Consider the following 114,636-nt stretch of genomic DNA (forward strand, 5'->3'; position numbering starts at 1 on the left):
GGCGTCACCTGCACCACGGCTTCCTGGTTGGCGCGCAGGATGCCGTTGAAGGCGAGCGTGTCGGTCAGCGTGACGCTCCCGGCTTCTGCCAGCGTCACGCCTGCGGCTGCGAGCTTGACGTCGGAGATGCGGATCCGGTCGGCGCCGTGCTCGTCCTGCTCGACATGGTCGTTCGGCTTCTCCGGCTTCTTGTCCGCGGCGTGTTGGGCGTGCTCCACCCTGGCCGGGCCTAGCAGGGAATAGCCGTATGCGCCGAGTGCGGCGGCAAACAATGCGACGAGGATGGTGGAGGACGTCTTCATCGTGCGCTCTCCCGCGCCAGCGTGAAGGGATTGCCGACGAGGCCTTCGATGGTCGCCACCCCCGCGTGGAAATTCTGCAGCGCCTCCTGCTCGCGCAGCCGCGCCTGGGTGACGCTCGCCTGGGCGTCGAGCACTTCGAGCAGGCTGAAGCGGCCCTGGCCGTAGCCTTGCGCGATGGCGTCAGAGGCTTCGGTCGCCTTGGGTATGGCGCTCTCGCGCAGCACCGCGAGTTCGCGCAGCGAGCCTTGGAGCGAGTCGTAGGCGCGGCCGGCGACCACGATCAGCGTGTTGCGGTTGGCCTCGCGCTCGGCCCTGGTCTTGGCGAGGCTTTCCTGCGCCGAGAGGATATTGCCCTGGTTCTGGTCGAACACGGGGATCGGCACCGAGACGGTGAGGCGCGCCGCGTCGTCATTGGTCTCGTTGAAATGGCGCCAGCCGGCGGCGATCCGGACGTCGGGGTAGGGCCGCAGCCGCGCCAGCAGCAGCTCGGCGTTGCGCTGGGCATAGATCGCGGTCCAGCGCACCAGCTGCGGATTGGCATCGATCGCGGCGACGACCGACTGGAATGTCGGGGGGCGTCCCATGGTGTCGAGCCGTCCGGAGACCTCGCCGAATTTCGGAGCCGCGTCGCCCATCAAGACCGCAAGCTCGCGCCGGGCGCTGGCCAGCGTCGCCTTGAACCGCTCGCGGTCGGCCTTTACGAGGGCGGATGCCACTTCCGCACGGCCGGTCTCGGCCGGCGAGGAGGCGCCGGCCTCGACGCGGCGGCGTAAAAGGGGTGTCAGCCGGTCAATGGCGGTGATCTGCTCGTCGAGGATCTGGATGCGCCGCTGTGCGCCGAGCACGCTGAGGAACGCGATCGCGGTCTCCGACAGCACCTCCAGCCTGACGGCCTTGCGCTGGATCGCGGCGACCTCGATGCCGGCGACACCAGCTGCAATCCGCGCGTCGCGCTTGCCGAACAGCTCGAAGGCCTGGCTGATCTGCAGCGTGGTCTCGGCCGATCGCGTGCCGCGATAGATGCCGGACCCGAACGAATTGTCCTGTTCGTAGGTCAGTTCCGGATTGAGAAGCGCACCTGCCTGGATGCGCTGGCCCGTGGCGATACCGACATCGCGCTCCGCCGCGGTCAGCCGCGGGCTTGTGGCCAGCGCGCGCGAGAGCGCACTCCGCATCGTCAGAGTCTGGGCGTGAGACGGCGCAAGCGCCGATCCGGCAATCAGACACGCTGCCGCGCACGCCAGGCGCGCGGCCATTCCCCTGCAAAACATGAAACCGACCTGTGAAGGATGAACCTCATGGGCGCGAATGGCGCCCGACCAAATCCGTTCAGGCGATCTGTTTGGGAGGCGGGGAGTCGGTATCGGGAACAATGCCGGCGAGCCGGGGTGCGGGTTGCGGGCGCGATGCGGACACGAGCCCGATCGATGTGGCCGGTGGCGCCGGCTGCGCCACCGTCACCGAGAAGCAGCCATGGCAATGATGCCCACCGATTGCCTTGTGGTCGTTGTGATCTGTGGAGCCGTCAAGGACCGCGCTGATCTCCGAGCCGCCACCCGGCGTGGTGACGTCGATGTCGTGCAGACCATGCAGCGCGCCCGCGAGCAGGTAGACAACCGCGATCAGCACAGACAGCAGCCCGCGCCAGTTGCGCGGCCGGCAAGATCCTGAGGGCTGGCGGTTGGCGAGCACGACGTCACTCTGGTTGCGGTCTGCGCCCGGCCTAGCATGGGGGCCGGAACAGTGTCGACCCGCAACATTGTTACGTCCCTGGAACAATTGCCGCAGCGATGGCGAAGACGGCAGCTCTTCTCATTGGCGCGTGATCAAACTCAGCTGAGCATCGGCTACCGCTCCGCGTGCTGCGTCCGGCATGTCGCCGGTGTGGCCGGCTTCGACCGTGACGACGGCGCGACAGCCGGCTTCCATGGCGCGTTCCAGCCATTTGATGGCTTCATCGATCCACTGGTCGTGGTGCTCGGGATCGGCGATTGCCTTTTCCCGGAATGCATCTGCCTGATGAAGGCACGCGGTCCTGCGATCCACGCTGCTCTCCCGATCCGGAAGTTCCGCCCCGACCGCATCCTTGATGATCGGCGAGCCGGCGTCGTTAACATAGGACAGGAACCGCCGCCCAAAAAGAAAGCCCCAGCCGGGACTGACCGGCTGGGGCTTTCGTGCTCACAAACTTCATCCTTGGGACTTGGACAGATAATCCGCATCGCGCCGGTTCGTTCCCGCAGGTTCGGTCCAATTTGGAACGTTCCTTGTTCGTTGTGATTAGCGACGAGGAGAAACTGAGGAGGACAGACCATGGACGGATTGATTTATCTCATCGGCTTGATCGTGGTGGTCATGGCGATCTTGTCGTTCTTCGGCCTGCGTTGAGAGAGCGGCGATGACGATGGAAACTCTCATACGGGAAGACATCATGGAAGGTGGCGGGGTCGCTGCCGACGACCGGCGCACCATCCAGTGGAGCTCGGTCATCGCAGGCGCTTTGGCTGCCGGCGCAATGTCGTTCATCCTGGTCGGATTTGGAGTCGCCGTCGGCCTAGGCGTCAGTTCAGCCTCGCCGACATGGCGCGATGCATCGGCGGCACTGGCTTTGCTGTCGGGGCTGTACCTGATCATTCAGGCGATCGTCAGCTTCGGCTTTGGCGGCTATATCGCCGGCCGGACGACGCGACCAGCCCCGGCGGTCACAACGATCGAAGACGACGGCGAACGGCGGGATGGGCTGCATGGGCTGATGTCCTGGGCGCTTGCCGTGCTGCTTGGTGCCGCGCTGCTCGCCATGCTCGGCGCGGCTGCGGTTGACCGTTCGCCGATGCGCAGTTCGGCCAGCAATACGTCCGCGGCCGAGCCTCTGTTGAGCTACGAGTTGGACAAGCTGTTTCGTGTAGCGCGGCGGCCCCCCAACACCGACCTCAGGGAACCTCGTGCCGAAGCCGGGCGCATCCTGATGACGTCATCGAGCCACAGCGGCGTCAGCACCGATGACCGGACCTACCTGGTGCAGCAGGTGGCCGCGCTGACGGGCCTCGCGGCACCCGACTCGGAACGACGGGTCGACGCGGCGATTGCGGATTCGAGGACGGCGATCAACCGGGCACGGCGTAACTCCATCATCGTCGCCTTCTCGGTTGCGGCAGCAGCCCTGATCGGCGCTGCGGTGGCCTGGGCTGCGGCGGTGGCCGGCGGCCGCCATCGCGACGGCGAGCCGCTGCCGAACTGGATGGCGAGCTCGAACCGCTTCCATCGCTCTCCGCGTGCGATGCCGGTGCCTTGACATGCAGGACGATGGCCGGGAGCGATCCCGGCCATGTTGCCTTGACGAGAACGCCAATACTTCTGTTGCCAGATCACTCAGGTGGGACATCGGATCACGACGTCACGCGGGCTTTGGGCCAGTTGCGGTAGCGCGCGCGAAAGTCGTGCAGAGAAGGTCGACCTCGCCGGCCGCGATCGGCGCGCGGTGAAGGCGGCACCGAAGCTCCGTGTTTGTCCGCGCCCGGCCATGGGACGGCCGCTTTATGCCAGATTCGGCGAGAAACATGCAGTCGCGGCAGGCGCCCACCGCCGGCTGACGATCCGCGGTATCGATGCGATTCAAGATTTTGCCAAGCGAGTCCCTTAGCCTGAGACATTCTTCGGGAATCAGCGAAGTGATTGCGTCCAACAAACCGTTGAGCGGATCGTGCAGGGCCAGAAGCCTCTCACCCTGAGAGGTCACGACAAGTGTCGTCGAGCGCCCGTCTCGTTTTGAAGGTCTTCGCGCCAGGTAAGACTTTGCTTCAAGGATCTTCACGATCTGCGAAGCGGTTGCCCTGGCCGTGCCAGTGAGGGCGGCAACCGCCGAGGGAGTTCGTGAAAACCTGTTGGCGCGCGACAGAAAACGCAGCACCATCCATTCCCGATCGTGCAATCCCTGTCGATCGTTTCCGAAATAGCAGATTTTCACCGCTTGAACCAGCAGCTCAACCGTTTCACGCTCCAGCGCCATGGTCTATCTGGCCCGGGGCTTCGGTTCTTCAGGATGTCGAAGTGGTCTTTGCACTGCGGTCTCGCCCGGGGTCAGTTTCGTTGATCCAAATCAACGAAGATTGTCGTCGTCGCGATCCTGTGGAAACAGCGCGCGGGGCGATCGACCTCTCGTACGGGAGGATGGGAGGTCCGTCTTGCGATCAAGTGCCGAGAAATTGGCTTTTTGAGCCAACGTGCCAAGGCACGCCCTGCCATGCGCTATGTCAAACCCGATCGTCTCGGTGCTGTACCCAACTCGACAGGCGGGATTGCGAGGCTTGCGTGCGAGCGGATCCGCAAAGCCGGAAAGGACCTGGCGCGATTTGTGTCGAGAGCCGGATTGACGCTCGAGGTGATCGAGGATCCAAGTCATCGTCTCGGGGTGGAGACCCAGATCAAGTTGCTCGAAGCCGCCGCACGGGAGTTGCGTGACGATCATCTGGGGTTTCATCTGGCGCGGGATTTCGATCTCCGCCAGATCGGGCTGCTGTACTACGTCATGGCGTCATCGGAGAGTCTTGCCGAAGCGCTTCGGCACGCCGAGCGTTACTGCTCGCTCAACAATGAGGGCGTCCGCATCCGGGTCGGTTTCGGCCGCGCCGTCGTTGTCACGCTCGAGTACGTCAACGTGGAGCGTGGTTCGGACCGCCATCAGATCGAGTTCTGGTTCGCAGCCTTGATCCGCGTCTGTCGGCACTTGACCAACCGCCAATTGACGCCGCGCCAAATCAGAACGAGACACCATCGCACGACGGTGCCTCTCGACGTTCGTGCTCTTCTAGGCTGTGCCATCGACTTCGAAGCCGACGCCGATGAGATCGTGTTTGCCGCCTCGGACGCGTGCTTGCCCTCCGTCGGTGCTGACGCTTATCTCAATCGGCTGCTGCTCGACTACGCGAATGAGGCACTTGGCAAAGGAAAGCTTTCCCGATCAACCCTTCGATTCCGCGCGGAGCAGTTGATCGTCCAGCTGCTGCCCCACGGCACGGCGAACGTAGGGGAAGTGGCCGGCCGCCTCGGCATGAGCCGCCGCACGCTGGCGCGGGGGCTGGCGGCGGAGGAAGAAACATTCTCCGAGCTTCTCGACCGGATCCGAGCAGCTTTGGCCGAGCGATACCTGCGGGAGCGGGAACTACCGATCTCCCAGATTGCGTGGCTGCTCGGTTACCGGGAGGCCAGTTCTTTTACGAACGCCTTTGTCCGGTGGACCGGATCGACCCCAAGGCGGTTTCGGGCGGACCACGCAATATCGCAGTGGTAGCGAGCGTAAGGAAAGCGCCAGCCTAAGTCTAAGCGACTGAAGCTTGCCATGCTCAAGATGTCGGTCCTCGAGACTTTTCGCGAAACGCGCTCCGCCTGCGATGACGGCATCCCGTCAGCCCTTACGCCTTCTCCTCCCAGATCATGGCGAGGTGGACGATCGTCTGCACCGCCTTCTCCATGTCCTGCCGGCTGACCCATTCGAGCCGGGAGTGAAATGCGTGCTCGCCGGCGAAGATGTTGGGGCAGGGCAGGCCCATGAAGGACAGGCGCGAGCCGTCGGTGCCGCCGCGGATCGCGGTGCGCATCGGGCGCAGGCCGGCGCGGCGGATCGCTTCGATGGCGTATTCGAGGATGTGCGGGTGGCGATCGATCACCTGCTTCATGTTGCGGTACTGCTCCCGCACCTCGAATGTGTAGGTCGAGCGGGGAAAATCCTTCATCACGTCCTTGACGATGTTCTCGAGCAGGATCTCCTTTTCCTTCAGCCCTTCCTCCGTGAAGTCGCGCACGATGAAGGAAAGCGTCGCCTGCTCCAGCGCACCCTCGATGCCGATCGGATGCAGAAAGCCCTGCTTGCCTGATGTCGTCTCGGGCGAGCAGCCTTCGCGGGGCAGGCGCTCGACGATGGCGGCGGCGATCTTGATCGCGTGCTCCATCTTGCCCTTGGCATAGCCGGGATGGGCGCTGACGCCATTGATGGTGATGGTGGCGCCGTCCGCCGAGAAGGTCTCGTCCTCGACGCAGCCCGCGCTCTCGCCGTCCATGGTGTAGCCGAAATCGGCGCCGAGCTTCTTGATGTCGACGTTGTCGACGCCGCGGCCGATCTCCTCGTCGGGCGTGAACAGGATCTTGATGGTGCCGTGCTTCACTTGCGGATTGTTGATGAAGAAATGCGCGGCATCCATGATCTCGGCGACGCCGGCCTTGTTGTCGGCGCCGAGCAGCGTGGTGCCGTCGGTGGTGATGATGTCGTTGCCGATCTGGTTTTTCAGCGCGGGGTGTTCGGCGAAGCGGATCACCTGGCTGGTGTCGCCCGGCAACGTGATGTCGCCGCCACGATAGTTCTTCAGGATCTGCGGCTTGACGTCCTTGCCGGTGACGTCGGGCGAGGTGTCCATGTGCGAGCAGAAGCAGATCACCGGCACCTTCTTGGTCGTGTTCGCCGGGATCGTTGCATAGACGTAGCCGTAATCGTCGAGATGCGCGTCCGCAACGCCCATGGCCTTCAGTTCAGCGACGAGCACGCGGCCGAGGTCCTTCTGTTTCTCCGTCGAAGGCGAGCTCGGGGATTCCGGATCGGACTGGGTGTCGATGGTGACGTAGCGCAGGAAGCGCTCGGCCACGGTATGCGAAAAGGTGAGGGAGGACATTTCTGGTCAAACCGCCGGGTCAGGGGAGAGAGGCGGTATACCAGAAAACCGGGCCGCGTTGCGGCCGGAGGACGCGGATCAGGCTTAACGAAACGTGAGTGGTCAGATCGCCTCTTTCAGCTCCTTGACCGGGCGGAAGGCGACCTTCTTGCTGGCCTTGATGTGGATGGGCTCGCCCGTGGCAGGATTGCGGCCGGTGCGGGCGGCGCGCTTGCGGACCTGGAGGATTCCAAGCCCGACGATGCGGACCCGGTCGCCTTTCTTCAGGTGCTTGGTGACGAGCTCGACCATGTCGGTCAGGACGGCCTCGGCGCGCTTCTTCGACAGATCCTGGCTCTCCGCAATGTCGGCGGCGAGGTGCTTGAGCGTGATGGTGGCGGGAGCGGCAGCCTTTTTCCCCAAATCCTTCTTGGCCGAGTCCTTCTTAGCCATGTCCTTCTTAGCCATATCTGGGCTCCTCAATCACAAGGGGGCCCCGGAAAAGCCGGTAAAGCGTGGGGTCCCTCCAAGTCCTGGAAGGCCTAGACGATTCGGGCTTAGGCTGACTATGGCGCGAGTTCTCGACGGATGCCGGCAATCACCGTCAGAGCCGCGAAAAGCATCTAGAAGTTTGTTCTAAGGCTATGAAGGAATTGCCAAAATGGCGCGAGAGACGGGGCTCGAACCCGCGACCTCCGGCGTGACAGGCCGGCGCTCTAACCAACTGAGCTACTCCCGCGTGGTTCGCTGAAAGCGCGCGGAACGAGGGGGGACTTAAAGGCGGGGCTGGGTGAAGTCAAGGACGTTGCGCTTCGCCGGCAGGTCTCGGCTAAGCATTGCTCTGGAAAACGAAAAAAGGCCGCCAGGCGGCGGCCTCTGTCAGCCGGGAGCGGGGCGGTGTCAGCGGATCTCCGACATCCCGGCGCTGGTCACGACGACGGGCTTGCCGGCCTTGATTACGTGGGCGGACTGGGCGGTCTGGCTGTAATCGGCATTGGTGCGAGCTGCGATCCCGAAGCCGGCCACCGTAATGCCGGCCACCAGCGCCACCACCACGATCTTCAGGTGGGTCGCACGATCAGCGGAGTGAATTGAGTGGTTCATGTGAGCCTCCCGACGGGCTTTGCCGCCGTCTATGGCTCTTCTTGTAAGGACGGTCTGTTTCCGGATGGTTTCGCGGGTTCCGCAAAACGGTTTCATCCGGCCGTTTGTCTGGTTTCGCCTGCGGGCGGCGGGAGCGCCTTAAGCGATCTTACCTGGCGCGTAATCGCGGAGGTGATCCCGCCTTGTCATGATCGTTTTCATCGGCCGAGACCGATGGGCCGACAGATCCGCAAGGGTATCGGCAAGGGAGAAGCGCCATGAACCGTCGAACCGTCCTCGAAGCCACGTTGTTTGGGACCGCCTTCGCGGCAGCGTCTGGTGCGAGCGCGCCAGTGGCAGCAGCGGCCCAGCGGAATGAACGGCCGTCCTTTGTGACGGCCAGGGACGGCACAAAACTCTTCGTGCAGGATTGGGGCAGCGGCCGACCGGTGCTGCTGCTTTCGGCCTGGACGTTCAACGCTAGCACGTGGGGCAGCCAGATTGCCGCCCTCAACGCAAATGGCTTCCGCTGTGTTGCGCCCGATCGGCGCGGGCATGGCCGGTCCGAGATGCCGTCCTCGGGTTATGACCTGAACACGCTGACCGACGACGTCGCCGCGTTGATCGAGGCGCGTGACCTGCGCGACGTGACACTGGTCGGCTTCTCGATGGGGACCGCCGAGGCGGTGAACTACCTCGGGCGATACGGATCGGACCGGATCGCAAGGGTGGTGCTGGTTGCGCCGACGACGCCATTCCTGATCAAGACCGAAGACAATCCGGATGCGGTGCCGAAGGCAATGATCGAGGCCGACAACGCGGCCATCGCGCGCGACTTCCCCAAATGGATTGCGGCGAACGAAGCGCCGTTCTTCACTGCCGAGACACCCGAGATCAGGCGGACCTGGATCCGCGAGATGATGCTGAGCGTGCCGTTGCCGGTGGCGCTGGCCTGCCGCAAGGCCATCGCCTTCGCCGATCTCCGAGCGGCAGCCGCCAAGATCGATCGCCCGACGCTGATCGTTCAGGGCGACAAGGATGCCAGCGCGCCGCTGCCGTTGACCGGTGCAAAGACGGCAAAACTAATCAAGGACAGCAAGCTGACCGTCTACGAAGGCGGCCCGCATCCGCTGCCGCTGACGCACAGCGAGCGCCTGATCGCGGACATGCTGGCGTTCATGGGCGCCTAGCTCGCTCGCTTGATGTCGGTGCGGATGGTTTGCGCCGCCCAGACGAACAGGAGCGCCCCCAGCGTGGTCGTGACCGCCGCCGAGAGCAGGGAATAGCGCACGGCGTCGGCGCCGTAAGCGCCCTTCAGGGCATCATTGACCACGCCCACGGCGAGCGGACCGACGCCCTGGCCGAAGCAGGTGGCGGTGAGCGCGATGAGGGCGGAGGCCAGCGCGCGCATGCTCGGCTTGGCGACGGTCTGCGCGATCGCGAAGATCGGTCCGAGATGGAAGCCGACCAGAAACGAGGTCAGGGCCAGCATGGCGACCATCATCGCAAAGTCCTGAGTCAGCATGCAGAGCGCGAACACCGGCCCGGCGAGGCCCGAGGTGATGGCGGGAGCCCATAGCTTCCAGCGGTCGTCGCGGCGGCTGACCTGCGCCACCACGAAGCCGCCGAGCAGGGTGCCGGCCATGCCGGCGAGGCCCTTGAAGGTGCCGGCATAGGTGCCAATCTCGGCGCTCGACAGATGGTGCACGCGCGCCAGGAACGGCGGGATCCAGGCCGCGGTCGCGTAGTTCGTGTAAGTGGTGAGACAGAAGCCGATCAGCACGATGATGAAGCTCTGCTGCGAGGCCAGGAAGCGCAGCGTCGGCCCGAGCGGCTCGGGCACGAAATTCTCCTGCATGGCGCCGCGCTTCGGCTCGGAGATCGTCAGCCACAGGACAATAGCGAGCAGGATGCCGGGCAGGCCCGCGACGTAGAACGCCATCCGCCAGCCATAGTGCTGGTTGACGTAGCCACCGACGAAATAGCCGAGGAAGACGCCGAGATAGGTGCCGACGGCGTAGATGCCGAGCGCGCGCGGACGCTCATTCTTGGCGAAGAGATCAGCGACCATGGATTGCGAGGCGGGCGAGCCCGCGGATTCGCCGATGCCGACGCCGATCCTCGCCAGCGCCAGCGAAGTGACGCTCGAAGCAGCGCCGCACAACGCCGTCATCGCGCTCCAGAACGCAAAGGCGACGGCAACGATGTTGCGCCGGTTGAGCCGGTCGGCGACCCGCGCGATGGGAATGCCGAGCAGGGAATAGAACAGCGCGAAGCCGAAGCCCGCGAGCAATCCCATCATGGTGTCGCTGAGCTGAGACTCCTTCTTGATCGGCTCGATCAGCACGTTGAAGATCGTGCGGTCGAGGAAGTTCAGTGCGTAGATGATCGTGAGCAGGCCCAGCACGTAATAGCGCCGCGCCGAGGGCTTTGCCGCGGCGGCCGTTTGCACCGACATTTGTGACGTCACATCGACCATCGCTTCCCCCAATTAGTCTTTGTTATCGTTGTCGGTCCAGCCCTGATTGGAGCTGGCAGGTCAGCCCTCGCGGATGTAATTCCCCGCTTCGAATTCGACCGGAGGCGCGCTCACATCGAATGAGATTCCGATCGGATCGCGGCCTGCTTCGATCGTTTCGAGCTGGTCACTCAGCATGCGCCGGATCATGAGGATGCCCCGGTCGCTCTGGCCGAAATGTTCCTCGGAATGGATGGTCTGCGGTCCCTGGCCGACCTGAGCCTCGTAATCGCCCGGGAATTGCTGGTGCTCTTCCTCGGTCATCTCCCACCAGAATTTGCCGTTGAACTTCGAGCGCATGCGGCCGATGTCGCCGGCGTTCTTGACGCGGCCGGCGACGTAGATGCGGAACGAGGTGTCGTCGATCGGCAGCGTCCAGCCGATCGACTCGACGCGGGCGAATTGCGCCACGCGCGGGTTTGGAACGACCCGCAGGGTGGGGAGCGCCGCCTCGGTGACGCGGTAAAACACACGGCCGTCATCCTGCTTGCGGATCGAGCGCACCGCGATCCCGCGCGGCGTCTTGTCGAACGTCACCTCCGGCATCGACGCCATCATGTTGGTGAATTGCGGACCGGAGAACGAGCCGTGCAGCACCGGCACGTGGTAGGGATCGACCACGTTCTCGAAATGCTGGAGCCAGTTGCACGGGATGATCGCCGGCCCGCCGCCGCCAATCGAGGAATCGTCGGCCTCGACGAACTCGCTGTCGTCCATGGTCTCCAGGCATTGATAGGTCGGCAGCACCGGGCGTTTCTCGGCCGGGCCCATATAGGCGAAGATCAACCCGTAGCGTTCGTCGACCGGATACCAGGGCTGGCGCACTTTGTCCTTGAACTTGCCGCCGTCGGGCTCGCAGGGCTGCTCCAGGCAGTGACCCTCGGTGTCGAACTTCCAGCCGTGATAGCAGCAGCGGATGCCGTCCTCCTCGACCTTGCCATAATAGAGCGTGGTGCCGCGGTGGCAGCAGCGGGCGTGCAGCAGACCGGCGCGGCCGTGCCTGTCGCGGAACAGCACCAGGTCCTCGCCGAGCGCGCGAACCTTCTTCGGGGTGTCGGTGGCGTCGCTGATGAGCCCAACCGGATGCCAGTAACGTCGCAGCAGTTCGCCCATCGGCGTGCCGCGCATGACCGAGGTGAGCTCGGTGCGCGTCTGCGCCGGCTTCATCGCATAGGCCGTTCCGAGATCGCGATCCCGCTGGGTGATGCTCATACCGGTCCTCCCGTAGTCGGCCGCTCCGGCCGGGCTTTTTTTGATTGGGCTTGTACCTAGTGAAGGGTAGATCGATGACAATGTCAACGATACTCCAAGTGCCTCTTAGTCGCATTTGACGAGGCCGGCGAACGGCGGCCGCCTGGGTTTGGCCCCGCCCTGCCTGGGCTTGGCAGGCTTCGCCTTTCTTGGCAGAGGTGGATCATGAGCCAGACCGAGAGCAGGGGCGGGGCGTCGCCCGAGACGGACGAGAGCGATCCGCCGGCGCCGATCACCGTGATGCTGTCGTCGCGGCTGATGGTGCTGGCCAATCTGCTCAAGCGCGGCGCGATCCTGCGCTACAAGCGTCTAGCCGGATTGTCATCGGTCGAGTTCGGCCTGGTCGCCTCGCTCGGGCGGCGGCCGCCGATGAGCGTGGCGCGGCTTGCCGAAGCTGTCGGCCAGGACAAGGGGCAGATCAGCCGCGCGCTTGCGGAACTCGTATCGCGCAAGCTGATCGCGAAATCGGCCAACCCGAAAGACAGCCGCGAAGTTCTGGTCTCGCTGACTGCAACGGGCCTTGCGGCGCATGATGCGATCGTCGCCGGCGCGCAGGAGCGCAATCGGCGCTTGCGCGAACATCTGAGCGAAGCCGAGTTCGAGGCGCTGCTGCAGCAGGTCGATCAGCTGACGGCGATCGCCGCCGAGATGCTCGAGAGCGAGAAGATTTCGCGCTGACGTTTCCGCAATCCCGGACATGTGGGATCGCTTACAAGACCCTTTCCAAAACTCATTCTAAGACTCTTTCTAAGACTCTTTCTAAGAGGCTTTCAATTAGGGAATTCGCGCGCGCTCCCCTAAGCGTCACCGCAAGCACATGCCGTCACGGGACAGACGGCATGTGCAAATCAAAACACGAAGTTTTGGGGTTGCGCGTTGAACAGTCTTGGAATGCTGCGGTCGGCCGTATTGGCGACCGCATCCGCTTGGGTGTTGGCGCCGCAGGCATCGCTTGCGCAATCTGCTGCGCAGAGTGGCGCGCAGAATATTCCGTCGGTGACCGTCACCGCGCCGGAAGCGCGCCGCGGGGCGGCGCCCTCCGTCCAGCGCCGCGCGCCGCGATCGTCCCAGCAGGCCGCCAACCGAAGCAGGCCGCAGCCGCCGCGCAATGTCGGTTTCGTCGAAACCCCGCTCGGCCCGGTGCACGGCTACGTCGCCGGCCGCAGCTCGTCCGGCACCAAGACCAACACGCCGATCATGGAGACGCCGCAGGCGGTGTCGGTGATTGGCGCGGAGCAGATCCGCGACCAGAAGGCGAACAAGCTCGACGAGGTCCTGCGCTATACCGCCGGTGTCCGCGCCGGGACTTTCGGCGCGGACACGCGCAACGACTGGTGGCTGATCCGTGGCTTCAAGTCCGACGATATCGGACTGTTCCTCGACGGCATGCAGCTGTTCTACACCTCCTATGCGAGCTGGAAGCTCCAGACGCCCAACATGGAGCGCGTCGAGGTGCTGCGCGGTCCATCGGCCGTGCTCTATGGCGGCTCGAGCCCGAGCGGCATCGTCAACGTCATCAGCAAGATGCCACCCGCGCAGCCCGTCCGTTTCATCGAGACCGGCGTCAACAGTTTCGGCAACGCCTATGTCGGCTTCGATGTCGGCGGTCCGGTCGCGACGAGCCCTGACAACGGCAAGCTGTTCTACCGTGTCGTCGGCCAGGTCCAGAACGGCCCCACGCAGGTCAATTTCACGCCGGACAACAACTACTTCATCGCGCCGTCGGTGATCTGGAAGCCGGACGCCGACACGACATTCACGGTGCTCGCTTCAGCTTCCCGGCAGGAAACCCGTGGCATCAACTTCCTGCCCTATGAGGGCACGGTGACCAACGCTCCATTCGGCAAGATCCCGACCAGCTTTTTCGCCGGCGATCCCAGCGTCGACAAGTTCACGCGCGAGCAGGAGATGCTGGGCTATCAGTTCGAGCGCAATCTCACCGACGATTTGACGTTCCGGCAGAATGCGCGCTTTGCCCATGTCGACGTGACCTATCGCGGCTACATCGGCAACAATTGGGCTGACATCAACACGGCCAGTCTCGGTCGCTATAATTGGTACGCGAAGAACACCGCCAACCAGGCCAATCTCGACAACCAGCTGGAGTACCGCTTCAACACCGGCGCGGTGCGGCACACGATGCTGTTCGGGGTCGATTTGAAGGGCTACCAGATCGACGACTATCAGGCGTTCAACTTCGGCACGGTTCCTCCGATCAACGTCTTCAATCCCGCCTATGGACTGGACATTCCGTTGACGGGCGCGCCGTTCCGCAACTTTCAGATTACGCAGAAGCAGGCCGGCACCTATCTGCAGGACCAGATGAAGCTCGGCAACTTCACGCTGGTGCTGAGCGGCCGCAATGATTGGGTCGAGACGACGCAGGCTGCCCGTGATAGCGGCGCCACGCTTGCCAGCCGCGACGACAGCAGGTTTAGCGGACGCGCCGGGCTGATCTACAATTTCGACAGCGGCATCGCGCCCTATGTGTCCTACGCCACAAGCTACAATCCGATCATCGGCCTCAACGCGCAAAACCAGCTGTTCCTGCCGGAGACCGGGCAGCAGACGGAAATCGGCGTGAAGGTCGCGCCGCGGGGGTTTGACGGCTACTTCACCGCCTCGGTGTTCGACCTGAAGCGCCAGAACGTGGCAACCACTGATCCGGTCGTCATCACCTTGCAGAACCAGACCGGCGAGGTGACCTCGCGCGGCATCGAGCTCGAAGCGGTGGCGAACGCCACGCGTGAGCTGAAGCTGATCGGCTCGTTCACGGCCTACCATTTGTTCAACAGCAGGGATCTGGACCCGTCGTTGGTCGGCAAGACCCCGACCAACACGCCTGAGCTCCTGGTGTCCGGCTGGGCGGACTACACCTTCAAGGACGGGCCGCTCGCAGGGTTCGGTTTCGGCGGCGGTGTCCGCTATATCGGTTCGTCGTGGGCGGATACCGCCAATACCCTCGAGGTTCCCGCGGTCGTGCTCGGCGATCTCGCGCTCCACTATGAATGGCAGAACTGGCGCACCGCGCTGAATCTGGTCAACCTGACCGACAAGATCTACGTCGCGAGCTGCGCGGCGGCAGCCTCCTGCTTCTACGGCGACCGCCGGCGCGTCACCGCCAGCGTCTCCTACAAATGGTGAGGCAAATGACGAGAACAGGCGAGGGAAGGCCAGCGTGAGAGCCTGACCGGCTCGTCACTCGGCTTCCACCACGAGATCGATGAGCTCGCGGGCGGTGCCCCCCGGCCCGAAGCTCATGCGAGCGCGGCGCGCGACGACCCAGCCACGTCGCCGCCGCGCTCGCCACCGATTTCCGCTGCGGCGGAAGCGGGCGCCGCCCGCCCGACGCATTCGCCAGACGAGCCCGGGTCCGATCGTGATGCATGGCTCCCGGATCGCTCGCCCGATAATGGGCGCGCCTGTCCTCGTTGTAATCTGGACTTTGCTGCGTCGCGGCCTAGATAAAGTGAGCCTTCCCAACCACGGACGTCACGGCCCAGCGCGTGTGGACTGATCGGGGCGCCCTTGCTGGGGCGGTCGATCTGCTCCATACCAGCCGCGGGGTGATTCCGGGATTTCCACCGTTCTGAGGGCGACAAAGGGCCTAAAAAGAGCGTGTCTTGCGCCCATTGGTGCACTGCGCTAAGGCTCAGAACAATTCCAAACTGGACGAATCCGTGGCTGTCCCGAGGCTGCGGGAAAAAGGGCTCGTCAATGAGCGGCATTCTGCAGAACTATCTTCCACTCGTCGTCTTCATAGGGGTCGCGGGCCTCATTGGCCTGGTGCTGCTGATCGCGCCGTTCATCGTGGCGTTCCAGCAGCCGGACCCGGAAAAGCTGTCGGCGTATGAGTGCGGTTTCAACGCCTTCGACGACGCCCGCATGAAGTTCGACGTCCGCTTCTATCTTGTCGCCATCCTCTTCATCATCTTCGACCTCGAGGTGGCGTTCCTGTTTCCCTGGGCGGTGGCGTTCGGCAAGCTTGGCGCGACCGGCTTCTGGTCCATGGTGGTGTTCCTCGGCGTGCTGACGGTCGGGTTCGCCTATGAATGGAAGAAAGGCGCACTCGAATGGGATTGAACCCTGTGTCGTCCGCCGGTCCGGTTCTCGCGCCGGCCCCCAAGGGCATCCTGGACCCGTCGACCGGCAAGCCGGTCGGGGCCAGTGATCCGTTCTTCCTCGAGGTCAATTCGGAACTGTCGGACAAGGGCTTCTTCGTGGCCGCGACCGACGACCTCATCACCTGGGCGCGCACCGGCTCGCTGATGTGGATGACCTTCGGTCTCGCCTGCTGCGCGGTCGAGATGATGCAGGTGTCGATGCCGCGCTACGACGTCGAACGCTTCGGCTTCGCGCCGCGCGCCTCGCCGCGCCAGTCGGATGTGATGATCGTCGCGGGGACCCTGACCAACAAGATGGCGCCTGCGCTGCGCAAGGTCTACGACCAGATGCCCGAGCCGCGCTACGTCATCTCGATGGGCTCCTGCGCCAACGGCGGCGGCTATTATCACTATTCCTACTCGGTCGTGCGCGGTTGCGACCGTATCGTGCCGATCGACATCTACGTGCCGGGCTGCCCGCCCACGGCGGAAGCGCTGCTCTACGGCGTGCTGCTGCTGCAGAAGAAGATCCGCCGCACCGGCACCATCGAACGCTAAGGTTTTACGTCATGGACGACGCCAAGCTCGACGCCCTGGGGCAGACGATCGTTAGCGCGCTTCCGGGCGCCGCAACGGGTCATTCGGTAGCCTTCAACCAGCTCACGGTCGATGTCGAGGCCAGCAAGATCGTCGAGGTGGTCAAGTACCTCCGCGACGACCCGAACTGCCGCTTCATCAACTTCACCGACATCACGGCGGCGGACTATCCCTCGCGCGAGAAGCGCTTCGACGTGATCTATCACTTCCTGTCACCAACCCTGAACGCCCGGATCCGGCTCAAGGCCCAGGCCGACGAGACCACGCAGGTGCCGTCGCTGATCGAGGTGTTCCCGGGCGCCGACTGGTTCGAGCGCGAGGCCTACGACCTCTACGGCGTGATCTTCGTCGGTCATCCCGACATGCGCCGCCTCCTGACCGATTACGGCTTCGAGGGCCATCCGCTGCGCAAGGATTTCCCGACCACCGGCTTCCTCGAGGTCCGCTACGACGACCAGGAGAAGCGGGTGGTGTACGAGCCGGTCAGGCTCAACCAGGAATTCCGCAAGTTCGACTTTTTGTCCCCGTGGGAGGGCGCCGACTATCCGGTCCTTCCCGGTGATGAAAAAGCGGGGCCGAAGGTCTGAACATGAACGAGCAACCCGAAGTCCTTCGCAACTTCACCATCAACTTCGGTCCGCAGCATCCGGCCGCGCACGGCGTGCTGCGCCTGGTGCTGGAGCTTGACGGCGAAGTCGTCGCCCGCGTCGACCCGCATATCGGTCTGCTCCATCGCGGCACCGAAAAGCTGATCGAGCAGAAGACCTATCTGCAGGCGATCCCTTATTTCGACCGCCTCGACTACGTCGCGCCGATGAATCAGGAGCACGCCTTCTGCATGGCTGCAGAAAAGCTGCTCGGCATCGAGGTGCCGCGCCGCGCGCAGCTGATCCGCGTGCTCTATTGCGAGATCGGCCGCATCCTGTCGCATTTGCTCAACGTCACCACGCAAGCGATGGACGTCGGCGCGCTGACCCCGCCGCTGTGGGGCTTCGAAGAGCGCGAAAAGCTGATGGTGTTCTACGAGCGCGCCTCCGGCAGCCGCATGCACGCAGCCTACTTCCGCGTCGGCGGCGTGCATCAGGACCTGCCGCAGAAGCTGGTCGACGACATCGACGCCTGGTGCGATCCGTTCCTGAAAGTGGTCGAAGATCTCGACCGGCTGCTCACCGCGAACCGCATCTTCAAGCAGCGCAACGTCGACATCGGCGTGGTGTCGCTGAAGGAGGCCTGGGAGTGGGGCTTCTCCGGCGTGATGGTGCGCGGTTCGGGAGCGGCCTGGGATCTGCGCAAGTCGCAGCCCTATGAATGCTACGCCGAGATGGATTTCGACATCCCGATTGGCAAGAACGGCGATTGCTACGACCGCTATCTGATCCGCATGGAAGAGATGCGCCAGTCCGTGCGCATCATGAAGCAGTGCATCCAGAAGCTTAACGCGCCAGACGGGAAGGGCCCCGTCGTCGTCGAGGACAACAAGGTCGCGCCGCCGCGCCGTGGCGAGATGAAGCGCTCGATGGAAGCGCTGATCCATCACTTCAAGCTCTACACCGAAGGCGTTCACGTGCCGGCCGGCGAGGTCTACGCCGCGGTCGAGGCGCCGAAGGGCGAGTTCGGCGTCTTTCTCATCTCGGACGGCACCAACAAGCCGTACAAGTGCAAGATCCGCGCGCCGGGCTTTGCGCATCTCCAGGCCATGGATCACATCTGCCGCGGTCATCTGCTCGCCGACGTCTCGGCGATCCTCGGCTCGCTCGACATCGTGTTCGGAGAGGTCGATCGGTGATGGCGCAGGCGCCGATCCAGTTTGACCGTGCCTCGGGAGCCCTTGAAGGGGCCAACCTGTGGGAGCGGACGGCTGCCTTGGCGCTGGTGACGGGATCGAAGATCTCGTCGCACTTCTCGCATATGGGCTATATCGCCTGCGCCAATCTGCTGCGCAAGACGCTGCCCGAGCGCAACATCGCGATCAAGCTCAACCCCGACGCCGTGTTCGAATTTCCCTACGGCGACGGCTATTGGAGCAAGCTGCTCAACCGCTCCTACAACTACGAGGACGAGCTGGAGCTGTTGTTCGCCGACTCCATCGATGTCGACTACACGCTGCTCGATTGCGGCGCGAATTACGGCTATTGGTCGGTGCTGGTGTCGAGCAAGCCGTTCGGTTCGCACAAGGCGATCGCGATCGAGCCGTCGGGGCAGAACTATCCGAAGCTCGCCAACAACGCCCGCATCAACGGCAGCCGCTTCGAGACCATGAAATGCGCGATCGGCGCGGCCCGTGGCACCGCGCGTCTGTCAGGCACCAAGCACGAGGCCTTCAGCATCGCCGGCGATGCGTCGGCGGGCGGCGAGGACGTGCCGGTCATCGCGCTCGATAACCTCATCGACGACGGCAAGATCGCCGCGAGCGGCAAGTACCTGATCAAGCTCGACGTCGAGGGCGTCGAGATCGAGGCGATCAAGGGCGGCGCCCGGCTGCTCCAGGCCGACAGCGTCGTCATGTGCGAGGAGCACGGCAGCGACCGCTCGCACGCGGTCTCGCGCTACATCCTCGAACACACCCCGCTGAAGCTGATCGTCTACGATCCCAGCACCCGGCGTATGGAAACGGTGACCGAGCTGTCGATCCTCGACCGCATCAAGGTCTCGACCCACGTCGGCTACAATGTTTTCGGCACCGCAAGCGCATTCTGGCAGGACAGGATCAATGCCCTGAATGCGAAAACCGCGCGCCGTATGCAGTGAGAGATTGAAGAGATGTCCGTTCGCCGATTAGCACCGAAGGAAGTCCAGCCCGCGAGCTTTGCGTTCACGGAGGAGAACCTCGCGTTCGCCAAGCAGCAGATCGCGAAATATCCGGCCGGGCGCCAGGCTTCGGCCGTCATCGCCATCCTCTGGCGCGTTCAGGAACAGCACGAAGGCTGGGTCTCGGAGGCCGCGATCCGCGCTGTCGCCGACATGCTCGACATGCCCTATATCCGCGTGCTCGAGGTCGCGACCTTCTACACGATGTTCCAGCTGGCCCCGGTCGGCAAGAAGGCCCACGTCCAGGTCTGCGGCACCACGCCGTGCCGCCTGCGCGGCGCCGAGGATCTGATCCACATCTGCGAGCACCGCATCCATCACGAGCCCTTCCATCTCTCCAAGGACGGCAATTTCAGCTGGGAAGAGGTGGAGTGCCTCGGTGCCTGCGTGAATGCGCCGATGGTGCTGATCGGCAAGGACACCTATGAGGATTTGACCAAGGAAAGCTTCGGCAAGGTGCTCGATGGCTTTGCTTCGGGCAATCCGCCCAAGCCCGGTCCGCAGAACGGCCGCCAGTTCTCGGCGCCGACCGGTGGGCCGACCACGCTGAAGGAGATCACCTGATGCGTGATCTCTCGTCGCCGCCAGATGAAGGGAGCAGTGTTGTGAAGAAGTGGGGCTTCGTCGCAATGCATTCCGCCGTGGCGGCCACGTTCATTTTTCTGCTTCAGCGCTTCGCCCTGAACGCGACGCTGGAATCCAGTCTGCTCTGGGCGCTGACCTTCGCCGTCTGCGCCGCCGGGCTTGCCTACAAGCAAGCCAACCGTTGATCGGAAAGCACTGACATGCTCGAGGACAAGGACCGCATCTTCAAGAACCTCTATGGCCTCCACGATTGGGGGCTCGAGGGCGCGCGGCGCCGCGGCGCCTGGGATGGTACGAAGAACATCATCGACAAGGGCCGTGACTGGATCATCAACGAGATGAAGGCCTCGGGACTGCGCGGCCGCGGTGGCGCCGGCTTCCCGACCGGTCTGAAATGGTCGTTCATGCCGAAGGAATCGACCGACGGCCGGCCGAGCTATCTGGTCGTCAACGCCGACGAGTCCGAGCCCGGCACCTGCAAGGATCGCGAGATCATGCGGCACGATCCGCATCTCCTGATCGAGGGCTGCCTGATCGCGAGCTGCGCGATGAACGCGCACGCCTGCTACATCTATGTCCGCGGCGAATTCATCCGCGAGCGCGAGCATCTCCAGGCGGCGATCGACCAGGCCTATGAGGCCAAGCTGGTCGGCAAGGACAACGTCAACGGCTGGCCGTTCGACATCTACGTCGCCCACGGCGCCGGCGCCTATATCTGCGGCGAGGAAACCGCGCTGCTTGAGAGCCTCGAAGGCAAGAAGGGCCAGCCGCGTCTGAAGCCGCCGTTCCCCGCCAACGTCGGCCTGTACGGCTGCCCGACAACCGTCAACAACGTCGAGTCGATCGCGGTCGCGCCGGACATTCTGCGCCGCGGCGCGGCGTGGTTCGCCGGCATCGGCCGTCCGAACAATGTCGGCACCAAGCTGTTCTGCATCTCCGGCCATGTCGAGCGGCCCTGCAACGTCGAAGAAGCCATGGGCATCCCGTTCCGTGAGCTGATCGAGAAGCATTGCGGCGGCATCCGCGGCGGCTGGGACAACCTCAAGGCCGTGATCCCCGGCGGCTCCTCCGTGCGCATGGTGCCGGCCGAGCAGATCATCGACACGCCGATGGATTTCGACAGCTTGAGCAAGCTGCGCTCGGGCCTCGGCACCGCGGCCGTGATCGTGATGGACAAATCGACCGACTTGATCCGCGCCATCGCCCGCATCTCCTATTTCTACAAGCACGAGAGCTGCGGCCAGTGCACGCCGTGCCGCGAAGGCACCGGCTGGATGTGGCGCGTCTTGACCCGCATGGCCGAAGGCCGCGCCCACAAGCGCGAGATCGACATGCTGCTGGAAGTCACCAAGCAGGTCGAAGGCCACACCATCTGCGCGCTGGGCGACGCCGCGGCGTGGCCGATCCAGGGCCTGATCGCGCATTTCCGTCATGAGATCGAGGCGCGCATCGACCAGTATTCGCACAAGGCCGACATCGACGATGCCGGCGTCCGCGATCCCGTGAACATGGTCGCGGCGGAGTAGAGACAATGACCAAGCTCATCATCGACGGTAAAGAGATCGATGTCCCCGCCGAATACACGCTGCTTCAGGCGTGCGAGGCGGCCGGCGCCGAGATCCCGCGTTTCTGCTATCACGAGCGGCTGTCGATCGCCGGCAATTGCCGGATGTGCCTCGTCGAGGTGAAGGGCGGCCCGAAGCCGGTCGCGAGCTGCGCCTGGGGCGTGCGCGATTGCCGTCCGGGTCCCAAGGGCGAGCCGCCGGAAATCTCCACCCGTTCGCCGATGGTGAAGAAGGCGCGCGAAGGCGTGATGGAATTCCTTCTCATCAACCATCCGCTGGATTGCCCGATCTGCGATCAGGGCGGCGAGTGCGACCTCCAGGACCAGGCGATGGGCTATGGTGTCGACACCAGCCGCTTCGCCGAGAACAAGCGCGCGGTCGAGGACAAATATCTCGGCGCGCTGGTCAAGGCATCGATGAACCGCTGCATCCAGTGCACCCGCTGCGTCCGCTTCTCGGCGGAAGTGGCCGGCGCTCCCGAAATGGGCGCGACCGGCCGCGGCGAGGACATGGAGATCACGACCTATCTCGAGCACGCGCTGACCTCGGAACTCCAGGGCAATCTGGTCGACATCTGCCCGGTCGGCGCGCTGACCTCGAAGCCCTACGCCTTCGCCGCGCGCCCATGGGAGCTCGGCAAGACCCAGTCGATCGACGTGATGGACGGCGTGGGCTCCGCGATCCGCGTCGACACGCGCGGCCGCGAAGTGATGCGTATCCTGCCGCGCATCAACGAGGCCGTGAACGAGGAGTGGATCTCGGACAAGACCCGTCACGTCGTCGACGGCCTGCGCACCCAGCGCCTCGACCGGCCCTATATCCGCGAAGCCGGCAAGCTGCGCGCGGCGAGCTGGCCGGAGGCCTTTGCCGCGATCGCCTCCAAGGCGGCGCGCACCGACGGCAAGCGGATCGGCGCGATCGCGGGCGACCTCGCCGGCGTCGAAGAGATGTTCGCGCTGAAGGATCTGCTGGCGAAATACGGCTCGGCCAATCTGGCGGTGCAGGGCGGCGACGCCTTCGATCCCGCGCTCGGCCGCGGCTCCTACATCTTCAATCCGACGCTCGCCGGCGTCGAGCAGGCCGATGCGCTGCTCATCATCGGCGCCAATCCGCGGAAAGAGGCGGCCGTGTTCAACGCCCGCATCCGCAAGCGCTGGCGCGCCGGCGGTTTCAAGGTCGGCGTGATCGGCGCCAAGCCCGACCTGACCTACGATTATGACCATCTCGGCGCAGGCACCGATACGCTCGGTGAGCTCGCGGCCGGCAAGCACTCCTTCATGGACGTGCTGAAGAACGCCAAGAACCCCATCATCCTGGTTGGTGCGGGCGCGGCCTCGCGCCACGACGGCGCTGCGATTCTCGCAGCCGCCGCCAAGCTCGCGCTTGATGTCGGCGCGGTGAAGGACGGCTGGAACGGGTTTGGCGTGCTGCATGAGAGCGCCTCGCGCGTCGGCGCGCTCGACATCGGCTTTGTCGCCGGTCAGGGCGGGCTGAACGCAGCGCAGATGACGACGTTCGGGACGCTCGATCTGCTGTTCCTGCTCGGCGCGGACGAGATCAAGCCATCGGACGGCACCTTCGTCGTCTATATCGGCACCCACGGCGACCGCGGCGCTCACCGCGCCGACGTGATCCTGCCGGCAGCCGCCTATACCGAGAAGTCCGCGATCTACGTCAACACCGAAGGCCGCGTGCAGATGACCGGACGGGCCGCATTCCCGCCGGGCGAGGCCCGCGAGGACTGGGCGATCGTCCGCGCGCTGTCGGAGGCGCTCGGCAAGAAGCTCGGCTATGACTCGCTCTCGGCCCTGCGCCAGGCGGTCTTCAAGGCTGTGCCGCATTTGATCCGTCTCGACCAGATCGAGGCCGGCTCGGCCGACCAGATCAAGAAGCTCGCGGGGAAGGGTGGCACGACGGAGAAGGCTCCGTTCAAACCGCTTGTCGAGGACTTCTATTTGACCAACCCAATCGCGCGTGCGTCCGCCGTCATGGCGGAGTGTTCGCGGCTTGCCTCCGGGCAGATGCTGACCGCAGCGGAGTGAGCTGATGGAATTCTTCGAAAGCGCATTCTGGACCGGGTTCCTCTGGCCGCTGATCATCATGATCGCGGAGAGCGTCCTGGTGCTGGTCGTCCTGCTGGTGGCGATCGCCTACATCCTGCTCGCCGACCGCAAGATCTGGGCGGCGGTGCAGATCCGCCGCGGCCCGAACGTGGTAGGGCCCTGGGGTCTGCTGCAATCCTTCGCCGACCTCCTGAAGTTCGTGCTGAAGGAGCCGATCATCCCGTCCGGCGCCAACAAGGGCGTGTTCCTCCTGGCTCCCTTGGTCTCGTGCGTGCTCGCGCTCGCCGCCTGGGCGGTGATCCCGACCAATCTCGGCTGGGTGATCTCCGACATCAATGTCGGCGTTCTCTTCATCTTTGCGATCTCGTCGCTGTCGATCTACGGCATCATCATGGCCGGCTGGTCGTCGAACTCGAAATATCCGTTCCTGGCTGCGCTGCGCTCCGCGGCGCAGATGGTGTCCTACGAGGTCTCGATCGGCTTCGTCATCATCACGGTGCTGCTCTGCGCCGGCACGCTGAACCTCTCGGCCGTAGTCGAGGCGCAGCACGTCCGGGGTCTCGCCAGCCTGATCGGGTTGCCGCAGCTCACCATCCTGAACTGGTACGTCTGGCCGCTGTTCCCGATGTTCGTGATCTTCTACGTCTCGGCGCTGGCGGAAACCAACCGTCCGCCATTCGACCTGGTCGAAGCGGAATCCGAGCTCGTCGCCGGCTTCATGGTCGAGTACGGCTCGACGCCGTATCTTCTGTTCATGCTCGGCGAGTATGTCGCGATTGCCACGATGTGCGCGATGGCGACGATCCTGTTCCTGGGAGGCTGGCTGCCGCCGGTGGACCTGCCGCCCTTCAACTGGGTGCCGGGGATCATCTGGTTCTCGCTAAAGCTGTTCTTCATGTTCTTCCTGTTCGCGATGGCCAAGGCGATCGTGCCGCGCTACCGCTACGATCAACTGATGCGCCTCGGCTGGAAGGTCTTCCTGCCGCTGTCGCTGGCGATGGTGATCGTAGTGGCCGGCGTGCTGCACTTCGCCGACATCGCGCCGAAGTGAGGGCCGTCATGGGTATCAACATCAACGCCACTGCACGTTCGCTCCTGTTGTCGGAATTCGTCTCGGCGTTCTTCCTCGCCATGCGCTATTTCTTCCAGCCGAAGCCGACGCTGAACTATCCCTTCGAGAAGGGCCCGATCTCGCCGCGCTTCCGCGGCGAGCATGCGCTGCGCCGCTATCCGAACGGCGAAGAGCGCTGCATCGCCTGCAAGCTGTGCGAAGCGGTTTGCCCGGCGCAGGCCATCACCATCGAGGCCGGCCCGCGCCGCAACGACGGCACCCGCCGCACTGTGCGCTACGACATCGACATGGTGAAGTGCATCTATTGCGGCCTCTGCCAGGAAGCCTGTCCGGTCGATGCCATCGTCGAAGGTCCGAACTTCGAGTTCGCGACCGAGACCCGCGAGGAACTGTTCTATGACAAGGCCAAGCTGCTCGCCAACGGCGATCGCTGGGAACGCGAGATCGCGAAAGCGATCGAACTCGACGCGCCGTACCGGTGAGATGAGAGCATGATCCTTCCCGCGCTGTTCTTCTATCTGTTCGCCGGCGTCTGCGTCGCCTCGGCGGTGATGGTGATTGTCTCGCGCAATCCCGTGCACTCCGTGCTGTACCTGATCCTGGCCTTCGTCAACGCCTCCGGCCTGTTCGTGCTGATGGGCGCCGAGTTCCTGGCGATGATCCTGATCGTCGTCTATGTCGGCGCCGTCGCGGTGCTGTTCCTGTTCGTGATCATGATGCTCGACGTCGACTTCCTCGAGCTGCGCGAGGGCTTTATCGAGTACCTCCCGGTCGGCCTCGTGATCGGCGGCATCTTCCTGTTCGAGCTGTTGCTCACCGTCGGCTTCTGGGTCATCAACCCCGGCGTCGCCAAGACGATCACGGCGGCGATCCCGACCAACGTCTCCAATACCGAGGCGCTGGGCCTGGTGCTCTATACCAAGTACATCCACTACTTCCAGCTCTCGGGCATGGTGCTGCTGGTCGCCATGATCGGCGCCATCGTGCTGACGCTGCGGCACAAGGCGAGCGTCAAGCGGCAGGACATCAACGTTCAGAACGCGCGCACGCCCGAAATAGCGATGGCGATCCGCAAGGTGACGCCGGGGCAGGGGCTCCAGGACTCTGACGCGGCGGAGTGGGTGAAATGACGATCGGGCTCGGACACTATCTTGCGGTCGGCGCGATCCTGTTCACGCTCGGGATCCTCGGCATCTTCCTGAACCGCAAGAACATCATCGTCATCCTGATGTCGATCGAGCTGATCCTGCTCGCGGTCAACATCAACCTCGTGGCGTTCTCGACCTTCCTCGGCGACATCGTCGGGCAGGTCTTCGCACTCCTGGTGCTCACCGTCGCGGCCGCTGAAGCCGCGATCGGTCTCGCCATCCTGGTGGTCTATTTCCGCAACCGCGGCTCGATCGCGGTTGAGGACGTCAATCTGATGAAGGGCTGATCGCATGATCCGGAAAAGTGGATACCGGTTTTCCGACCAGATCATGCGGAAAGATTAAATCATGGTCCAGGCAATCGTCTTTCTGCCTCTGCTGGGCGCAATTCTGGCCGGCTTGATCGCGCTGTTCGGCGCGCATGCCCGCAACCCCTCGGGCGACACGGTCGAGCATCACGATGATCACGGCCATGGCGCGCACGCCCATGCGTCCGACACCATCACCGAGGATGCGTCGGTCATCCACGAGACCCATCACGAGCCCGGCGACGGCCACGACGACCACCACGTCTCCGAGCCGCCCGCGGCGGGCTCGCGCGGCGCCGAGCTGATCACCACGGCGTTGCTGTTCGTGTCGGCGGCGCTGTCCTGGATGACGCTGGTCGATGTCGGCTTCATGCACCACGACATGCGCATTCCGCTGCTGCCGTGGATCCTCTCCGGCGATCTTCAGGTCTACTGGACGCTGCGGGTCGACACGCTCACCGCCGTGATGCTGGTGGTCGTGACCACCGTGTCCTCGCTCGTGCACCTCTATTCTATCGGCTACATGGACGAGGACCCGAACCGGCCGCGCTTCTTCGGCTATCTGTCGCTGTTCACCTTCGCCATGCTGATGCTGGTGACCGCGGACAACCTCGTGCAGCTGTTCTTCGGCTGGGAAGGCGTGGGTCTGGCGAGCTACCTCCTGATCGGCTTCTGGTACCAGAAGCCGTCGGCGAACGCCGCCGCCATCAAGGCCTTCGTGGTCAATCGCGTCGGCGATTTCGGCTTCGCGCTCGGCATCTTCGCGATCTTCCTGCTGGCCGGCTCGACCGATTTCGAGACCATCTTCCACGCTGCACCCGGCCTCACCGGCAAGACCATCGACTTCCTCGGCTGGCACGCCGACGCGCTGACCCTGACCTGCCTGTTGCTGTTCATGGGCGCGATGGGCAAATCGGCGCAGTTCCTGCTGCACACCTGGTTGCCGGACGCGATGGAAGGCCCGACCCCGGTGTCGGCGCTGATCCACGCCGCGACCATGGTCACGGCCGGGGTCTTCATGGTGGCGCGCCTGTCGCCGCTGTTCGAGCTCGCGCCGAACGCGCAGGCCGTCGTGATGTTCTTCGGCGCCACCACGGCGTTCTTCGCGGCGACCATCGGCCTCGTCCAGAACGACATCAAGCGCATCGTCGCCTACTCGACCTGTTCGCAGCTCGGCTACATGTTCGTGGCGATGGGAGCAGGGGCCTATTCGGTCGGCATGTTCCATTTGTTCACGCACGCCTTCTTCAAGGCGCTGTTGTTCCTGGGCTCCGGCTCGGTGATCTACGCGATGCATCACGAGCAGGACATCCGCAACATGGGCGGCCTCTGGCGCAAGATCCCCTACACCTATGCGGTGATGGTGGTCGGCACGCTCGCGCTCACCGGCTTCCCGCTGACCGCCGGCTATTTCTCCAAGGACGCGATCATCGAGTCCGCCTACGCCTCGCACAATCCGTTCGCGATGTACGGCTTCCTGATGACGGTCATCGCGGCCGGCCTGACCTCGTTCTACTCGTGGCGCCTGATCTTCAAGACCTTCCACGGCGAGCCGCATGACGATCACCACTACGAGGCTGCGCATGAAGCGCCGATCTGGATGCTGATCCCGATCGGTGTGCTCGCGGTCGGCTCCATCCTGGCCGGCTTCCCGTTCAAGGAGCTGTTCGCCGGTCACGGCATCGAGGAGTTCTTCCGCGAATCCGTGAAGATGAACCCGCACATCATCGAGGAGATGCACCACATCCCCGAGACCATCGCCTTCCTGCCGACGGTGATGATGGTGCTGGGCTTCCTGGTGTCGTACCTGTTCTACATCCGCCGGCCCTATCTGCCGGTCGAGCTCGCGAACACGCAGCCGATGCTGTACAAGTTCCTGCTCAACAAATGGTACTTCGACGAGCTCTACGACATCATCTTCGTCCGTCCGGCGAAGTGGATCGGCTACCAGCTCTGGAAGAAGGGCGACGGCTTCATCATCGACGGGCTCGGCCCCGACGGCGTCTCGGCCCGGGTGCTGGACGTCACCCGCAACGTCGTGAAGATCCAGACCGGCTATCTCTACCACTACGCGTTCGCCATGCTGATCGGTGCCGCCGGCCTGATCACCTGGTTCATGTTCGGCTTTGGAGGCCAGTAAATGACGACCTGGCCAATTCTATCCGTCACGACGTTCCTGCCGCTGGTCGGCGCGCTGATCGTCTATCTCAGCCGCGGCGATGACGAGGCATCCCGGCGCAACTCGCGCTGGATCGCGCTGTGGACCACGCTGATCACCTTCGCGGTGTCGGTGATCCTGGTCATGCGGTTCGATGCGTCGAACCCCGACTTCCAGTTCGTCGAGAAGGCGAACTGGCTCGCCACCGGCATCACCTACCACATGGGCGTGGACGGCATTTCGCTGCCGCTGGTGATCCTGACCACCGCCATCATGCCGTTCTGCATCATCGCGAGCTGGAAGGCGATCACCAACCGCGTTCGCGAATACATGATGGCGTTCCTGATCCTGGAAACGCTGATGATCGGTACCTTTTCGGCGCTCGATCTCGTGCTGTTCTACCTATTCTTCGAAGGCGGCCTGATCCCGATGTTCCTGATCATCGGCGTCTGGGGCGGTCCGCGCCGGGTCTATGCGTCCTTCAAGTTCTTCCTCTACACGCTGCTCGGCTCGGTGCTGATGCTGCTCGCCATCATGGCGCTGTACTGGAACGGCGGCACCACGGACATTCCGACCCTGATGCACACCGCCGTGCCGCGCTCGCTGCAGACGTGGGCGTGGCTTGCCTTCTTCGCCTCGTTCGCGGTGAAGATGCCGATGTGGCCGGTGCACACCTGGCTCCCCGACGCCCACGTCGAGGCGCCGACCGCCGGCTCGGTGGTCCTGGCTGCGATCATGCTGAAGATGGGCGGCTACGGCTTCCTGCGGTTCTCGCTGCCGATGTTCCCGCTGGCCTCGCACGACTTCGCGCCGCTGATGTTCACGCTCTCCGCCATTGCCATCATCTACACCTCCCTGGTGGCGCTGATGCAGGAGGACATGAAGAAGCTGATTGCGTACTCCTCGGTGGCGCATATGGGCTTCGTCACCATGGGCATCTTCGCCGGCACCATGCAGGGCGTCGCCGGCGGCGTGTTCCAGATGATCTCGCACGGCATCGTCTCCGGCGCGCTCTTCCTCTGCGTCGGCATCGTCTACGACCGCATGCACACCCGCGAGATCGCGGCCTATGGCGGTCTCGTCAACCGGATGCCGCTCTACGCGCTGACCTTCATGGTCTTCACCATGGCCAATGTCGGTCTGCCCGGCACCTCCGGCTTTGTCGGCGAATTCATGACGCTGCTCGGCACCTTCAAGGTCTCGATCCCGACCGCGTTCTTCGCCACCTTCGGCGTGATCCTGTCGGCCTGCTATGCGCTGTGGCTCTACCGCAAGGTGGTGTTCGGGGCGCTGGTCAAGCCGTCGCTGGCGAGCATGAAGGATCTCACCTTCCGCGAGGGCCTGACGCTGTTCCCGCTGATCGCGCTGACGATCCTGTTCGGCATCTATCCGAAGCCGGTGCTCGACATGTCGGCGGCCTCGGTCCAGCAACTCGTCAACAATTACAACACCGCTGTGACGGCCGTGAAGGCCGCCGCACTGCTCAAGTGAGCGGGCAGGTCAGGATATCGCCATGAGCTTTGAGACTGCAGGTTATCAACTGGCGCCGGTGCTGCCCGAGCTCGTGCTCGCGGTGGGAGCCATGGCACTCCTGATGCTCGGCGCCTATCGCGGGCAGGAGACCACCAAGACGGTCACGACGCTTGCGGTGCTGCTCCTGATCGTGGTCGGCGCGCTCGAATACATGCTGCCCGCGGGCAAGCACGTGACCTTCGGCGGCAGCTTCATCGTCGATGATTTTGCCCGCTTTATGAAGATCCTGGCCCTGATCGGTTCGGCGGTGACGCTGGTGCTGTCGACCGAGTTCCTCTCGGATCCGTCGCGCCGTATCTTCGAATACGCGATCCTGGTGCTGCTCTCGACCCTCGGCATGATGGTGCTGATCTCGGCCGGCGATCTGATCTCGCTCTATCTCGGCCTCGAATTGATGTCGCTCGCGCTCTACGTCGTGGCGGCCTCGAACCGTGACAACGCCAAGTCGACCGAAGCCGGCCTGAAGTACTTCGTGCTCGGCGCGCTGTCGTCGGGCATGCTGCTCTACGGCTCCTCGCTGATCTACGGCTTCACCGGTACGGTCAGCTTCACCGGCATCGCGGCGGCCGCGACGATCTCGAATGTCGGCCTGGTGTTCGGTCTCGTGTTCCTGCTCGCCGGCCTCTGCTTCAAGGTCTCGGCCGTGCCGTTCCACATGTGGACGCCTGACGTCTACGAGGGCGCACCGACGCCCGTGACAGCCTTCTTCGCCTCGGCGCCGAAAGTGGCCGCGCTCGCGGTCTTCACCCGCGTCACGCTGACCGCATTCCCCGGCATCGTCTCGCAGTGGCAGCAGATCCTGGTGTTCGTGTCGATCGCCTCGATGGCGCTGGGTTCGTTCGCCGCGATCGGCCAGAGCAACATCAAGCGCCTGATGGCCTATTCCTCGATCGGCCATATGGGGTTTGCCCTGGTCGGCCTCGCGGCGGGCACGGTCGAGGGCGCGCAGGGCGTCTTGATGTACATCGTGATCTATGTCGCGATGACGCTGGGCTCCTTCGCCATCATCCTTGCGATGAAGCGCAACGGCCAGCCGGTCGAGCAGATCAGCGATTTCGCAGGTCTCTCGCGGACCAATCCGCTGCTCGCCTTTATGTTCGCGATGCTGCTGTTCTCGCTCGCCGGAATCCCGCCGCTCGCCGGCTTCTTCGCCAAATGGTACGTCTTCGTCGCCGCCATCAAGGCGAATTTGTTCACGCTCGCCGTCATCGGCGTGCTGACCAGCGTGGTCGGCGCCTACTACTATCTCAGCATCGTCAAGACGATGTATTTCGACGAGCCGGCCGGGCAGGTCGATCCGGTGCGCGTCGAAGTCAAGACGGTGCTGGCGGTCGCGGGCCTGTTCAACATCCTCTTCGCACTGTTCGCTGGCCCGGTGGTGAGCGTCGCCTCCGCCGCGGCAAAGTCGCTGTTCTAGGATGGCATTCGCGCTCGGTCCTCGTGCGGCGTCGGCGGGCTACAAGCTCGCAGCTTTCGAACGGACCGGCTCGACCAACACCGAGGCGATCGAGCACGCGAGGCGCGGCGAACGCGGCCCGATGTGGTTCGTGACGTCGGAGCAGACCGCCGGTCGTGGCCGCCGTCAGCGCGCCTGGATCGCACCAAAGGGTAACCTTGCCGCCAGCGTCCTCGAAGTCGTTGATGTCGCGCCTTCCGTGGCCGCGACGATCGGCTTTGCGGCCGGGCTGGCCGAGGAGGCCGCCCTGGAGAAGGTCAGCCTGGAGGCGGCACTGCGCCTCGGTGAGGGCCGTCCCCACTACGCCCTGAAATGGCCGAACGACGTGCTGGCCGGCGGCAAGAAGCTGGTCGGTATCGGTCTGGAGGCCGAAGCCATTGGCGACCGCCTTGCCATCGTCGTCGGCATCGGCACCAATGTCGTCGCCGCGCCCGAGGGCACGCCGACGCCGGCGGTGTCGCTCGCCGCGCTCGGCGTCCAGATCAGTGCGGAAGAGCTGTTCTCGGCGCTCTCGGACGCGTGGGTGGAATTCCGCGGTATCTGGGACAATGGCCGCGGCTTTGCCGAAATTCGCAGGTTGTGGCTGGAGCGCGCCGCCGGCCTCGGCGAGCGGGTCGCGATCCACACGGGAGTGATGACGCTGGAAGGCATTTTTGACACGATCGACGACACCGGCTGCCTGATCGTCCGCACCGCGGAGGGCCGGCGCGTGCCGGTGGCCGCGGGCGAGGTGTTCTTCGGCACGGCCGCCTCCGTGGGAGCTGCGTGATGGCGAAGCCTGAGGAACTGGTATTTGCACCGCTCGGCGGCGTCGGCGAGATCGGCATGAATTTGTCGATCTACGGCCTCGGCAACCGCCAGCAGCGTGCCTGGCTGGCAATCGATCTCGGCGTCTCCTTCGGCGACGAGGAGCATCTGCCGGGCATCGACCTGATCATGCCGGACGTCAGCTTCCTGGAGAAGGAACGGAAGAACCTGATGGGGCTGGTGCTGACCCACGCCCATGAGGACCATTTCGGTGCGATCATCGACCTGTGGCCGAAGCTGAAATGCCCGATCTACGCGACGCAGTTCAGCGCGGCGCTGTTCGAGGCCAAGTGCGCCGCCGAGCGCAATGCGCCGAAGATCCCGGTGACGGTGGTGCCGTCGGGCGGGCGCGTCGATATCGGTCCGTTCAATGTCGAGTTCATCCCGGTCGCGCATTCGATTCCGGAGTCGCATGCGCTGGCGATTCACACCGAAGTCGGCACGGTGCTGCACACCGGCGACTGGAAGATCGATCCGACTCCGATCATCGGCCGCCCCACCGACGAAAAGCGGCTGCGGGAGCTCGGCGATGCGGGTCTGCTCGCCCTGATCGGCGATTCCACCAACGCCGTGCGCGACGGCCGCTCACCCTCGGAAGCCGAGGTTGCCAGGTCCATCACCGAGCTCGTCAAGGCCGCCAAGGGCCGCGTTGCGGTCACGACCTTTGCCTCCAACGTCGCGCGCCTCAAGGCCGTCGCCATCGCCGCGAAGGCCGCCGACCGTGAGGTCGTCGTGGTCGGCCGCGCCATGGAACGCGTCGTGCAGGTCGCGCGCGAGACCGGCTATCTCGATGGCGTGCAGAGTTTCCGCTCCCCGGACGTCTACGGTCATCTGCCGCAGGACAAGGTGCTGGCGCTCTGCACCGGCAGCCAGGGCGAGCCGCGTGCCGCGCTGGCGCGCATCGCCAATGACGACCATCCCGAGATCACGCTCAACCGCGGCGACAGCGTGATCTTCTCCTCACGCACCATTCCCGGCAACGAGAAGGCGGTCGGCGCGATCATCAATGGCCTGGTTCTGCAGGGGGTGGAGGTCATCACCGACCGCGACCAGCTGGTCCATGTCTCCGGCCATCCCCGCCGCGACGAATTGCGCGACATGATCGCCTGGACCCGGCCGCAGCTCCTGATCCCCGTCCATGGCGAGGCCCTGCACCTCAATGAGCACGCCAAGCTCGCGCGTGCCGCCGGCGTGCCGCGCGTGCTGGTCTGCCGCAACGGCGATCTCGTCAAGCTCGGCCCCGGCGATCCCGGCATCATTGGGCAGGTGCCTGCGGGCCGCCTCTACAAGGACGGCACGATTCTGGAGGACTCCAAGTCCCGCGCAGTGGTCGAGCGGCGCCGCATGGCCTTCTCCGGCTGCGCCTTCGTCGCCATCGCCATGACGCAGCAAGGCGAACTCGTCGACGATCCCGAGGTCGATCTGATCGGTATCCCTGAGAAGAACAAAGCGGGCGAGCCCTTCGACGACATCGTCTTCGACGCCGTGGTCTCCACCATCGAAGGCCTGCCGAAGGCGCGCCGTCGCGACGCGGATGCGCTGGCGGAGTCGGTGCGACGCGCTGTCCGCTCCGTGATCAACGAACATTGGGGTAAGAAGCCCCCCTGTCTGGTACATGTGCTGACAGTCTAATTTGGGCATGATCTTTCTGGAAAACCGCTTCACACTTTTCCGGATCATGCCCTAGGGGAGAAGAAACATGCTGGGCCGGCTCAACCATGTCGCGATCGCGACCAAGGACGCCGTCAAGGCCGCCAAAATCTATGGCGCCGCATTCGGGGCCCAGATATCTGAGGCCGTCGCGCTGCCCGAGCACGGCGTCACCACCGTGTTCGCGACGCTGCCCAACACCAAGATCGAATTCATCGAGCCGCTCGGCGAGGCCTCGCCGATCGCAAAGTTCCTCGACCGCAACGCCGACGGCGGCATCCATCACGTCTGCTACGAGGTGGTCGACATCATCGCCTCGCGCGATACGCTGGTGAAGGAGGGCGCAAGGGTGCTCGGCGACGGCGTGCCGAAGATCGGCGCCCACGGCAAGCCGGTGCTATTCCTGCACCCGAAGGACTTTTCCGGCGCGCTGGTCGAAATCGAGCAGGCATAGGCCGAAGCCATGGCCATCCAGATCTCAACCGCAATCGCAATTTATTTCGTCATCTGGTGGGTCGCGCTGTTCCTGACGCTGCCGTTCGGCGTGCGCAGCCAGCACGAGGACGGTGTCGGAGTGCCGGGCAGCGACCCCGGCGCGCCGATCCTGACGCGGATGGGAGGCAAGCTGATCTGGACCACCATCATCTCCGCGATCATCTATGGGATCGCCATGGTCGCCTATCACGCCGGCTATTTGTCGATCGAGCGCCTGTCGAAATTGATGGGCATGCCGTTTTAAGAATTTTTGATTGGCTTTGTTGGGGGACCAATGACTTTTCAGAGGATCGTCGTGGCGCTTCTGGTGCTGATCGTCGCCGGCCTCGGTGCCATCGGCTATTTCGAGTGGAAGATGGCCGTGCAGGTGCGCACCCTGAAGGCGTTCGTCGAGGGCTACGTCTTCAACGAGGCCGTGATCGCCTGCGAGCAGGCCAAGAGCTCGACGCCGTTCAAGTGGAACGGCGGCAAGAGCACCTCGGTGATCGGCCTGAACTCGGTCAAAACGGACAAATACACCGTCAGCGCCAGCTACACGCTGGTGGCGGACAGCGTCTATTGTGATTACGATCCGATCAAAAGAAAGGCCGAGATCGGCTCGAGCTTCCTGGAGCGGGAGTAACGATCCGGCCATGCCAAGCATGGGATGGGATCGTCATGACGCAGGGGCAGGGGGACTACCGGATTCTGCATGAGGCGGCGTTGCGGGATTATCTCGCAAGCGTTGCAGACCTCAAGGCGCTTCTCGGGAGCGAGCCGGCCTCCTGGTCGATCACCGAAGTCGGCGACGGCAATCTCAATCTCGTCTTCATCGTAAAAGGCGGCCAGGGCGGCGTCGCCGTGAAGCAGGCGCTGCCCTATGTCCGCCTCGTCGGCGCGAGCTGGCCGCTGCCGCTGTCCCGGGCTCACTACGAATATCTTGCCCTGTCGCGGCAGGCCGAGCTCGCGCCCGGCCTCGTGCCGGCGCTGCTGCATCACAATGAGGCCTTGGCGCTGACGGTGATGGAGCTGCTCGAGCCCCACATCATCATGCGCAAGGGGATGGTTGCGGGCTCGCAATATCCGCGCTTTGTCGATGACATCACCACCTTCATGGCGCGGACCCTGTTCTTCACCTCCGACCTCGCGCTGTCGGCGGCCGAGAAGAAGCAAGGCATCGCGGCCTTCGCCGGCAACCATGCGCTGTGCAAGATCACCGAGGATCTGATCTTCACCGATCCCTACCGCATCGCCGAGCAGAACCGCTGGACCACGCCGTATCTCGATGCGCTCGCCGCAGAGCTGCGAGAGGATATGGACCTGCATGTCGCGATCTCCCGGCTGAAGCTGAAGTTCATGGCGAGCCCCGAGGCGCTGGTCCACGGCGACCTTCACACCGGCTCGATCATGGTGACGGACGGCGAGACGCGGGTGATCGACCCCGAATTCGCATTCTACGGCCCGATGGGTTTCGATGTCGGCGCCGTGCTGGCCAACCTCCTGATGGCCTATTTTGCCTCCGCCGGCCACGAACGCTCGTCGGGCGAACGGCGTGCGTTCGAGGGCTGGGTGCTGGAGACGGTCGAGCAGGTCTGGGACGCGTTCGCCCGCAAGTTCCTCGACCTGTGGAGCGCTGGCGCCGCAGGCGATGCCTATCCCGCCTCACTCTTTGCCGGCGACAAAGGCGCAGCACGCCTGGAGGCCGAGCGGCAGGCCTACATGCAGCGGCTGTTCGCGGACACGATCGGCTTCGCCGCGGCAAAAACCATCCGCCGTATCTTCGGCCTCGCTCACAACATCGACTTCGAGCTGATCGAGGATCCGCGCCGGCGCGCGATCAGCGAAGCACGCGCCGTGAGGCTGGCAAGGATGATGATGTTGGAGACGGGGGCGTTTCCGACCATGGCGGACGTCACCGCTGCAGCGCGAAAATTGCGCGATTGGCAGCCGGAGTTCTAGCCGGCTTCCGCACAAATCGGCGGTGCCCGCGCGCGACGCTCGCATACGTCAACCCCTTCAAGGCGCTTGCGCTCGACCTGCCGTGGATGGTCAACTCCCGGACCGGAGCACGGCTTGCGTTGTCGGAGGGACCATGATGTTCAGGATAGTGGCGATCGTCGCGGGTCTGGGGCTGGCACTGGCCGCCACGGCGGAGGCCCAGACCCCGCGCAAGGGCGGAACCATCCGCATGACCGCGCCTTATGGGTCGAGCTTTACAAGCTTGGACATTCATACGACGCAGCGCGCCCAGGACGAGATCTACGCAAAGGCGCTGCACCGGTCGCTCTACATTTGGAATTCCGCCGAAGGCAAGCCGGTCCTGGAGCTCGCCAAGGAAGACGTCGTCTCGGGCGGAGGTCTCGTTCACACCTTCAAGCTGCGCGACGACGCCTATTTCCACAACGGTCGCAAGATGACGGCCGACGACGTCATCTGGACCTACAACCGCATCATGGACGGCACCAAGGCTTATCCCGGCGCGCGCTATGTCCGCGTGATCGAGGGCGCGGCGGCGGTCGAGAAGGGCCAGGCCAAGGAGATCTCGGGCCTGAAGAAAATCGATGACTTCACGATCGAGATGAAGCTGACCGAGAAAGTCGATCCGGGTTTCTACTTCTGGAATGCGATCACGTCGATCTATCCCGCCGACGAAGCCGCCAAGGAGAGCTTTCTCCAGAAGCCGATCGGTCTTGGGCCCTTCAAATTCGTCGAGCACGTGCCGGGATCGCGCATCGTTCTGGAGCGGTGGGACCGGTTCTACAAGCCCGGCAAGCCCTACGCCGACAAGATCATCGTGTCGGTCATGGGCGAGGCCGCGGCACGCGATGTCGCCTTCCGCAACAAGGAGATCGACACCTCGGTACTGGGGCCGGCGCAATATGTCGCCTATCAGAACGACGCCGACCTCAAGGGCGCCGTGGTCGAAGTCGCCGAGGTCTTCACCCGCTACATGGGGATGAATCCCGCGTTCAAGCCGTTCGCCGACAAGCGGGTCCGGCAGGCGATCAATTACGCGATCGACACCGACCTGATCATCAACAAGCTGGTCAAGGGCAAGGCCTATCGCGCCACCAGCTGGCTGCCGCTGACCTCTCCTCTCTACGACAAAACCATGAAGCCCTACGCCTTCGATCCCGCCAAGGCCAAGCAGCTGCTCGCCGACGCCGGCTATCCCTCAGGCTTCGAATTCGAATGGACCACCAGCCAGAACGAGAGCTGGGGCTTGCCGATCGTCTCGGCCGTGATCCCCATGCTGGACAGGGTGGGCATCAAGGCGAAGGTCAAGCAGGTCGAGACCGCGGTGTTGGCGGAAGTGGTTCGCAGCGGCGACTACCAAGCCTTCATCTACTCCCAGGCGACCGGACCCGATCCCCAGGCCGCCCTCAAATGCTTCCACTCATCGACGCCGCAATCCGCCTGCAACTACATGAACTTCAAAAATGCCGAGTTCGACAAGCTGGTCGACGAGGCCGGGCAGTCCGATGACGCTGCGAAGCGTACCCAGCTGCTGCAAAAGGCCAATGCGCTCCTCTACGAAGAGGCGCCGGTCTGGTTCTTCAACTACAACAAGGCGGTCATGGCGGTGCAGCCGTGGCTGAAGGGAATTCAGCTCAACGCGACGGAGCTGACCCATCAGAACGTCGAAGACCTCTGGGTCGACGAGACCTCGCCCGCGAAGTGACACACGCTCTCGCGCTCCCTCCGTCGCCATGAACGACGGAGGGAGAGAGGAAAAGTGCCGATGCTCTCCTTCCTGTTCCGCCGCCTCCTGCAGACCATCCCGACCGTGCTCGCCGTGGTGGCTCTGGTGTTCGTGCTGTTCAGTGTCGTGCCCGGCAGCATCGTCTCGTCCATGAGCGACGATGCCGACCCGCAGGTCGAGCTGCGCATGAAGAAGCAGCTCGGGCTCGACGATCCCGTCTATATCCGCTTCGGCGCCTACATCGCCAAGCTTGCGATCGGCGATTTCGGAACCTCGTTCCGGACGCGCGAGCCGGTAACGTTCATGATCGCCAAACGGATATGGCCGACGCTCCAGCTCATCTTCGCCGCCATGGCGTTTTCCGTCGTGATCGGTGTTCCCCTGGGTTTCATCGCCGCACTGAAGCCGGGGGGCATCGTCGACACGATGGCCATGGTCGTGGCGGTATCGGGACTTTCGATCGCTAAATTCTGGCTCGGACTGGTGCTGATGTATTTGTTTGCGTTGAAGCTCGGCTGGCTGCCGAGTTTCGGCTATGGCGATGGCGGACTGAAATATTTGATCCTTCCGGCCGTGACGCTCGGCGTCTCGCCGATGGCGCTGTTCGCCCGGACGACACGCGCCGCTGTCCTCGAGATCATGACCGCGGATTTCGTCCGCACCGCGCGCTCCAAGGGCATGAGCGAGACCCGAGTCGTGAAATGGCATGTGATGCGCAACGCGCTCGTCATCATTCTCACCACCGTCGGCCTGCAGTTCGGTGCGCTGATGGGGCAGGCGGTCGTGGTCGAGAAACTGTATTCCTGGCCGGGCATAGGCTCGCTGCTGGTCGATAGTGTCCTGCAGCGCGACATTCCGGCCGTCCAGGGCTCCATTCTTGTCGTGGTGCTCTCCTTTCTCGCGATCAATCTGCTGATCGACGTGCTCTACGGCGTGATCGATCCCAGGATCAGATACGCATGAAGCTCCGCGCCAATCTCATCATCGGTGGCGCGCTGTTCGCGCTTGCGATCCTGGTCGGCCTGCTCGCGCCCTGGCTGGCGCATACCGATCCTGTCCTGGACGCCAATCTGCTCAACGCGGAAGAGCCTCCGAGCTGGACCTGGTGGTTCGGCACCGACGACCAGGGCCGCGACATCTATTCGCGCGTCGTCTACGGCGCGCGCGTTTCGCTGACGGTCGGCATCGTCTCGCAGCTCATCAACAGCGTCATCGGCGTGGCGCTGGGCCTGAGCGCCGGCTATTGGGGCGGCTGGTGGGACGATGTCGTCAACGGCCTGACCAATCTCATGCTCGCGATTCCCTCGCTGATCTTCGCGCTGGCCATCATGGCGGTGCTTGGTCCCGGCCTGACCAGCCTGCTGATCGCACTCGGCTTGACCAACTGGTCCTTCACGTGCCGGATCGCGCGGGCCTCGGCGCTGTCGCTGAGGAGCCAGGGCTATGTGCAGGCCGCGACCGTGCTCGGCTACGGCGATCTGCGCATCATGATCACGCAGCTGCTGCCGAACATGCTGGGTCCGATCGTCGTCATCGGCACGCTCGGCATGGGCAGCGCGGTCTTGTCCGAAGCCGCATTGTCGTTCCTCGGCCTCGGCGTCCGCCCGCCGTTTCCGAGCTGGGGCAGCATGTTGTCGGATGCCCGCGACCAGATCACGACGGCGCCGTGGCTCTCGGTGTTTCCCGGCCTTGCCATCTTCCTGACGGTGCTCGGCCTCAATCTGCTCGGCGATGGCTTGCGCGACATTCTCGATCCCCAATCGCGGAGCCGGCGGACATGACGGGCGCGCCGCTGATCGAAGTCGAGGATTTGCGCATCGATCTCGACGATGGCTCGAGGCGCGTTGCGGCGGCCGAGGGCATTTCGTTCCGCATCGATCGCGGCGAGACCTTCGGCCTCGTCGGCGAATCCGGCTGCGGCAAGAGCATTACGGCGCTCGCCTTGATCGGCCTGTTGCGGCGGCCTTTGTCGATCGGCGGCGGCGTGATCCGGTTTGAGGGGGGGGAGATCCAGCACCTTTCAGCCGCCAGGCAACGCGATCTGCGCGGCAATCGCATCGCCATGATCTTCCAGGAGCCGATGACGGCGCTGAACCCGGTTTCGCCGGTGGGCCGGCAGATCGCAGAAATGTTCGTGCTGCACAAGGGCAAGAGCTGGCGGGAAGCCGACAGACTGGCGGTCGAGGCGCTGGCGAGCGTCCGCGTTCCCGCGCCGGAGCGGCGCGTCAACGACTACCCGTACCAGCTCTCCGGCGGCATGCGCCAGCGCGTGATGATCGCCATCGCGCTCGCCTGCGGTCCGGATCTCCTGATCGCCGACGAGCCGACCACGGCACTCGACGTCACCGTGCAGGCGGAGATCATCGAGCTGATGCGGAATTTATGCGCCGAGCGGGGGACCGCAATCCTGATGATCAGCCACGATCTGGGGCTGGTCGCCAATGTCTGTCGCCGCGTGGCCGTGATGTATGCCGGCCGTATCGTCGAGGAGCGCGGCTCGGCCGATATATTTCGGGCGCCCTCGCACCCCTATACGCGAGGCCTGGTCGCCTCGCTGCCGCGGCTGGGCAGTCGCGCCGCGCTTGGCCGCACCCGGCTGACGGAGATCGCCGGTGTGGTCCCGGCCATCACGAATTTCCCTGACGGCTGCCGGTTCAATCCGCGTTGCGCGCAGGCGACCGATATTTGCCGGACCACCGCGCCGGGAGCGGATTTGCTCGACGCCGGCGGTCTGGTCAGGTGTCACCACCATGCATGAGCCGCAAGACAGGTTGGGTGAGACACGGCCGGACGACGATGTCATTCTCAGCGTCAGGGATCTCGCGGTCCACTTTCCGCTCGGAGGTGGCCTGCTGGGGCGCGGCCGTCGGCTGCTCCGTGCCGTCGACGGCGTCGATCTCACCTTGAAGCGCGGCGAATGCCTCGGCCTCGTCGGCGAGTCCGGCTCCGGCAAGTCGACGGTCGCATTGTCGATCCTCGGTCTCCTGACGCCGACGCGCGGCCGCATCGTGCTGGACGGACAGGTCGTGACGAACCGGCGATCCGTCGATCGAAAGGCGCTGGCCCGCATCGTGCAAATCGTGTTTCAGGATCCCTACGCCTCGCTCAATCCGCGCCAGACCGTTCGTCGTACGCTGGAAGATCCCCTGCGTGTGCATGGCGTCACGGCCAAGAGCGAGATCGAGGACCGCGTCGCGAAGATGCTGCGGCATGTGGGCCTGCGGCCGGAGCAGGCCGACCGCTATCCGCATGAATTCTCTGGCGGCCAGCGCCAGCGCATCGGCATTGCGCGCGCGCTGATCCTCAATCCCAAGATCGTCATCTGCGACGAACCGGTCTCGGCGCTCGATGTCTCGATCCGCGCCCAGATCATCAATCTGCTGCTGGAATTGAAGGAAACGCTCGGTCTCTCCTACATCATGATTAGCCACGATCTCGGCGTCGTCGAACACATGAGCGACAGGGTCGCCGTCATGTATCTCGGCCGCATCGTGGAGAACGGCCACTGGCGCGAGATTTTCGAACGGCCGGCGCACCCCTACACCCAAGCCCTGATCGCCGCCATCCCCGATCCCTTGCGCCATGCGCCGCTGGCGACGACAGGCGGCGACCTTCCCAACCCGCTCAATCCGCCGAACGGATGCGCGTTCAGCCCGCGGTGTCGGCATGCGGAGGCCGTGTGTCGGAGCGAGCCGGGGCCGGTGCTGGAGACGCGGGTGGACGGGCACGCGGTGAGGTGTTGGCGAAGCGAGGAGATTGCTGCGGCGAGCTTCGCTCCATCACCGCCACCCTGAGTGGGCGCCTCGAAGCTCCGGATCAGGTGCATTCGCATTGCTTGCTTCGTCCCTCAGCGATAATGAGTTCGCCGTTGTGCCGGAATGACGGCGTTGTTCAGACTCCTTGGGATAGTGAGACCTCTCTATTCCGTGCTCGGCGCCATGACGTCCCCGCCGACTGCGACGTGGAAAGGTGATGGCACGACCACGATTGTAGGCGCCGTTACGTACAATCAGGTTAGCGGTGTCTGGCGCTATCTAAACGTCACGGCCGCACATGCTTCGGGTTACTATCAGACCACGCCGAACACGGGCCAAGGCTTCATTGCCGACACTGAAACAGCCGCTGACGAGGTTGATCTGAGATTTTTGCGCTTCAATTCCTCGATCATGGTGGTCGTCAACAGACAGCCGATAGCATCGTCAAGCTTCACGACCGATGCAGCCGGCTCTGCAAACCTATTGCAGTTGCGTTTCGCCGGCACGCCTCTGTCCTTCCCTCCAAATAAGTGCCCGGCATTCTGCAAACGCAACAGCTTGCCTTCAGCTAGTCGCTGCAGGATGTTGCGCGAAAGAAAGTGCTCTCGGGTGATCTTGGTTGAACATCCACCCAGCGGATGCAGATAGCATTTTTCGTTTGAAACACCCGTTTCCGCTCGCTGCGTTAGTTGAGAGGACTGCTTCCTCCAACGATTGAATGTTAGCCAGCAGCATTTCTTCGCCGGGTACCCGCTGCCGAATGGGCAGTCGCCGTCGGAAAGAGTTCTTGACCAGGGAAGGATGGGAGAGGCTTTCAAGCCCATGCCGGTTCATCACATCTTTCGCTACACGGTGGCGAAAGCTACGAAAATGCCACTCCCGCGTCCACTCCCCTCAGGACTGCAGCTTAACGAGCCCCAGCTCAGGGGCGGGCAATGGGGAAGAGCTGGGGCCCGACTGCGTTGCCCGCTTTCGGTCGGGCATTGGGAAAACTTGGTAATCGGTGAAGCGTTCCGACCTGTTTTTAGTGGCCGATGGGACGAATAGTTGCCGAATGAGGATCGCTTGCCTTGTGCCTTAGCGCTGACGTGCCACAAGCGAGCGCGCGTCGCTCCGCTTCTTCGACTTGAACTCGGAGATCTTCGACTTCTGCTAGTTGGGAAGAGAGCTCGTTTAAGCGTTGAGCAAAAAGGATCGTGCGCAAGTCCTGCATCAACGCCTCCACTGGGCAACTTGCACAGGGTAAAAAGGCGGCAGCGAGAGCACATTAAACCATGTGAATCTGCCCGGCGATTCCGCGTATTACCGATGGCATAGGTTCCGATTGACGGACGCATTCACTCGCTCAGGGTCGCGGCTTCGGCCAGCGCGTTCGATGACGCGTTCAGGAAATGTCGGCCGGCGCGGGCAATTGAGAGAGCAAAAGGAACCCCAGCTTCAGGGCGGTGAAGCTGGGGCTGTCTTGAGGCTGCCCCTTGGGGAAGGCAGCCACCCTTGGCAACGGGGTAACGGGAAAACAATGCAATCGGCAAGTCGTTCCAAGCTCGCTCGTCGGCCGCAGAATTCCCAGATTTGTTGAGGCAAACCGCTCCCTCAGGAATGTCGGCTCGGTCCCTTCAGGAGTGCATCTTCTGCCGGAGCTTCTCAATTCCCGGAGGTGTGCGGCATACTCTTCGATGATGCACTAGAAGGTGCCGCTCTCTCTTCGTTCGAAGTTCAAGCATAGAAGATCTATTTCGGCTTCGTTGAGATTCGCTCGAAAGTATCTGCACGTGTAGTCAGGCGTCCTTCTGCTCGCCAGTTTGGGGGCTTGAGTCAGAAAGATGCATTTTCTGCAATTGTCCGCGTGGTGACGATCCCGGCGTGCGTCGAGTTGCTCCAAAATATGGCGAAGCAAATCGCGAAAATTGTTTGCGCCAAGTTCAAGCGTAGCAATCGCATGGACGAGCTGTGTGATGGGATCGCCTGAAAGGAGTTTTTCTCCTCGCGGCGTCACATGAAGGATCACCGAGCGCTTGTCTTGATCGGAACTTCGGCGTTGAAGGTAGCCTTTGCCTTCGAGACGCTTGACTGTCTCAGAAGCGGTGGCGCGTGTCGTGCCGCCGAACTGAGCCAATGCGGAAGGGGTTCGCGAGAATCTGTTTGCACGCGCAAGAAACCGCAGCGCCATCCAGTCTCGATCACGCAATCCGCTGAGAGTGTCGTCAAACTGCCAACTGCCTGCGGCTTGAATTAGCAGGTCGACTGCTTCCCGCGCTGCCGTGATCATCCGCGCCCCACTCGTATGCTAACCCAACATATCGCTGATCAGAGGTCGCAACGCATCAAGAAAAGAATCGGACGTCTACATACGAAGGCTTGCAATCAGCGCTTGTGCGCCCGCGAGCGCCTATCTGGATTAGATTGTGTGGGGCAATACTTGCGCAGAATTGCGCTCAACCGCTGCCTTGCTGACGAGTGAGAGCTAATTCCTTACATGAACCTGACGACGTTTGTGCTCGCGGGCCGTCAGTTCTTCCAGAGGTTCACGTCGGCGGCCGAGTCCAAAGCCGATCTAGGATCGTGATTCCGCTAGGGGTCAAAAGCGGACCTGCGTCCACTCCCTCAGGGGGAGCTGCCACTGACGGCACCATCGCCACGATGAGCTCGTGCTCCTGTTTCGCCCGACCCATCAAACGCGGCCCCGGCAAGGCTATGGATTGCCGTTCAAGCCTATCGTCTGACACCAACCAGACGAGGGCGGCGATTTGCGTTCTCAGCCGGCAGCGCACGCAACCACGCGCGAAAACTGATGACCTCGGGGCAATCCGCGGTGCCTTCGGACGCAACCAGCCAATCACCCAGACCCGATCCCTCATCGATCCGGTCGCAGCGATAGCCCGGATGGTGGCCAAGCCCCCGGGCGATCAGCAGGTCGACCTTGCCTTCGACCAATTCGTGCAGGCCGGCCGGATGCAGCACCCGCAAGCCGATCTCCGCATGCGTGCTGCGAAACGCTGCCAGATCGAGGCGGCGGAGGTCGAAGCTGCCATGGACGCCCAATTGCAGCAGCACCGCACCTGTCGGTCTCAATTGCGAGGTCGCCTCCGCGATGTGGCGAAAGCCTTCGGAGACCCCGGGCAGATACGCCTGACCGGCGGCGGTGAGGATGAGCTGCTTATGCAGCCGCTCGAACAGCTGCACGCCGAGGCGCGCCTCCAGCGCCTTGACCTGCTGCCCCACGGCGGCGGGGGTCACGTGCAGCTCGTGTGCGGCCAGCTTGAAGCTGAGATGCCGCGCGGCGGCTTCGAACGCGCGGAGCGCGTTGAGTGGTGGAAGGATGTAGGTCATCGGGCTGCATTTTGACACTGATGGGCCGTGGCCTTGCAATAGATTTTCTTGCGCTGAACCGCAGCAATGATGCTTTGCGGAGCGGTGATGGCGCCGGATACGGTCGATCCGCAATCCGGAGAAACCCTATGCCGCCAGCTCACATCGTCAGCCACAATCCCGCAACGGTCCATCCTGCCGCCGGCGGCTACTGCATGGGACTTGAACTGACGCAGCATCGACGCCTGTTGTTCATCAGCGGCCAGGTGCCCGAGAGGTCCGACGGCGCCGTTCCTGACGGTTTTGAGGCGCAGTGCGAACAGGCCTGGCGCAATTTGATCGAGGTGCTCGCCGCCGCCGGCCTTGGCGTCGCGCATCTGGTCAAGGTCACCACGTTCCTGACCGACCGCAATCAACTCGTGACCAACCGCTCCATTCGTCGCGCGATGCTGGGCGAGCACCAGCCCGCGCTGACGGTCGTGATCGTCGAGACCGTCGACAGCAAATGGCTGCTGGAGATCGAGGCGATCGCCGCGGAGTGAAACCAGCCGACTTTGCAATGAACCAATCATATCAGGTGCCCCATGGCTGAGATCATCCATCCGTTTTACGAAGCGCATCGCAGTGCAACGCAGGCCGCCATGCGCGAGCGGCTCGATTTGGCCGAACCGATGTTGCGCGAGCGCGCGCAGCTTTCCGAGATCGACGGGATCAGGCGGGAGGTGATGGACGAATTCGAAATCGTGATCACCCAGATGCCCTATGTCGGCGGCGCGGCGAGCCGCATGAGCGATTTCTTCATGCGCCTCATGGGCTTCATGGCCATCAGCCGGGTGCTGCGACGCCACGGCGTGCCAGTGCCTGTGATCGGCGAGATCGAGCGAGAAACCTACAAGGCACAATTGCTAGCCGCGCCTGAAGCGGAGCGTCTTGCCTCGGGGCGTCAATTCATGTCGCCGGAGAACCAGGCTTTGCTGCGCGAGCAGGCGGCAAGAAGCGCGACAGAAAGCCATCAGACCGAATTTCCGGAAGATTTCGTCTACGATTTCGTCGAGCCTGATACGAGTGACAATTTTGAATTCGGCATCAACTACAAGGCTTGCGGCTTCTGCAAACTCGCGGCGCGCCATGGCGACAAGGACATTCTGCCGAATATCTGCGGGCTCGATTTCGTCGCCTACGCAGCGCGAGGCATCCGCCTGGAGAGGACACAGACGCTAGCGGGCGGTGCGAGCCATTGCAATTTCCGGTTCTCGCGGCTTGGGTCGGATGAGAAGGCAGAGAGTTAGGCGGCCCCCTCATGCTGTGCGATTGAGGTGAGCCTGGATTGCCCCTGCTGCCACATCGTCATTGCGAGCGCAGCGAAGCAATCCAGAATCGTTCCGCGGCGGCAGTCTGGATTGCTTCGCTGTGCTCGCAATGACGGAGGTTGGGGCGCTGTCCGGAGCCGACCCGCGTAGACCGCCACGATGACATCCTGCGCCTGTTTTGCCCGACGAGTCAAACGCCGCCACGGTGACGTCTACATAATTTCGGGTTTTTGTAACTCGTTGAATTCCCTCACGCTGTCTACTGTGCATGGGGTTGTTTTCGCTCTTTTTGTTTTGAGGGCGGCTATTCCGCCGCCTTTTCCCTCAGCCGCTGCGCGTAGACGTTGATCACCAGCGCCGCCAGCAGGATCAGGCCGCGGATCAGGATCTTCAGGAAGCTGTCGATGTTGACGTGGTCGAGGCCGTTGTTGAGAACGCCGAGGACGAAAAGCCCGACGATGGTGTTGCCGATGCCGCCGCGGCCGCCGAACAGGCTGGTGCCGCCGACCACGACGGCGGCGATGGAGTCGAGCAGATAGGTATCGAACTCGTTCTGCTGCGCGCTGCCGAAATGGGCGACACCGAGCATGCCGCCGATACCGGAGCACACCGCCGAGATGACCATCACCGCGCCGAGGATGAGCTTGACGTTGAGGCCGGAATATTCGGCCGCCTCGCGGTTGCCGCCGACCATGTAGACGTAGCGGCCGAAGCGGGTGTAGGTCAGCACCAGATGCCCGCCGAGCAGCATGATCGCGGCGACGATGACGATCCATGGGATGCCGCCGATCGATCCGGACCCGAGCGTGGTGATCACGCCGGGCACCTTGTAGGCGATCTGGCCGCGCACCAGCAGCGCCGAGATGCCGGCCGCGATCTGCATCATCGCCAGCGTCATGATGAAGGAGGGGATGCCGATCACAGTCAGCCCCAACGCATTGACGAGGCCGAGAAACGCGCAAAGCAAAATGGCCAGCAGGATCGCCGCGGCGCCGGGCAGGGGAATGTTGGGAATGCTGACGTAGGATTCCTGGAGCGTGAAGTAGGCGACCGCGATGCCCGTGACGTTGGCGATGCTGGCGATCGAAAGGTCGATCTCCGCGCAGAGGATCACGAAGGTGAGGCCGACGGCGATGATGCCTGTGACCGACACCTGCGTCAGGATGTTGCCGAGATTGTCCAGCGTCGCGAAGGAGGGGCTGGCGAGGGCAAAGAAGGCGGAGAGAAAGATCAGTGTCAGGAACGGGGCGATGTTGCGCATCTGCGAGCGCAGGAACGGCGCAAGCCCTCGCGCTCGCTGCCCCGCCGCCAAAGCCGTGTCACTGCTCACCATGGTGCTTCTCCGTCACGCCGCTTCCAGCAGGCGGTCCTTGCTGACCGGCTCGTTCTTGAATTCGCGCACCAATGCGCCGCGCTTGAGCACGAGGATGCGGTCGGCCAGCGACAACACCGTTTCCGGCTCGGTCGACAGCACGATGATCGCGAGCCCTTTGGCGCGGAGATCGCGGACGATGTTGATGACGTCGTTCTTGGCGCCGACATCCATGCCGCGGGTGGGCTCGCACAGCACGAGGAGCTTGGGCGGATAGGTCAGCCATTTCGCCAGAGCGACTTTCTGCTGATTGCCGCCGGAGAGCATGCCGAGATCGAGGCCGACGACCGGCGGCCTGATCTGGAGCTGCTCGACCTGGCGCTTTGCGATGTCGCGCTCCTGCGCCGGCTTGAGCAGCAGCGCCGAGATGCGATCGAGAATGCTGATCGAGATGTTCTTGTAGACCGGCTCCTGGTGAAACAGCATCGCGCGCCGGCTCTCCGGCACCAGCGCCACGCCGGCGCGCCGCGCCGCAGCCGTGCTGGCAAAGTGTTTTGGCTTGCCCTCGACCGCGAGCGTGCCGGCATCAGGCTTCAGCTTGCCGAACAAGATGCGCGACAATTCCTGCTGGCCGCAGCCCATGAAGCCGTAGATGCCGAGCACTTCGCCGGCGCGCGCCTCGAAGGAGATGTCCTTCAGGCTGCGGGCCAGCGACAGCTGGTCGACCTTCAGGACCACCGAGCTGTCGCTTGGCCGCGGCAGCATCAGATCGTCGCTATAGCTGTGCTCGAGCGCTTCGCCGCCGCGGCCGATCATGGCCTCGATCAGCGCGCCCTTGCTGGTCGCAGCACTTGCTGTCTCCGCGACCTTCCGCCCGTTGCGGAACACGGTCACCGTGTCGGACACGCGCAAGATGTCCTCGATGAAATGCGAGATGAAGACGATCGCCGTGCCTTCCTCGCGCAGCCGCCGCAGCGTCGCGAACAGCCGCTCGACCTCGGGCGGGGAGAGGGCGGAGGTCGGCTCGTCCAGGATGACGATGCGCGCGCCGGAGAACAGCACGCGCGCGATCTCGATCAGCTGCTGGAGCCCGATCGGGAGGTCACCCAGCCGGCTCATCGGATCGACGTCGATGCCGAAGCGGGCGAGCTGCTCGCCGGCCTCACGCGCCATCCGCCGCCATTGCACCAGGCCGAGCCGGTTGGTCGGCTGGTTGCCCAGAAACACGTTCTCCGCGACCGTGAGGTCGGGGGCGACGGACAGCTCCTGGTGTACCATGGCGATGCCGGCGCTGTGCGCGTCGCGGGCCGAGCGGAAATGCGTCTCCTGTCCCTCGATCAGGAAGCGGCCGGAGAATTCGGTGTGCACGCCGGCGATGATCTTCATCAGCGTGCTTTTTCCCGCGCCATTCTCGCCGACGAGACCATGGATCTCGCCGGGCAACAGCGCGAAGTCGACACCACGAAGCGCCTCGACGCCGCCGAAGCTCTTCGTGATGCCCTGCAGTTCCAGAATGGGCGAACGATCCTCTCGCATGGAGGCTCAGATCAGGAAGTGATCCTGCATCCACTGCATCCCGGCGGCGTTGGCCTTGGTGACGACCGGACCGTCGGTGACGACGTTCTTGGGAATGCCCTGTCCGCTCTTTTCGCCGCCGACCACGGCGGAGACGCCCGCGATGACGGCGCCGCCATGAATCCGGCAGGACGGATTGCGCACGGTGGCGAACATGCGGCCTTCGCTGACGGCCTGGATCGCCGGCGGCATCGCATCCACGCCGCCGATCAGGATGTTGGTGCGGCCCCGCGCCTTCATGATATTGGCGGCGGCGAGCGCCATGTCGTCATTGTGGAAGAACGCCGCGTCGATCTGCGGATATTTCGTCAGGTAGGTTTCCCAGAGACGAGCGGTCTTCGACACGTCCCAGTCGGCCGGCTGGGTGTCGAGCACCTCGATCCCGGGGAATTGCTTCACGACATTGTTGAAGCCCTTGGCGCGGCCCTGCGCGCCGGTGTGGCCGAGGGCTCCTTGCGTCATGATGATCTTGCCCTTGCCGCCCATGGCGTTGCACAGCGCCTGCGTCACGGAGGCGCCCATGAACTCGTTATCAGGGGCGAGGAAGGAGTGGACGTTGATCTGGTCTAGCGGCGCAATCAGCGTGTCCATGTCGATCACGGGCGTGCCGGCATCGATCATCTTCTGCACCGGCTGGGTGAGGGTGCCGATGCCGAATGCCTGGATCGCGACGAAGTCCCATTTCTGCGAGGCCATGTTGTCGATAGCCGCGCGCTGCTTCACGGCATCGAGCTGGCCGTCGAACCAGGTGACCTCGACATTGAACAGCTTGCCCCAGAATTCCGCGGCCTGCTTGCCCTGCGCGCACCAGGTCGCCTGGAGGCCTGCGTTGGAGAACGCCGCCTTCAGCGGCTTCTCGCTTCGTCCGACCTCGGCTGCGAGGGCGGGGTTTATGCCCATGCTGCCGAGGATGGCAGTCGCGGCGCCGGCGGTTGCTGCCGCCTGAAGAAGATCGCGCCTCGTCGTCGAGAAATCTTTCGTCCCGGACATCGCTCGCTCCCATACAAATTTATCTTCGGCGCGTCATTGATTGCGCGACCGATGTCCGAAAGTGTCTCACAAGAGTTGGTGCCACTCAATCTGCAATCAACGCGAGATTGCCGCAAGCCGCGTTGGTGCAGCGCAAAGCGCGTCAGGCCGGGACGCCCGCGAACGCGTCGATCTCGATGAGCAGTCGGTCCCAGGCCTGCGCGATGCCCGGCGACCATTCATCGCGCAGCAGATCGCGCAGCGTATCCCTGATGACGGCGAAGAAGGCGGTGAACAGCTCGCGCGGCGTGCCGTAGCCATCGTGCGATTCGACCTCGCATGCGATCAGCCGGAATTGCCCACGGCGATCACCGGCGAAGTCGAGAATCGCCTCGATCGTGAGTGCCAGCATCGAGCCCATCACGAGCTCGCTGCCTTGCGTGCGGAACATCGCCCGCGTTTCGGGGTGCTGTTCGAACAGCCGCTGATAAACGTGTGGCGTGAGATCCGTGCAGCGCGAGGCTGCAAGTTCAAAGCTCTGTTCGATCGGATTGGAAGAAGTATTCATCGGCGCTTCAGCCCCGCAGACAAAAAAAGAGCGGGGCCCTAGCCCCGCTCGAAAATTGTGTCGACCCTATTATCCCCGATTCTAAGATTTGATCTTGATTGGCGGGGCGACGCTGCATTTTGCGCGTCAGGGGCTCCTCCCGAGACTTGGACCACCAGACTTCGACCTCGCGGCCAGCCTGAGCAAGCGGATGCTAGATCAACTTTTCTCACTTGTCATCATTTTCGGCAACGAATGTTCAAAATTCGAGCAATTGACGAAATGATCGGGCATTCGGCCTTTAAGCATATGACAAACATAAGAAATCTGTGGATAGGGCAGGGGTGCGGAACTGCCTAAATGCCGGAAGGTCCCCTCCCGTGGGCAGTCGGACCCCAGTTTCCAAGGACTTTGCGCTGGACCAAGAAGGCGCCGGAACCGGGCTCGACTCGGCCATGGCGCGGTGTTTAGTTACTAGACGAACGAATGGTTCGGCGGATGCGCGCACGGCTGCAAAAATTCCTACCCCTGGTCCTGCTCGCCTTGGTGATGCAGGTGCTGGCGCCGATTGCCGCCTGTCTGGCGGCCGGCCAAGCCGTGGCCGATCCGCTTTCCGCCGCCGTCATCTGCCACAGCGCGAGCGAGCAGGGCGGCCTGAACGATCCGGCGGGTACGCCGGTCGCACATGCCGGTGCCTGTGCCCTCTGTTGCTTGGCGCAATTGGGCGCGTCGCTGGATTCGCCGCCGCACGCCGCGCTTTCCGTTCCTTTCCGCCACGCCGAGCGTATGGTGTGGCATGCGGCGGAGGCATCCCTCGCCGCCGTCCATAAGGGCTCGAGTGCCCAGGCACGCGCCCCGCCTCAATTTTCCTGACGACTCTCGTGATCGCCGCGGTCCGCCGCAGGCGATTGATGCTGTCGAATGGCCGGAGAGAAAGCCCGGCGTCAGGAATGCCCCCATGTTACGTTGTCATGCCCGCCGTGGCGTGAGCATCGTTGCCGTTCAGGCCGCGCTGCTTGCGTCGTCGAGCGGAGCCTTTGCCCAAGGCAGCAGCGCAGTGCTGCCGCCAATCACCGTTGAGGCACCTCAGCAGAAGCGCGCGTCGGCGGTCCGAGCGCCACGCAATTCTGCGCGATCGGCGCGCGCGACGCGAAGCCCGCGAACGACCCTATCGCCGCAGCAAACCGCGAGCGAACAGAATGTAGGGGCTCCGGGCGCCCTGACGGTTCTGACTGCGCAACAAGCGCTGGCGGAGATTAACCAGACTCCGGGCGGCGTGGCGCTCGTATCGGCCGAGGCGTACAGGAACTCGACGCCATCCAACACGATCAAGGATGTTCTGGATTACGTGCCCGGCGTGTACGCCCAGCCCAAATGGGGCGACGACACTCGCCTTTCTATTCGCGGGTCTGGCCTGTCGCGCAATTTTCATCTGCGCGGCGTGCAGCTCTATATGGACGGCATTCCGATCAACACTGCGGATGGCTATGGCGATTTCCAGGAGATCGATCCGAGCGCCTATAAATATGTCGAAGTCTTCAAAGGAGGCAACGCGCTTCAGTTTGGCGCCAATTCGCTGGGAGGCGCGATCAACTTCGTGACCCCGACCGGCCGCGACTCGTTTCCGAATGGTGTATCCTTCGATGTCGGAGGATTCGGCTACAAACGACTTCAGGCGAACGCAGGAGGCGTCAACGGGCCATGGGACGGTTTCGTTACCGCTTCCACGCAGGCCGCAGACGGTTTTCGCGATCACAGCTTCGGCTCGAGCAACCGTTTGAGCGGCAATGTCGGGTATCAGTTCTCGCCGGATGTCGAGACACGGTTCTACCTCAATGCCAACGAAGTGCGGCAGCGAATCCCGGGTACCGTGACCAAGACATCCGCTTTGACCGATCCGGAAGCTGCTGCACCCGCGAATGTTGCGATGGATCAGCAGCGCAATATTGATACCGTCAGGCTCGCCAACAAAACCACCTTTCGTTTCGATGACACCAAAGTCGAATTCGGGGCCTTTGGCGTCGATCGCCATTTGATGCATCCGATCTTTCAGTGGCTGGACTACCGTTACAAGGACTATGAAGGATTCGCGAAGATCACGGATGACCGCACCATTGGCGGCTTCCGCAACAGGTTGGTCGCGGGCGTCCAGGTGCTGAACGGCAGCATTGACAACCAGCAGTTCGCCAACATTGGCGGGCAGAAGGGAGCGCTGCTTTCTTCGTCGATCGATCGGTCGGAGAATACCTCGGCCTATGTCGAAGACAGCTTCTACGTCATTCCAAATCTTGCAGTGATCGGCGGCACGCAATTCCTGTACGCGACCCGCAATCGGCAGGATCGTTTCCTCAGCGACGGGAATCAATCGGGGGCAACGCGCTTTAATATCTGGTCGCCGAAAGGCGGTCTGTTGTGGCAAATCGATCCGAGCTGGCAGGCCTTCGCCAATGTCTCGCGGAGCGCCGAGGTGCCGAGCTTCGGCGAAAGCGCGATTGGTCTCGGCATTCCGACGATCCCGTTCACCAGCATCCGCCCGCAGATTGCGACCACGTACGAAATCGGGACTCGCATGAAGCGATCTGATTACGCTTGGGAACTGACGGCCTACCGGGCCAACATTCGCGACGAATTGCAATGCCTCTATAGTGCTTTCGGCAACTGCAATGTGACCAATGCCGACCGCACCATCCATCAAGGCATCGAGGCCGGCGCGGGCGCGGCGATCTTTCGTGACATCTTCGTCAATGGCCCGGCGCCGGACAAGATCTGGCTGAATGTCGCCTATTCCATCAACGACTTCCGCTTCGACAAAGATCCGATCTTCGGAAACAATCGATTGCCGGGAGCCCCAACTCACTACCTGCGCGCGGAGCTTCTCTACAAGCACCCTGCCGGTTTCTATATTGGACCCAACGTCGAATGGGTGCCACAGGCCTACTTCATCGACAGCATGAACACGCTGACGACAGAGCCTTACGCCCTGCTGGGATTGAAAGCCGGATTCGACAATGGCGGCCCGATGTCTGCCTACATCGAGGGGCGCAATCTCACCAACAAGACCTACATAGCCAGCGCGAGTATCATCGATCGAGCGACAGCGACATCAGCATTGTTTGAGCCGGGTACGGGAAGAGCAGTGTACGCTGGAATGAGGTATCGATGGTGACGTGCAAATGGGCACTTGGGTCTATGTTCGGGTCCGCGGCAGGCCGGCATTCCGAATGCCGATGCTCACTGCGCGGAAGATCGTCGTGGAAGAATGCCGGGCCATTCTCGGCCCGATCATCGTGAAAGAGGCAATCAACATGAAGACTATCGGACGAACTCTCCTTACGATCTCACTATTGCTGACCGGCTGTGCCGCCGCACGGGCCGACGACGTCAAGGCCGGCGATCTCGTCATTTCGCAGGCATGGAGCCGGGCGACGCCGGGCGGCGCCAAGGTCGCCGGCGGCTATCTCACCATCGAGAACAAGGGCACAGTGGCCGACAAGCTGGTCGGCGTTTACGCCGATATCGCGGGGAAGGCTGAGGTCCACGAGATGGCGACGGACAACGGCGTGATGAAGATGCGCCTGCTCGACAAGGGACTCGTGATCGATCCCGGCAAGACGGTGAAGTTCGCCCCCGGCGGCTATCACCTGATGCTCCAGGAGTTGAAGGGCCCCTTCAAGCAGGGGGACAAGGTGCCGGTGACGCTTCAATTCGAGAAGGCCGGCAAGGTCGCCGTCTCCCTCGACGTCCAAGGCGTCGGCGCCCAGGCGCCCGGCGATAGCGGACACATGATGAAGAAAATGCCTGATCATTCGGGAATGAAGATGTGATGAAACAGATCAAGCCTTCCATGACCATGCATCGAATCCTTGCGAGTCTGATCGTCGCGCTCGCAGCGTCCCCTGCGGCGGCGCATATCACGCTAGAGACCAAACAGGCGGCGGTCGGCTCCTACTACAAGGCCGTCTTCGCTGTGCCGCACGGCTGCAAGGGCTCGCCCACGGTGAAGATCCGGGTGCAGATTCCGGAAGGCGTGATCGCTGTGAAGCCGATGCCGAAGGCGGGCTGGACCGTCGATATCGTCGAGGGCAAATACGCAAATGAGTACGACTACCACGGCAACAAGCTTTCCACCGGCGTCAAGGAGGTGGCCTGGTCCGGCGGCAAGCTGCCGGACCACAATTACGATGAGTTCGTCATCAGCAGCTTCCTCACCACGAGCCTGAAGCCGAACACGACGCTGTATTTTCCCGTCGTCCAGGAATGCGAGACCGGCGTCAGCCGCTGGATCGAGATCCCCGCGGAGGGAGCGAAGCATTCGCACGAAGGCAGTTCTCCGGCGCCTGGCCTGAAACTCCTGCCAAAACCCTGATGCGCCTGCTCGCCGCGCTCGCGACGCTACTCCTCGTTGTCGGCTTCTCGACCGGCGCCTCGGCGCACGCGGCGCTCGTCGCGGTCGAGCCGGCGAGCGGCAGCATGCTCGCGAGCGCGCCGAAGGCGGTGGAGTTGCGCTTCAACGAGACAGTGACGCCGGGCGCCATCCAATTGATCGACGGCGCGGGCAGGGCGCGGGATGATTTGCGCGTCGACGCATCGGGCGAGACCATCTCGGTTGCGATGCCGGCGGACATGCCGCAGGGCACGGCGGTCGTCAGCTATCGCGTGATCTCGCAGGATGGCCATCCCGTTGCGGGATCGGTGATCTTCTCGATCGGCATGCCGACGGGGACGCAACCCCCCACAAATGCCGATGGCGGATTGAACGAGCTGATCTGGCTGGCGCGGGTCGCTCTCTATCTTGGCCTGTTCGTCGGCGTCGGCGGCGTGTTCTTTGCGCGCTGGGTTGCGCGGTCGATGACCGGCATAACCGTTCCGTGCGTGGCGCTCGCCATCGGCATCCCGAGCACGGTGGTCTCCCTTGGTGTGTTGGGGCTGGATCTCCTCGGGCTACCGCTGTCGGCTCTCGCGACGATAGCTCCTTGGAAAGTCGCATCCGGGACCAGCGCGGGCCCAGCCTTGCTCGTGGCCATCGCCGCAATGCTGTTCGCGCTGCTGGCGCTAGCCAACGCGTGGTGCGCGCGCGCTCTGGCGATCATTGCCTTGGTCGGCGTCGGCTTGTCGCTGGCCATGACTGGGCACGCCGCTACGGCACCGCCCGAACTGTTGACCCGGCCGGCAATCTTTCTCCATGGCCTCGGTGTCGCCTTTTGGATTGGGGCTCTCGCGCCGCTGGTCGCCCTGTTGTCGAGGCGGCCCGCCGCGGCATTGCCTGTCGTGAACCGCTTTGCTCGCCTCGCCGCGCCGGTCGTTGGCGTTCTCGCATTGACCGGCCTCGCGCTCGCCATCGTCCAGCTTGAAAAGCCGTCTGCATTGGTGGAGACCCGGTACGGACTGATCCTCTCGATCAAGCTTGCGCTGGTCCTCGTGTTGCTGGCGCTTGCCACGCTCAACCGCTTTCGCCTGACCCCGGCGCTGGCGGGGGATCACAAGGCCGCGCAGACCCTGAAGCGCTCGATCGTGCTCGAATGCGTCATCGCGCTCGGCATCTTCGCCGACGTGGCCGGCTGGCGCTTCACGCCGCCGCCGCGGACGATCGTTCCGGAGACGCCGCTGGCGATCCACATCCATACGGACAGGGCGATGTTTCAGGTCCTGGTCTCGCCGGGTAAGGCGGGTATCGACGATTTCGTGCTGCAGCTCATGACCGGCGAGGGGGCGGTGCTCGAGGCCAAGGAGGTGACGCTGACGCTGAGCCTGCCCGAACGCGGCATTGAGCCGATGGAGCGGAACGCCTCGCGCGGGCCGGACCGCTACTGGCACGTGCGCAAGGTCGAGCTGCCCTTTGCCGGCCGCTGGCATGTGCGGATCGACGCTCTGGTGAGCGATTTCGAGAAGATCACGCTGGAGGACGAACTCGAGGTGGCAGCGCCGTGAATCGGGCTCTTCGGCACATCACGCGGAATCTGAAGTCGACGGAAAAATGACAGGAATTCCGCTGTGTTAGCGGGTTTTCCTCATTCCCGGTCTTGTGTTTTGGCTCCCAATCCGGTTTCACTGCAAGCCGTCACTGATTCCTCGAGTATTGCCATGCGGTTGTCGCGGTTCTTTCTGCCCATCCTGAAGGAAAATCCGAAAGAGGCGGAGATCGTCTCGCATCGGCTGATGCTGCGTGCCGGCATGATCCGGCAGGAGGCCGCCGGCATCTATGCCTGGTTGCCACTCGGCTTCCGCGTCTTGAAGAAGATCGAGCAGATCGTGCGCGAGGAGCAGGACCGCGCCGGCGCGCTTGAACTGTTGATGCCGACGCTCCAGCTTGCCGATCTCTGGCGCGAGAGCGGCCGCTACGATGCCTATGGCCCCGAGATGCTGCGCATCGCCGACCGGCACAAGCGTGAGCTGTTGTACGGACCGACCAATGAGGAAATGATCACCGAGATCTTCCGCGCCTATGTGAAGTCCTACAAGAGCCTGCCGCTGAATCTCTATCATATTCAATGGAAATTCCGCGACGAGCAGCGTCCGCGCTTCGGCGTGATGCGCGGCCGCGAGTTCTTGATGAAGGACGCCTATTCGTTCGACCTCAACGAGGCCGCGGCGCGCGTCGCCTACAACAAGATGTTCGTGGCGTATTTGCGCACCTTCGCGCGGATGGGGCTGAAGGCGATCCCGATGCGCGCCGAGACCGGGCCGATCGGCGGTGATCTCAGCCACGAGTTCATTGTGCTCGCCGAGACCGGCGAATCCGGCGTTTTCATCAATCGCGACGTGCTGGACCTGCCGGTGCCGGGCGAGGACGTCGACTATGAGAGTGATTTGACGCCGATCATCAAGCAATGGACCTCGGTCTATGCGGCGACGGAAGATGTTCACGACGCCGCGCGCTTCGAGCAGGAAGTGCCCGCGGACAAGCGGGTGAATACCCGCGGTATCGAGGTCGGGCAGATCTTCTACTTCGGCACGAAGTATTCCGACGCGATGAAGGCGCTGGTGGCGGGCCCCGACGGTGTCGACGTGCCGATCCATGGCGGCTCCTACGGCGTCGGCGTCTCCCGCCTGCTCGGCGCCATCATCGAGGCCTGTCATGACGATGCCGGCATCAAATGGCCGGAGGCCGTTGCCCCGTTCCGCGTGTCGATTCTCAACCTCAAGCAGGGCGATGCCGCGGTCGATGCGGCCTGCGAGAAGCTCTATGCGGAGCTGTCCGCCAAGAGCGTCGACGTGCTCTACGACGACACCGACCAGCGGGCCGGAGCCAAATTCGCCGCCGCCGACCTGATCGGCATCCCCTGGCAGATCATGATCGGGCCGAAAGGGCTCGCCGACGGCAAGGTCGAGCTCAAGCGGCGAAGTGACGGCGCCCGCGAGACCATGTCGCCTGCGGACGCGGTCGCAAGACTTGTGGGCTGATAAGGCTGGTCGGCTGAATATTGTTCATCGCCCCAGATTGCGGCCGCCAATCCGGCCACATTTGACCCCGAATCATGGGACTATCGAGCGATGGATGAGACCATGACCGAAACCGTTCAAACCGCGCCTTTTGCGCCCTTCGAGTGGATGCTGTCGGCGCGTTACTTACGCGCGCGCCGCAAGGAGGGATTCATCTCGGTGATCGCCGGGTTCTCCTTCCTCGGTATCATGCTGGGCGTGGCGACGCTGATCATCGTCATGGCCGTCATGAACGGCTTCCGCAAGGAGCTGCTCGACAAGATACTCGGGCTCAACGGCCACATCCTGGTCCAGCCGCTGGAATCGCCGCTGACCGACTGGAAGGACGTCGCCGACCGCCTCAGCCAGGTCCAGGGCATCCGGCTCGCAGCGCCCGTGGTAGATGGCCAGGCGCTGGCGTCATCGCCGTGGAACGCCTCCGGCGTCCTGGTGCGTGGCATCCGCTCCGACGACCTCAACAACCTCACCTCGATCGCCAAGAACATCAAGCAGGGCTCGCTCGAGGGTTTTGACGACGGGCAGGGGGTCGCGATCGGCCGGCGCCTCGCCGACCAGTTGTCGCTGCACGCCGGCGACAGCATCACGCTGGTGGCGCCGAAGGGCGCGGTCACCCCGATGGGCACGACACCGCGCATCAAGCCGTACAAGATCGCTGCGGTGTTCGAGATCGGCATGTCGGAGTATGATCTCGGCTTCGTCTTCATGCCGCTGGCGGAGGCGCAGGCCTATTTCAACCGCAGCAACGACGTCACCTCGATCGAGGTCTTCACCACAAATCCGGATCAGATCGTCGCGTTTCGTCAGGCCGTGACGGAGGCGGCGGGCCGGCCGGTGTTCCTGGTAGACTGGCGCCAGCGCAACTCGACCTTTTTCAACGCGCTCCAGGTCGAGCGCAACGTGATGTTCCTGATCCTCACCATGATCGTGCTGGTCGCGGCGCTCAACATCGTCTCCGGCCTGATCATGCTGGTGAAGGACAAGGGCAGCGACATCGCGATCCTGCGCACGATGGGGGCCTCGCAAGGCTCGATCATGCGCATCTTCCTGATCACGGGCGCCTCGATCGGCGTGGTCGGTACGATGGTCGGCTTCATCGTCGGGCTGGTGATCTGCCTCAACATCGAGTCGATCCGGCAATTCCTGTCCTGGCTGACCAGCACCGAGCTGTTTTCGCCAGAGCTGTATTTCCTGTCGAAGCTGCCCGCCGAGATCGACATCGGCGAGACCTCGGCCGTCGTCATCATGGCGCTGACGCTGTCGTTCCTGGCGACGCTGTATCCGTCCTGGCGCGCCGCGCGCCTCGATCCCGTCGAAGCGCTGCGGTACGAGTGAGGGGCTGATGGAGCAGCAGGGGGCGGAAGATGTACCGGTCATTTATCTCCACGAGATAAAGCGGCAGTACTTGCAGGGCGAGGTGCCGCTGACGATCCTCGACGGCGCCAAGCTCGCGCTGTGGGCGGGCCAGTCCGTCGCGCTGGTGGCGCCGTCCGGCTCGGGCAAGTCGACGCTGCTGCACATTGCGGGGCTGTTGGAAGCGCCCGATTCCGGTGAGGTCTACGTCAATGGCGCGCCGACCTCGCAACTGCCCGACATCGAGCGCACCCAGCTTCGCCGCACCGACATCGGCTTCGTCTACCAGTCTCACCGGCTGCTGCCGGAGTTCTCGGCGCTGGAGAACGTCATGATGCCGCAGATGATCCGCGGCCTCAAAAAGTCCGAGAGCGTCAAGCGCGCCAAGGAGATCCTCGGCTATCTCGGCCTCGGCGAGCGTATCACGCACCGCCCGTCCGAGCTGTCCGGCGGCGAGCAGCAGCGCGTTGCGATCGCGCGCGCTGTGGCCAATGCTCCGCGGGTGCTGTTTGCGGACGAGCCGACCGGCAATCTCGATCCGCACACCGCGGACCACGTTTTCCAGGCCCTGATGCAACTCGTCAAGGCGACCAAGGTCTCCATGTTGATCGCGACCCACAACATGGAACTCGCCGGCCGCATGGACCGCCGCGTGTCGCTGTCGAACGGCCAGGTGGTCGAGCTCGAATAAAAAACGCGAAAACAACCCCATGCACAGTAGCCAAGTGCTTGGCCGGACTGACGAAAAAAATGGCGTTCCTCGGGGTGCTCAAGGCCGGATCACCGTCAATTTGAACGGTCCGCCATTGGCGGCGGCATGGTCCACCGCCTCGTTGGCGTGGTCGAGATCGAAGGCGGTGGCCTCGTACTCCTCCAACCTGAGCAGTCCCGCGCGCACCAGCGCGATCAGGCGGCTTGCCGCATCCGGCGGATACATCCAGACGCCGTGGATGCTGATGCAGTTGCGCATGATCCAGGGGTAGGGCAGCTCGAGGCCCGCGCCGCCCGCCATGCCGACACCACCCATCAGCACGACGCGGCCGTATGCGCGCACCGTCATGATCGCCGCGCGCACCACATTCGTGCTCACGGAGGGCGGCATGATGTCGAGCACGCAGTCGATCGGCACGGGCGCCGCGCGCTTCATGCGCTCGCGGTCGTCGTCTTCGTTGCCGGTGAGTTTGACCGGCTTGACGCGATCGCCGAAGCGGCGGACGAGGTCGGCGAGAATGGGCTCGTTGCGGCCGGGCGCGACCACGCAGGCCGCGCCCATCGCGAGCGCGACCGAGACGGCCGCGCTGCCGAAATTGCCTGTGGCCCCGCTCACCAGAACGGTCTCGCCGGGCTGAAGGTTGGCGGCAAGGAAGCCGCCATAGGGCACCAGCAGCGTCCCCAGCGCGCACCATCGCGTGGCGTCCTCCCGCGTGATCGTGCCGAGCCGTTTGACGTTCTCCGTCGGCACCCGCATCTGCTCGGCAAACGAGCCGTGGCGAAAATGCTGTTGCAGGCGCATGGCGCCGGCACCGGGGGCGGTGAGTCCTTGCAGGGCAATATCGGGCGCTGCGGCGTCGTCGCGTGAGCGCACCGTCGGGTCGCAGAACACCCAGTCGCCAACGCTGAGCTTCGTCGCGTCCGGGCCGATGGCGCGCACCCGGCCGATGCCACCAGGCCCCGGGATAATCGGCAGGTCGAGCGCATAGTTGCGCGCCCCGCTGAAAACCTCGTTCATGTAGGACAGCACGCGCGTGGCGACGACGTCCACGATGACCTCGCCGGTCCCGAGCACCGGTTCGGGTGCATTCTCGATGACGAGCGGAGATCCCAGGGATTTGAGTACGGCGGCTTTCATGGTGGTCACCTCATGTTCGGGTGACACGTCATATGCGCCGCCTTTCCAGGCCGAGGAAGGCCTGGTATTATCCTAGTATTCCCCGGGCCCTCCATCGAGGCATGTCACCATGGCCGACCCACGCCGCATCGAATTCGGCGACTTCCTCAGGTCGCGCCGCGAAAAGCTGTCGCCGAAGACAGTCGGGCTTCCCGCCGGCCGGCGGCGCCGCACCGCGGGCCTGCGCCGAGAGGAGGTCGCGCAGCTCGCCGGCATCGGCGTCGACTGGTACATCCGGCTCGAGCAGGGCCGCACCGTCAGCCCTTCAGTCACGACTGTCGATGCGCTGGCGCGCGCGTTGCGCCTTAGCAAGACCGAGCATGCGCACCTTAAGGCATTGGCCCGCGACGGCGACAGGCGCGCGTTCACGCGCGAGATCGTGCCGCCGCCGATTCAGCGGATGATCGAGAGCCTGGCGCAGCCGGCCTACATCACGGGGCGGCGCTGGGACGTGCTGGCCTGGAACGCGGCGGCGGAGGAGATCTTCGGGTTCGGACAATTGCCCGAGCAGGACCGCAACACGCTGCTGCTGGTGATGACGAACAAGCAGACGCGAAAATTCTACGGTGCCGGCTGGGCCGACGTCGCCAAGAGCATGGTCGCGATGTTTCGTACCACTCACGACGTCTGGGCCGGCGATCCCGCTTTCGCGGAACTGCTGGCGCGGCTGCGCCAGGGCAGCCCGGAATTCGTGAAATTGTGGGAAGCACACGAGATCCGCAGCACTGCCGCGGGCCTCAAGATCATGAACCATCCGACCAGGGGCGTGCTTCGGTTCGAGCACACCAGCTTTCAGGCGAATGACAATCCGGCGCTGAAGCTCGTGATCTACACGCCGGTTTAGATTGCGAAAGCATAGGGCGTGCTCGTCACGTATGACGGTCGACGATCTGAAGGAGCCGGTCGCAGGATGCCTCGATCCTCTTGTGGGGAGATGTGGCGACCCCCAGCAACAGGCCGGATCGCGCCGAAGCCGGGGACGCATGCCATAGCGACAGGGGCGTGGGCGCCAATCCAAACGACGCCGCTTCCCTCGCGATCGCAAGGTCGGAGGTTCCGTCCGGCAGTCTCAGGACCGCGGCCAATCCGGCGATCGCCACGTCCTTGGCGCGTGCCTTCAAATATTTCAGCAGCGCATCGCCTTGCGCGGCATAGGCCCGCTTCGTGCGTCGAAGATGCCGTAGATAGTGGCCGTCGCGGATGAATTCGGCGGTTGCGATCTGTACGGACGGCCCGGGCGCCGGAGCGAGGCATGCCGCAACCTCGGCAAAACGGGAAGCCAGTGAGGCGGGTGCAACGACGAAGCCCAGCCGCAAGGCAGGAGTCAGGGTCTTGCTGAAAGATCCGATGTGAATGACGCGCCCGAAACGATCGAGAGAGGCGAGCGCCGGTGTGGCCCGACCCCTCAGCTGAAGCTCGCTCAGATAGTCGTCCTCGATCACCCAGACCCGTTCCTGGGCGGCCCAGTCGAGAAGACGCGAACGTCTTGCCAGCGACAATGTGGAGCCAAGCGGTGCCTGCTGTCCCGGGGTCACGACGACCAATGCAGCATCGGGAGCGTGTTTCAGGCCGTAATCGACATCAATGCCGTCCGCGTCGACCGGGATCGGCGTGATCAACAACCTTGCAAGCTCAAGGCCGTGCCTTGTGAAGGGGAAGCCCGGGTCCTCCATCCAGACCTTTCTCTGCTCGAGACAGAGAACCCGGAGTGCCAGTCCGAGCCCGCTGCTGAAGCCGGCCGTGATGATGATCTGCGACGGTGCACATTCGATACCCCTCGCCAGCGCCAGATACGCAGCGATGTCGCGCCTCAACTCCAGCTCGCCGCGGGGATCCCTGTAGATGGCCGGCGCGCTCGTCTCCGCGCGCACCGCCCGCGTGCGCATCCTCGAGAACAGCTTGGCAGGAAAGGTCTCGTGAGCGGGCACACCCATCTGGAAAACGGCCGGTCCCGCAGTGAGCTCCTGGTACATTTCCATGAACGAACCGGGGTGGGGAGCTGCTTCCTGCCGAGGAGTGAAGGCGGGTCGATCCGCAACATGCGTTCCGGTCGCGCGCGACGCGACGATCAGTTGCGCGGATGAGAGCTTTTCGTAAGCCGAACGCACGGTGCCGCGCGCGACACCCAGCTGAGCCGCCAAATCCTGCCAGGACGGCAGGCGAGCTCCCGGCGCGAGCACGCCGCTCTCGATGGCAGCTCCGATACCTCTGCGGATTTGTTCCGCCAATGGCGTCTTCGCAGACCGATCGAGCTCCAGCCGCAGCGGTTTGACCATGCCTCCGTAGTACACGATGTTTGTCCATTCCTGGTGCTTTTTTGTAGACCAGCGCGGGGACATTTATCGGACAAGGAAAGTACGCGGCGACAGCCGCCGAACAGAACCGATCATGGAGTATGAAAATGGCTAAGCGTCTCGATTACGACCGCATCGCACCCGCAGGGATGAAAGCGCTCGGCGGCGTCTACGGCTATGTCATGCAGAGCAATCTTCCTGCAACGCTTGTCACTCTGGTCTATCTGCGCATTTCGCAGATCAACAATTGCGCCTACTGCCTCGACATGCACACGCGCGATCTGCTGAAGAGCGGACAGAAGATCGAAAAGATCGCGCTGGTGCAGGCCTGGGCGGAAGGCGGTCATCTCTTCGACGAGCGGGAGCGTGCCGCCCTCGCATGGGCTGAAACGGTGACCCGTGTGGCTGAAACCGGCATCCCGGATCAAGCTTACGAGGCTGCCCGCGCCGTCTTCGAGGAGCGCGAGCTCGTCGATCTCACCATCGCGATCGGCCTGATGAACGCGTACAATCGCATGGCAATCAGCTTCCGAAATACGCCACAGGCCGCGAAGGAGGAGATGGCAGCCTGACGGCGGTGCCAGACGGCAAGAGGGTAAACACATGCCTTCGACTGTGAAGGATGTCCTGAGATCTCAGAGATGCAAGGCAGGAGCTTGAAATGACCTTTGCAATTTCCGGCGTGAAGATTCCCGACAGCAAGATCGCACGAGAGGCCGCCGAGCTGGTGCGCCAGTACGAAAACGACATGTTGTTCAACCACTCGGTCCGCGTCTTTGTGTTCGGCGCGATCAAGGGGCATCGGCAAAATCTAAAATTCGATCCCGAGCTGCTCTACATCGCGGCGCTGTTCCACGATCTCGGGCTCGTCGACCATTACCACACGCAGACCAAGCGATTTGAAGTTGATGGCGCCGATGCCGCCCGCGCATTTCTGAGGGGGCACGGCATTGACGAGCCAAAAGCCGATCTGGTTTGGGAGGCGATCGCGTTACATACGACGCCTGGAATTCCACAATACATGCGGCCGGAAATCGCTCTCACGAATGCGGGCGTTTTGGTCGACGTCGTGGGGATTGGCTATGATGAGTACACGCCAGAGCAGCGCAACCAGGTGACCACCGCATTTCCGCGCGGTGATTTCAAGAATGACTTCCTTCAGATACAAACCTGCTCAGCCTTGAAGAAGCCGCAGACCACGTTTGGCACGGTCAATTTCGAATACATCGAAGATCACGATCCCACATTTCGCAAGCCGAACGCGTGCACTCGCATCCGCAACACGCCCTGGCAGAGCTGAGCCCTTCGGCGCGGTGTTCGGGCTTTGCCACGTTGGCTTATGGCGCCGGTGCGGCCGGAGGCGTTGCGCTGGCGTTCGGCCGCTGAATGGCCGGCCAGGGTTTTTCGGAGTCGGCGTCACCGACGCGCATGACGCCGGGCGAGCATGAAACGACGGGGACCACGCGGGGTGAAAAGCAGACATTGATGCTACACGACGATCCGCGCTGCCACAACTTGCGGTCGCGCGTCCGCACGGGTCTGTCCGCGACGTCTGGATTGGCAATCAGGGGGCCCGATGGAGCTGGCCAGAACGGCAGTCTCCCAGGGGACGGTACTGACGGGAACCTAAATGCGATCATGCGGTTATCGCGCAGATAATTTGCGCGACCCGTCTGCATCACTTCGAAGTTCAGGCGGGCTACCTGGGGTCGAAGCGAACAGTAGCGGGACGATCAAACAGCTAGCTCATCGTGGAGTTAGGGAAGTGGCAGGGGAAGACCAATGACGACAGCGACCGGGGTCCGCTCGGCCGATCGCAATTCCGTCTTAGCCACGCTCGGCGACTACATCCGAGAGATCAACAATCCCGACGATCTCGCCTATGCTGCGGCGGAGCTGCTTGGCCGCAGCCTGAACGTCAGCAGGGCAGGCTACGGCACGGTCGATACCTCAGCCGAGACCATCACCATTGTGCGCGACTGGAACGCACCGGGCATCCTGAGCCTCGCAGGTGTGCTGCGCTTCCGCGACTATGGCAGCTACATCGAAGACCTCAAGCGCGGCGAGACCGTCATCTGTGCCGATGCGGAAAAAGACCCTCGCGTCGGCGATCGTGCCGAGGCCCTCGAGGCGATCTCTGCGCGCGCGCTCGTCAACATGCCGATCTCGGAGCCCGACGGGGTCGTGGCGCTGCTGTATCTGAACGATGCCAGGCCCCGGGAATGGAGCCCCGAAGAGCTGGATCTTATCCGCGATGTTGCCGAGCGGACGCGCACGGCCGTAGAGCGCCGCCGTGCGGAGACGGCCGTGCGGGAGAACGAAGCCCGGCTGCTTTTCCTGGACGCGCTCAACAAGGAGACGGCCAGGACTCGCGATGCCGACGGCGTGATGGCGGTCACGACCAAAATGGTCGGCCAGCATCTCGGCGTCTCGAACTGCGCCTATGCCGACATGGACCCGGACCAGGACGGCTTCACGATACGCGGCGATTGGGCCGCACCCGGCGCAATGCATATCATCGGTCACTACAGCCTGGCTGACTTCGGCAAGAAGGCGGTGCGAGAGCTCGGCGCCGGCAGGCCTCTCATCATCAATGACAATTTGAAGGAGCTTGCGCCTGAGGAGGCCGCCACTTTCCAGAACATCGGGATCGGTTCGACGATCTGCATGCCCCTGGTGAAAGAAGGACGACTTACCGCCTTGATGGCCATTCATCATCGGGGCCCGCACCAGTGGACGCCGCGCGAACTCGCCTTGCTCACCGAGGTGACCGAGCGATCGTGGGCCCACATCGAGCGCGTCCGATCGGAACAGGCAGCGCGGGAAGCCGCCGAACGACTGACGCTTGCGAACAACGCGGCTGGTATCGGCACCTGGGACTACGACCCGGTCAACAACGTTCTTCGATGGGATAGCCGCTGCAAGGAGGTGTTCGGTTTACCGCCGGACGCCGAAGCCAGCTATGAAGGGACGTTCCTGAAGGGCCTTCATCCCGAGGACAGGCAGCGCGCCCACGAGGCGGTGTCCGCAGCGCTGACGCCGCACGCGCCAGCACACTACAATATGGAATACCGAACCATTGGCATCGAGGATGGGGTCGAACGCTGGATCGCCGCGACCGGTCAAGCCATCTTCGCCAACGGTCAGGCTGTTCGGTTCATCGGAACGGTACTTGATATCACCGCGCAAAAGAAAACCGAGCGTCATCTCAGAATACTGAATGATACCGGGGCTTCGGTCTCTCGCGAGCGCGACCTCGACAAGATCGTCCAGATCGTCACGGATGCCGGCGTCGGACTCACCGGTGCTCAATTCGGCGCATTTTTCTACAACGTTCTGGCGCCGGATGGCGGCAGCTACATGCTGTATTCGCTGTCAGGTGCGCCGCGATCCGCGTTTGAAAACTTTCCGATGCCCCGCAACACCGCCGTCTTTGCCCCGACCTTCGAGGGCTCTGGCGTGGTGAGGTCCGACGACATCCTGCAGGACCCCCGCTATGGCAAGAACGCGCCGCGCAAAGGCATGCCCGAGGGTCATCTTCCGGTCCGATCCTACCTGGCGGTCCCCGTGATCTCGCGAACCGGCGAAGTCCTCGGCGGACTTTTCTTCGGTCACGCCGAGACGGCTAAATTCCAGGCAGAGCATGAGGCCGCCTTGCTTGGTATTGCGGGCCATGCCGCCACCGCTATCGACAACGCCCAGCTCTTGACCCGGCTCGAGGCGCTCAATGCCGGATTGGAGCAACGTGTTGCCGACGAAATCGCCGAACGCATGAAAGCCGAAGAGCAATTGCGGCAATCCCAGAAGATGGAAGCCGTCGGACAATTGACCGGAGGTATAGCCCACGACTTCAACAATATGCTGGCGGTGATTCTCGGCAGCCTGAATCTTGCCAAGCGGCGGCTCGGCAGGGGAGAGGTCAGCATAGACCGCTTCATCGAGGGCGCCATCGACGGTGCAAATCGCGCAGCCACGTTGACGCAAAGGCTGCTCGCGTTCTCGCGCCAGCAGCCTCTCGCGCCTGAGGTCGTGGACATCAACAAGATGGTCGGCGGGATGAGCGAGCTGCTCGAGCGATCGCTTGGCGAGCTTATCCGCCTCGAGACGGTGCTGGCGGCTGGCCTCTGGCGGGTCAAGGCAGACCCGGCCCAGCTCGAGAGCGCGATGATCAATCTCGCGGTCAATGCGCGCGATGCCATGCAAAAGGGCGGTAGGCTGACGATAGAAACCAGCAACGCCTCGATCGATCGAATGTATGCTCGCGAGTACGCACTCGCACCCGGGCAGTACGTTCTCGTGGCCGTGACGGACAACGGCACGGGAATTCCGGCCAATGTGCTCGGCAAGGTGTTCGATCCGTTTTTTACGACCAAGGTCGTGGGCAAGGGCACCGGCCTCGGCCTCAGCCAAGTCTATGGTTTCGTGCGGCAGTCGGGCGGCCATGTCAAAATTGACTCGGAAGTCGATGTTGGCACGACCGTGAAGATCTACCTGCCACGCTTCGCCGGCGAGGAGGCGGGCTCAGATCCGTCGCAGGAAGAGATACCTGCCGGTGCAAGCCATCAGAACGAAACCATTCTCGTCGTGGAAGACGACGAGCGCGTCCGCAGCATGTCTTCCGAGAGCCTGCGCGAACTTGGCTACACCGTCATCGAGGCAGCCAGCGCCAAGGAGGCGATCAGGACGATCGAAAATGGCTTCGTTCCAGATCTGCTGTTCACGGATGTCGTCATGCCCGACATGACGGGCGCCGAGCTTGCGGCCGAGCTGTCGAAACGATACCCGGAGTTGAAGGTGCTGTTCACCACCGGCTACACGCGTCATGCAATCGTTCACAATGGCGTGCTCGATGCCGGCAAGCATCTGCTTCCCAAGCCCTTCGCCATCGACGACCTGGCTGCCAAAGTCCGCAGCTTGCTCGACGATATCTGAACGCGTTTTGGAGACGATCTCTTCCGTTTGCAAGCCGCCTTCACAAGGGCTATGTCCCGGCTTTCGGAAGAGCATGACATGACAATCTCGGATGACAACGACCTCGCGCGCCTGAAAGAGATCGGGCGCATCGTCGCCAATATCCTGGAGGCAATGGGGAAGGCGCTCGAGCCGGGCATGACCACCTCCGAGCTCGACCAGATCGGGCGAACATTGCTGGAGGCTGCCGGCGCACGTTCGGCTCCGGAGCTGGCCTACGACTTTCCCGGGGCGACCTGCATCAGCGTGAACGAGGAGATCGCTCATGGCATTCCCGGCGATCGGCGGATCGCGCGCGGGGATCTCGTGAACATCGACGTATCAGCCGAGAAGAACGGCTTCTTTGCGGATACGGGAGCGTCGTTCGCCGTTCCACCCGCAACCCGCGCGGTTGAACGTCTTTGCAGGGATGGCCGGCGCGCGATGTGGACGGGCCTGCAGCAGGTTGGAGCCGGCAAACCGATCGCCGGAATCGGTCAGGCCATCGGGACCTTTGCGCGGAAGAACGGTTACAGCCTGGTCAGGAACCTTGCCAGTCACGGCGTCGGCCTGTCGCTCCACGAGGAGCCGACGGAGATCGCAACATGGCCCGACCGCTCCGAACGCCGCGTCATGAGCGACGGCCTGGTGTTCACCGTGGAGCCGTTCCTGTCCCTGGGCGCCGAATGGGCCCAGGATGGCGATGATCCATGGACGCTCTACAGCAGCCCCGAAGCGCCGACCGTTCAATACGAGCACACCGTGATCGCCACGCGAAGCGGACCGTTGATCGTGACGATGGCTGGTTAAGAAGGCGTCCTCAAGCTACCGGATCTCGGGCAGCATCCAAACGGCTTCGATCATCCGGCGCCAGCGGCGGTGCACGTCTCGCCGGAGGATTCTCCGATGGGGCGGTCTTGCTTCCTGAGCTGATATCGACCGGAACAGATCTGGCGTCACGATAGGCGACGATCCAGATCAGGAAACCCAGAACCGCCAGCGCGGCGCCAACGGGGCCCGTGGAGGTCCAGCCCAGCCCCTCGCGAATGGCGATGCCGCCGAGGAACGGGCCGAGCGCATTGGCGGTGTTGAACGCCGAATGGTTCAGTGCGGCGGCGAGCGCCTGCGCGTCGCCGGCGACGTCCATCAGCCGCGTCTGGAGGATGGCTCCGAGCGAGACGCCGGCGCCGATGGCGAAGACGTCTGCCGCCAGCGCCCAGGGATTGCCCGCGGCGAGCGGGAACACTGATAGGGCGACCGCAGAGAACAGCAGGATGGCTCCCGCCGTCGGCATCAGCGCGCGGTCGGCAAAGCGCGGCACAAACAGATTGCCGAGCGTCGCGCCGATGCCGAACACGGCTAGAAAAAGCGGTATGAGCGCGGGGCTGACCTTGGTCACCTCGATCAGCGTCGTGGCGAGATAAGTGTAGACGGCGAACATGCCGCCGAAGCCGATGGCGCCGATCGCCAGCGTGATCCAGACGCGGCCGCTTCGCAGCGCGCCGAGCTCTCGCAGCGGATCGGACCGGCCAGCCTTGTCGCGCGGCGCGAACAAGGCGCACAGCAGCACCGTGAGCAACGCCAGCACCGACACGAGGCCGAAGCTCGCGCGCCAGCCGATCGCCTGCCCAATCAGATTGGCCAGGGGCACACCGACGATGGTGGCGCCGGTCAGGCCCAGCATCACCTGGCCGATCGCCTGCGAGCGACGATGTTGAGGGACCAGCGACGCTGCGACCAGCGCGGCGATGCCGAAATAGGCGCCATGCGGCAATCCCGAGAGAATACGCGCCGCGATCATCGAGCCAAAGCCAGGCGCCAGCGCGGTGAGGGCATTGCCGACCGCGAACACGGCCATCAAGATCAATAGCTGCGCGCGCCGCGCCAACCGTGCGCCGAGCACGGCGATCAGCGGCGCGCCCAGCACGACGCCGAGCGCGTAGGCGCTGATCGCGTGTCCCGCGGTCGGCTCGTCGACCCCGAGGTCGGCGGCGAAAAACGGCAACAGGCTCATCGATGCGAATTCGGTGGTTCCGATCGCAAAGCCGCCCATCGCGAGCGAGAACAGGACGATGGCGAGATGAGGGGGCGTGGATGCCGCGGTCGCGCGGGGCGAGGTCGCTTGCTTCGATGTCGTCATGCGTCCTGCAATGGTGGCGTTAACGGGAACCAGCCCAGCGAACGTCGCCACCCCTGCAAGATTTCTCTGTCGTAGTTAAACCCGGATCGGTCGGCGTCAACGCTGCAAGCTCAACGCAGGGCAGGACGCATATCAGCATCCCGATTAGTGAGCCACGACGCGAACAACACCGTGCTTCTTGATTGCTCGTCCGCTGCAATCGGGCGAGCGCGGCGCATCTCAGCGCGGCACGTAGTAACCGGGTGAATAACCCGGCACCTGCGCGCGGGGCCTGTTCTGGTACGCATAGGCATCGTCGCTCTGGCCTGCGAAATACGGGTTCGCAATACAGGTGAGGGCGCGGCCCGACGAACTCGCCTGGCACTGCGCGTAAGTGTCGAACGTACAATTGCTGAGCCCCGGCCATTCATCGCCGGTGAGGCAGAAGGCATGGTGGGTCCCGAACGCGCGCGCGGGCACGCTTGCGCCAAGCGTGATCCCAAATGTGGCGAGAGCGACCGAAAATATGGCGACAATGGGGAGAGCAATTCGTCTGCGCATTCGATTCTCCAATCACGCGAACGTGCGCGCGACGGTGTCACGCGCGCGTGCCGCAGATGTCGTGTAGTCCACAATGGAACTCATGAAAATACTTGTTTCAAAGGGTTTCCGGCGCGCGTTGGTAAATCTTCATTAATGAAGCGCGATCCTTTGGCGCGAACTGTGGCGTCGAGGTTACAGCAATTCCGTCGAGCGCTGGTATGACGACGCCACGGCCCGGGGGCCTAACGACGAAACTGGAACGGGAATCAAATGAACAAGAATCTGTTGCTTGCTGCTGTGAGCCTTGTCGCGCTCGGCGCGGCTGCACCGGCGGTGGCTGCTGACCTCGCTGCGCGGCCTTACACCAAGGCGCCGGCGATGGTTGCCGCGATCTACGACTGGAGCGGCTTCTACATCGGTATCAACGGCGGCGGCGGTTCCGCCCATTCGACCTGGGATCTCGTCGGCGGTGGCCGCGAGGGTTCGCACGATGCGACGGGCGGCACGGTCGGTGGCCAGATCGGCTATCGCATGCAGTCGGGCCAGTGGGTGTTCGGCATCGAAGGTCAGGGCAACTGGGCCGACTTCTCGGGCGACAACGTCAGCGCGATCCCGGGGTTCGGGACTCGCAACCGCTCCAAGATCGACTCGTTCGGTCTGATCACCGGTCAGATCGGCTACGCCTGGAATAACGTTCTCGTTTACGCCAAGGGCGGTGCGGCTGTCGCCGGCAGCAAGTATGAAGTCTCGACCTTGGGCGGCGCACTGCTGTCCTCGGCCGATCAGACCCGTTGGGGTGGCACGGTCGGTGCCGGCCTTGAGTACGGTTTCGCCCCGAATTGGTCGGTTGGCGTCGAGTACAACCACATCTTCCTGCAGGACAAGGACGTCACGTTCGCGCTGGTGCCCTCGACCGATCGCATCCGTCAGGACGTCGACATGGGCCTCGTCCGCCTGAACTACAAGTTCGGTGGCCCGAGCCTCGGCCGCTACTGAGTAGAAGCCTGATATCGATCGCTCGACTTCGAGCGGTCGGCGAAAGCCCCGGCCATCGGCCGGGGCTTTTTTGTTGTTCAAATTCAGCGGGTTAACCATTCTATTCGGAGATGGTCGAGATAGCTTGACTCCTGAGAACGAAATGAGAACAATGTTCTTCATACGTTCTCACCATGGAGCAAGCCATGTTCAGGATTTTCGTCGAAGAAGCCGCCGCGTTGGCGTCGATCGCGCTGTTTGTCGGAATGATCGCGATCTGGGCCCAGGTACTCCCGCAGCTGTAGGCGCGGGCCAGGTTGGGGAAAAGCAGGACGACGCGGCCGATCGGCCGCTCCGGCGTGGACTCTGGCAGCGTGACGCCCCACCATTGTGAGGCGAGTCGGCTGGGCGAGTGCAGGATGCCTCCGGTGCCGGCGACCGCTCCATCCCATCTGCAAGAGGCCGTCACGCGACCATGCCGAGCGCCGGATTTGTCCACCTTCACGTTCACTCGGCCTATTCGTTGCTCAAGGGCTCGATCAAGATCGCCAAGCTCGCCGAGCTAGCGAAGAAAGATCATCAGCCGGCGCTGGCGCTGACCGACACCGACAACATGTTCGGTGCGCTGGAGTTCTCCGACAAGATGGCGGGCTCCGGCATCCAGCCGATCGTCGGCTGCGAGATCGCGATCGAGTTCGGCGACCAGGATCCCAATGCGCGCAACGTGCTTTTGCCCTCGCGCGTGGTGCTGCTGGCCGCGCAGGAGCGCGGCTATCGCAGCCTGATGCGGCTGAACTCGCGCGCGTTCCTGGAGACGCCCGACACTCATGCTCCTCACATCAAGTTCGACTGGCTCGAAGGCGAGACCGAAGGCCTGATCGCGCTGACGGGCGGTCCGGACGGACCGATCTCGCTGGCGCTTGCCGGCGGTTATACCGAGCTGGCGGCCGCGCGCTGCGAGCGTCTGGCGAGCCTGTTCGGGGACCGCCTCTACATCGAATTGCAGCGCCACAACACCGAGAAAGAGCGGCGGGTCGAAAGCCACCTGATCGACATCGCCTACACCAAGGGCCTGCCGCTGGTTGCGACCAACGAGCCGTATTTCGCCGCGACCGACGATTACGAAGCCCATGACGCGCTGCTCTGCATCGCCGGCGGGCGGCTGATCGCGGAGACCGAGCGCGAGCAGCTCACGCCCGATCACCGCTTCAAGACCCGCGCCGAGATGGCGGTGCTGTTCGCCGACATTCCGGAGGCGCTGGCCTCGACGGTCGAGATCGCCGAGCGCTGCTCGTTCCGGCCGATGACGCGCAAGCCGATCCTGCCGTTCTTCACGGTCGGCGCTGCCGCAAGCTCCGATGCCGCCTCGGTCGAGGCGGCCGAATTGAAGCGGCAGGCAGAGGAGGGGCTCGCCAACCGCCTGCGCGTACACGGCCTGTCGCAAGGCACAACGGAGGAAGATTACAGCGCGCGCCTTGCGTTCGAGCTCGACGTCATCATGCGCATGAAATACGCGGGCTACTTCCTGATCGTCTCCGACTTCATCAAATGGGCGAAGGGGCAGGGCATCCCGGTCGGGCCGGGCCGCGGCTCTGGCGCAGGCTCGCTGGTTGCGTGGGCGCTGACCATCACCGACCTCGACCCGATCAAGTTCGGCCTGCTGTTCGAGCGCTTCCTCAATCCGGAACGCGTCTCGATGCCGGACTTCGACATCGACTTCTGCCAGGACCGCCGCGGCGAGGTGATCAAGTACGTCCAGGAGCGCTACGGTCGCGACCAGGTGGCGCAGATCATCACCTTCGGTACGCTGCAGGCGCGCGGCGTGCTCCGCGACGTCGGCCGCGTGCTGCAAATGCCCTATGGCCAGGTCGACAAGCTGACCAAGCTCGTGCCGCAGAATCCGGCCGCGCCGGTGACGCTGGCCGCCGCGATCGAGAGCGAGCCGAAGCTCCAGGCGTTCCGCGACGAGGACCCGGTGGTGGCGCGCGCCTTCGACATCGCCCAGCGCCTCGAAGGCCTGACCCGTCACGCCTCGACGCACGCGGCGGGCATCGTGATCGGCGATCGCCCACTGAGCGAACTCGTGCCGATGTATCGCGATCCCAAATCCGACATGCCGGTGACCCAGTTCAACATGAAATGGGTCGAGCCGGCGGGCCTAGTGAAGTTCGACTTCCTCGGCCTGAAGACGCTGACCGTGCTCGACGTCGCGTGCAAACTGCTCAAGCCGCGCGACATCCATGTCGATCTCGCCACGCTGCCGATCGACGATGCCGAAAGCTACCAGATGCTGGCGCGCGGCGAGGTGGTCGGCGTGTTCCAGGTTGAAAGCCAGGGCATGCGGCGCGCGCTGGTCGACATGCGCCCCGACCGTTTCGAGGACATCATCGCGCTGGTCGCGCTCTATCGACCGGGCCCGATGGCGAACATCCCGACCTATTGCGCGCGCAAGCACGGCGACGAGGAGCCGGAATATCTCCACCCCGTGCTGGAGCCGATTCTCAAGGAGACCTTCGGCGTCATCATCTACCAGGAACAGGTGATGCAGATCGCGCAGGTGATGTCGGGCTATTCGCTCGGCGACGCCGACCTGCTGCGCCGCGCCATGGGCAAGAAGATCCGCGCCGAGATGGAGAAGCAGCGCGAGATCTTCGTCGCAGGCGCAGTGAAAAACGGCGTGCCGAAGGGGCAGGCCGACACCATCTTCGAGCTGCTGGCAAAATTCGCCGACTACGGCTTCAACAAGAGCCACGCGGCGGCCTATGCGCTGGTGTCCTACCACACCGCCTACATGAAGGCGCATTACCCGGTGGAGTTCATCGCGGCGTCGATGACGCTCGATCTCAACAATACCGACAAGCTGTCCGAATTCCGCGCCGAGGCGCAGCGCCTCGGCATCAAGGTCGAGCCGCCCAACGTCAACCGTTCCGGCGCGACTTTCGAGGTCGGCGACAAGACCATCTACTACGCGCTCGCGGCGCTGAAGGGCGTCGGCATCGCGGCCGTCGAGCAGATCATCGCGGAGCGGACCAAAAACGGCTTGTTCACCTCGCTCGCCGACTTCGCCGCGCGGGTGTCGCCGCGCGCGATCAACAAGCGCATCATCGAAAGCCTGGCCGCCGCGGGCGCCTTCGACACCCTGGAGCCGAACAGGGCGCGGGTCTTCGCCGGCGCAGATTCGATTCTCGCGGCATGCCAGCGGGCGAACGAAGCTGCGACCATCGGCCAGAACGACATGTTCGGCAGCTCGGCCGACGCGCCGACCATCATGCTGCCGCAGATCGAGCCCTGGTTGCCGGCCGAGCGGCTGCGCCGCGAATATGACGCGATCGGCTTCTTCCTGTCGGGACATCCGCTCGACGATTACGCCACCGTGCTGAAGCGGCTGCGCGTGCAGTCCTGGGCCGAGTTCTCGCGCGCGGTGAAGACCGGCGCCACCGCCGGCAAGGTCGCTGCCACCGTGGTGTCGCGGATGGAGCGGCGCACCAAGACCGGCAACAAGATGGGCATCATGGGGCTCTCTGATCCCACGGGTCACTTCGAGGCGGTGCTGTTCTCCGAAGGCCTCGCACAATATCGCGACGTGCTGGAGCCGGGCGCCGCGGTGCTGCTCCAGCTCGGCGCCGAGCTCCAGGGCGAGGATGTCCGCGCGCGCGTGCTGCACGCCGAGCCGCTGGACGAGGCCGCGGCCAAGACGCAGAAGGGCCTGCGCATCTTCGTGCGCGATACCAAGCCCCTGGACTCGATCGCCAAGCGTCTCGCCGGCCCCGACATGGCCGCTTCGAACGGCGCCGCGCCGAAGGTCGGCAGTCCGGGCACCGCGCCGCGCTCCAACGGCGACGGCGAGGTCTCGCTGGTCATGATGCTCGACCTCGAGACCGAGGTCGAGATGAAGCTGCCCGGCCGCTTCAAGGTCTCGCCGCAGATCGCCGGCGCCATCAAGGCAGTCGCTGGCGTCGTGGACGTGCAGCAGCTCTGATCGAGGGGGCGGCGCTGAAGTCGTGCGTGCTCCCTGCGGATGTTGTGGTTTCGTCACGTCATTGCGGCTATGATCGCGGCGATGCCATCGTCCACCTCGCCGGGAGGAAACGCGACATGTGCGACAAATGCTCTGAAGCTCTGCAGGGAAACACGGGGCCGTCGCGACGATCCGCGATGTTGTTTGGTGCCTCGGCGCTCGGCCTCGCGCTGACCGGCAGAGCCTTTGCCAAGGAGACCAAGGCGCCGCCCAAGCCGCAGAACGTGCTGTCGCCCGACGCATCATTGAAGCGCCTGACGGAAGGCAATGCGCGCTATGTCGACGGCGTGTCGCGGCGGCACGATTTCAAGCACGAGCGCGAGGCGTTGGCCGGCGGACAGAATCCGTTCGCGGCCGTGCTGAGCTGTGCCGATTCGCGCATCGCGCCGGAATATGCCTTCGACACGGGCCGTGGCGATCTGTTCGTCTGCCGCGTCGCAGGAAATTTCGCCGGCACGGAGACCATCGCCAGCATGGAATACGCGGTGGCCGTGCTCAACGCGCCGCTGATTCTGGTGCTGGGCCATGACAGTTGCGGCGCGGTCGATGCGACGCTGAAGGCGATCAAGGACAACAAGCCGCCACCGGGCCATATTCCCTCGCTGGTCGATGCGATCGCGCCCGCAGCGAAGGCTGCGATGCAGCAGGGTGGGGACGTCCTCGACAAGGCGATCCGGCAGAACGTCATCGACAATGTCGCGAAGCTTAAGTCGGCCGCGCCGATCCTCAATGCGGCCGTCGAGCAGGGCAAGCTGAAGGTCGTCGGCGGCATCTATCGGCTCACGACGGGAACGGTCGACCTGATCGCGCAGATCTGACGAGATGGACCGGCTCGCGCCGGTTCGTTGTCGCGAGGCTGACGCGGGCGCGCGGGCGCCATGCCGCCGCCTCAATCCAAGCCTTCGTTATTTGGAAGCCTTTCGTTCAAGTGCCATTCAGCTGGCGGCGCGTCTGATGCGCGGCGGCACCTCAACAACAAAAACGGGCAAGCAAGCCATGCGTGGGACGCTCAGAGCCTTCATTTGCCTTCTCCTGCCGATCGCGGTCCTAGCCGCCGGCGTACCGGATCCGGCGCGTGCGCAGCAGCAGGAAAAGCGTATCGCACTCGTGGTCGGCAACGGCGCCTATGCCAAGTCGCCGCTGGCGACGACGGCAAACGATGCCGGCCTGATCGCGCAGACGCTGCAGGCGGCGGGCTTCGACGTCGTCGGCGCCCGCGATCTCGACGGCGACACGCTGCGCAAGAGCTTTCGCGATTTCATCCAGAAGGCGCAGGCCTCCGGACCGGGCACCGTCGCGATGGTCTATCTCGCCGGCTATGGCGTGCAACTCGCCGGTGAGAACTACTTCATCCCGGTCGATTCCAACATCACCCGCGACACCGACATTCCGACCGAAGGCCTGCGCATCGGCGACTATCTCCGCCAGCTCGCCTCCGTTCCGCTCAAGGCCAATATCGTCGTGCTCGACGCAGCGCGGGCGCAGCCCTTCGTGGAGGGCGGCCAGCAGATCGCGGGCGGACTTGCGCTGGTCGAGCCCGACGCCAACATGCTGATCGCGTTCAACGCCGCGCCCGGCACGGTGGCGCCCGAGGAGCCCGGACCTTACGGCATCTATGCGCAATCGCTGGCGGAGATGATCCGCACCGGCGGCTTGCCGCTGCCTGAGGTGTTCGACCGCGTTCGCCTGCGCGTCAACGAGGCCAGCAAGGGCGCGCAGGTGCCCTGGAACGAGCAGAAGATATCGGCGCCATTCTCGTTCTTCGAGCGCGGGCCCGACGCGCCGCCGCCGGAGGCCGCACCCGACCAGGTCGCCGCGATCCGCAACAAGCCGATCCGCGATCTCGGCGTGCAGGATGCCTATGCCGCCGCGCTCACGCGCGACACGCTACCTGCCTACGAAGAGTTTCTCACCGCCTATCCGGGCGACCCGCTGTCGAAGCGGGTGATGGTGATCGTCGCGGCGCGCCGCGAGGCCATCACCTGGCGGCGGACCTATCGCACCGACACGCCGGAAGCCTATTGGTCGTATCTGCGTCGCTATCCGCGTGGTCCGCATGCGGCGGATGCGCGCCGGCGCCTGGCGATCCTCACCGCGCCGCCCGAGCCGCCGCCGAGCTTTGCGATGATCGACTACGACGTGCCGCCACCGCCGCCGGAGGAGGTGGTCTATGTCGACCGTCCCGTGCTGTATTTCAGCGATCCGGATTTTGGCTTCGCGCCGCCACCACCGCCGCCGGTCTACTATCTGCCGCCGCCGCCGCCGGATTTCGTTGTGCTGTCGCCGCCGATGCCGGTGATCGGCCTGTTCGTGCTGCCGCAGCCGATGTTCGTGCCGATCCCTGTGTTCGTCAGGCCGCCGGTCTATGTCGCACCGCCGCCGAACAATATCATCTATCAGAACATCCATAACAGGACGGTCATCAACACGGTGATCAACCAGCCGCCGGCACCGCCGGTGGGGGCGGGTGCCGGACCAGGCAATCTCACGCCGGCCATTGCCGGGCGCACCAATCCGGCTGGTCCAGCCATGCCGCAGGCGGCCGTGCAGCGCGCCACCCTGATCCAGCAGGGAAAGGCGCCGATGCCCCCGAGCGCGACGATGCAGCCGACGGCGAGGCCAGGAACGCCTCCGGCGCGGCCGGCCAATGTCGCGCCGACCGGTACGCCACCTCTCACTCCGCCTGCCAGTCCATCTGCCACTCCACTTGCAACCCCACCGGCCAAGCTGCCCCAAGCCAACACGCTGCCGGTTCCCGGCACCCATGGCGGCCCACCTGCACCGCCAGCGGGAGCCGGGCCATTGCCGGGCGGCAGACCCGGGCAGCCGACGGCCACCGCACCCGGCGCACCGCCGCCGACCCGTCCGGGAGCGCCTGCGGGGGTGCCGACGACTGCTACTCCCGGCGCTCCGCCGGCGGCTCATCCCGGTGCGCCGACCGCCGCCGCGCCGGCGACTGCGGCCACGCCGACAAACTCAGCCGCTGTGCCCGGCCAACTGCCGAAGCCGCCGGTGGCACAGGCCCCGCCCGGGACCGGGCCTGGGGACCATGGCAAGTCCGCGACCCGCGAGCCCGCTGGTTCGCCGGCGGCTGCCCGCACGCCTCCTGGCGCAATTGGACGACCGGTCACGCCGCCGCCTTCGGCGGCGCGGGAGCCGATCAGGCCGCAGCATCAGCCGAGCGCTGCTCCCGCCCAGGCTGCCCGGCCGTCGGCACCACCACCGCGGCCTCAGGCCGTGGCGCGGCCGACGCCTCCGCCTCCGTCGCGTATTGCGCCGCCGCCACCGGCGCGGGTGGCTCCGCCCGTAGCGGTCGCTCGGCCGGCGCCGCCGCCAATGGCGCGACCCGCGCCGCCGCCGCCGGTCGCCCGGCCGGCGCCACCTCCGCCGCCCCGGATGGCCGTCGCGCCACCGCCGCCGCCACGGCCGGCAGCACCGCCGCCAGCACCTCCGCCGCGTCCCGCGGCTCCGCCGCCGGCGGCAAAGAAGTGCCCGCCGAACCAGCCCAGATGCTAGGCAGGGGCTAGGCCGCCGCGCGGTCTTTAGGGAAGGGGGGCCTCTCGCGGGCGAAAGCCGCCCCGAAAGGCCCTTATTTCCTTGCTTCTGGCCGAAATCGCGCTATACACCGCGCCATCTCACACGGAAGCATGGCTCACAAGGCCGTCCGGTGGCAGCCGGGGCGACAACGCTCCGTTCTGCTCACACGCTTCCGGAGGAACCAACCGGAGAATTAGAACGATGGCACTACCCGATTTCACTATGCGTCAGCTCCTCGAAGCCGGCGTGCACTTTGGTCACCAGTCTCACCGCTGGAATCCGAAAATGGCGCCGTTCATTTTCGGCGCTCGCAACAACATCCACATCGTCGACCTCGCGCAGACCGTGCCGTTGCTGCACAACGCCTTGCAGGCGGTCAGCGACACCGTCGCCAAGGGCGGCCGCATCCTGTTCGTCGGCACCAAGCGCCAGGCGCAGGACGGCGTTGCCGACGCGGCCAAGCGCTGCGCTCAGTACTTCGTCAATTCGCGCTGGCTCGGCGGCACGCTGACCAACTGGAAGACGATCTCGGGCTCGATCAAGCGCCTGCGCCATCTCGACGACGTGCTCGCCGGCGGCGATGCCTCCTCCTACACCAAGAAGGAGCGCCTGACGCTTCAGCGCGAGCGCGACAAGCTCGACCGCTCGCTCGGCGGCATCAAGGACATGGGCGGTCTGCCCGACCTGATCTTCGTGATCGACACCAACAAGGAAGACATCGCGATCCAGGAAGCCCAGCGGCTCAACATCCCGGTCGCCGCGATCGTCGACACCAATTCGGATCCGAAGGGCATCACCTATGTGGTGCCGGGAAATGACGACGCCGGCCGCGCGATCGCGCTCTATTGCGATCTGATCGCGCGCGCTGCGATCGACGGCATTTCGCGCGCCCAGGGTGACTCCGGCATCGACGTCGGCGCTTCGGTTCGGCCGGTCGCAGAAGAGCTGCCCGCTGCCACGAGCGGCTTCCAGGGCCTCGCCGGTCCGCGCGGCACCTCCGACGACCTCAAGAAGCTCCCGGGCGTATCGGGCGCGATCGAGAAGAAGTTCAACGACCTCGGCATCTTCCACTTCTGGCAGCTGGCCGAGCTCGATCACGACACCGCGCACAAGATCGGCGAAGAAGTCGGCCTGCCGAGCCGTGCGGACGCCTGGGTGGCCAAGGCCAAGGCGCTGACCGCGGAAGCGGAATAGTCAAAAAGAGCGATGGGTTGGCCGGACAAGCTCCGGCCACCATTTCAGTTGACGCGAATTCCTGAGATGGACCGCGGCGAGGCGATCTGGCCGCGCCGCGGTAAACCGGCAGGCAAAAAGGATTTTGAACGATGGCAACGATCACAGCTGCGATGGTCAAGGACCTGCGCGAGTCGACCGGCGCAGGCATGATGGACTGCAAGGCCGCGCTGACCGAAAATGACGGCAACCTGGAAGCGGCGCAGGATTGGCTGCGCAAGAAGGGCCTGTCGAAGGCCGCCAAGAAGTCGGGCCGCGTCGCCGCGGAGGGTCTGATCGGCGCGCTCACCAAGGGCAACAAGGGCGTCGTGGTCGAGGTCAATTCCGAGACCGACTTCGTCGCGCGCAACGGCCAGTTTCAGGGCCTCGTCAAGATGATCGCCCAGGTCGCATTCAACGTCGGCGCCGATGTCGAGAAGATCAAGGCCGCCAAGGTCGGCGACGTCACGATCGAAACAGCGATCAATGACGCGATCGCCACCATCGGCGAGAACATGACGCTGCGCCGCGCAGCTTCGCTCGAAGTCAGCCAGGGCGTGGTGTCGAGCTACGTCCACGGCGCGGTCGTCGAGGGCGCCGGCAAGATGGGCGTGATCGTGGCGCTGGAATCGCCGGGCAAGGCCGACGAGCTCGCAACGCTTGGCCGCCAGATTGCGATGCATGTCGCGGCCGCCAACCCGCTGGCGCTCGATCCGTCCGGTCTCGATCCGGCGGTCGTCAAGCGCGAGAAGGACGTGCTCGCCGACAAATATCGCCAGCAGGGCAAGCCCGAGAACGTGATCGAGAAGATCGTCGAGTCCGGCCTGAAGACCTATTACAAGGAAGTCTGCCTGCTCGAGCAGGCCTTCATCCACGACACCGGCAAGTCGGTGGCGCAGGCGGTGAAGGAAGCCGAAGGCAAGGTCGGCGGCCCGGTGAAGATCGCGGGCTTTGTGCGCTATGCTCTCGGTGAGGGAATCGAGAAGCAGGAAAGCGACTTCGCGGCCGAGGTCGCGGCGGCCAGCGGCAAGAAGTAAGCGCCGGAACGTTCCTTCCGGCGTGCCGCCGGAAGCGGCGCCCGGACAAGGAAAGTGCTCATGACTGATCCGGTCTATCGTCGCGTCGTGATCAAGCTGTCCGGCGAATATCTCGCGGGACCGCAGGGTTTTGGCATCGATCAACCGACCATCGACCGGGTCGCCGACGATCTGATCGCAGCCCGCCATCTCGGCACCGAAGTGGCCGTCGTGATCGGCGGCGGCAATCTCTTTCGCGGTGTCGAGGTCTCCTCGCGCGGCGTGTCGCGCCCGACCGGCGACACCATGGGCATGCTAGCTACGATGATGAACTGCCTCGCGCTCGAAGCCACGATCGAGCGCAAGGGCACGCCTGCGCGCACGCTGTCGGCCTTCGTCATGCCCGAGATTTCCGAGCTGTTCACCCGCACCGCGGCGCACAAATACCTCGCCGAGGGCCGGATCGTGCTGCTGGGCGGCGGAACCGGTAATCCGTTCTTCACCACCGACACGACCGCGGTGCTGCGTGCCGCCGAGATCGGCGCCCAGGCGGTGCTGAAGGCGACCAATGTCGACGGCGTTTACTCGGCCGACCCGAAGAAGGACCCGACGGCGACGCGATTCGACCGTCTGACGCATTCGCAGGCGATCGAGGGCGGCTACAAGGTGATGGATGCGACCGCCTTCGCGCTTGCCCGCGAGACGTCGCTGCCTATCATCGTGTTCTCGATTGCGGAGCCGGGTTCGATCGGCGCTGTACTGCGTGGCGGCGGCCACGGAACCATTGTCGCCGGCTGACGGCTTGTCGTTGCGCCCTTTAGGAGGGGTGCGGAGAGGTCGCCGGGATTTTGAAGGAGAAACGTGATGGCCACGGATAATTTCGATCTCAACGAAGTGAAGCGCCGCATGCAGGGGGCGATCCAGTCGCTCAAGCACGAACTTGGCGGGCTGCGCACCGGTCGCGCCTCGGCCTCGATGCTCGATCCGGTGCAGGTCGACGCCTATGGCAGCCACATGCCGCTGAACCAGCTCGCCACCGTCAGCGTGCCGGAGCCGCGCCTGATTTCGGTGCAGGTCTGGGACAAGTCGATGGTCAAGGCAGTGGAGAAGGCGATCGTCGATTCCAATCTCGGCCTGTCGCCGGCGACTGAAGGCCAGGTGCTGCGCCTGCGCATCCCCGAGCTCAACGAGGAGCGTCGCAAGGAGCTCGTCAAGGTCGCGCACAAATACGCGGAAGCCGCCAAGGTCGCCGCGCGCCATGTTCGCCGCGACGGTCTCGACGTTCTCAAGAAGCTCGAGAAGAATCACGAGATGTCCGAGGACGATCAGAAGCGCCATGCCGACGAGGTGCAGAAGGCGACCGACGGCACGATCTCCGAGATCGACCAGTTGCTGGCCGCCAAGGAAAAAGAAATCCTCACCGTCTAAAGCGCGCCGGATCGCGCTTTAGGTTATTGTTCGCGCATGATCTTTTCGGAAAACCGCTTCGCATTCTTCCGGATCATGCTTTAAGGCAGCCTCATGTCCAACGCCGCCGCGCCCGCAACGGAAGGACCCGATCGGTCCGATGCGCCTGCGCATGTCGCCATCATCATGGATGGCAACGGGCGTTGGGCGGCCGCGCGCGGCTTGCCACGGGCGGAAGGCCATCGCCGCGGCGTGGAGGCCCTGCGCCGCGTGGTTCGCGCGTCGCATGAGCTTGGCATCCGCTATCTCACCATCTTCTCCTTCAGTTCGGAAAACTGGTCACGCCCGGCGAGCGAGATCGGCGATCTCTTTGGCCTGTTGCGCCGCTTCATCCGCAATGATCTGGCGAGCCTGCATCGCGACGGCGTCAGGGTGCGCATCATCGGCGAGCGGGACGGACTTGAGGGCGACATCTGCGCACTTCTCAACGAGGCGGAGGAACTGACGCGCGATAACACGCGGCTCACGCTCGTCGTCGCCTTCAATTACGGCTCGCGGCAGGAGATCGCGAAGGCGGCGCAGAAGCTCGCGCGCGAAGTCGCCGAGGGCCGGCGCAATCCTGATACGATCGACGCCGAGACACTGGGCGCTCATCTCGACGCGCCCGACATTCCCGATCCCGATCTCATCATCCGCACCAGTGGCGAGCAGCGTCTGTCCAACTTCCTGATGTGGCAGGCCGCCTATAGCGAGCTTGTCTTCGTGCCGATTCACTGGCCCGATTTCGACAAGGCGGCGCTGGAAGGCGCAATCGCCGAATTCGCCAGGCGCGAGCGCCGTTTCGGCGGCCTGGTCGCGAAAACCGCCTCGTGAGCGAACCCGACTCCGCACCGGCCGGCTCTCAGCCTGCCCCGAGCAATCTCGTGATGCGAATTCTCGCAGCGTTGGTGCTGGCGCCGCTCGCCATTGCGCTCGCTTATGCCGGCGGCTGGCTCTGGGCGCTGCTCGTCACCCTGGTGTCGATCGGACTGTTCGCGGAATGGCTGATGGTGGTGGGCGCAGGCTCGACCGCGTTGACCGGGGCGGGGACGATCGTCATCGCCACAATGGGCTTGTGCGTTGCCTTTGGCGCGCTGAAGACCGCAATCATCACCGGCCTCATTGGTGGCGCGGTCGTGACGGTGATCGCGCGGGGCAAGTTCGTCTGGGCGGCCTCCGGATTCGCCTATGCATCGGCGGCGCTACTCGCCTCGATCCTGCTGCGGAAGGATCTCGTGAACGGCTTCGCCGCGCTGATGTTCGTGCTGCTCGTGGTATGGGCGACCGATATCGGCGGCTATTTCGCTGGCCGCGGCATTGGCGGACCGAAGCTGTGGCCGCGCGTCAGCCCGAAGAAGACCTGGGCAGGAGCGCTCGGCGGCTTTGCCGCGAGCCTTTTGGTCGCGGCCGGCTTTGCCGCTTGCGGGATCGGAAAGTTGGCTCCATTGCTGCTCGTCGCCGCGGTCCTCTCGGTCGTGTCGGCCTGCGGCGATCTGTTCGAATCCGCGGTCAAGCGGCGCTTCGATGTCAAGGATTCCAGTCACTTAATTCCCGGCCACGGCGGGCTATTGGACCGTCTGGACGGTTTTGTCGCTGCCATCCTGGTGGCATGGATTATCGGCTTCCTCCGCCATGGTGTGCATAGCGCCGGAAGCGGTCTTATGGTTTGGTGAACATATGAGCGCGGTTCCATTGCGTAACAACAAGGCTGCGGCGTCGACCGTCCGCAGCGTCACGGTTCTCGGCGCCACCGGCTCGATCGGCGACAGCACGATGGATCTGCTGCGCGCCACTCCGGAGCGCTACCGTGTCGAGGCATTGACGGCGAACAGCAATGTCGAGGCGCTGGCAAAGCTCGCGAAAGAGTTTTCCGCGCGCTACGTCGCGATCGCCGACACCTCCAAGTTTGCCGAGCTCAAGGCTGCGCTCGCGGGCACCGCCACTGAATGCGGCGCCGGCGAAAGCGCGGTGATCGAGGCTGGCGCGCGTCCGGCCGAGTGGGTGATGGCCGCCGTGAGTGGCGCGGCCGGGCTGAAGCCGGCACTGGCCGCGGTCGATCGCGGCGCGCATGTCGCGCTCGCCAACAAGGAATGTCTCGTCTGCGCCGGCGATTTCTTCATGCAGCGCGCGGCGAAAGCGGGCGCCTGCATCCTGCCTGCGGATTCCGAGCACAATGCGCTGTTTCAGGCGCTTGGCTCTGGCAATCGCGACGAGCTCGTCCGTGTCATCATCACGGCCTCCGGCGGCCCGTTCCGGACCTGGAAGCCTGCCGACATCGAGCAGGCGACACTCGCGCAAGCCCTGAAGCATCCGAACTGGAGCATGGGCCAGAAGATCACGATCGATTCCGCCTCGATGATGAACAAGGGGCTTGAGGTGATCGAGGCTTCCTATCTGTTCGCTCTGAGTCCGGACGAGATCGACGTCCTCGTACATCCGCAGTCGATCGTCCACGGCATGGTCGAGTTCTCCGATCGCTCGGTCGTGGCCCAGCTCGGCTCACCCGACATGCGCACGCCGATCGCGCATTGCCTCGGCTGGCCCGACCGCATCAAGGGGCCGGCCGCCAAGCTGGATCTGGCCAAGATTGGCCAGTTGACCTTCGAGGCGCCGGATTTCGAGCGCTTCCCCGGGCTGCGCCTCGCCTTCGATTCGCTCCGGACCGGGAAGGGGGCGACCACGGTCTACAACGCCGCCAACGAGGTCGCGGTCGCCGCCTTCATCGCCGGCAAGATCCGGTTCGGGGCGATTGCCCGGCTGGTGGAGGCGACGCTGGACGACTGGATCCGCAGCGGGAACCAAGCCCCGCTGACGTCAGCGGACGATGCAATCGCCGTTGACCATGTTGCGCGAAATAGGGCTGCCGCCCTATTGCCTCAAATTGCCTTAAAGGCATCCTAGATGGTTCGGGGCCAGGGCCTTGCGGCGCTGGATGAGGGAATTCGATGATCGACTTTTTCGTCCATAGTTTTAATACGTTGAGCCATGGGCTCCTCGGCTACGCGGTTCCCTTCCTGTTCGTCCTGACCATCGTCGTGTTCTTCCATGAGCTCGGCCATTTTCTGGTCGCGCGCTGGGCGGGCGTTCGCGTGTTAACTTTTTCGCTCGGTTTCGGACCTGAGCTGGTCGGCTTCAACGACCGCCATGGCACCCGCTGGAAGATCTCGGCGATCCCGCTCGGCGGCTACGTCAAGTTCTTCGGCGATGAGAGCGAGGCTTCGACGCCATCGTCCGAGAAGCTTGCAGCCATGACGGCCGAGGAGCGCGCCGGCAGCTTCCATCACAAGAAGGTCGGCCCGCGCGCCGCCATCGTTGCCGCCGGACCGATCGCCAATTTCATCCTGGGCGCGCTGATCTTCGCCGGCATGGCGCTGTATTACGGCAAGCCAAGCACGATCGCACGCGTCGACGGTGTGGTCGCCGACGGCGCTGCGGCGGCAGCCGGCTTCAAGATTGGCGACGTCGTCGTCCAGATCGACGGCAAGCCGATCGAAAGCTTTGCCGATATGCAACGCATGGTTGCGATGAATGCCGGTTCGCCGCTTGCCTTCCAGGTCAAGAGGGACGGCACCATCGTGTCGCTGACCGCGACGCCGGCGCTGCTCGAGCGCAAGGATCCCTTCGGCAACAGCCATCGTCTCGGCGTGCTCGGCATCGAGCATAAGTCTCAGGCCGGCGAGGCCTCGACGTCGCCGGTCGGCGTCGGCGAAGCACTCAAGATCGGGGTTGAACAGGTCTGGTTCATCATCACCAGTACCTTCAAGTTCCTGGGCTCGTTGTTCGTCGGGAACGGCAATCCGAACGAGGTCAGCGGCGTGCTTGGCATTGCCAAGATGTCGGGGCAGGCCGCCAGCGCCGGGTTCCAGTTCGTGATCAACCTCTGCGCGGTTCTGTCGGTGTCGATCGGCCTGTTGAATCTGTTCCCGATCCCGCTGCTCGATGGCGGTCACCTTATGTTCTATGCGGCGGAGGTGGCGCGGGGGCGACCCCTGTCCGAGCGAACTCAGGAGATGGGGTTCCGAATCGGGCTCGGCTTGGTGCTGATGTTGATGGTGTTTGCCACCTATAACGACATCCTCCGGATGGCCTCGTCCTGATAGGGGCTTTTTTGTGGCGTTGCGGGGCGTTGCTCTTGGGCAACGTCTTGGAATGAAAATGAAATTACGGCGCGCTCGGCCGTTTGCGGCGTCGGTGAAATTGTCTACAAGCGGCTTGAACTTGGGGAATCTCCAGACCGGCTTTGGGGTTGGGTCTGGTACGGAATGATAAGGGCGCGTTGCGCAATGAAGTTTGGACTGCGACTCCGGGGGGGCTTGCTCGCAACCCTGATCATGTTCGGCGCGCCGGTGCTTGCCCCGGTTGGGGCTGCCTTTGTGTCTTCGTCTGCGCTTGCTCAGACCGTGCAGTCGATTTCCGTCGAGGGAAATCGCCGCGTCGAGGTGGAGACGATCCGCTCTTACTTCAAGCCGGGTCCCGGCGGTCGCTTGGATCAAGGCGCCATCGACGACGGCCTCAAGGCGTTGATCGAGACCGGCCTGTTCCAGGACGTCAGGATCAACCGCGGTGCCGGTGGCCAGATCGTCGTCTCCGTGGTGGAAAACCCGGTGATCGGCCGCATTGCGTTCGAGGGCAACAAGAAGATCAAGGACGAGCAGCTCACTGGTGAAGTCCAGTCCAAGGCGCGCGGCACCTTCTCGCGCGCCATGGTGCAGTCCGACACGCTGCGAATCGCCGAAATCTATCGCCGTTCCGGTCGCTACGACGTCCGCGTCACGCCTGAAATCATCGAGCAGCCGAACAACCGCGTCGATCTCGTCTTCACGGTCGAGGAGGGCGCCAAGACCGGCGTCAAGTCGATCGAGTTCGTCGGCAACAACGCGTTCTCGTCCTACCGCCTGCGCGACATCATCAAGACCCACGAGTCGAACCTGCTGAGCTTCCTCGCCAGCAGCGACATCTACGATCCCGATCGGGTCGAGGCCGACCGCGACCTGATCCGCCGCTTCTATCTCAAGAACGGTTTCGCCGACGTCCAGGTCGTAGCCGCGCTCACCGAATACGATCCGGAGAAGAAGGGCTTCAACGTTACCTTCAAGATCGAGGAAGGCTCGCAATACCGGGTCGGCTCGATCGACTTCCGCTCCAGCATTCCGAACTTCGATCCCACCTCGATGCGCAACTATTCGCGCGTCAATGTCGGCTCGCTCTATAACGTCGAATCGGTCGAGAAGTCGGTCGAGGAGATGCAGATCGAAGCCTCACGGCGCGGTTATGCCTTCGCCGTGGTCCGTCCCGGCGGCGACCGCAACTTCGAAGCGCACACCGTGTCGGTCGTATTCAACATCGACGAGGGTCCGCGCACCTATATCGAACGCATCAACCTTCGCGGCAACACCCGCACGCGCGACTACGTGATTCGTCGCGAGTTCGACGTCTCCGAGGGCGATGCCTACAACCGCGCGCTGGTCGACCGTGCCGAGCGTCGCTTGAAGAACCTCGACTATTTCAAGACCGTGAAGATCACGACGGAGCCCGGCTCGTCGAGCGACCGCGTGATCCTGCTCGTGGACATGGAAGAGAAATCGACCGGCGACTTCTCGGTCTCGGGTGGTTACTCCACCACCGACGGCGCGCTGGCCGAAGTCTCGGTCTCCGAGCGCAATTTGCTCGGCCGCGGCCTGTTCGCCAAGGCGGCGGTGACCTATGGTCAGTACGCCCGCGGCTATTCGCTGTCGTTCGTCGAACCCTATTTGCTCGACTACCGTGTCGCGCTGGGTCTCGACCTCTATCAGCGTGAGCAGAGGTCCAACAGCTACATCTCCTACGGCACCAAGACGCTCGGCTTCTCGCCGCGCCTCGGTTTCTCCCTGCGTGAAGATCTGTCGCTGCAGGTCCGCTACTCGATCTATCGGCAGGAAATCACGCTGCCGTCCACCTTGGCGAACTGTAATAACAATGTGGGCTCGGCGGCTTTTAACCCCAGCCCGGCCTTTGCCAACCTCAACGGCCTCGACCTGAGCTCGACCAATGGCCTGGGCTGCTACAGCGACGGTGAAGCCTCGCTGCCGGTGCGCAAGGAGCTTGCCAACGGCAAGACCCTGACCTCGGCGCTCGGTTACACGCTGACCTACAACACGCTCGACAACAACAAGAACCCCACCGACGGTCTGCTCGTCGACTTCCGTCAGGACTTCGCCGGCGTCGGCGGCGACGTCTCTTACCTGAAGTCGGTTGTCGACGCTAAGTACTACACTCCGCTGGTGTCCGACATCGTCGGCCTGGTCCGGTTGCAGGGCGGCATGCTGAACAAGATGGGCAGCGATCTGCGCATGCTCGATCACTTCCAGATGGGCCCGAACCTCGTCCGTGGCTTTGCCCCGAACGGCATCGGACCGCGCGATTTGAACCCCTTCGGTACGCAGGACGCACTTGGTGGCACCAAATATTGGGGTGCTTCGCTCGAACTGCAGATGCCGTTCTGGTTCCTGCCGAAGGAAGTGGGTCTGAAGGGCGCCGTGTACGCCGACGCCGGCGGGCTGTTCGACTATCAGGGCCCGACGACGTGGTCGGTGACCAACGAAGTGACCACGACCAGGAATTCGAGCTGCACGCCGTCGACCGTCAATCCAGCTTCGGCTGGAACCTGCACCGGCCTGGTCTATGACAACGGCAATGCCGTCCGGTCGTCGGTCGGCGTCGGCTTGATCTGGGCCTCGCCGTTCGGTCCGCTGCGCTTCGATTACGCCGTGCCGCTGACCAAGGGCAAGAACGACCGTACGCAGGAGTTCCGGTTCGGCGGCGGCACCTCGTTCTAATTCGAACAGCACGGCACGATCCGGACCACAGGAGCCGGTTTCCGAAAGGGATCGTGCCAATCCAGGAGATGAGGCATGATGCGGCTTGGCCGCTTCATGCCGAAGCCGGACCGCGACGGGGTGGAATGGCGCAGCCGACCTTCTTCACACAGCCGCCCGCCTCAGCGCTGGCTGACATAGCCACGCTGACCAAGGCGGAGTTGGTCGATCCCGCCAGGGGCGGCCACATCATCAGGGGTCTTGCTTCGCTCGACGAAGCCGGCCCGATGCACCTGACGTTCTTCGACAATCTCAAATATGCCGATGAGCTCAAGACGACCAAGGCCGGTGCTTGCCTGGTGAGCCCACGCTTCGAGGCCCGGGTGCCCGCGCATGTGGCCGTGCTGCGGGCGCCGCAGCCGTTCCGCTCCTTCGTCAGGATCGCGCGGGAGTGGCATGGCGACGCGCTCCGGCCGCAATCCTGGACCGATAACGAGGGCATCGCGCCGTCGGCCATCATCGATCCCACGGCGAGGCTCGAGGACGGCGTGATCGTCGATCCCCTGGCCGTGATCGGCCCTGACGTGGAGATCGGCAGCGGGACGGTGATCGGTGTGGGGGCCGTGATCGGCCCCGGCGTCAAGATCGGCCGGGACTGCAATGTCGGCGCACGCACCGCCATCCAGTGCGCGCTGATCGGCAACGACGTGCTGATCCACCCCGGCTGCTCGATCGGCCAGGACGGCTACGGCTTCATCTTCTTCGGCCCTGAGGGCCATCTAAAAGTGCCCCAGACCGGCCGCGTGCTGATTCAGAACAATGTGGAGGTCGGCGCCGGCACCACCATTGATCGAGGGTCCTTGCGCGACACCGTGATCGGGGAAGGCACCAAAATCGACAATCAGGTCCAGATCGGCCACAATGTCACCATTGGCCGGCACTGCCTGCTGGCAGCCCAGATCGGCCTTGCCGGCAGCCTGACCCTCGGCGACAACGTGGCGCTGGGTGCGAAGGTGGGCATCAACAATCACGTCAAGATCGGGGATGGAGCTCAGGTGACTGCCATGAGTGGCGTCAAGGACGACGTTCCTCCCAACGGACGCTGGGGTGGTTTTTTTGCCAAGCCGACCCGGCAGTGGTTCAAGGAAATTTTGGCGGTCGAGCGCTTGGCGCGCGACAGCAAGGCGGATCCGAAGCAGGAGGAACGGGAGTGACGGACGAAGCACCGGTCAGGTTCGAGCTTGTGGACATCAACATGATCCTGCAAACGCTCCCGCACCGTTTTCCGATGCTGCTGATCGATCGCGTGATCAACATCCGCACCGATTACAGCGGCATCGGCATCAAGAACGTCACCTTCAACGAACCGCCGTTCCAGGGCCACTTTCCCGATCGCCCGGTCTATCCCGGCGTCATGATGATCGAAGCGATGGCGCAGACTGCGGGTGTGATCGGCATCAAGTCGGTCGAGGGCACCGACAAGCCGCGCGCGGTCTACTTCCTGACCATCGACAAGTGCAAGTTCCGCAAGCCGGTGCTGCCCGGCGATACCATCGAATATCACATGCGCTCGATCGGCCGCCGCAAGGCCATGTGGTGGTTTCACGGCGACGCCAAGGTCAACGGCCAGGTGGTTGCGGAGGCCGACGTCGGCGCCATGCTGACCGACTGAGCGGGATCAACTTCTCTGGATACGCTCGCGTGCAGGACACGCGTACCGGACGCCGTTGACTTCGCGCTTGATGTTCTGGTTGAAGAACTGGCCCATGGACGGTGCGCCCAGCAGGCGCTCGACCGTGTCGATTGGCACGCCGCAATAGCGGTCATAAGCGCCGTCCACAGCCACGACGAGGGCCTGCTGCGCACGGTCGTAACAGACCCGCTGGAGCACCGTGCTGCGGCTGATGTCGCGGCATTCGAACGTCGCGAGGTCGATGGGGCGGTGTTCGCCGGTCTCAATCGTCTCGGACACGATCGGCGCGGTCACGAGCTGTGTGAGGAGAAGTGCCAGGGCCCTGACCACGATACCTGAAGCTCCGCATGAACTTGTTGATGAGCCGGGAAGGCTGCCTCATCCGGCACTTGAAACACGGAAAGATCATACGTCACTGGACAGATCGGGCATAGTCGCGCTAACCAGCGGAAAACCGAGCGACTTCAACACCTAATCAGACCTTCTTGATGAGTCAGATTGCTTGATGAGTAAGATTGATCCCACCGCACGGATCGCGGACGGCGCCGTGATCGGCGAGGGCACCGAGATCGGCCCCTTCTGCATCATCGGTGCGCATGTCGTGATCGGCAGTAACTGCAAGCTGATCGGACATGTGCATATCACCGCGCAGACCACGATCGGTGACGATTGCACCATCTATCCGTTCGCCTCGCTCGGCACGCCGCCGCAATCGCTCAGCTATCGTGGCGAATTGACGAAGCTCAAGATCGGTTCGGGCTGCACCATCCGCGAATCCGTGACCATGAACGCCGGCACGGTCGCAGGCGGCGGTATCACAGAGGTCGGCGACCGCAACTATTTCATGAATTGCAGCCATGTCGGCCATGACTGCCATGTCGGCAACGACGTGATCTTCGCGACCTCGGCCACGCTCGGCGGTCACTGCGAGATCGGTGATTTCGTCTTTATCGGCGGCTTGTCCGCGGTGCACCAGTTCACCCGCATCGGCCCGCAAGTTATGGTCGGCGGCGTATGTGGCGTGCGCGACGACGTCATTCCGTTCGGCCTCGTCAACGGCCAGTACGCCGTGCTCGAAGGCCTCAACCTGATCGGCATGAAGCGGCGCAAGTTCACCAAGCAGCGGCTTGCGACCGTGCGCGCGTTCTATCAGAAACTCTTCCATGGCCCCGCTACCTTTGCCGAACGCCTGGAGGCGGCGCGGCCGCTCGCCGGTGAAGATCCGGCCATCGGCGAAATCCTCGACTTCATCGGCAAGGGCAAGCGCCCGCTCTGTCTTCCCGCCGTCGCGAAGTGATGATGGGATGGCCGCGGGTATGACATCGGCGGCGGCTTCGGAGATTTCATCGCCGGTCGGCGTGGTCGCCGGCGGCGGCGCGATGCCGTTCGCGGTTGCCGAATCGCTCGCCGCTCGCGGCATCACGCCGGTGTTGTTTCCCCTTCGGGGGGCCTGCGATCCGGCGCGGGTGGAAAAATTCCGCCATCGCTGGATCTCGGTCGGCCAGCTCGGCCGTGCCATGCGGCTGTTTCGCGAGGAGGGCTGCCGCGACCTGATCTTCATCGGCACGCTGGTACGGCCTTCGCTCTCGGAGGTTCGGGTCGACTTCACGACGCTCCGGCTGCTCGGCAATGTCATTCGCGCCTTCCGCGGCGGCGATGATCATTTGTTGTCCGGCGTCGGGCGCATTCTCGAGCAGGGCGGGTTTCGCATGGTCGGCATTAAGGACGTCGCGCCCGACCTCTTGATGCCTGAGGGCTGCATCAGCCGCGCCTGGCCGAGCGACACCGGCAAGACCGACATCGAACGTGGACGCGCGGTGCTGACCGCGCTCGGTCCGTTCGACATCGGCCAGGCTGCGGTCGTGATCGATGGCCATGTTGTGGCGGTCGAGGATATCGAGGGCACCGATGCGCTGCTCGCGCGCGTGGCACGGCTGCGCGAAGAGGGCCGCATCCGCGCCGCCACCGGGCGGGGCGTGCTGGTGAAGGTCCCGAAGAGCGGGCAGGATCTGCGCTTCGACCTGCCGACGATCGGCCCGCGCACCCTCGAGGGCGTCGCCGCCGCGGGGCTGGCCGGGATCGCCGTCGTTGCCGGCAATACCATCGCCGCCGAGCCGCAGGCGATGATCGCGCTCGCCGACGCCAAATATCTCTTCGTCATCGGCCTGCCGGCGTGATGCAAGGCCGCGATCCCAAGCGCAAGATCTTCCTGATCGCCACGGAGGAATCCGGCGACCGGCTCGGCAGCGCCTTGATGAAGGTGCTGCGCCAGCGCCTCGGCGACGGCGTGCAGTTCGTGGGCGTCGGCGGCCACACCATGGCGCGCCAGGGGCTCGAGACGCTGTTTCCGATCGAGCAGCTCTCGATCGTGGGCTTCGCCGCGGTGGTGCAGCAATTGCCGAAGATCCTGCGGCTGATCCGCGAGACCGCGGAGGCCGTGACCGAAGCCGCGCCGGACGCGCTCGTCATCATCGACAGCCCCGACTTCACCCACCGTGTCGCCCGCCGCGTGCGGGCGCGCAATCCGGCGATCCCGATCGTCGACTACGTCTCGCCGCAGCTCTGGGCCTGGCGGCCGGGACGGGCGCGGACCATGCTCGGCTATGTCGACCATGTGCTCGGCCTGTTGCCGTTCGAGCCGGAGGAATATCGCAAGCTCGGCGGGCCGCCATGCAGCTATGTCGGCCATCCCCTGATCGAGCAATTGTCCTCGCTGCGGCCGAACGCGGAGGAGCAGGCGCGCCGCGACGGCGAGCCGCCGGTCTTGCTGGTGCTGCCCGGCAGCCGCCGCAGCGAGATCAGGCACCATCTCGAGGTGTTCGGCGCGACGCTCGGCCGATTGCGGACGGACGGCCGCGCGTTCCAACTGATGCTGCCAACCATGCCGCATCTCGAAGCCACCATTCGTGAAGGCATCGCGAACTGGCCGGTCAAGCCTCAAATTGTGGTCGGCGAGAATGAGAAGCGCGCCGCCTTCCGCATCGCGCGCGCGGCATTGGCAAAATCCGGCACGGTGACGCTGGAGCTCGCGCTATCGGGCATTCCGATGGTGACGGCCTATCGCGTCGGCGCGATCGAAGCCTTCATCCTGCGCCGCGCGATCCGCGTCTCCTCGGTGATCCTCGCCAATCTCGTGATCGGCAAGGATGTCATCCCGGAGTTCCTGCAGGAAGACTGCACGCCGGAGAACCTGGCGCCCGGGCTCTCGCAGCTTCTGACCGATTCACCGTTGCGCCGACAGCAGGTGGAAGCGTTCGCCCAGCTCGATACGATCATGTCGACCGGCAACAAGTCGCCGAGCGTGCTCGCAGCCGACATCGTGCTGGCGACCATGCGCAAGGGCAGGCGGGCTAGCTAGGACGTGTACTCACAAGCGTCGGCTTGCCAGCGCAAAGCGGAAGCCTCCTAACCTTGGGCGTGATCGGCGGTTTGTGACCCATTGCCGACGTGATCCGCGTCCGACATATTGATCGCATGCCTAGGAATGAGAGCTACCTTGAAAGAATCGCTGATCTTGCACCTCAATTGAGAGAGGCGCTCGCTAAGCTAAATGCCGAATGGTCGCCGGAAGTTGTGCCCATAACCCTCGCGGGTACCGGATTGGCAGAGGCTCTTGTTGAGCATTTCAATCGACTGCCAAAAAGCACAATACAATCCGTTTTTGAACTCTGCGAAAAAGCGCTCGAAGACGGCTCTGCTCAAGAACGTGCCGCTTTGGCAACCGGCTTTCTTGAATCACTACAGCACGCAGATGGCACGAAAGAATTCGATTTTAGGTCGGTAGCAAACTTGCTGGGGCCGAAGTCCAGAGAGCATTGCTCAGCCATGGATAGGTTTTGGAAAGTCACGTCGCGCGGATTGTAGAGGACCGCTTCTGGCCCAACTCGGACCAAGGGTGAGGTACGCCAACGCGACTGCTATCGGATGCGGAGCGGACCTCTACGAAGCAGCTCGGGTTTGTGAGTACACGCTTTAGCCGAGACCAGCGTCGACCTGAAAACACTGCCGCGTGATGCGCTGGCTCTCATCGGAAGCGAGGAATAGCGCCATGTTGGCGATGTCGTCGGGCGTCACCGCGTCGGGAATGGCCTGACGCGTGCGGAGTTCGGTGATCACCTGGTCGTCCGGATACCACAGCCGGCGCTGACGCTCCGTGATCACCATCCCCGGCGCTATCGCGTTGACGCGGATGCGGTCGGGCCCGAGCGACCGGGCCAGGGAGTTGGTGAAGCCGACGATCGCGGCCTTCGCCGCGGCGTAGACCGGCAGCCCCGGCGCGCCGCGCATCCAGGCAATCGACGACATGTTGATGATCGAACCGCCGCCGCGCGCCTGCATCTGGGGCACCACCGCTTGCGCGGCAAAGAAGACATGCTTGAGGTTGACGCCGATCATCCAGTCGAACTCGGCCGGGGTCACCTCGGCTAGCACCTGGCGTTGATCATTGGCGGCGTTGTTGACGAGAACCGCGGCGTCGCCCAACGATCCGTGGGCCTGTGCCATGCCGCCGCGCAAGGCGTCGATGTCGAGGAGGTCGCACGGCACGAACAAGGGTACGGTCCCGGACGCAGCTTTCACCTCCGCGACCAGCGCCCGGCCGGCTGCTTCATCGAGATCCAGGAACGCGACGCGCGCCCCTTGCGCCGCGAACGCCCGCACGAAGGCGGCACCGATGCCGCTGGCACCACCGGTGATCAACACCACGCGGTCGTTGAGACCGGCATAGCTCGTTCTTGTCATGCGATCAGTCGCTCCGTCTCGGGGTCGAACAGGCAGATGCGGCGCGTGTCGAGCGCGAACGGGGCGGCGGCGCCCGGTGTGGGGCGGATGTCCGGCGTGATGCGCGCCAGCGCGGGCTCGCCGCCAAGCCGCAGCAGCACGATCGTTTCGGCCCCCGTCGGTTCGACCATCTCCACCGGCGCGTTGACGACGACGGGCGGATCGGCGGAGAACACGCGGCTGCCCTCGGCGATGCATTCCGGCCTGATCCCGACCACCACGTCACGGCCGACAAAGGGGGCCGCCGCGTCGTATTGGCCAAGACGGAGGCGGACCTCGTCCGGCCGTCCCGCGCCGATCACGACCACCGGCCCGCCGGCGTCTGCCTCGAGCCGTGCCGGCATGGTGTTCATCGGCGGCGAGCCCATGAAACGGGCCACGAACAGATTGGCGGGATAGCGATACACAGTATCAGGGTCGGCAAACTGCTGCACCACGCCCCGATGCATCACGGCGATGCGCGTCGCCATCGTCATCGCCTCGATCTGATCGTGAGTGACATAGACGATGGTGGCGCCGATGCGCTGGTGCAGCCGCTTGATCTCCATCCGCATCTCGACGCGCAGCTTGGCGTCGAGATTGGACAGCGGCTCGTCGAACAGGAAGAGCAGGGGATCGCGCACCAGCGCCCGGCCCATCGCCACACGCTGGCGCTGGCCACCGGAGAGCTGCGACGGCTTGCGGCCGAGCAGCGGCTCGATCTGGAGCAGCCTGGCCACATTCGCCAGCGCCTTCTCCTGCTCCGCCTTTGGTACGTGGCGGCATTCCATGCCGAAGGTGATGTTCTGGCGCACCGTCATCGACGGATAGAGCGCGTAGGACTGGAACACCATCGCGATGTCGCGGTCCTTTGGCGGAACGTCGTTGACGATACGTCCGCCGATTTCCACGGTGCCTGCGCTCGGGAGGTCGAGCCCGGCGATGATGTTGAGCAGCGTGGACTTGCCGCAGCCGGATGGGCCGACGAGCACGGTGAATTCACCGCTCTCGATGTCGAGATCGATGCCCTTGAGCACCTCCAGATTGGCGTAGCGCTTGGACAGGGAGCGAATGCTTAGGGCTGCCATGACAATCCGATCATTTCACGGCGCCGGCGGTGAGGCCGCGCACGAAATACTTGCCGCCGATCAGATAGATCAGCAGGGTTGGCAGCGCGGCGATCATCACCGCCGCGCTTTGCACGCCATGCTGCGGGATGTCGGCGACCGCGGCGGATAGCGCGATCAGCGCGGCGGTGACCGGCTGCTGCTGACCGGTCGTGAATGTCACGCCGTAGAGAAACTCGTTCCAGATATGCGTGAACTGCCAGATCACGGTGACGACCAGAATAGGCGGCGAGAGCGGCAGGATGATGCGCCAGAAAATACGAAAGAACCCTGCGCCATCGATGCGTGCAGCTCTTATCAAATCCTGCGGGATGGCAGTGTAGTAGTTTCGGCAGAACAAGGTGGTAAAGGACAGCCCCTGGATCGTGTGGATCACGACCAGACCAGTTAACGTGTTCATCAGGCCCGTATCACGCAACACGATGGTCCAGGGCAGCAAGCGCATCTGCTGGGGAAGGAAGAGGCCAAGGGTCACAATGCCGTAGATCCAGCTATCGCCGCGAAAACGCCAGAGCGACACGGCGTAACCGGCGACAGCACCCAGCAGGGTCGAAAAAATCGTCGCGGGAATCGTGACGAGCGCGGAGTTCAGCATGTACGGCCGGATGCCGGCACAGGTCTCGGCAACGCAGAAGCCGCTCCAGGCCGCGGCGTAGTTGCTCCATGCCCATTGCTTCGGCCAGCCGATCATCGAGGCCTGCGCGATCTCCTCGTTGGTGCGCAGCGAGTTCAGCACGACAACAGCCAATGGCGCGAGCCATGCTGCAGCGATCAGCGAGACGACGAGATAGATCAGAATCCGGCTTGGCGCGATGGTTCGCTCACGCATGGATCGCCCGCCGCCGCTGGACGTAACGCCACGCTGCATAGGGCAGCAAAACCGCGAGAAGAATGAGCAACATGAGCACTGCCGCCGCCGCTCCCCGTCCGAGCAGGCTGCGCTGGAACATCAGGTCGTAGACGACAAGAGCCGGCAGCTGGGTGGCGATTCCGGGGCCGCCGTTGGTGAGCGCGCGGACGAGATCGAAGGTCGAAATCGCGAACTGCAGCTGGATGACGATCACGGTGATGGTGATCGGCCAAAGGGTCGGCAGGATGACGCGCCGGTACATTCGGATCGGTCCGGCGCCGTCGATCTGCGCGGCCTTGATCAGGTCGGCGTCGACGGAGCGGAGGCCGGCGAGGAACAGCGCCATGGCGAAACCGGAGGATTGCCAGATCGCGGCGATGACGATGGTCCAAATGGCCATGTCGCGGTCGATCAGCCAGTCGAACCTGAAGGTGGTCCAGCCAAGGTCGCGGACCAGCTTCTGGATCCCGAGGCCCGGATTGAGCAACCAACTCCAGACCGTGCCGGTGACCACGAATGACACCGCCAGAGGATAAAGGAAGATGGACCGCAGCAGGTTCTCGCCGCGGATGCGCTGATCGAGCAGGATCGCAAGGATGAGGCCGGTCGCCAGACTTAGCAACACGAAGGCGCTGCCAAACAGCAGCAGATTGTCCAAAGCAATCTGCCAGTTCCGTGATGCGGCAACCGCAGAATAGTTGCGCAAACCGACCCAGCCCGAGACCGGGACCAGAGTGGACGGTGTGAACGATATCCAGATCGTCCACAGCGTAAACGCAATGAGGTGTGCGGCGGACAACAGCAGCGGCACCCAAATCGTCAGATATTCGGGCAGCCGGCGTACCCAGTCAGAGGCAGCCGGCCGGCCCGGTGTTGTCGAGACGGCGATCGTCAACGTGAGCTCTCGACGGCCTCGGCGAGGCGTACGGCCGCTTGCTCCGGCTTGATCGTCTTGTTCTTCACGTACTCCGTGATCACATCGATCATCGCTGCAGTCATGCCGTTTTCCTGCGCCATGTTGTGCGCGAGACTGAGGACGGCCTGATTGCTGGCGATCGCGTCTTTGAGGGCTGCTGCGGTCCGCCGTTGACCGTCCGACCAGCCTTCGCCCGACAGATCGACATCGGTGCGCACGGGGATCGATCCCGTGATCTGCGAATACATGGTCTGGATCGCTGGATCCATGACGAGCTGGGCCATCAGCGTCTGGCCGGCTTGCAGGTCGGGCTCCTTGCGCTGCCAGAATATGAAGGCATCGGCATTCAACAGGAAGACCGGCTTGCCATTGTCGCTCGGGCCCGGGGCGATGATGAAGTCCTCGAACTTGAAACCGGCGTTGCGCAATACGCCCTGCGCCCACCCGCCCATGATCATCATGCCCATGTCGCCGTCGACGAAGCGCTTCAGGTTGGTCGAAAAGTGCTGGGCGCCGACGTTGGGGTCCATCCAGTCGGCAATCTTGCGCACCTGTACGAAGGCCGCCTTTATCTCGGGGCCTTCCAGGGCCTTCTTGTCGAGATTCATGAGGGCTGCGCGGTATGCAGTGGGACTGATGCCTGCCAAAGCGGCCTCGAATTTCTGGCCGTCGTCCGGGCGGGTGCCACCGTTGGCGATGGGATAGGGAACTCCGCCTGCTTTCATCTTCTCGGCAAGGTCGTTGAACTCAGCCCATGTGACGGGGATCTTGTCGGCCTTGGCCTTGTCCATTGCGCGTTTGGAGAGAAACAGCATGTTGGTGCTGTAGATCTGCAACGGCAGCGCAATCCACTTGCCCCCCGGCTTGTGCAATTTTGCAAGGTCCGGAGCGATAACCTTTTCGTAGCCGGCGGCAGCGACGACGGCATCGAGATCGACGGTTGGGGCAATCTTCGACCAGGCCGCAATCTCGGGACCTTTGAGCTGCGAGCAGGCCGGTGGATCGCCGGCCATGATCTGGGCACGCAGCTTGTTCATCATCTCGGTGGTGAAGCCGGGGACGGGCGAGTGCTGCCAAACCCCGCCTTTCTCTTCGAATTTCTTGCCGAGCGCTGTGATGGCAGCCCCATCGCTGCCTGCGGACCATTGCGAGATCGCAGTCAGACGCGGCTTGATCGCGCCTTGCGCGCGGGCGAACGCCGGCAGCGCGAGCGCGGCGGCAGATCCGGCGAGCAGTTGGCGCCTTGTTGTCGTGATCGGCATGGCAAGTTCCTCCCGGTGTGAACTCTTTCGCGCGAGAGCCGCGCGGCATCAGGTATCTCAGGCGGCCTCGATCGATGCGGCCGGCATGCCGCCGCGGCAAGCGAGGCAGAAAGCCGCGAATGCCAGCGCCGCCCGCGGATCGTTGCCATTCGACGGCGGCACGAAAGCGAGCGACACTTGCGCGTGCTTGCGGCCGCCCAGCAGGCAGGCGTCGATCCCCGCGACGAGCGCGTTGCGATCGTCCTCGGCGAGAAGCGACGGCCAGCCGCTGATCGCGACGCCCTTGCAGGGCTTTACGTTCAGCGTGTTGCCGATCGCAAGGCCAAGCCGGAACAGCCGCTGGCGCAATTCCTGCCGCACCCGCGACGAGAGCGGCATCGCGGTCACCCATTCGCTGCCGGGTTGAAGCAACTCCGCTTCCGCGACGCCCAGAAGCTCGGCCAAGGCCGGAAGCGACGTATAGGCTTCGACGCAACCATGATGGCCACAGCGGCAAATTGGTCCGTCGGCTTCGAACACCATGTGGCCGAGCTCGACCGGCTGGAGGGCATCGTCCTCGATCGGATCATCCATCCAGGTGCCCGCGACGCCCTGACCGACGAAGACGAAGAGATGCGCGCCGCTGAATGGATAATTCTCCGTGCGGCAACGGTGAAAAATGGCGTGCGCGACGACCGAATTGGTGAACTCGACCGGCACGCCGGCAAAGTTCTCGCCGAACATATCGCTGATCCGCCCGACGTCGCAGGGAATGATCGGATTGCCTGACGCGCCCAGCCGGCCAAGACCCGGAATGGAGACGCCGATCTGCGCGAGGGAGATGCGCCGGCGCCGCGTCCAGTCGCGCAGCAATGTCATCGCCTCGCGAAACGCCCGGCCGACGGTCGCGACGGTTGGCGTCTTCGGCAGGGGCACATGCCCGGTGTCGTGCAATTCACCCGACAGGCCCCCGACGCCGACGCTGAGCCGCTGAGTATTGAGTTCGAAGGCCGCGAGCGCCACCGCCCCATCGAGCGACACGAGGCCGGTCGGGCCGCCGACATAAGGGGCAGGGCGCCGCACTTCCTCGATCAGGCCTTCGGCCTTCAGGTCGAACAGGATGCGCGACAGGCTCGCTTCCGACAGGCGCACGGCCTTGGCCAGCGGCGGCCGAAACGACCCGCCTGACTGAAGCAGATGAGTCAAAATGGCAGCACGCGTCTGCCGCCGACTTCTCGGCTGCTCCGGCATTTCCATCCCTGTCGTCATTCTTACTTAGAGTAAGAATTTGCGCGCGAAGCGTTTCGGCGTCAAGCGCCGGCCGAGCCATTGCGCCGACTTGTTGTTGTGCGCGGCAGCACGATTGTGTCGGCGCAAAACAAAAACGGCGCCATCTGGAGATGGCGCCGCTTCGAAAGCCGTGATGGGGTCGATCTTACTTCCGGTTGTTGATCGCGACGTAATCGCGGCGGGTGACGCCGGTGTAGAGCTGGCGCGGACGGCCGATTTTCTGCTGCGGATCCTCGATCATCTCGCTCCACTGGCTGATCCAGCCGACGGTGCGGGCGACCGCGAACAGCACGGTGAACATCGAGACCGGGAAGCCCATCGCCTTCAGCGTGATGCCCGAATAGAAGTCGACATTCGGGTAGAGCTTGCGGTCGATGAAGTACTGGTCGCTGAGCGCGATCTTCTCGAGCTCGAGCGCCACCTTCAGCATCGGATCGTCACCATGGCCGGTCTCCTTGAGCACGGCGTGACACATCTTCTGCATGATCTTGGCGCGCGGATCGTAGTTCTTGTAGACGCGGTGACCGAAGCCCATCAGGCGGACTTCAGAGTTCTTGTCCTTCACCTTGGCGATGAACTCGGGGATCTTGTCGACCGAGCCGATCTCGGCGAGCATCGCGAGCGCTGCTTCGTTGGCGCCGCCATGCGCCGGGCCCCACAGGCAGGCGATGCCGGCGGCGATACAGGCGAACGGGTTGGCGCCGGAAGAGCCGGCGATACGCACCGTCGAGGTCGAGGCGTTCTGCTCGTGGTCGGCGTGCAGGATGAAGATCTTGTCCAGCGCGTCAGCCAGCACCGGATTGATCTTGTAGTCCTCGCACGGCACGGCGAAGCACATGTGCAGGAAATTCTCGGCGAACTTCAGCGAGTTTTTCGGATACACGAAGGGCTGGCCGACCGTGTACTTGTAGGCCATCGCAGCCAAGGTCGGGATCTTGGCGATCATGCGCATGGAGGCGATCATGCGCTGCTTCGGATCGTTGATGTCGGTACTGTCGTGATAGAACGCGGCGAGCGCGCCGACAGCCGCCACCATGATCGCCATCGGATGGGCGTCGCGGCGGAAGCCCTGGAAGAAGCGGGCCATCTGCTCGTGCACCATCGTGTGATGGATCACGCGGTCGTCGAAATCCTTCTTCTGCGCGGCGGTCGGAAGCTCCCCGAACAGCAGCAGATAGCAGGTCTCAAGGAAGTCGCCGTTCTCGGCGAGCTGCTCGATCGGATAGCCGCGGTATTCCAGCACGCCCGCGTCACCGTCGATATAGGTGATCTTGGACTGGCAGCTCGCGGTCGAGGTGAAGCCCGGGTCGTAGGTGAACAGGCCGGACTGGCCGTAGAGCTTGCCGATATCGATGACGTCGGGCCCGACGCTGCCGCTGTGGATCGGAAGATCGAAATTCTTGTTTCCGACCGTCAGTGTGGCGGTCTTATTGCTTGGTTTTGCGTCCATCAGAGGTCCCCGATGTATGGTGAAACGGGCCGGACCCGGAGGCCCCGATGAGATATCGCAGGGCAGGCCGGATGTTCCAGAAGGTACGGCTGAGATGGGTATATTATTGCTGTGTGCGCTGCAAGATGGCGCCACGCATGGTCGACTTACGTCGTAGCCAGGTCCTTGGGCCCGTCCTTGACCGGTCCTCGGCCTAGTCCCCGGCCTGATCTTTAAGCCGGCCCAGGCTTTCCTGGCGTCCCAGGACATCCAAAACCTCGAATATGCCGGGCGACGTCGTCCGTCCGGTCAGCGCCGCCCGCAGCGGCTGGGCGACCGCGCCGAGCTTGAGACTATTTTCCTCGGCAAAGGCGCGCAGCGCGGCTTCCGCATTGGCCGCGCTCCAAGTCTCGACTTTCTCCAGCGCGGAATGAAGTTGGCCGATCAGCTTGCGGTTCTCGGGCGTCAGCAGCGCTGCCGCCTTCGGATCAAGCTCCAGCGGCCGGTCGGCGAAGATGAAATAGGCGCCGTCGATCAGCTCGATCAGCGTCTTGGCGCGCTCCTTCAGGGCCGGCATGGCCTTCAGGAGCTGCGCGCGCGTGGTGTCGTTTAACTTGGCCTTAAGCTCGTCGCGGCTGGGCACGACGTGGTCCAGCACGTCATCGAACATCTTCACGAGTGATTGATCGTCGGCATTGCGGATGTAGTGGCCGTTGAGGTTTTCCAGCTTGGCGAAATCGAAGCGCGCTGCTGCGCGGCCGACGCTGGCGAGGTCGAACGCCGCGATCATCTCCTCCGTCGAGAAGATTTCCTGGTCGCCATGGCTCCAGCCGAGCCGGACGAGATAGTTGCGGAGCGCGGCCGGGAGGTATCCCATGGCGCGATAGGCATCGACGCCAAGCGCGCCGTGCCTCTTGGAGAGCTTCGAACCGTCGGGGCCATGGATCAGGGGGATGTGGGACATGCTCGGCAGCGTCCAGCCCATCGCGTCGTAGATCTGCTTTTGGCGGGCCGCGTTGATCAGATGGTCGTCGCCGCGGATGACATGGGTGACGCCCATGTCGTGATCGTCGACCACCACAGCGAGCATGTAGGTCGGGTTGCCATCGCCGCGCAGCAGGACGAGGTCGTCGAGATTCTCGTTCTGCCAGACCACGCGGCCCTGGACCTGGTCGTCGATCACGGTCTCGCCGGTTTGCGGCGCGCGCAGCCGGATGGTGGGCTTCACGTCGCTTGGCGCTGTCGCTGGGTCGCGGTCGCGCCACAGGCCGTCATAGAGGCGGGTGCGGCCTTCCGCGCGCGCCTTCTCGCGCATCGCGGTGAGCTCCTCGGCGGTGGCGTAGCAGCGATAGGCCTTGCCCTCGGCGAGCAGCTGCTCGGCCACCTCGCGGTGGCGGGCGGCGCGGCTGAACTGATAGATGACGTCGCCATCCCAGCCGAGCTCCAGCCATTTCAGGCCGTCGAGGATGGCGCCGATCGCCGCTTCCGTGGAGCGCTCCCGGTCGGTGTCCTCGATCCGGAGCAGCATCTTGCCGCCGTGCTTCTTCGCATAGAGCCAGTTGAACAGCGCCGTGCGCGCGCCCCCGATATGGAGGAAGCCGGTCGGCGAGGGAGCGAAGCGGGTGACGACGGGAGAGGTCATTCTTGGCAAGGCCTATGCATTGGAGGCGGTGGTATATAACAGGACCGCTGCATAACTAAAGCCCGGCAGCGGACGGCGTAAGGCCTTGCTTAAGCCCTTGGCTCAGCGTCCCGAATTTGGCAGAAGGGCCGCTGATTTCCCTACAGGATTTTCGTAATGACAGAACCGGTGGCGACTGAGGTTGGGCGCGATTTCATTCGTGACATCATCCAGGCCGACCTCGATCAGGCCAAATACAAGGAGATCGTGACCCGGTTCCCGCCGGAGCCGAACGGCTATCTCCATATCGGCCACGCCAAGTCGATTGCGCTCAATTTCGGCATCGCCCAGGAGTTTCCGGGCCGCTGCCATCTGCGCTTCGACGACACCAACCCGGTCAAGGAAGAGCAGGAATATATCGATTCCATCCAGGCCGACGTGCGCTGGCTCGGCTTCGACTGGGGCAAGAACCTGTTCTTTGCCTCGGACTATTTCGACCGCCTCTACGAATGGGCGGAGCAGCTGATCCGCGACGGGCTCGCCTATGTCGACGACCAGACCCAGGAAGAGATCCGCGCCTCACGTGGCACGCTGACGGAGCCCGGCAGGAACTCGCCGTTCCGCGATCGCACCGTGGATGAAAACCTCGACCTGTTCCGTCGCATGAAGGCGGGCGAATTCCCGAACGGCGCGCGCGTGCTGCGGGCCAAGATCGACATGAGTGCGGGCAACATCAATCTGCGCGATCCCGTGCTGTACCGCATCCTGCATGCGCACCATCCGCGCACCGGGACCAAGTGGAGCATTTATCCGAGCTACGATTATGCGCACGGCCAGTCGGACGCCATCGAAGGCATCACGCACTCGATCTGCACGCTGGAGTTCGAGGATCACCGGCCGCTCTATGACTGGTTCATCGAGAAGCTGCCGGTGCCGTCGAAGCCGCACCAGTACGAATTCGCGCGGCTGAATTTGACCTACACGCTGCTGTCGAAGCGCGTGCTGACCCAGCTCGTCCGCGAGGGCCATGTCGCTGGCTGGGACGATCCGCGCATGCCGACGATGGCTGGGATGCGCCGCCGCGGCGTGCCGCCGGCCGCCCTTCGCGAGTTCGTCAAGCGCATCGGCGTGGCGAAAGCCAACAGCGTCGTCGACGTCGGCATGCTCGAGTTCTGCATCCGCGAGGAGCTGAACCGCACGTCGCAGCGGCGGATGGCGGTGCTGAAGCCGCTCAAGGTCGTGATCGAGAACTATCCGGAAGGGCAGACCGAGGAGCTCGAGGCGATCAACCATCCGGACGATCCCAGCGCCGGCACCCGCAAGATCACGTTCGGCCGTGAGCTCTATATCGAGCAGGACGACTTCATGGAGAACCCGCCGAAAAAGTTCTTCCGTCTGTCGCCGGGCAACGAGGTGCGGCTGCGCTACGCCTATTTCGTCAAATGCACCGGTGTGATCAAGAACGATGCCGGCGAAGTGGTGGAGCTGCGTTGCACCTATGATCCCGCGACCAAGGGCGGCAACGCGCCCGACGGCCGCAAGGTCAAGGCCACTATGCACTGGCTGTCGGCAGCAACATCCGTGCCCGCGGAAATCCGCATCTACAACCAGCTGTTTGCCACCCCGAGCCCGGACGCCTCGAACTTCGCCGCCGACCTCAATCCGCAGTCGCTGGAAATTCTCGCTGATGCCCGGATCGAAGCGTCGGTGGCCGAGAGCAATTCGACCGAGCCGATGCAGTTCGAGCGCCAGGGCTATTTCGTGCGCGACAAGGACTCGACGCCCGGCAGACCGGTATTCTCCAGGACCATCGGTCTGCGCGACACGTTCGCGAAGGAAGTTGCCAAAGGCTGAGGAACCACAATGAGCGACGAAGCCGACGCCATCGTTTCCGCCATGATCGCGAAGTGGCGCGCCGGCTTCGCCACGCTCGACGCCGCGGCCCTCTCGTCTCTGTATTCGAAGAATGCCTTCTTCTTCGGCTCCAATCCGAAGCTCTATCGCGGCAGAGATGGCGTCGCCGACTATTTCAACGGCCTGCCGCGCTGGCGCCAGCCAGCTGCGGTGTTTTCCGAGGTGAAGGCGGCGCAGGCAGGTCCTGACCTCATCAACATGGGCGCAACCATCTCGTTCGACCTCGCCGGCGAGCGCCCCGATCTCGTGGTCAAGATGAGCTGGGTCATCGTTCGCGAGGACGGCGACTGGAAGATCGTCAATCACCATGCTTCGTCGCAGGCGCCGCTGATCTGACCAGCGGGCACACGACTTCGTCATTCCCGTGAGAGAACGAACCTGCACCTCGCGCGTTGGGGTGGGCCCAACAAGGAACCCACCATGCAAAACATCGCAGAGCATATGGAAGTCATCGGCGCCGACGGCGTTCACGTCGGCACCGTCGACAAGGTCGAAGGCAATCGTATCAAGCTGACCAAGAAGGACAGCGGCGAGGGCAGCCACAAGGGCCATCACCACTTCATCGATAAGGGCCTCGTCGCCGAAGTCGAGGGCAACAAGGTTCGGCTGTCGGCCAAGGCCGATGTCGCCGTGACGATGGAAGAGGAAAAGTAGCGGTAGCGCCCTTTCGTTCCTGATCCGTACCGCTATCCGTCCGCCTGCACGTTCCGGTAGCTTCTGACTTCGTTGCGTATCATCGAGTGCAGGGAATGGCGGAGCCGGGCCGGCCGGTACGGTCGCAGGGGATCGCGGGGACGTGGCCCGCGGGCCGCGCCGCGTCCGCGGGCGGCCTCGCGCCTGCAGGCTTCGACTTCTTCTGGACATCGCTGGTTGAGACCTTGCGCGCGTGGCTACGCGCCGAGGCTGGCGCCGGGCGGCTGTTGCCGTGGGTGCCCGTCGCGTTTGGCTGCGGCATCGCGCTTTATTTCTCTGCTGATCACGAGCCGGTGCTGTGGGTCGTTGCAACGACCGCCATTGCGCTCCTGCTTGGCGCGGCTCTATTGCGGCGGAGCCGGCTGTTCGCCCCGGCCATCATGATCGCGGCGGTCGCGACCGGCTTTGCCGTCGCGACCTGGAAGACGGCGCGCATCGCCCACCCGGTGCTGGCTAAGACGCTCTATTCGGTGTCGTTGTCGGGCTTCGTCGAAGCCCGCGACATCCGCGAGCGCACCGATCGTTTCGTGCTGCGCGTCACCGCGATGGAGGCGCAGCGGAGCGACGTCAGGCTCGAGCGCGTGCGCCTGTCGGTCCGCAAGGGCACCGCGCCGGAGGTCGGCAGCTTCGTTCAGCTGAAGGCACGGCTGATGCCGCCGCTCGCGCCGGTACGGCCCGGCAGCTACGACTTTTCGCGAGACATGTTTTTCCAGGGCATTGGCGCCTCCGGCTTCGCGATGGGCGCCATCACGGTGGCGGCGCCGCCTGAGGCCGCCGGCTTGCGGCTGCGTTACGCGGCCTTCATGCAAGGCCTGCGCGATGCGATCGATGCCCGCATCCGGGCGACGCTCGACGGCGACAACCGGGCGATCGCGACCGCGCTGCTCACCGGGCGGCGCGATGCGATCACCTCGCCCGTCAACGACGCGATGTTCATCTCCGGCCTCGGCCACGTGCTTTCGATCTCCGGTTATCACATGGCCGTGGTTGCCGGTGTCGTGTTCTTCGCGGTGCGCGCGCTGCTCGCTCTGATCCCGGGACTGGCGGCCAGCTTCGCCATCAAGAAATGGTCGGCCGCCGCGGCGCTGGTCGCCGCTGCGTTCTACCTGCTGCTGTCTGGCGCGGAGGTCGCCACGCAAAGGTCGTTCTTCATGACGGCGGTGGTGCTGATCGCGGTGATGGTCGATCGCCGCGCCATCACCTTCCGCACGCTCGCGGTGGCTGCGCTGATCGTGCTGGCGGTCGCGCCGGAAGCGCTGGTGCATCCGAGCTTTCAGAGATTGAATGCGCCGATTGCGTAGGTCTTGTTTTGAACCGTGAAGTCGTTGAAATACTTTGTCCTTTTCGGCGTAGCCATTGGAGGCGCCGTGAACAAAAACCGCTCAGAACTGGGCAAAAGGCCGGGATTGACGACGTAGAGTCCCGGAAAAAGTCCCGGAATGGTTCGAGGCGTTCCGTATGCGTTCAGGGACGGCGCCAAGGCCCGGAAACGGCGTCCTATGCGCTCGCCGGCCCTCCCGCTATTCCGGATTGGAGCGCTCCCAGAGCCGGTCTTCGGGGGGCGGCGCGCGGGCTGGATTGCCAGGACCGGGCAAAATGGAGCGCCCGCCCTTTCGGCGCCGCCCTGCTTTCTCGGCGTCTCAGGCCATATTTGTTTTGTAAGGCAACTGCACGATCGGCCTACCCGAGAGCACCCGCAGCTTTGCCGCGCCGACCACCAAATATCTGCACCGTCGCTTTTAGCGAGCGGCTCAAAAACTCGCACTATTCCTTACCAGACCAACAACGGAGGCTTTCATGGGTAATCGCGCCAAGCGTCGTGCGTGGGCATGTCGCGTCATGTCGGACCCGCGGCTCACAGATATGCACCGACAGCTCGCCTTGACGGCGGCCGAGATGGACCGCAGAGGATTCATCATGTGCGAGCTGGACGGCGAACTGTTTTTCGAGCCGAAACCGCAATACGCGGCAGCGAATACTGCTGCTGGCGTTGTCTATCTCTAGCTCTTTTATCAGGAGACCTTTGAGTGAGGATTACTAATGTGCGTCCCGGTTGGGATGCCAAGCATGTTGCAAAAATAGATATAGAGCTTGCCCCAGGAGTCCGAGCCGTAGACATCTCGGTTACTCGCAAGCCTGACGGCTCAATGCGCGTGTTTGGCGCTGGCGTCCGCTTTGACAGAGCCGTTGCTGATGACATTGCGCGCGCCGCGATAGCGGCTGGGGGGCGTGGCCATGGCCGACAGTAAAGCTCATAAGCCCGGCGGCCTTCTAGACCAATACAATCTGCTGGGCGCCATCATCGATGCGTCGTGGGCAACGCGCCTCGACCACAAGGTGGCCCGCCACATCATCGACCGCTATTACCCAAAGCATGGCAATGGCCGTGCCAGCCTGCGCTACCTGGAGCGGGCGACGGGAGCGAGTCGCCCCAACGTCATCGCATCGGTTCGCCGCCTCGCTGAGCAAGGTGCCATCGTTTTGGTTCGGCAAGGTCAGGGGACTCGCCCTTCCGAATTTTCCTTGAACTTCGAATTTCCCTCTAGCGGTATTGCTGACGATACCACTAGCACCAATGAGCCTAGTGGTTCCGTTAGCGATACCACTGGGGGTATTGCCCACGATACCTCTAGCGCCTCTAGCGGTATTGCTGACGATACCGAATCCTATCTACTGAATCCGGCCTACAAGGCCGAGATACAGAAAGATAGAGATGACACGCGCCCGCCTACGGCGCCCCCGCACGGGGCTGGCCTTGCGGCCACCCCGGCTGGGGGGACGGCGGTGGAAGAGTTGGCGAGCTCCCAAGCCAAGCCAACCTTTGAGCTATGCTACCGCACGTATGACTGCCTCCAGGGCAAGAGGGAAGCCAAGGCGGCATGGGATGTGCTCCCGGCCGAGGTAGACCGCGCCGCCGTGATTAGGGTCGCTGCGGCATGGCAAGCCTCATGGGCCGCGCAAGGCAAGCCAGATGCGCCGCGCAAGCACCTGGCCACCTGGTTGCGCGAGGAGCGTTACGATGAGGACCCGCCGAGGGGATTCAAGAAGGTTGAGCGCGCCAAGGCAACCAAGCCCAAAGCAGCCAAACCCGCCCGCCTCGGACTCGGTATAAACATCAAGCGATACACAATCACAGCCTATAAAAACGAGGGCAGCCCGTTTGCAGACTATTGGGAGACTTTCACCTTTCGGCGCCACGATGACGGGTTTGAATTCACGCAACGCATGCACGTTTTGAAAGTGGACGCGGACCTCGATGAGGCGCCGGACTTTTACCGCAAGGTGGAGCTTATCAAAGGAGCATTCGGCAAGGGCAACCCTGCAGGCGAATGGGTCGGCCGCGTCCTCGGCATCAACGAGGCCGAAGAGGACGGCTTGGGCTTTCACTACTTGCCGGAGGAAAACCCGCCGCTGCCTGAGCCCGAGCCACAACCAGCGCTAACCGGGTTAGATACCAACCCCGTTTCACCACCCGCCGAGCCTGCCGACTATGGCACTAAGGAATGGGAGCGGCGCTATACGGCCCGGCAAGAGCGCGCCGCGGGCATGAGGGAATGGGACAAGGCGCATCCTGAGCTATTCGAGGATAAGCCCGCAGCCAATGACGCCTGGCCGGCCTGGATGGACGCTGAATATGAATATGAGGAGGACGACGAGGCGGCCTGACCGGACAGGGGGCCTGATTTCCTTCGCGCCTGTTTTCTCGGGTAAGCGCTTGATCACGTTGGCCATGGGGCCGATTTCCTAAAAGTGTGCAGTCACAGGCCACACCAAGACCGCTAAAGCGGCAAAAAAAACGAAACCCATCATGGGTGCACTTCACGTGAAAAATGCAAACGACAACGGCCCGATACAGGCCGACGACTTCACTGACGTTGCCGCGCGCCGCGCCTGGTTGGAATCCGCACCCGCATCACACGCGCCGCATCGCGGGCAGCCGCCTTGCATCACGTGGTGCAAGCGACAGGGTGATGAGGCCACATTCGCAGGCCTCAGGCTATGGCGCGACCTGAACGCGCCTCCCCGTACTGCCGCCAACGACAATGAGGTGCCAGATGAGGAAGGGGAGAGCGGCGAGCAGCCTGTACTTGCGAACATGGACCGCGAGATGGTGGACGTCAGCGCGAAGCAACTGATTTGGGCGGTCGAAAACAAACGGGCGCGCTGGATTGGCAACAAGCTCGTTAAGATCTGGGACGGGCACGCCTGGGTTAGTCCCGAAGAACGGTTCGGCGAGGTGCGGCATCGGGTAAGCGACAAGGCCGACACCGAGATCTGGGACGCGGAGCTACCCGACGCGCAGGCTGAGTTGGCGCGATCCGTGGATGTGGAGCGCTTGCGCAAGCAGCTGGGCCATAAGGTGTGCACTGTGCTGGATATGGCCGCCGCCGATAGCACCTTGGCCGAGATCGGCGAATATCTCGGCTTTTCGGGCCAATATGCGGCAAGGATGGCGGGTAAGGAGGTGCGGGCGGCGGTAGCTGCGCTGAACGTGGCCATAAGCGGCGATGAGCAGGCTGCGGCTTAACATGCGTACTCAATAGCGTCCGCTTTGCCGTTAGGACGCCAAACCCGACAGGATGCGTGTCGGGTTTGGTGCCAAGTGTCAGATGGCCATTTTGGGGGCGCCTAATTTAGCCTCAGAGCGGACGACCTATTGGCAGAGATGCTGGAGACCGTCAGCACCCTTGAAATTGGTGCCGGGCCTGCAGGTGATGCCGTTGCGGGTAGCATACGAACTCCAGTTGCCGTACCAGCCGTTCTGGCCGTACCCCATCCCGCCGCCGTACCCCATCCCGCCGGACATGGCGTAGGAGTTGCCCCAACCGCCGACGGTAGCGGCCGCCGCCACCGGATGATGGCGATACGCCGTTCGCCGGTATCGATAGACGGGGGTAGTCCCGGTTCCAAGACCCGTGCAGTTGGCGAATTCAGCTTGGCATTCGTCCGGATTGGAGAGAGCCGTCTGAGCCAGTGCAGCAGAGCTGGACAGCGCGGATGCCGCAATAATGACCGCGCCAAGAACTTTCAGATTTATCATGGCTTGCTCCTTGCGATGGACCGTGGCGCACAATGCCAGGTCTGGCTTCGTCATGCGGGGGGATCGAGCGCGCCTTCTGGTACGGGTGCCTTGACGTAGATCAAGGAAGGCGCGGGCGAGCCTGTCCATTGTGTTGATCACTGGGCCGGTCTTCTCCAACAGCCCAGTGTTCAACAAGGCCCGGCCGTGGACTCGATCTCCGGCCGGGCTTTGTTTTGTCATGAACACCAAGACACCATTTCGACCTGAGCGCCGTGAGACGGAAATCACGGGCCGGGCGGTCCTTTGATCCATCTCAACGGCCGCGTTTGGGTCTCCGCGAGGGTTGGCCATGAACGGCCTGACGAGCCAAGCCCGGGTAAAGAAGCGCAAAGCCCAAGCCTTCGCGCGCGGAGGAGGGTCGACGCATCATCGAGGAATATGCGGACAGCCTGCGCGAGATCATCGGGAAGCTCCGTCGGCGCCTCAATGGAGGCACTGCCGGCTGAGAAGGTGACGACCAAGGTGCGGGGCTTCGGTTTCTATCAGGCGGTGCCGATATACATGATGCCGCGTGGCCTTGGTCAACCGTCGAGGAGTTTGCCTCAAGGCACCTGAGTCCGGCATGGGTCACGAGCGGCCTTTCGGTATCTCCGGCTGCTTACATCGGGTTGAGCACCGGGAACGGGCGTCATCGGCGCTGCGGGAGGTCAGAGATGGGCAACAGTGGAAGTGATGGCAATTCCGAACCGGTTCTTTAAACGGAACGAGTGCTCAGAAGATCAACGCTCTGTGTACAGGTGAACGGCTTTCCGGCTTCTATTGTTGAAGAAGAATTTAATGGAACGGGTGCGGGTGTGTCTTATCTGTTCGACCAAGCGACACAATGTGCGGATCGACTATGAAACTTACGACAATCGGAATAGCAATACTCCTCGCTGTCCCAAGTGACTTTGCCCTTGCAGAAGGCACATTGAACTACAACCTTTCCACTGTTCGCCCTCCTGTTAGAGGCGTCACGATCCTGGCCCCTGGACGATCAGGCCTTAGAACATTACCTCCAGGAAGCTCACCAGCTTATGTCACTCCAGGTGGTGTGCGGATCTATCGCGACGACTCCGTTCCGGGTGGTCTGCGGACCGACCACGACGACCCTCCTTCCTACAATGATCCATCCAAGTTTGGCGGCGGCTGATCTGCGACATACAGCAGCGCGATCGGCTCGCCGCAAAAGCACATAGTGACCCGACGCTCGACTACATGACCGCAAAAAGAGAGGAGACGCTACTACGTCTTCGACCAGCGCAAAGGACCGCTCCGGGTCAAATGCGAAGAACTCAACGCGAGCAAATCTGGTCCGCCATGCCTAGGTAAGAGGACCTCGTGAATGATTGGTCGAGGGCTGCAGCGAAGGCGTCGATCAAGCGAACCGGATTGTCATCTACAAGCCGGTCATCTAGCCATTCCGGCAACTAAGTAAATTGCCCACGATGACCCTCTTGATCGAACCGAGTCATGCCAGCCCCCCACCGATTCAGCGCGCTAGTGAGGGGCGTCGCGACTCCGCAGAATGGCCAATAGCTGCCAAAAGTGCTTCTCAATTCATCCGCCCGGGCAGCCTCGATCTGCGCGTTTCCGTGCATCGCGCGATTTTTTGAATCGTCCGTTCTTCGCTTTGATAGAAGAATTAGAGTCAACTCTAATTAGACAGGAGAACTGCTTGTTTCGCGGAGTGCACGAAATAACTTGTTTGACGAGGTTCGGCGGGACCGGCAACTGAAGCAAAGAAGTTTGTGCGGAGTTCTCGCCATGATTGAAAGTTCAATGGAGCGTCGCGCTCTGCCGCGCGAGATCGTTAATGTGCCGGCCTTGCTTTCCTTCGATGGAATTATTGGGGTGCATC

At 63.7% G+C, this 114,636-nt stretch carries 104 protein-coding genes, 1 tRNA gene and 1 pseudogene (2 of these 106 cut by a window edge); 74 read left to right on the forward strand and 32 right to left on the reverse strand.

Features of this window, described 5'->3' with window-relative positions:
• From ihpB to AC0L27_RS19940, 4 genes are all read right to left on the reverse strand, one after another.
• Positions 1 to 302: the start of a divalent metal ion exporter adaptor subunit IhpB gene (ihpB, locus tag AC0L27_RS19925; RefSeq protein WP_354209902.1), read on the reverse strand. 676 nt of this gene lie to the left of the window's left edge; the window shows 302 of its 978 coding nt (coding positions 1–302); the start codon lies at positions 300 to 302; its stop codon lies off the left edge, out of view.
• A complete protein-coding gene (ihpA, locus tag AC0L27_RS19930; RefSeq protein ID WP_354209901.1) occupies positions 299 to 1,573 on the reverse strand; it encodes a divalent metal ion exporter subunit IhpA in 1,275 nt (424 codons plus the stop codon). The genes ihpB and ihpA overlap by 4 nt, the downstream gene beginning before the upstream one ends.
• Positions 1,574 to 1,631: 58 nt before the next feature.
• Positions 1,632 to 1,994 carry a hypothetical protein gene (locus AC0L27_RS19935; protein WP_354209900.1) on the reverse strand — a complete coding sequence of 121 codons (363 nt, stop codon included), beginning with the start codon at positions 1,992 to 1,994 and terminating at the stop codon, positions 1,632 to 1,634.
• A gap of 120 nt (positions 1,995 to 2,114) precedes the next feature.
• Entirely contained in the window at positions 2,115 to 2,348 is a 234-nt protein-coding gene (locus AC0L27_RS19940) for a protein-tyrosine phosphatase family protein (protein WP_354209899.1), read from the reverse strand.
• 352 nt (positions 2,349 to 2,700) lie between these two features.
• On the opposite strand from AC0L27_RS19940, the gene AC0L27_RS19945 reads away from it, so the two are divergent.
• Positions 2,701 to 3,594: a hypothetical protein gene (locus AC0L27_RS19945; RefSeq protein ID WP_354209898.1), complete on the forward strand. Its 894-nt coding sequence runs from the start codon at positions 2,701 to 2,703 to the stop codon at positions 3,592 to 3,594.
• A 102-nt stretch (positions 3,595 to 3,696) separates the two neighbouring features.
• Here AC0L27_RS19945 and AC0L27_RS19950 read toward each other — a convergent pair whose 3' ends face one another.
• Positions 3,697 to 4,308, reverse strand: coding sequence for a MarR family winged helix-turn-helix transcriptional regulator (locus AC0L27_RS19950; protein ID WP_354209896.1), 612 nt, complete (start codon positions 4,306 to 4,308; stop codon positions 3,697 to 3,699).
• Positions 4,309 to 4,542: 234 nt separating this feature from the next.
• Here AC0L27_RS19950 and AC0L27_RS19955 point away from each other — a divergent pair, with 234 nt between their 5' ends.
• Positions 4,543 to 5,589, forward strand: a complete 1,047-nt coding sequence (locus tag AC0L27_RS19955; RefSeq protein WP_354209895.1) for an AraC family transcriptional regulator — start codon at positions 4,543 to 4,545, stop codon at positions 5,587 to 5,589.
• A 121-nt stretch (positions 5,590 to 5,710) separates the two neighbouring features.
• Here the strand turns inward: AC0L27_RS19955 and pepT are convergent, their stop codons facing one another.
• The 4 genes from pepT to AC0L27_RS19975 all read right to left on the reverse strand — a co-directional run bounded on the left by pepT (position 5,711) and on the right by AC0L27_RS19975 (position 8,044).
• Entirely contained in the window at positions 5,711 to 6,961 is a 1,251-nt protein-coding gene (gene pepT / locus AC0L27_RS19960) for a peptidase T (RefSeq protein WP_354209894.1), read from the reverse strand.
• Positions 6,962 to 7,063: 102 nt separating this feature from the next.
• A complete protein-coding gene (locus AC0L27_RS19965) occupies positions 7,064 to 7,393 on the reverse strand; it encodes an HU family DNA-binding protein (protein ID WP_354209962.1) in 330 nt (109 codons plus the stop codon).
• Between the two features lie 209 nt (positions 7,394 to 7,602).
• A tRNA-Asp gene (locus AC0L27_RS19970) sits at positions 7,603 to 7,679 on the reverse strand.
• Between the two features lie 161 nt (positions 7,680 to 7,840).
• On the reverse strand, positions 7,841 to 8,044 hold the full coding sequence (locus tag AC0L27_RS19975) for a hypothetical protein (RefSeq protein ID WP_354209893.1): 204 nt from the start codon (positions 8,042 to 8,044) through the stop codon (positions 7,841 to 7,843).
• Positions 8,045 to 8,301: 257 nt separating this feature from the next.
• On the opposite strand from AC0L27_RS19975, the gene AC0L27_RS19980 reads away from it, so the two are divergent.
• On the forward strand, positions 8,302 to 9,213 hold the full coding sequence (locus AC0L27_RS19980; RefSeq protein ID WP_354209892.1) for an alpha/beta fold hydrolase: 912 nt from the start codon (positions 8,302 to 8,304) through the stop codon (positions 9,211 to 9,213).
• Here the strand turns inward: AC0L27_RS19980 and AC0L27_RS19985 are convergent.
• Together AC0L27_RS19985 and AC0L27_RS19990 are read right to left on the reverse strand one after the other, a co-directional pair.
• Positions 9,210 to 10,502, reverse strand: coding sequence for a spinster family MFS transporter (locus AC0L27_RS19985; protein ID WP_473320095.1), 1,293 nt, complete (start codon positions 10,500 to 10,502; stop codon positions 9,210 to 9,212). The two genes, AC0L27_RS19980 and AC0L27_RS19985, sit on opposite strands and share 4 nt — an antisense overlap.
• Before the next feature lie 60 nt (positions 10,503 to 10,562).
• Complete coding sequence (locus AC0L27_RS19990) at positions 10,563 to 11,753, reverse strand: aromatic ring-hydroxylating dioxygenase subunit alpha (protein WP_354209891.1); 1,191 nt, start codon at positions 11,751 to 11,753, stop codon at positions 10,563 to 10,565.
• Positions 11,754 to 11,957: 204 nt separating this feature from the next.
• Here AC0L27_RS19990 and AC0L27_RS19995 point away from each other — a divergent pair, with 204 nt between their 5' ends.
• The 29 genes from AC0L27_RS19995 to AC0L27_RS20135 all read left to right on the forward strand — a co-directional run bounded on the left by AC0L27_RS19995 (position 11,958) and on the right by AC0L27_RS20135 (position 41,616).
• Positions 11,958 to 12,470 (forward strand): MarR family winged helix-turn-helix transcriptional regulator, encoded by a 513-nt coding sequence (locus AC0L27_RS19995; RefSeq protein ID WP_354209890.1) that lies wholly within the window; start codon positions 11,958 to 11,960, stop codon positions 12,468 to 12,470.
• A 213-nt stretch (positions 12,471 to 12,683) separates the two neighbouring features.
• Positions 12,684 to 14,936 carry a TonB-dependent siderophore receptor gene (locus tag AC0L27_RS20000; protein ID WP_473320099.1) on the forward strand — a complete coding sequence of 751 codons (2,253 nt, stop codon included), beginning with the start codon at positions 12,684 to 12,686 and terminating at the stop codon, positions 14,934 to 14,936.
• A 573-nt stretch (positions 14,937 to 15,509) separates the two neighbouring features.
• Complete coding sequence (locus AC0L27_RS20005) at positions 15,510 to 15,875, forward strand: NADH-quinone oxidoreductase subunit A (RefSeq protein WP_007603535.1); 366 nt, start codon at positions 15,510 to 15,512, stop codon at positions 15,873 to 15,875.
• Positions 15,866 to 16,453 (forward strand): NuoB/complex I 20 kDa subunit family protein, encoded by a 588-nt coding sequence (locus tag AC0L27_RS20010; RefSeq protein ID WP_354209888.1) that lies wholly within the window; start codon positions 15,866 to 15,868, stop codon positions 16,451 to 16,453. Before AC0L27_RS20005 ends, AC0L27_RS20010 begins: the two co-directional genes overlap by 10 nt.
• An 11-nt stretch (positions 16,454 to 16,464) precedes the next feature.
• Entirely contained in the window at positions 16,465 to 17,079 is a 615-nt protein-coding gene (locus AC0L27_RS20015; protein ID WP_354209887.1) for an NADH-quinone oxidoreductase subunit C, read from the forward strand.
• 2 nt (positions 17,080 to 17,081) lie between these two features.
• Complete coding sequence (locus tag AC0L27_RS20020) at positions 17,082 to 18,278, forward strand: NADH-quinone oxidoreductase subunit D (protein ID WP_275171315.1); 1,197 nt, start codon at positions 17,082 to 17,084, stop codon at positions 18,276 to 18,278.
• Entirely contained in the window at positions 18,278 to 19,240 is a 963-nt protein-coding gene (locus tag AC0L27_RS20025) for an FkbM family methyltransferase (protein ID WP_354209886.1), read from the forward strand. The genes AC0L27_RS20020 and AC0L27_RS20025 overlap by 1 nt, the downstream gene beginning before the upstream one ends.
• Positions 19,241 to 19,252: 12 nt before the next feature.
• Positions 19,253 to 19,864: an NADH-quinone oxidoreductase subunit NuoE gene (gene nuoE, locus AC0L27_RS20030; protein ID WP_354209885.1), complete on the forward strand. Its 612-nt coding sequence runs from the start codon at positions 19,253 to 19,255 to the stop codon at positions 19,862 to 19,864.
• Complete coding sequence (locus tag AC0L27_RS20035; RefSeq protein ID WP_354209884.1) at positions 19,864 to 20,070, forward strand: hypothetical protein; 207 nt, start codon at positions 19,864 to 19,866, stop codon at positions 20,068 to 20,070. Before nuoE ends, AC0L27_RS20035 begins: the two co-directional genes overlap by 1 nt.
• Positions 20,071 to 20,085: 15 nt before the next feature.
• A complete protein-coding gene (nuoF, locus tag AC0L27_RS20040; protein WP_354255444.1) occupies positions 20,086 to 21,411 on the forward strand; it encodes an NADH-quinone oxidoreductase subunit NuoF in 1,326 nt (441 codons plus the stop codon).
• A gap of 5 nt (positions 21,412 to 21,416) precedes the next feature.
• Positions 21,417 to 23,492, forward strand: coding sequence for an NADH-quinone oxidoreductase subunit NuoG (nuoG, locus tag AC0L27_RS20045; protein WP_473320105.1), 2,076 nt, complete (start codon positions 21,417 to 21,419; stop codon positions 23,490 to 23,492).
• 4 nt (positions 23,493 to 23,496) lie between these two features.
• Positions 23,497 to 24,564 carry an NADH-quinone oxidoreductase subunit NuoH gene (gene nuoH, locus AC0L27_RS20050; RefSeq protein WP_106944955.1) on the forward strand — a complete coding sequence of 356 codons (1,068 nt, stop codon included), beginning with the start codon at positions 23,497 to 23,499 and terminating at the stop codon, positions 24,562 to 24,564.
• A gap of 14 nt (positions 24,565 to 24,578) precedes the next feature.
• Complete coding sequence (nuoI, locus tag AC0L27_RS20055) at positions 24,579 to 25,067, forward strand: NADH-quinone oxidoreductase subunit NuoI (protein WP_026232873.1); 489 nt, start codon at positions 24,579 to 24,581, stop codon at positions 25,065 to 25,067.
• Between the two features lie 9 nt (positions 25,068 to 25,076).
• Entirely contained in the window at positions 25,077 to 25,715 is a 639-nt protein-coding gene (locus tag AC0L27_RS20060; RefSeq protein WP_007603557.1) for an NADH-quinone oxidoreductase subunit J, read from the forward strand.
• Positions 25,712 to 26,020 carry an NADH-quinone oxidoreductase subunit NuoK gene (gene nuoK, locus AC0L27_RS20065; protein WP_015685769.1) on the forward strand — a complete coding sequence of 103 codons (309 nt, stop codon included), beginning with the start codon at positions 25,712 to 25,714 and terminating at the stop codon, positions 26,018 to 26,020. The genes AC0L27_RS20060 and nuoK overlap by 4 nt, the downstream gene beginning before the upstream one ends.
• Positions 26,021 to 26,081: 61 nt before the next feature.
• Positions 26,082 to 28,181 carry an NADH-quinone oxidoreductase subunit L gene (nuoL, locus tag AC0L27_RS20070; protein WP_354209881.1) on the forward strand — a complete coding sequence of 700 codons (2,100 nt, stop codon included), beginning with the start codon at positions 26,082 to 26,084 and terminating at the stop codon, positions 28,179 to 28,181.
• A complete protein-coding gene (locus tag AC0L27_RS20075; protein WP_354209880.1) occupies positions 28,182 to 29,690 on the forward strand; it encodes an NADH-quinone oxidoreductase subunit M in 1,509 nt (502 codons plus the stop codon). It abuts the gene before it with no gap.
• A gap of 22 nt (positions 29,691 to 29,712) precedes the next feature.
• A complete protein-coding gene (gene nuoN, locus AC0L27_RS20080; protein WP_354209879.1) occupies positions 29,713 to 31,149 on the forward strand; it encodes an NADH-quinone oxidoreductase subunit NuoN in 1,437 nt (478 codons plus the stop codon).
• Between the two features lies 1 nt (position 31,150).
• Positions 31,151 to 31,957, forward strand: coding sequence for a biotin--[acetyl-CoA-carboxylase] ligase (locus AC0L27_RS20085; protein WP_354209878.1), 807 nt, complete (start codon positions 31,151 to 31,153; stop codon positions 31,955 to 31,957).
• A complete protein-coding gene (locus AC0L27_RS20090) occupies positions 31,957 to 33,627 on the forward strand; it encodes a ribonuclease J (RefSeq protein ID WP_354209877.1) in 1,671 nt (556 codons plus the stop codon). Before AC0L27_RS20085 ends, AC0L27_RS20090 begins: the two co-directional genes overlap by 1 nt.
• A 67-nt stretch (positions 33,628 to 33,694) precedes the next feature.
• A complete protein-coding gene (gene mce, locus AC0L27_RS20095; RefSeq protein WP_007603572.1) occupies positions 33,695 to 34,099 on the forward strand; it encodes a methylmalonyl-CoA epimerase in 405 nt (134 codons plus the stop codon).
• A gap of 9 nt (positions 34,100 to 34,108) precedes the next feature.
• Positions 34,109 to 34,384 carry a DUF1467 family protein gene (locus AC0L27_RS20100; protein WP_275171305.1) on the forward strand — a complete coding sequence of 92 codons (276 nt, stop codon included), beginning with the start codon at positions 34,109 to 34,111 and terminating at the stop codon, positions 34,382 to 34,384.
• 30 nt (positions 34,385 to 34,414) lie between these two features.
• Entirely contained in the window at positions 34,415 to 34,762 is a 348-nt protein-coding gene (locus tag AC0L27_RS20105) for a hypothetical protein (RefSeq protein ID WP_275171304.1), read from the forward strand.
• Positions 34,763 to 34,797: 35 nt separating this feature from the next.
• Positions 34,798 to 36,078: an S-methyl-5-thioribose kinase gene (mtnK, locus tag AC0L27_RS20110; RefSeq protein WP_354209876.1), complete on the forward strand. Its 1,281-nt coding sequence runs from the start codon at positions 34,798 to 34,800 to the stop codon at positions 36,076 to 36,078.
• A gap of 133 nt (positions 36,079 to 36,211) precedes the next feature.
• Complete coding sequence (locus tag AC0L27_RS20115; RefSeq protein WP_354209875.1) at positions 36,212 to 37,801, forward strand: ABC transporter substrate-binding protein; 1,590 nt, start codon at positions 36,212 to 36,214, stop codon at positions 37,799 to 37,801.
• Positions 37,802 to 37,861: 60 nt separating this feature from the next.
• Entirely contained in the window at positions 37,862 to 38,785 is a 924-nt protein-coding gene (locus AC0L27_RS20120) for an ABC transporter permease (protein WP_354209961.1), read from the forward strand.
• Complete coding sequence (locus AC0L27_RS20125; protein ID WP_007603580.1) at positions 38,782 to 39,603, forward strand: ABC transporter permease; 822 nt, start codon at positions 38,782 to 38,784, stop codon at positions 39,601 to 39,603. Before AC0L27_RS20120 ends, AC0L27_RS20125 begins: the two co-directional genes overlap by 4 nt.
• A complete protein-coding gene (locus AC0L27_RS20130; protein WP_473320109.1) occupies positions 39,600 to 40,580 on the forward strand; it encodes an ABC transporter ATP-binding protein in 981 nt (326 codons plus the stop codon). Before AC0L27_RS20125 ends, AC0L27_RS20130 begins: the two co-directional genes overlap by 4 nt.
• On the forward strand, positions 40,573 to 41,616 hold the full coding sequence (locus AC0L27_RS20135) for an ABC transporter ATP-binding protein (RefSeq protein WP_354209873.1): 1,044 nt from the start codon (positions 40,573 to 40,575) through the stop codon (positions 41,614 to 41,616). The genes AC0L27_RS20130 and AC0L27_RS20135 overlap by 8 nt, the downstream gene beginning before the upstream one ends.
• Before the next feature lie 275 nt (positions 41,617 to 41,891).
• Here the strand turns inward: AC0L27_RS20135 and AC0L27_RS20140 are convergent, their stop codons facing one another.
• The 3 genes from AC0L27_RS20140 to AC0L27_RS20150 form a co-directional block, all read right to left on the reverse strand.
• Positions 41,892 to 42,401 carry a hypothetical protein gene (locus AC0L27_RS20140; protein ID WP_473320113.1) on the reverse strand — a complete coding sequence of 170 codons (510 nt, stop codon included), beginning with the start codon at positions 42,399 to 42,401 and terminating at the stop codon, positions 41,892 to 41,894.
• Positions 42,402 to 43,261: 860 nt separating this feature from the next.
• Complete coding sequence (locus AC0L27_RS20145; protein WP_354209871.1) at positions 43,262 to 43,846, reverse strand: MarR family transcriptional regulator; 585 nt, start codon at positions 43,844 to 43,846, stop codon at positions 43,262 to 43,264.
• A 443-nt stretch (positions 43,847 to 44,289) separates the two neighbouring features.
• A complete protein-coding gene (locus tag AC0L27_RS20150) occupies positions 44,290 to 44,907 on the reverse strand; it encodes a LysR family transcriptional regulator (protein ID WP_473320114.1) in 618 nt (205 codons plus the stop codon).
• A 128-nt stretch (positions 44,908 to 45,035) separates the two neighbouring features.
• Between AC0L27_RS20150 and AC0L27_RS20155 the strand changes: the two genes are divergently transcribed.
• Positions 45,036 to 45,428, forward strand: a complete 393-nt coding sequence (locus tag AC0L27_RS20155; protein ID WP_354209869.1) for a RidA family protein — start codon at positions 45,036 to 45,038, stop codon at positions 45,426 to 45,428.
• A gap of 42 nt (positions 45,429 to 45,470) precedes the next feature.
• Positions 45,471 to 46,175, forward strand: a complete 705-nt coding sequence (locus AC0L27_RS20160; protein WP_354209868.1) for an L-2-amino-thiazoline-4-carboxylic acid hydrolase — start codon at positions 45,471 to 45,473, stop codon at positions 46,173 to 46,175.
• A 325-nt stretch (positions 46,176 to 46,500) separates the two neighbouring features.
• Here the strand turns inward: AC0L27_RS20160 and AC0L27_RS20165 are convergent, their stop codons facing one another.
• The 4 genes from AC0L27_RS20165 to AC0L27_RS20180 form a co-directional block, all read right to left on the reverse strand.
• On the reverse strand, positions 46,501 to 47,529 hold the full coding sequence (locus tag AC0L27_RS20165; protein WP_354209867.1) for an ABC transporter permease: 1,029 nt from the start codon (positions 47,527 to 47,529) through the stop codon (positions 46,501 to 46,503).
• A 12-nt stretch (positions 47,530 to 47,541) separates the two neighbouring features.
• A complete protein-coding gene (locus tag AC0L27_RS20170) occupies positions 47,542 to 49,044 on the reverse strand; it encodes a sugar ABC transporter ATP-binding protein (RefSeq protein ID WP_354209866.1) in 1,503 nt (500 codons plus the stop codon).
• Positions 49,045 to 49,050: 6 nt separating this feature from the next.
• Positions 49,051 to 50,073, reverse strand: a complete 1,023-nt coding sequence (locus AC0L27_RS20175; RefSeq protein WP_199198585.1) for a sugar ABC transporter substrate-binding protein — start codon at positions 50,071 to 50,073, stop codon at positions 49,051 to 49,053.
• 142 nt (positions 50,074 to 50,215) lie between these two features.
• Positions 50,216 to 50,620 (reverse strand): globin, encoded by a 405-nt coding sequence (locus tag AC0L27_RS20180; RefSeq protein ID WP_354209865.1) that lies wholly within the window; start codon positions 50,618 to 50,620, stop codon positions 50,216 to 50,218.
• A 465-nt stretch (positions 50,621 to 51,085) separates the two neighbouring features.
• Here AC0L27_RS20180 and AC0L27_RS20185 point away from each other — a divergent pair, with 465 nt between their 5' ends.
• The 8 genes from AC0L27_RS20185 (at position 51,086) to AC0L27_RS20220 (ending at position 60,080) form a co-directional block, all read left to right on the forward strand.
• Positions 51,086 to 51,472 carry a DUF2946 family protein gene (locus AC0L27_RS20185; protein ID WP_354209864.1) on the forward strand — a complete coding sequence of 129 codons (387 nt, stop codon included), beginning with the start codon at positions 51,086 to 51,088 and terminating at the stop codon, positions 51,470 to 51,472.
• 85 nt (positions 51,473 to 51,557) lie between these two features.
• Positions 51,558 to 53,765, forward strand: a complete 2,208-nt coding sequence (locus tag AC0L27_RS20190; RefSeq protein ID WP_473320119.1) for a TonB-dependent receptor family protein — start codon at positions 51,558 to 51,560, stop codon at positions 53,763 to 53,765.
• 139 nt (positions 53,766 to 53,904) lie between these two features.
• Positions 53,905 to 54,423, forward strand: a complete 519-nt coding sequence (locus AC0L27_RS20195; protein ID WP_354059668.1) for a copper chaperone PCu(A)C — start codon at positions 53,905 to 53,907, stop codon at positions 54,421 to 54,423.
• Complete coding sequence (locus AC0L27_RS20200) at positions 54,423 to 54,965, forward strand: YcnI family copper-binding membrane protein (protein WP_473300891.1); 543 nt, start codon at positions 54,423 to 54,425, stop codon at positions 54,963 to 54,965. Before AC0L27_RS20195 ends, AC0L27_RS20200 begins: the two co-directional genes overlap by 1 nt.
• Positions 54,965 to 56,527 (forward strand): copper resistance CopC/CopD family protein, encoded by a 1,563-nt coding sequence (locus AC0L27_RS20205; RefSeq protein ID WP_354059000.1) that lies wholly within the window; start codon positions 54,965 to 54,967, stop codon positions 56,525 to 56,527. Before AC0L27_RS20200 ends, AC0L27_RS20205 begins: the two co-directional genes overlap by 1 nt.
• Positions 56,528 to 56,680: 153 nt before the next feature.
• Positions 56,681 to 58,000 (forward strand): proline--tRNA ligase, encoded by a 1,320-nt coding sequence (gene proS, locus AC0L27_RS20210; RefSeq protein WP_354209862.1) that lies wholly within the window; start codon positions 56,681 to 56,683, stop codon positions 57,998 to 58,000.
• 90 nt (positions 58,001 to 58,090) lie between these two features.
• A complete protein-coding gene (locus tag AC0L27_RS20215) occupies positions 58,091 to 59,371 on the forward strand; it encodes a lipoprotein-releasing ABC transporter permease subunit (protein WP_007603606.1) in 1,281 nt (426 codons plus the stop codon).
• Positions 59,372 to 59,378: 7 nt separating this feature from the next.
• Positions 59,379 to 60,080, forward strand: a complete 702-nt coding sequence (locus tag AC0L27_RS20220) for an ABC transporter ATP-binding protein (RefSeq protein WP_275171287.1) — start codon at positions 59,379 to 59,381, stop codon at positions 60,078 to 60,080.
• A gap of 78 nt (positions 60,081 to 60,158) precedes the next feature.
• Here the strand turns inward: AC0L27_RS20220 and AC0L27_RS20225 are convergent, their stop codons facing one another.
• On the reverse strand, positions 60,159 to 61,238 hold the full coding sequence (locus tag AC0L27_RS20225; RefSeq protein WP_354209861.1) for a zinc-binding alcohol dehydrogenase family protein: 1,080 nt from the start codon (positions 61,236 to 61,238) through the stop codon (positions 60,159 to 60,161).
• A 109-nt stretch (positions 61,239 to 61,347) separates the two neighbouring features.
• Here AC0L27_RS20225 and AC0L27_RS20230 point away from each other — a divergent pair, with 109 nt between their 5' ends.
• Positions 61,348 to 62,121 (forward strand): helix-turn-helix transcriptional regulator, encoded by a 774-nt coding sequence (locus AC0L27_RS20230; protein ID WP_354209860.1) that lies wholly within the window; start codon positions 61,348 to 61,350, stop codon positions 62,119 to 62,121.
• A 25-nt stretch (positions 62,122 to 62,146) separates the two neighbouring features.
• On the opposite strand, the gene pdxR is transcribed toward AC0L27_RS20230, so the two are convergent.
• Positions 62,147 to 63,553, reverse strand: coding sequence for a MocR-like pyridoxine biosynthesis transcription factor PdxR (gene pdxR, locus AC0L27_RS20235; protein ID WP_354059010.1), 1,407 nt, complete (start codon positions 63,551 to 63,553; stop codon positions 62,147 to 62,149).
• Positions 63,554 to 63,678: 125 nt separating this feature from the next.
• Between pdxR and AC0L27_RS20240 the strand changes: the two genes are divergently transcribed.
• From AC0L27_RS20240 to map, 4 genes are all read left to right on the forward strand, one after another.
• Complete coding sequence (locus AC0L27_RS20240) at positions 63,679 to 64,143, forward strand: carboxymuconolactone decarboxylase family protein (RefSeq protein WP_354059670.1); 465 nt, start codon at positions 63,679 to 63,681, stop codon at positions 64,141 to 64,143.
• Positions 64,144 to 64,232: 89 nt separating this feature from the next.
• Positions 64,233 to 64,871 carry an HD domain-containing protein gene (locus tag AC0L27_RS20245; RefSeq protein WP_354209859.1) on the forward strand — a complete coding sequence of 213 codons (639 nt, stop codon included), beginning with the start codon at positions 64,233 to 64,235 and terminating at the stop codon, positions 64,869 to 64,871.
• 482 nt (positions 64,872 to 65,353) lie between these two features.
• Positions 65,354 to 68,503: a GAF domain-containing protein gene (locus AC0L27_RS20250; RefSeq protein ID WP_354209858.1), complete on the forward strand. Its 3,150-nt coding sequence runs from the start codon at positions 65,354 to 65,356 to the stop codon at positions 68,501 to 68,503.
• Between the two features lie 78 nt (positions 68,504 to 68,581).
• Positions 68,582 to 69,331 carry a type I methionyl aminopeptidase gene (gene map / locus AC0L27_RS20255; protein ID WP_354209857.1) on the forward strand — a complete coding sequence of 250 codons (750 nt, stop codon included), beginning with the start codon at positions 68,582 to 68,584 and terminating at the stop codon, positions 69,329 to 69,331.
• A 10-nt stretch (positions 69,332 to 69,341) separates the two neighbouring features.
• Here map and AC0L27_RS20260 read toward each other — a convergent pair whose 3' ends face one another.
• Positions 69,342 to 70,661 (reverse strand): MFS transporter, encoded by a 1,320-nt coding sequence (locus AC0L27_RS20260; RefSeq protein WP_354209856.1) that lies wholly within the window; start codon positions 70,659 to 70,661, stop codon positions 69,342 to 69,344.
• A gap of 219 nt (positions 70,662 to 70,880) precedes the next feature.
• Complete coding sequence (locus AC0L27_RS20265) at positions 70,881 to 71,201, reverse strand: DUF3551 domain-containing protein (protein ID WP_354209855.1); 321 nt, start codon at positions 71,199 to 71,201, stop codon at positions 70,881 to 70,883.
• A gap of 252 nt (positions 71,202 to 71,453) precedes the next feature.
• Here AC0L27_RS20265 and AC0L27_RS20270 point away from each other — a divergent pair, with 252 nt between their 5' ends.
• The 15 genes from AC0L27_RS20270 to fabZ all read left to right on the forward strand — a co-directional run bounded on the left by AC0L27_RS20270 (position 71,454) and on the right by fabZ (position 91,853).
• Positions 71,454 to 72,179, forward strand: a complete 726-nt coding sequence (locus AC0L27_RS20270; RefSeq protein WP_354059023.1) for an outer membrane protein — start codon at positions 71,454 to 71,456, stop codon at positions 72,177 to 72,179.
• Between the two features lie 454 nt (positions 72,180 to 72,633).
• Positions 72,634 to 76,137, forward strand: a complete 3,504-nt coding sequence (gene dnaE, locus AC0L27_RS20275) for a DNA polymerase III subunit alpha (RefSeq protein ID WP_473320125.1) — start codon at positions 72,634 to 72,636, stop codon at positions 76,135 to 76,137.
• 116 nt (positions 76,138 to 76,253) lie between these two features.
• On the forward strand, positions 76,254 to 76,994 hold the full coding sequence (locus AC0L27_RS20280; RefSeq protein ID WP_354209852.1) for a carbonic anhydrase: 741 nt from the start codon (positions 76,254 to 76,256) through the stop codon (positions 76,992 to 76,994).
• Positions 76,995 to 77,172: 178 nt separating this feature from the next.
• Positions 77,173 to 79,692, forward strand: coding sequence for a caspase family protein (locus AC0L27_RS20285; RefSeq protein ID WP_473320127.1), 2,520 nt, complete (start codon positions 77,173 to 77,175; stop codon positions 79,690 to 79,692).
• Between the two features lie 222 nt (positions 79,693 to 79,914).
• The gene (locus AC0L27_RS20290) at positions 79,915 to 80,907 is read left to right on the forward strand and encodes a 30S ribosomal protein S2 (RefSeq protein WP_007610895.1); all 993 of its coding nucleotides are present in this window, start codon (positions 79,915 to 79,917) and stop codon (positions 80,905 to 80,907) included.
• 131 nt (positions 80,908 to 81,038) lie between these two features.
• A complete protein-coding gene (gene tsf / locus AC0L27_RS20295; protein ID WP_354059032.1) occupies positions 81,039 to 81,962 on the forward strand; it encodes a translation elongation factor Ts in 924 nt (307 codons plus the stop codon).
• Between the two features lie 60 nt (positions 81,963 to 82,022).
• A complete protein-coding gene (gene pyrH / locus AC0L27_RS20300) occupies positions 82,023 to 82,739 on the forward strand; it encodes a UMP kinase (protein WP_018455040.1) in 717 nt (238 codons plus the stop codon).
• Between the two features lie 66 nt (positions 82,740 to 82,805).
• Complete coding sequence (gene frr / locus AC0L27_RS20305) at positions 82,806 to 83,369, forward strand: ribosome recycling factor (protein WP_007603628.1); 564 nt, start codon at positions 82,806 to 82,808, stop codon at positions 83,367 to 83,369.
• A 93-nt stretch (positions 83,370 to 83,462) separates the two neighbouring features.
• Positions 83,463 to 84,221, forward strand: coding sequence for an isoprenyl transferase (locus tag AC0L27_RS20310; RefSeq protein WP_275171272.1), 759 nt, complete (start codon positions 83,463 to 83,465; stop codon positions 84,219 to 84,221).
• Positions 84,218 to 85,060, forward strand: a complete 843-nt coding sequence (locus AC0L27_RS20315) for a phosphatidate cytidylyltransferase (RefSeq protein ID WP_354209850.1) — start codon at positions 84,218 to 84,220, stop codon at positions 85,058 to 85,060. The genes AC0L27_RS20310 and AC0L27_RS20315 overlap by 4 nt, the downstream gene beginning before the upstream one ends.
• A 4-nt stretch (positions 85,061 to 85,064) precedes the next feature.
• Positions 85,065 to 86,288: a 1-deoxy-D-xylulose-5-phosphate reductoisomerase gene (gene dxr / locus AC0L27_RS20320; RefSeq protein WP_354209849.1), complete on the forward strand. Its 1,224-nt coding sequence runs from the start codon at positions 85,065 to 85,067 to the stop codon at positions 86,286 to 86,288.
• A 44-nt stretch (positions 86,289 to 86,332) separates the two neighbouring features.
• Entirely contained in the window at positions 86,333 to 87,484 is a 1,152-nt protein-coding gene (gene rseP, locus AC0L27_RS20325; RefSeq protein ID WP_275171269.1) for an RIP metalloprotease RseP, read from the forward strand.
• 186 nt (positions 87,485 to 87,670) lie between these two features.
• Positions 87,671 to 90,202, forward strand: coding sequence for an outer membrane protein assembly factor BamA (gene bamA, locus AC0L27_RS20330; RefSeq protein WP_354209848.1), 2,532 nt, complete (start codon positions 87,671 to 87,673; stop codon positions 90,200 to 90,202).
• 125 nt (positions 90,203 to 90,327) lie between these two features.
• Positions 90,328 to 91,395: a UDP-3-O-(3-hydroxymyristoyl)glucosamine N-acyltransferase gene (gene lpxD, locus AC0L27_RS20335; protein ID WP_354209847.1), complete on the forward strand. Its 1,068-nt coding sequence runs from the start codon at positions 90,328 to 90,330 to the stop codon at positions 91,393 to 91,395.
• 41 nt (positions 91,396 to 91,436) lie between these two features.
• Positions 91,437 to 91,853, forward strand: coding sequence for a 3-hydroxyacyl-ACP dehydratase FabZ (gene fabZ / locus AC0L27_RS20340; RefSeq protein ID WP_051058562.1), 417 nt, complete (start codon positions 91,437 to 91,439; stop codon positions 91,851 to 91,853).
• A 6-nt stretch (positions 91,854 to 91,859) separates the two neighbouring features.
• On the opposite strand, the gene AC0L27_RS20345 is transcribed toward fabZ, so the two are convergent.
• Entirely contained in the window at positions 91,860 to 92,204 is a 345-nt protein-coding gene (locus AC0L27_RS20345; RefSeq protein ID WP_275171266.1) for a KTSC domain-containing protein, read from the reverse strand.
• Between the two features lie 175 nt (positions 92,205 to 92,379).
• Here AC0L27_RS20345 and lpxA point away from each other — a divergent pair, with 175 nt between their 5' ends.
• From lpxA to AC0L27_RS20365, 4 genes are all read left to right on the forward strand, one after another.
• Positions 92,380 to 93,171: an acyl-ACP--UDP-N-acetylglucosamine O-acyltransferase gene (gene lpxA / locus AC0L27_RS20350; RefSeq protein ID WP_275171265.1), complete on the forward strand. Its 792-nt coding sequence runs from the start codon at positions 92,380 to 92,382 to the stop codon at positions 93,169 to 93,171.
• Positions 93,172 to 93,178: 7 nt separating this feature from the next.
• Entirely contained in the window at positions 93,179 to 94,051 is an 873-nt protein-coding gene (locus AC0L27_RS20355) for an LpxI family protein (protein WP_473320130.1), read from the forward strand.
• Entirely contained in the window at positions 94,048 to 95,232 is a 1,185-nt protein-coding gene (lpxB, locus tag AC0L27_RS20360; protein ID WP_354209846.1) for a lipid-A-disaccharide synthase, read from the forward strand. Before AC0L27_RS20355 ends, lpxB begins: the two co-directional genes overlap by 4 nt.
• A gap of 116 nt (positions 95,233 to 95,348) precedes the next feature.
• A complete protein-coding gene (locus AC0L27_RS20365; protein WP_354209845.1) occupies positions 95,349 to 95,738 on the forward strand; it encodes a DUF7674 family protein in 390 nt (129 codons plus the stop codon).
• A 108-nt stretch (positions 95,739 to 95,846) separates the two neighbouring features.
• On the opposite strand, the gene AC0L27_RS20370 is transcribed toward AC0L27_RS20365, so the two are convergent.
• The 8 genes from AC0L27_RS20370 to gltX form a co-directional block, all read right to left on the reverse strand.
• The gene (locus AC0L27_RS20370) at positions 95,847 to 96,614 is read right to left on the reverse strand and encodes an SDR family NAD(P)-dependent oxidoreductase (protein ID WP_354209844.1); all 768 of its coding nucleotides are present in this window, start codon (positions 96,612 to 96,614) and stop codon (positions 95,847 to 95,849) included.
• Complete coding sequence (locus tag AC0L27_RS20375) at positions 96,611 to 97,720, reverse strand: ABC transporter ATP-binding protein (RefSeq protein WP_354209843.1); 1,110 nt, start codon at positions 97,718 to 97,720, stop codon at positions 96,611 to 96,613. Before AC0L27_RS20375 ends, AC0L27_RS20370 begins: the two co-directional genes overlap by 4 nt.
• Positions 97,721 to 97,730: 10 nt before the next feature.
• Positions 97,731 to 98,588 (reverse strand): carbohydrate ABC transporter permease, encoded by an 858-nt coding sequence (locus AC0L27_RS20380; protein ID WP_275171261.1) that lies wholly within the window; start codon positions 98,586 to 98,588, stop codon positions 97,731 to 97,733.
• Positions 98,581 to 99,504, reverse strand: a complete 924-nt coding sequence (locus AC0L27_RS20385) for a carbohydrate ABC transporter permease (RefSeq protein WP_354209842.1) — start codon at positions 99,502 to 99,504, stop codon at positions 98,581 to 98,583. The genes AC0L27_RS20380 and AC0L27_RS20385 overlap by 8 nt, the downstream gene beginning before the upstream one ends.
• Complete coding sequence (locus tag AC0L27_RS20390; protein WP_275171259.1) at positions 99,501 to 100,787, reverse strand: ABC transporter substrate-binding protein; 1,287 nt, start codon at positions 100,785 to 100,787, stop codon at positions 99,501 to 99,503. Before AC0L27_RS20390 ends, AC0L27_RS20385 begins: the two co-directional genes overlap by 4 nt.
• Before the next feature lie 57 nt (positions 100,788 to 100,844).
• Positions 100,845 to 102,023, reverse strand: a complete 1,179-nt coding sequence (locus AC0L27_RS20395; protein ID WP_354209960.1) for an ROK family transcriptional regulator — start codon at positions 102,021 to 102,023, stop codon at positions 100,845 to 100,847.
• Positions 102,024 to 102,201: 178 nt separating this feature from the next.
• Entirely contained in the window at positions 102,202 to 103,506 is a 1,305-nt protein-coding gene (gene gltA / locus AC0L27_RS20400; RefSeq protein WP_018458093.1) for a citrate synthase, read from the reverse strand.
• A gap of 193 nt (positions 103,507 to 103,699) precedes the next feature.
• On the reverse strand, positions 103,700 to 105,127 hold the full coding sequence (gene gltX, locus AC0L27_RS20405) for a glutamate--tRNA ligase (RefSeq protein WP_354209841.1): 1,428 nt from the start codon (positions 105,125 to 105,127) through the stop codon (positions 103,700 to 103,702).
• 156 nt (positions 105,128 to 105,283) lie between these two features.
• Between gltX and AC0L27_RS20410 the strand changes: the two genes are divergently transcribed.
• From AC0L27_RS20410 to AC0L27_RS20440, 7 genes and pseudogenes are all read left to right on the forward strand, one after another.
• Positions 105,284 to 106,960 (forward strand): glutamine--tRNA ligase/YqeY domain fusion protein, encoded by a 1,677-nt coding sequence (locus AC0L27_RS20410; protein ID WP_354209840.1) that lies wholly within the window; start codon positions 105,284 to 105,286, stop codon positions 106,958 to 106,960.
• Positions 106,961 to 106,969: 9 nt separating this feature from the next.
• Entirely contained in the window at positions 106,970 to 107,356 is a 387-nt protein-coding gene (locus AC0L27_RS20415) for a YybH family protein (protein ID WP_354209839.1), read from the forward strand.
• An 84-nt stretch (positions 107,357 to 107,440) separates the two neighbouring features.
• The gene (locus tag AC0L27_RS20420) at positions 107,441 to 107,674 is read left to right on the forward strand and encodes a DUF2171 domain-containing protein (RefSeq protein WP_275171255.1); all 234 of its coding nucleotides are present in this window, start codon (positions 107,441 to 107,443) and stop codon (positions 107,672 to 107,674) included.
• Between the two features lie 95 nt (positions 107,675 to 107,769).
• Positions 107,770 to 108,990 (forward strand): annotated as a pseudogene (locus AC0L27_RS20425) (ComEC/Rec2 family competence protein); the annotation flags it as partial.
• A 520-nt stretch (positions 108,991 to 109,510) separates the two neighbouring features.
• Complete coding sequence (locus AC0L27_RS20430) at positions 109,511 to 109,717, forward strand: hypothetical protein (RefSeq protein ID WP_143273880.1); 207 nt, start codon at positions 109,511 to 109,513, stop codon at positions 109,715 to 109,717.
• A gap of 231 nt (positions 109,718 to 109,948) precedes the next feature.
• Positions 109,949 to 111,379: a VOC family protein gene (locus tag AC0L27_RS20435; RefSeq protein WP_473320134.1), complete on the forward strand. Its 1,431-nt coding sequence runs from the start codon at positions 109,949 to 109,951 to the stop codon at positions 111,377 to 111,379.
• Between the two features lie 142 nt (positions 111,380 to 111,521).
• Positions 111,522 to 112,241 carry a hypothetical protein gene (locus AC0L27_RS20440; protein ID WP_473320135.1) on the forward strand — a complete coding sequence of 240 codons (720 nt, stop codon included), beginning with the start codon at positions 111,522 to 111,524 and terminating at the stop codon, positions 112,239 to 112,241.
• 126 nt (positions 112,242 to 112,367) lie between these two features.
• Here the strand turns inward: AC0L27_RS20440 and AC0L27_RS20445 are convergent, their stop codons facing one another.
• Entirely contained in the window at positions 112,368 to 112,754 is a 387-nt protein-coding gene (locus AC0L27_RS20445; protein WP_473320162.1) for a hypothetical protein, read from the reverse strand.
• Between the two features lie 1,788 nt (positions 112,755 to 114,542).
• Here AC0L27_RS20445 and AC0L27_RS20450 point away from each other — a divergent pair.
• A protein-coding gene (locus AC0L27_RS20450; RefSeq protein ID WP_354203506.1) for a PilZ domain-containing protein crosses the window boundary here: on the forward strand, positions 114,543 to 114,636 show its start. 278 nt of this gene lie beyond the right edge of the window; the window shows 94 of its 372 coding nt (coding positions 1–94); it begins with the start codon at positions 114,543 to 114,545; the stop codon falls past the right edge of the window.

Source organism: Bradyrhizobium sp. Ken51 (genome assembly GCF_055807435.1).

Coding starts and splice junctions, on each gene's coding strand:
- AC0L27_RS20020 (WP_275171315.1), top strand. CDS start 17,082: ATGAACGAGCAACCCGAAGTCCTTCGCAACTTCACCATCAACTTCGGT.
- AC0L27_RS20000 (WP_473320099.1), top strand. CDS start 12,684: ATGCTGCGGTCGGCCGTATTGGCGACCGCATCCGCTTGGGTGTTGGCG.
- AC0L27_RS20150 (WP_473320114.1), bottom strand. CDS start 44,907: ATGACCTACATCCTTCCACCACTCAACGCGCTCCGCGCGTTCGAAGCC.
- AC0L27_RS20085 (WP_354209878.1), top strand. CDS start 31,151: ATGGCATTCGCGCTCGGTCCTCGTGCGGCGTCGGCGGGCTACAAGCTC.
- AC0L27_RS20145 (WP_354209871.1), bottom strand. CDS start 43,846: ATGATCACGGCAGCGCGGGAAGCAGTCGACCTGCTAATTCAAGCCGCA.
- AC0L27_RS20410 (WP_354209840.1), top strand. CDS start 105,284: ATGACAGAACCGGTGGCGACTGAGGTTGGGCGCGATTTCATTCGTGAC.
- AC0L27_RS20180 (WP_354209865.1), bottom strand. CDS start 50,620: ATGAATACTTCTTCCAATCCGATCGAACAGAGCTTTGAACTTGCAGCC.
- AC0L27_RS19965 (WP_354209962.1), bottom strand. CDS start 7,393: ATGGCTAAGAAGGACTCGGCCAAGAAGGATTTGGGGAAAAAGGCTGCC.
- tsf (WP_354059032.1), top strand. CDS start 81,039: ATGGCAACGATCACAGCTGCGATGGTCAAGGACCTGCGCGAGTCGACC.
- mce (WP_007603572.1), top strand. CDS start 33,695: ATGCTGGGCCGGCTCAACCATGTCGCGATCGCGACCAAGGACGCCGTC.
- frr (WP_007603628.1), top strand. CDS start 82,806: ATGGCCACGGATAATTTCGATCTCAACGAAGTGAAGCGCCGCATGCAG.
- mtnK (WP_354209876.1), top strand. CDS start 34,798: ATGACGCAGGGGCAGGGGGACTACCGGATTCTGCATGAGGCGGCGTTG.
- AC0L27_RS20365 (WP_354209845.1), top strand. CDS start 95,349: ATGCCTAGGAATGAGAGCTACCTTGAAAGAATCGCTGATCTTGCACCT.
- AC0L27_RS20420 (WP_275171255.1), top strand. CDS start 107,441: ATGCAAAACATCGCAGAGCATATGGAAGTCATCGGCGCCGACGGCGTT.
- AC0L27_RS20285 (WP_473320127.1), top strand. CDS start 77,173: ATGCGTGGGACGCTCAGAGCCTTCATTTGCCTTCTCCTGCCGATCGCG.
- AC0L27_RS20230 (WP_354209860.1), top strand. CDS start 61,348: ATGGCCGACCCACGCCGCATCGAATTCGGCGACTTCCTCAGGTCGCGC.
- AC0L27_RS19945 (WP_354209898.1), top strand. CDS start 2,701: ATGACGATGGAAACTCTCATACGGGAAGACATCATGGAAGGTGGCGGG.
- AC0L27_RS20430 (WP_143273880.1), top strand. CDS start 109,511: ATGGGTAATCGCGCCAAGCGTCGTGCGTGGGCATGTCGCGTCATGTCG.
- AC0L27_RS20380 (WP_275171261.1), bottom strand. CDS start 98,588: ATGCGTGAGCGAACCATCGCGCCAAGCCGGATTCTGATCTATCTCGTC.
- AC0L27_RS20445 (WP_473320162.1), bottom strand. CDS start 112,754: ATGATAAATCTGAAAGTTCTTGGCGCGGTCATTATTGCGGCATCCGCG.
- AC0L27_RS20395 (WP_354209960.1), bottom strand. CDS start 102,023: ATGGAAATGCCGGAGCAGCCGAGAAGTCGGCGGCAGACGCGTGCTGCC.
- AC0L27_RS19975 (WP_354209893.1), bottom strand. CDS start 8,044: ATGAACCACTCAATTCACTCCGCTGATCGTGCGACCCACCTGAAGATC.
- AC0L27_RS20355 (WP_473320130.1), top strand. CDS start 93,179: ATGGCCGCGGGTATGACATCGGCGGCGGCTTCGGAGATTTCATCGCCG.
- AC0L27_RS20035 (WP_354209884.1), top strand. CDS start 19,864: ATGCGTGATCTCTCGTCGCCGCCAGATGAAGGGAGCAGTGTTGTGAAG.
- AC0L27_RS19950 (WP_354209896.1), bottom strand. CDS start 4,308: ATGGCGCTGGAGCGTGAAACGGTTGAGCTGCTGGTTCAAGCGGTGAAA.
- AC0L27_RS20010 (WP_354209888.1), top strand. CDS start 15,866: ATGGGATTGAACCCTGTGTCGTCCGCCGGTCCGGTTCTCGCGCCGGCC.
- AC0L27_RS20280 (WP_354209852.1), top strand. CDS start 76,254: ATGTGCGACAAATGCTCTGAAGCTCTGCAGGGAAACACGGGGCCGTCG.
- AC0L27_RS20225 (WP_354209861.1), bottom strand. CDS start 61,238: ATGAAAGCCGCCGTACTCAAATCCCTGGGATCTCCGCTCGTCATCGAG.
- AC0L27_RS20100 (WP_275171305.1), top strand. CDS start 34,109: ATGGCCATCCAGATCTCAACCGCAATCGCAATTTATTTCGTCATCTGG.
- bamA (WP_354209848.1), top strand. CDS start 87,671: ATGAAGTTTGGACTGCGACTCCGGGGGGGCTTGCTCGCAACCCTGATC.
- AC0L27_RS19995 (WP_354209890.1), top strand. CDS start 11,958: ATGAGCCAGACCGAGAGCAGGGGCGGGGCGTCGCCCGAGACGGACGAG.
- AC0L27_RS20265 (WP_354209855.1), bottom strand. CDS start 71,201: ATGCGCAGACGAATTGCTCTCCCCATTGTCGCCATATTTTCGGTCGCT.
- AC0L27_RS20015 (WP_354209887.1), top strand. CDS start 16,465: ATGGACGACGCCAAGCTCGACGCCCTGGGGCAGACGATCGTTAGCGCG.
- AC0L27_RS20370 (WP_354209844.1), bottom strand. CDS start 96,614: ATGACAAGAACGAGCTATGCCGGTCTCAACGACCGCGTGGTGTTGATC.
- AC0L27_RS20105 (WP_275171304.1), top strand. CDS start 34,415: ATGACTTTTCAGAGGATCGTCGTGGCGCTTCTGGTGCTGATCGTCGCC.
- AC0L27_RS20250 (WP_354209858.1), top strand. CDS start 65,354: ATGACGACAGCGACCGGGGTCCGCTCGGCCGATCGCAATTCCGTCTTA.
- AC0L27_RS20260 (WP_354209856.1), bottom strand. CDS start 70,661: ATGACGACATCGAAGCAAGCGACCTCGCCCCGCGCGACCGCGGCATCC.
- AC0L27_RS20195 (WP_354059668.1), top strand. CDS start 53,905: ATGAAGACTATCGGACGAACTCTCCTTACGATCTCACTATTGCTGACC.
- AC0L27_RS20190 (WP_473320119.1), top strand. CDS start 51,558: ATGTTACGTTGTCATGCCCGCCGTGGCGTGAGCATCGTTGCCGTTCAG.
- AC0L27_RS20120 (WP_354209961.1), top strand. CDS start 37,862: ATGCTCTCCTTCCTGTTCCGCCGCCTCCTGCAGACCATCCCGACCGTG.
- AC0L27_RS20170 (WP_354209866.1), bottom strand. CDS start 49,044: ATGCGAGAGGATCGTTCGCCCATTCTGGAACTGCAGGGCATCACGAAG.
- AC0L27_RS20185 (WP_354209864.1), top strand. CDS start 51,086: ATGGTTCGGCGGATGCGCGCACGGCTGCAAAAATTCCTACCCCTGGTC.
- fabZ (WP_051058562.1), top strand. CDS start 91,437: ATGATCCTGCAAACGCTCCCGCACCGTTTTCCGATGCTGCTGATCGAT.
- AC0L27_RS20290 (WP_007610895.1), top strand. CDS start 79,915: ATGGCACTACCCGATTTCACTATGCGTCAGCTCCTCGAAGCCGGCGTG.
- AC0L27_RS20075 (WP_354209880.1), top strand. CDS start 28,182: ATGACGACCTGGCCAATTCTATCCGTCACGACGTTCCTGCCGCTGGTC.
- nuoK (WP_015685769.1), top strand. CDS start 25,712: ATGACGATCGGGCTCGGACACTATCTTGCGGTCGGCGCGATCCTGTTC.
- AC0L27_RS20060 (WP_007603557.1), top strand. CDS start 25,077: ATGATCCTTCCCGCGCTGTTCTTCTATCTGTTCGCCGGCGTCTGCGTC.
- AC0L27_RS19990 (WP_354209891.1), bottom strand. CDS start 11,753: ATGAGCATCACCCAGCGGGATCGCGATCTCGGAACGGCCTATGCGATG.
- AC0L27_RS20440 (WP_473320135.1), top strand. CDS start 111,522: ATGGGTGCACTTCACGTGAAAAATGCAAACGACAACGGCCCGATACAG.
- nuoE (WP_354209885.1), top strand. CDS start 19,253: ATGTCCGTTCGCCGATTAGCACCGAAGGAAGTCCAGCCCGCGAGCTTT.
- AC0L27_RS20390 (WP_275171259.1), bottom strand. CDS start 100,787: ATGCCGATCACGACAACAAGGCGCCAACTGCTCGCCGGATCTGCCGCC.
- AC0L27_RS20205 (WP_354059000.1), top strand. CDS start 54,965: ATGCGCCTGCTCGCCGCGCTCGCGACGCTACTCCTCGTTGTCGGCTTC.
- AC0L27_RS20415 (WP_354209839.1), top strand. CDS start 106,970: ATGAGCGACGAAGCCGACGCCATCGTTTCCGCCATGATCGCGAAGTGG.
- gltA (WP_018458093.1), bottom strand. CDS start 103,506: ATGGACGCAAAACCAAGCAATAAGACCGCCACACTGACGGTCGGAAAC.
- AC0L27_RS20215 (WP_007603606.1), top strand. CDS start 58,091: ATGGATGAGACCATGACCGAAACCGTTCAAACCGCGCCTTTTGCGCCC.
- AC0L27_RS20270 (WP_354059023.1), top strand. CDS start 71,454: ATGAACAAGAATCTGTTGCTTGCTGCTGTGAGCCTTGTCGCGCTCGGC.
- AC0L27_RS20155 (WP_354209869.1), top strand. CDS start 45,036: ATGCCGCCAGCTCACATCGTCAGCCACAATCCCGCAACGGTCCATCCT.
- AC0L27_RS20090 (WP_354209877.1), top strand. CDS start 31,957: ATGGCGAAGCCTGAGGAACTGGTATTTGCACCGCTCGGCGGCGTCGGC.
- AC0L27_RS19985 (WP_473320095.1), bottom strand. CDS start 10,502: ATGGTCGATGTGACGTCACAAATGTCGGTGCAAACGGCCGCCGCGGCA.
- nuoH (WP_106944955.1), top strand. CDS start 23,497: ATGGAATTCTTCGAAAGCGCATTCTGGACCGGGTTCCTCTGGCCGCTG.
- AC0L27_RS20175 (WP_199198585.1), bottom strand. CDS start 50,073: ATGTCCGGGACGAAAGATTTCTCGACGACGAGGCGCGATCTTCTTCAG.
- AC0L27_RS20130 (WP_473320109.1), top strand. CDS start 39,600: ATGACGGGCGCGCCGCTGATCGAAGTCGAGGATTTGCGCATCGATCTC.
- map (WP_354209857.1), top strand. CDS start 68,582: ATGACAATCTCGGATGACAACGACCTCGCGCGCCTGAAAGAGATCGGG.
- dxr (WP_354209849.1), top strand. CDS start 85,065: ATGAGCGCGGTTCCATTGCGTAACAACAAGGCTGCGGCGTCGACCGTC.
- AC0L27_RS20240 (WP_354059670.1), top strand. CDS start 63,679: ATGGCTAAGCGTCTCGATTACGACCGCATCGCACCCGCAGGGATGAAA.
- nuoL (WP_354209881.1), top strand. CDS start 26,082: ATGGTCCAGGCAATCGTCTTTCTGCCTCTGCTGGGCGCAATTCTGGCC.
- AC0L27_RS20200 (WP_473300891.1), top strand. CDS start 54,423: ATGAAACAGATCAAGCCTTCCATGACCATGCATCGAATCCTTGCGAGT.
- AC0L27_RS20160 (WP_354209868.1), top strand. CDS start 45,471: ATGGCTGAGATCATCCATCCGTTTTACGAAGCGCATCGCAGTGCAACG.
- AC0L27_RS20140 (WP_473320113.1), bottom strand. CDS start 42,401: ATGGGCTTGAAAGCCTCTCCCATCCTTCCCTGGTCAAGAACTCTTTCC.
- nuoG (WP_473320105.1), top strand. CDS start 21,417: ATGACCAAGCTCATCATCGACGGTAAAGAGATCGATGTCCCCGCCGAA.
- AC0L27_RS19955 (WP_354209895.1), top strand. CDS start 4,543: ATGCGCTATGTCAAACCCGATCGTCTCGGTGCTGTACCCAACTCGACA.
- AC0L27_RS20310 (WP_275171272.1), top strand. CDS start 83,463: ATGTCCAACGCCGCCGCGCCCGCAACGGAAGGACCCGATCGGTCCGAT.
- AC0L27_RS20115 (WP_354209875.1), top strand. CDS start 36,212: ATGATGTTCAGGATAGTGGCGATCGTCGCGGGTCTGGGGCTGGCACTG.
- AC0L27_RS20220 (WP_275171287.1), top strand. CDS start 59,379: ATGGAGCAGCAGGGGGCGGAAGATGTACCGGTCATTTATCTCCACGAG.
- AC0L27_RS20165 (WP_354209867.1), bottom strand. CDS start 47,529: ATGGTGAGCAGTGACACGGCTTTGGCGGCGGGGCAGCGAGCGCGAGGG.
- nuoN (WP_354209879.1), top strand. CDS start 29,713: ATGAGCTTTGAGACTGCAGGTTATCAACTGGCGCCGGTGCTGCCCGAG.
- AC0L27_RS19980 (WP_354209892.1), top strand. CDS start 8,302: ATGAACCGTCGAACCGTCCTCGAAGCCACGTTGTTTGGGACCGCCTTC.
- nuoF (WP_354255444.1), top strand. CDS start 20,086: ATGCTCGAGGACAAGGACCGCATCTTCAAGAACCTCTATGGCCTCCAC.
- pepT (WP_354209894.1), bottom strand. CDS start 6,961: ATGTCCTCCCTCACCTTTTCGCATACCGTGGCCGAGCGCTTCCTGCGC.
- AC0L27_RS20435 (WP_473320134.1), top strand. CDS start 109,949: ATGGCCGACAGTAAAGCTCATAAGCCCGGCGGCCTTCTAGACCAATAC.
- AC0L27_RS20245 (WP_354209859.1), top strand. CDS start 64,233: ATGACCTTTGCAATTTCCGGCGTGAAGATTCCCGACAGCAAGATCGCA.
- gltX (WP_354209841.1), bottom strand. CDS start 105,127: ATGACCTCTCCCGTCGTCACCCGCTTCGCTCCCTCGCCGACCGGCTTC.
- pyrH (WP_018455040.1), top strand. CDS start 82,023: ATGACTGATCCGGTCTATCGTCGCGTCGTGATCAAGCTGTCCGGCGAA.
- AC0L27_RS20135 (WP_354209873.1), top strand. CDS start 40,573: ATGCATGAGCCGCAAGACAGGTTGGGTGAGACACGGCCGGACGACGAT.
- lpxA (WP_275171265.1), top strand. CDS start 92,380: ATGAGTAAGATTGATCCCACCGCACGGATCGCGGACGGCGCCGTGATC.
- AC0L27_RS20025 (WP_354209886.1), top strand. CDS start 18,278: ATGGCGCAGGCGCCGATCCAGTTTGACCGTGCCTCGGGAGCCCTTGAA.
- AC0L27_RS20005 (WP_007603535.1), top strand. CDS start 15,510: ATGAGCGGCATTCTGCAGAACTATCTTCCACTCGTCGTCTTCATAGGG.
- dnaE (WP_473320125.1), top strand. CDS start 72,634: ATGCCGAGCGCCGGATTTGTCCACCTTCACGTTCACTCGGCCTATTCG.
- ihpA (WP_354209901.1), bottom strand. CDS start 1,573: ATGTTTTGCAGGGGAATGGCCGCGCGCCTGGCGTGCGCGGCAGCGTGT.
- AC0L27_RS20125 (WP_007603580.1), top strand. CDS start 38,782: ATGAAGCTCCGCGCCAATCTCATCATCGGTGGCGCGCTGTTCGCGCTT.
- AC0L27_RS20375 (WP_354209843.1), bottom strand. CDS start 97,720: ATGGCAGCCCTAAGCATTCGCTCCCTGTCCAAGCGCTACGCCAATCTG.
- rseP (WP_275171269.1), top strand. CDS start 86,333: ATGATCGACTTTTTCGTCCATAGTTTTAATACGTTGAGCCATGGGCTC.
- lpxD (WP_354209847.1), top strand. CDS start 90,328: ATGGCGCAGCCGACCTTCTTCACACAGCCGCCCGCCTCAGCGCTGGCT.
- pdxR (WP_354059010.1), bottom strand. CDS start 63,553: ATGGTCAAACCGCTGCGGCTGGAGCTCGATCGGTCTGCGAAGACGCCA.
- proS (WP_354209862.1), top strand. CDS start 56,681: ATGCGGTTGTCGCGGTTCTTTCTGCCCATCCTGAAGGAAAATCCGAAA.